86 protein-coding genes, 1 pseudogene and 1 riboswitch are annotated in these 97061 nt (G+C 73.4%); of the genes and pseudogenes, 48 read left to right on the top strand and 39 right to left on the bottom strand.

Annotated elements, in window-relative coordinates; all coding sequences use genetic code 11:
• Positions 1-352: 352 nt before the first annotated feature.
• Positions 353-664 carry a MazG-like family protein gene (locus AB0K07_RS29245; protein WP_363760333.1) on the bottom strand — a complete coding sequence of 104 codons (312 nt, stop codon included), beginning with the start codon at positions 662-664 and terminating at the stop codon, positions 353-355.
• A 224-nt stretch (positions 665-888) separates the two neighbouring features.
• Here AB0K07_RS29245 and gdhA point away from each other — a divergent pair, with 224 nt between their 5' ends.
• Both gdhA and AB0K07_RS29235 read left to right on the top strand, forming a co-directional pair.
• Positions 889-2226 (top strand): NADP-specific glutamate dehydrogenase, encoded by a 1338-nt coding sequence (gdhA, locus tag AB0K07_RS29240; protein WP_363760330.1) that lies wholly within the window; start codon positions 889-891, stop codon positions 2224-2226.
• Positions 2227-2374: 148 nt separating this feature from the next.
• The gene (locus AB0K07_RS29235) at positions 2375-3745 is read left to right on the top strand and encodes a hypothetical protein (RefSeq protein ID WP_363760327.1); all 1371 of its coding nucleotides are present in this window, start codon (positions 2375-2377) and stop codon (positions 3743-3745) included.
• Positions 3746-3879: 134 nt separating this feature from the next.
• On the opposite strand, the gene AB0K07_RS29230 is transcribed toward AB0K07_RS29235, so the two are convergent.
• The 4 genes from AB0K07_RS29230 to AB0K07_RS29215 form a co-directional block, all read right to left on the bottom strand.
• Complete coding sequence (locus AB0K07_RS29230) at positions 3880-4623, bottom strand: hypothetical protein (RefSeq protein WP_363760325.1); 744 nt, start codon at positions 4621-4623, stop codon at positions 3880-3882.
• A gap of 586 nt (positions 4624-5209) precedes the next feature.
• The gene (locus tag AB0K07_RS29225; protein ID WP_363760322.1) at positions 5210-5680 is read right to left on the bottom strand and encodes a VOC family protein; all 471 of its coding nucleotides are present in this window, start codon (positions 5678-5680) and stop codon (positions 5210-5212) included.
• A 50-nt stretch (positions 5681-5730) separates the two neighbouring features.
• Entirely contained in the window at positions 5731-6360 is a 630-nt protein-coding gene (locus tag AB0K07_RS29220; protein ID WP_363760319.1) for an MBL fold metallo-hydrolase, read from the bottom strand.
• Positions 6357-7445 carry an S-(hydroxymethyl)mycothiol dehydrogenase gene (locus tag AB0K07_RS29215; protein ID WP_363760316.1) on the bottom strand — a complete coding sequence of 363 codons (1089 nt, stop codon included), beginning with the start codon at positions 7443-7445 and terminating at the stop codon, positions 6357-6359. Before AB0K07_RS29215 ends, AB0K07_RS29220 begins: the two co-directional genes overlap by 4 nt.
• Positions 7446-7627: 182 nt before the next feature.
• On the opposite strand from AB0K07_RS29215, the gene AB0K07_RS29210 reads away from it, so the two are divergent.
• From AB0K07_RS29210 to AB0K07_RS29200, 3 genes are all read left to right on the top strand, one after another.
• Positions 7628-8047, top strand: coding sequence for a hypothetical protein (locus tag AB0K07_RS29210; RefSeq protein ID WP_363760313.1), 420 nt, complete (start codon positions 7628-7630; stop codon positions 8045-8047).
• 131 nt (positions 8048-8178) lie between these two features.
• Positions 8179-9393 (top strand): low temperature requirement protein A, encoded by a 1215-nt coding sequence (locus AB0K07_RS29205; protein ID WP_363760310.1) that lies wholly within the window; start codon positions 8179-8181, stop codon positions 9391-9393.
• A gap of 85 nt (positions 9394-9478) precedes the next feature.
• A complete protein-coding gene (locus AB0K07_RS29200; RefSeq protein WP_363760307.1) occupies positions 9479-10939 on the top strand; it encodes a cryptochrome/photolyase family protein in 1461 nt (486 codons plus the stop codon).
• Positions 10940-10957: 18 nt separating this feature from the next.
• Here AB0K07_RS29200 and AB0K07_RS29195 read toward each other — a convergent pair whose 3' ends face one another.
• Both AB0K07_RS29195 and AB0K07_RS29190 read right to left on the bottom strand, forming a co-directional pair.
• Positions 10958-11851, bottom strand: a complete 894-nt coding sequence (locus tag AB0K07_RS29195) for an SDR family oxidoreductase (RefSeq protein WP_363760304.1) — start codon at positions 11849-11851, stop codon at positions 10958-10960.
• Between the two features lie 71 nt (positions 11852-11922).
• The gene (locus AB0K07_RS29190; protein ID WP_363760301.1) at positions 11923-13461 is read right to left on the bottom strand and encodes an NAD(P)/FAD-dependent oxidoreductase; all 1539 of its coding nucleotides are present in this window, start codon (positions 13459-13461) and stop codon (positions 11923-11925) included.
• 112 nt (positions 13462-13573) lie between these two features.
• Here AB0K07_RS29190 and AB0K07_RS29185 point away from each other — a divergent pair, with 112 nt between their 5' ends.
• A complete protein-coding gene (locus AB0K07_RS29185) occupies positions 13574-14239 on the top strand; it encodes a TetR/AcrR family transcriptional regulator (protein ID WP_363760298.1) in 666 nt (221 codons plus the stop codon).
• A 1-nt stretch (position 14240) separates the two neighbouring features.
• Here AB0K07_RS29185 and AB0K07_RS29180 read toward each other — a convergent pair whose 3' ends face one another.
• Positions 14241-14699, bottom strand: coding sequence for a hypothetical protein (locus tag AB0K07_RS29180; RefSeq protein ID WP_363760295.1), 459 nt, complete (start codon positions 14697-14699; stop codon positions 14241-14243).
• Positions 14699-15178 (bottom strand): hypothetical protein, encoded by a 480-nt coding sequence (locus AB0K07_RS29175; RefSeq protein WP_363760292.1) that lies wholly within the window; start codon positions 15176-15178, stop codon positions 14699-14701. The genes AB0K07_RS29180 and AB0K07_RS29175 overlap by 1 nt, the downstream gene beginning before the upstream one ends.
• A gap of 44 nt (positions 15179-15222) precedes the next feature.
• On the opposite strand from AB0K07_RS29175, the gene AB0K07_RS29170 reads away from it, so the two are divergent.
• The 7 genes from AB0K07_RS29170 to AB0K07_RS29140 all read left to right on the top strand — a co-directional run bounded on the left by AB0K07_RS29170 (position 15223) and on the right by AB0K07_RS29140 (position 24457).
• On the top strand, positions 15223-16215 hold the full coding sequence (locus AB0K07_RS29170; protein ID WP_363760289.1) for a WYL domain-containing protein: 993 nt from the start codon (positions 15223-15225) through the stop codon (positions 16213-16215).
• A gap of 143 nt (positions 16216-16358) precedes the next feature.
• The gene (locus tag AB0K07_RS29165) at positions 16359-16937 is read left to right on the top strand and encodes an ATP-binding cassette domain-containing protein (protein ID WP_363760286.1); all 579 of its coding nucleotides are present in this window, start codon (positions 16359-16361) and stop codon (positions 16935-16937) included.
• Entirely contained in the window at positions 16934-18214 is a 1281-nt protein-coding gene (locus tag AB0K07_RS29160) for an extracellular solute-binding protein (RefSeq protein ID WP_363760283.1), read from the top strand. Before AB0K07_RS29165 ends, AB0K07_RS29160 begins: the two co-directional genes overlap by 4 nt.
• Positions 18211-19977: a hypothetical protein gene (locus AB0K07_RS29155; protein ID WP_363760280.1), complete on the top strand. Its 1767-nt coding sequence runs from the start codon at positions 18211-18213 to the stop codon at positions 19975-19977. Before AB0K07_RS29160 ends, AB0K07_RS29155 begins: the two co-directional genes overlap by 4 nt.
• Positions 19974-22355 (top strand): tetratricopeptide repeat protein, encoded by a 2382-nt coding sequence (locus AB0K07_RS29150; RefSeq protein WP_363760277.1) that lies wholly within the window; start codon positions 19974-19976, stop codon positions 22353-22355. Before AB0K07_RS29155 ends, AB0K07_RS29150 begins: the two co-directional genes overlap by 4 nt.
• 60 nt (positions 22356-22415) lie before the next feature.
• The gene (locus AB0K07_RS29145) at positions 22416-23039 is read left to right on the top strand and encodes an ABC transporter ATP-binding protein (protein WP_363760274.1); all 624 of its coding nucleotides are present in this window, start codon (positions 22416-22418) and stop codon (positions 23037-23039) included.
• Positions 23036-24457 (top strand): DUF6297 family protein, encoded by a 1422-nt coding sequence (locus AB0K07_RS29140; RefSeq protein ID WP_363760271.1) that lies wholly within the window; start codon positions 23036-23038, stop codon positions 24455-24457. The genes AB0K07_RS29145 and AB0K07_RS29140 overlap by 4 nt, the downstream gene beginning before the upstream one ends.
• A gap of 32 nt (positions 24458-24489) precedes the next feature.
• Here AB0K07_RS29140 and AB0K07_RS29135 read toward each other — a convergent pair whose 3' ends face one another.
• Entirely contained in the window at positions 24490-25521 is a 1032-nt protein-coding gene (locus AB0K07_RS29135) for a PHB depolymerase family esterase (protein WP_363760268.1), read from the bottom strand.
• A 150-nt stretch (positions 25522-25671) separates the two neighbouring features.
• The gene (locus AB0K07_RS29130) at positions 25672-27168 is read right to left on the bottom strand and encodes a PLP-dependent aminotransferase family protein (protein ID WP_363760265.1); all 1497 of its coding nucleotides are present in this window, start codon (positions 27166-27168) and stop codon (positions 25672-25674) included.
• Between the two features lie 62 nt (positions 27169-27230).
• On the opposite strand from AB0K07_RS29130, the gene AB0K07_RS29125 reads away from it, so the two are divergent.
• Both AB0K07_RS29125 and AB0K07_RS29120 read left to right on the top strand, forming a co-directional pair.
• Complete coding sequence (locus AB0K07_RS29125) at positions 27231-27842, top strand: LysE family translocator (protein ID WP_363760262.1); 612 nt, start codon at positions 27231-27233, stop codon at positions 27840-27842.
• Positions 27843-27850: 8 nt separating this feature from the next.
• On the top strand, positions 27851-28594 hold the full coding sequence (locus AB0K07_RS29120; protein WP_363760259.1) for a phenylalanine--tRNA ligase beta subunit-related protein: 744 nt from the start codon (positions 27851-27853) through the stop codon (positions 28592-28594).
• Here the strand turns inward: AB0K07_RS29120 and AB0K07_RS29115 are convergent.
• On the bottom strand, positions 28561-29163 hold the full coding sequence (locus AB0K07_RS29115) for an MBL fold metallo-hydrolase (protein WP_363760256.1): 603 nt from the start codon (positions 29161-29163) through the stop codon (positions 28561-28563). The genes AB0K07_RS29120 and AB0K07_RS29115 overlap by 34 nt on opposite strands.
• A 97-nt stretch (positions 29164-29260) precedes the next feature.
• On the opposite strand from AB0K07_RS29115, the gene AB0K07_RS29110 reads away from it, so the two are divergent.
• Positions 29261-29689 carry an archease gene (locus AB0K07_RS29110; RefSeq protein ID WP_363760253.1) on the top strand — a complete coding sequence of 143 codons (429 nt, stop codon included), beginning with the start codon at positions 29261-29263 and terminating at the stop codon, positions 29687-29689.
• 39 nt (positions 29690-29728) lie between these two features.
• On the opposite strand, the gene AB0K07_RS29105 is transcribed toward AB0K07_RS29110, so the two are convergent.
• A complete protein-coding gene (locus AB0K07_RS29105; RefSeq protein WP_363760250.1) occupies positions 29729-31147 on the bottom strand; it encodes an RtcB family protein in 1419 nt (472 codons plus the stop codon).
• Between the two features lie 71 nt (positions 31148-31218).
• On the opposite strand from AB0K07_RS29105, the gene AB0K07_RS29100 reads away from it, so the two are divergent.
• From AB0K07_RS29100 to AB0K07_RS29085, 4 genes are all read left to right on the top strand, one after another.
• On the top strand, positions 31219-32025 hold the full coding sequence (locus AB0K07_RS29100; protein WP_363760247.1) for an SDR family oxidoreductase: 807 nt from the start codon (positions 31219-31221) through the stop codon (positions 32023-32025).
• A 324-nt stretch (positions 32026-32349) separates the two neighbouring features.
• On the top strand, positions 32350-33246 hold the full coding sequence (locus tag AB0K07_RS29095; protein ID WP_363760342.1) for a pentapeptide repeat-containing protein: 897 nt from the start codon (positions 32350-32352) through the stop codon (positions 33244-33246).
• Positions 33247-33356: 110 nt separating this feature from the next.
• Positions 33357-34514: an MFS transporter gene (locus AB0K07_RS29090; protein ID WP_363760244.1), complete on the top strand. Its 1158-nt coding sequence runs from the start codon at positions 33357-33359 to the stop codon at positions 34512-34514.
• 66 nt (positions 34515-34580) lie between these two features.
• On the top strand, positions 34581-34817 hold the full coding sequence (locus AB0K07_RS29085; protein ID WP_363760241.1) for a preprotein translocase YidC: 237 nt from the start codon (positions 34581-34583) through the stop codon (positions 34815-34817).
• Positions 34818-34835: 18 nt separating this feature from the next.
• Here the strand turns inward: AB0K07_RS29085 and rnhA are convergent, their stop codons facing one another.
• From rnhA to AB0K07_RS29070, 3 genes are all read right to left on the bottom strand, one after another.
• Positions 34836-35312: a ribonuclease HI gene (rnhA, locus tag AB0K07_RS29080; RefSeq protein WP_363760238.1), complete on the bottom strand. Its 477-nt coding sequence runs from the start codon at positions 35310-35312 to the stop codon at positions 34836-34838.
• Between the two features lie 138 nt (positions 35313-35450).
• On the bottom strand, positions 35451-36743 hold the full coding sequence (locus tag AB0K07_RS29075; protein WP_363760235.1) for a lycopene cyclase family protein: 1293 nt from the start codon (positions 36741-36743) through the stop codon (positions 35451-35453).
• Positions 36744-36803: 60 nt separating this feature from the next.
• A complete protein-coding gene (locus tag AB0K07_RS29070) occupies positions 36804-38075 on the bottom strand; it encodes an MFS transporter (RefSeq protein ID WP_363760232.1) in 1272 nt (423 codons plus the stop codon).
• A 140-nt stretch (positions 38076-38215) separates the two neighbouring features.
• Between AB0K07_RS29070 and AB0K07_RS29065 the strand changes: the two genes are divergently transcribed.
• The 5 genes from AB0K07_RS29065 to AB0K07_RS29045 all read left to right on the top strand — a co-directional run bounded on the left by AB0K07_RS29065 (position 38216) and on the right by AB0K07_RS29045 (position 42620).
• The gene (locus AB0K07_RS29065) at positions 38216-39052 is read left to right on the top strand and encodes a metalloregulator ArsR/SmtB family transcription factor (protein ID WP_363760229.1); all 837 of its coding nucleotides are present in this window, start codon (positions 38216-38218) and stop codon (positions 39050-39052) included.
• Between the two features lie 310 nt (positions 39053-39362).
• Positions 39363-39848, top strand: a complete 486-nt coding sequence (locus tag AB0K07_RS29060) for a hypothetical protein (RefSeq protein ID WP_089021271.1) — start codon at positions 39363-39365, stop codon at positions 39846-39848.
• A gap of 88 nt (positions 39849-39936) precedes the next feature.
• Positions 39937-40548 carry a class F sortase gene (locus AB0K07_RS29055; protein WP_363760226.1) on the top strand — a complete coding sequence of 204 codons (612 nt, stop codon included), beginning with the start codon at positions 39937-39939 and terminating at the stop codon, positions 40546-40548.
• Positions 40549-40648: 100 nt separating this feature from the next.
• Positions 40649-41755: a magnesium and cobalt transport protein CorA gene (locus AB0K07_RS29050; protein WP_363760223.1), complete on the top strand. Its 1107-nt coding sequence runs from the start codon at positions 40649-40651 to the stop codon at positions 41753-41755.
• Positions 41756-41858: 103 nt separating this feature from the next.
• Complete coding sequence (locus tag AB0K07_RS29045) at positions 41859-42620, top strand: SGNH/GDSL hydrolase family protein (protein WP_363760339.1); 762 nt, start codon at positions 41859-41861, stop codon at positions 42618-42620.
• A gap of 69 nt (positions 42621-42689) precedes the next feature.
• Here AB0K07_RS29045 and AB0K07_RS29040 read toward each other — a convergent pair whose 3' ends face one another.
• Positions 42690-43121 carry a DUF6157 family protein gene (locus AB0K07_RS29040; RefSeq protein WP_363760220.1) on the bottom strand — a complete coding sequence of 144 codons (432 nt, stop codon included), beginning with the start codon at positions 43119-43121 and terminating at the stop codon, positions 42690-42692.
• A gap of 70 nt (positions 43122-43191) precedes the next feature.
• Between AB0K07_RS29040 and AB0K07_RS29035 the strand changes: the two genes are divergently transcribed.
• The 4 genes from AB0K07_RS29035 (at position 43192) to AB0K07_RS29020 (ending at position 46369) form a co-directional block, all read left to right on the top strand.
• Positions 43192-44007, top strand: a complete 816-nt coding sequence (locus AB0K07_RS29035) for a helix-turn-helix domain-containing protein (protein WP_363760217.1) — start codon at positions 43192-43194, stop codon at positions 44005-44007.
• A 432-nt stretch (positions 44008-44439) separates the two neighbouring features.
• On the top strand, positions 44440-44859 hold the full coding sequence (locus AB0K07_RS29030) for a YchJ family protein (RefSeq protein ID WP_363760214.1): 420 nt from the start codon (positions 44440-44442) through the stop codon (positions 44857-44859).
• 202 nt (positions 44860-45061) lie between these two features.
• Positions 45062-45778: a hypothetical protein gene (locus AB0K07_RS29025; RefSeq protein ID WP_363760211.1), complete on the top strand. Its 717-nt coding sequence runs from the start codon at positions 45062-45064 to the stop codon at positions 45776-45778.
• 210 nt (positions 45779-45988) lie between these two features.
• Entirely contained in the window at positions 45989-46369 is a 381-nt protein-coding gene (locus tag AB0K07_RS29020; RefSeq protein WP_363760208.1) for a VOC family protein, read from the top strand.
• A 60-nt stretch (positions 46370-46429) separates the two neighbouring features.
• On the opposite strand, the gene AB0K07_RS29015 is transcribed toward AB0K07_RS29020, so the two are convergent.
• The 3 genes and pseudogenes from AB0K07_RS29015 to AB0K07_RS29005 form a co-directional block, all read right to left on the bottom strand.
• Positions 46430-47722 carry an MFS transporter gene (locus tag AB0K07_RS29015; protein ID WP_363760205.1) on the bottom strand — a complete coding sequence of 431 codons (1293 nt, stop codon included), beginning with the start codon at positions 47720-47722 and terminating at the stop codon, positions 46430-46432.
• 524 nt (positions 47723-48246) lie between these two features.
• Positions 48247-49005, bottom strand: a pseudogene (locus AB0K07_RS29010) (hypothetical protein); the annotation flags it as partial.
• A gap of 79 nt (positions 49006-49084) precedes the next feature.
• Positions 49085-49954: an SPFH domain-containing protein gene (locus AB0K07_RS29005; protein WP_363760202.1), complete on the bottom strand. Its 870-nt coding sequence runs from the start codon at positions 49952-49954 to the stop codon at positions 49085-49087.
• 378 nt (positions 49955-50332) lie between these two features.
• On the opposite strand from AB0K07_RS29005, the gene AB0K07_RS29000 reads away from it, so the two are divergent.
• The 7 genes from AB0K07_RS29000 to AB0K07_RS28970 all read left to right on the top strand — a co-directional run bounded on the left by AB0K07_RS29000 (position 50333) and on the right by AB0K07_RS28970 (position 56439).
• Positions 50333-51463, top strand: a complete 1131-nt coding sequence (locus tag AB0K07_RS29000; protein WP_363760199.1) for an N-acetylmuramoyl-L-alanine amidase — start codon at positions 50333-50335, stop codon at positions 51461-51463.
• 140 nt (positions 51464-51603) lie between these two features.
• A complete protein-coding gene (locus AB0K07_RS28995; protein WP_363760196.1) occupies positions 51604-52017 on the top strand; it encodes a VOC family protein in 414 nt (137 codons plus the stop codon).
• A gap of 61 nt (positions 52018-52078) precedes the next feature.
• Positions 52079-53653, top strand: a complete 1575-nt coding sequence (locus AB0K07_RS28990) for an FMN-binding glutamate synthase family protein (RefSeq protein ID WP_363760193.1) — start codon at positions 52079-52081, stop codon at positions 53651-53653.
• Positions 53654-53708: 55 nt separating this feature from the next.
• The gene (locus AB0K07_RS28985; RefSeq protein WP_363760190.1) at positions 53709-54227 is read left to right on the top strand and encodes an N-acetyltransferase; all 519 of its coding nucleotides are present in this window, start codon (positions 53709-53711) and stop codon (positions 54225-54227) included.
• Positions 54224-54739, top strand: coding sequence for a GNAT family N-acetyltransferase (locus tag AB0K07_RS28980; RefSeq protein WP_363760187.1), 516 nt, complete (start codon positions 54224-54226; stop codon positions 54737-54739). Before AB0K07_RS28985 ends, AB0K07_RS28980 begins: the two co-directional genes overlap by 4 nt.
• Before the next feature lie 52 nt (positions 54740-54791).
• Positions 54792-55979, top strand: coding sequence for a DNA polymerase IV (gene dinB / locus AB0K07_RS28975; protein WP_363760184.1), 1188 nt, complete (start codon positions 54792-54794; stop codon positions 55977-55979).
• 112 nt (positions 55980-56091) lie between these two features.
• Complete coding sequence (locus tag AB0K07_RS28970) at positions 56092-56439, top strand: hypothetical protein (RefSeq protein ID WP_363760181.1); 348 nt, start codon at positions 56092-56094, stop codon at positions 56437-56439.
• Between the two features lie 74 nt (positions 56440-56513).
• On the opposite strand, the gene AB0K07_RS28965 is transcribed toward AB0K07_RS28970, so the two are convergent.
• Together AB0K07_RS28965 and htpG are read right to left on the bottom strand one after the other, a co-directional pair.
• A complete protein-coding gene (locus tag AB0K07_RS28965) occupies positions 56514-57170 on the bottom strand; it encodes a transglycosylase family protein (RefSeq protein WP_363760178.1) in 657 nt (218 codons plus the stop codon).
• Positions 57171-57343, bottom strand: a riboswitch (cyclic di-AMP (ydaO/yuaA leader).
• 257 nt (positions 57344-57600) lie between these two features.
• Positions 57601-59517: a molecular chaperone HtpG gene (htpG, locus tag AB0K07_RS28960; RefSeq protein ID WP_363760175.1), complete on the bottom strand. Its 1917-nt coding sequence runs from the start codon at positions 59515-59517 to the stop codon at positions 57601-57603.
• 161 nt (positions 59518-59678) lie between these two features.
• Here htpG and AB0K07_RS28955 point away from each other — a divergent pair, with 161 nt between their 5' ends.
• Positions 59679-60377, top strand: coding sequence for an SDR family oxidoreductase (locus AB0K07_RS28955; RefSeq protein WP_363760172.1), 699 nt, complete (start codon positions 59679-59681; stop codon positions 60375-60377).
• Between the two features lie 94 nt (positions 60378-60471).
• On the opposite strand, the gene AB0K07_RS28950 is transcribed toward AB0K07_RS28955, so the two are convergent.
• On the bottom strand, positions 60472-60978 hold the full coding sequence (locus AB0K07_RS28950; protein WP_363760169.1) for a hypothetical protein: 507 nt from the start codon (positions 60976-60978) through the stop codon (positions 60472-60474).
• Between the two features lie 132 nt (positions 60979-61110).
• Positions 61111-62868 (bottom strand): M28 family peptidase, encoded by a 1758-nt coding sequence (locus AB0K07_RS28945; protein ID WP_363760166.1) that lies wholly within the window; start codon positions 62866-62868, stop codon positions 61111-61113.
• Positions 62869-63186: 318 nt separating this feature from the next.
• Here AB0K07_RS28945 and AB0K07_RS28940 point away from each other — a divergent pair, with 318 nt between their 5' ends.
• Positions 63187-66078 carry an ATP-binding protein gene (locus tag AB0K07_RS28940; RefSeq protein WP_363760163.1) on the top strand — a complete coding sequence of 964 codons (2892 nt, stop codon included), beginning with the start codon at positions 63187-63189 and terminating at the stop codon, positions 66076-66078.
• 139 nt (positions 66079-66217) lie between these two features.
• Here AB0K07_RS28940 and AB0K07_RS28935 read toward each other — a convergent pair whose 3' ends face one another.
• Positions 66218-66868, bottom strand: coding sequence for a hypothetical protein (locus AB0K07_RS28935; RefSeq protein ID WP_363760160.1), 651 nt, complete (start codon positions 66866-66868; stop codon positions 66218-66220).
• 119 nt (positions 66869-66987) lie between these two features.
• Positions 66988-68175: a snapalysin family zinc-dependent metalloprotease gene (locus tag AB0K07_RS28930; RefSeq protein ID WP_363760157.1), complete on the bottom strand. Its 1188-nt coding sequence runs from the start codon at positions 68173-68175 to the stop codon at positions 66988-66990.
• Positions 68176-68445: 270 nt separating this feature from the next.
• On the opposite strand from AB0K07_RS28930, the gene AB0K07_RS28925 reads away from it, so the two are divergent.
• The 7 genes from AB0K07_RS28925 (at position 68446) to AB0K07_RS28895 (ending at position 75422) form a co-directional block, all read left to right on the top strand.
• Positions 68446-69018, top strand: coding sequence for a hypothetical protein (locus tag AB0K07_RS28925; RefSeq protein WP_363760154.1), 573 nt, complete (start codon positions 68446-68448; stop codon positions 69016-69018).
• Between the two features lie 128 nt (positions 69019-69146).
• A complete protein-coding gene (locus AB0K07_RS28920) occupies positions 69147-69827 on the top strand; it encodes a response regulator transcription factor (protein ID WP_363760151.1) in 681 nt (226 codons plus the stop codon).
• A gap of 13 nt (positions 69828-69840) precedes the next feature.
• Positions 69841-71319 (top strand): HAMP domain-containing sensor histidine kinase, encoded by a 1479-nt coding sequence (locus AB0K07_RS28915; RefSeq protein ID WP_363760148.1) that lies wholly within the window; start codon positions 69841-69843, stop codon positions 71317-71319.
• The gene (locus AB0K07_RS28910) at positions 71316-72224 is read left to right on the top strand and encodes a Gmad2 immunoglobulin-like domain-containing protein (protein ID WP_363760145.1); all 909 of its coding nucleotides are present in this window, start codon (positions 71316-71318) and stop codon (positions 72222-72224) included. The genes AB0K07_RS28915 and AB0K07_RS28910 overlap by 4 nt, the downstream gene beginning before the upstream one ends.
• A 137-nt stretch (positions 72225-72361) precedes the next feature.
• Complete coding sequence (locus tag AB0K07_RS28905) at positions 72362-72982, top strand: TetR/AcrR family transcriptional regulator (RefSeq protein ID WP_363760142.1); 621 nt, start codon at positions 72362-72364, stop codon at positions 72980-72982.
• Between the two features lie 46 nt (positions 72983-73028).
• On the top strand, positions 73029-74522 hold the full coding sequence (locus AB0K07_RS28900; protein WP_363760139.1) for an MFS transporter: 1494 nt from the start codon (positions 73029-73031) through the stop codon (positions 74520-74522).
• Positions 74523-74630: 108 nt separating this feature from the next.
• Positions 74631-75422, top strand: a complete 792-nt coding sequence (locus AB0K07_RS28895) for a maleylpyruvate isomerase family mycothiol-dependent enzyme (RefSeq protein WP_363760136.1) — start codon at positions 74631-74633, stop codon at positions 75420-75422.
• Positions 75423-75464: 42 nt separating this feature from the next.
• Here AB0K07_RS28895 and AB0K07_RS28890 read toward each other — a convergent pair whose 3' ends face one another.
• From AB0K07_RS28890 to AB0K07_RS28850, 9 genes are all read right to left on the bottom strand, one after another.
• On the bottom strand, positions 75465-76664 hold the full coding sequence (locus tag AB0K07_RS28890; protein ID WP_363760133.1) for an RtcB family protein: 1200 nt from the start codon (positions 76662-76664) through the stop codon (positions 75465-75467).
• Between the two features lie 382 nt (positions 76665-77046).
• A complete protein-coding gene (locus AB0K07_RS28885; protein WP_363760130.1) occupies positions 77047-79044 on the bottom strand; it encodes a translation factor GTPase family protein in 1998 nt (665 codons plus the stop codon).
• A gap of 343 nt (positions 79045-79387) precedes the next feature.
• Positions 79388-80695, bottom strand: coding sequence for an RICIN domain-containing protein (locus tag AB0K07_RS28880; RefSeq protein ID WP_363760127.1), 1308 nt, complete (start codon positions 80693-80695; stop codon positions 79388-79390).
• Positions 80696-80805: 110 nt separating this feature from the next.
• On the bottom strand, positions 80806-81642 hold the full coding sequence (locus tag AB0K07_RS28875; protein ID WP_363760124.1) for a M15 family metallopeptidase: 837 nt from the start codon (positions 81640-81642) through the stop codon (positions 80806-80808).
• A 12-nt stretch (positions 81643-81654) separates the two neighbouring features.
• Positions 81655-82680 (bottom strand): acetylxylan esterase, encoded by a 1026-nt coding sequence (locus AB0K07_RS28870; protein ID WP_363760121.1) that lies wholly within the window; start codon positions 82678-82680, stop codon positions 81655-81657.
• A 7-nt stretch (positions 82681-82687) separates the two neighbouring features.
• Positions 82688-85063, bottom strand: coding sequence for a glycoside hydrolase family 3 N-terminal domain-containing protein (locus AB0K07_RS28865; RefSeq protein ID WP_363760118.1), 2376 nt, complete (start codon positions 85061-85063; stop codon positions 82688-82690).
• A gap of 94 nt (positions 85064-85157) precedes the next feature.
• Entirely contained in the window at positions 85158-86024 is an 867-nt protein-coding gene (locus AB0K07_RS28860; protein ID WP_363760336.1) for a carbohydrate ABC transporter permease, read from the bottom strand.
• Complete coding sequence (locus tag AB0K07_RS28855; RefSeq protein WP_363760115.1) at positions 86021-87019, bottom strand: sugar ABC transporter permease; 999 nt, start codon at positions 87017-87019, stop codon at positions 86021-86023. The genes AB0K07_RS28860 and AB0K07_RS28855 overlap by 4 nt, the downstream gene beginning before the upstream one ends.
• Positions 87016-88323: an extracellular solute-binding protein gene (locus AB0K07_RS28850; protein WP_363760112.1), complete on the bottom strand. Its 1308-nt coding sequence runs from the start codon at positions 88321-88323 to the stop codon at positions 87016-87018. Before AB0K07_RS28850 ends, AB0K07_RS28855 begins: the two co-directional genes overlap by 4 nt.
• Positions 88324-88460: 137 nt before the next feature.
• Here AB0K07_RS28850 and AB0K07_RS28845 point away from each other — a divergent pair, with 137 nt between their 5' ends.
• Positions 88461-89516, top strand: a complete 1056-nt coding sequence (locus AB0K07_RS28845) for a LacI family DNA-binding transcriptional regulator (RefSeq protein WP_363760109.1) — start codon at positions 88461-88463, stop codon at positions 89514-89516.
• 223 nt (positions 89517-89739) lie between these two features.
• Complete coding sequence (locus AB0K07_RS28840; protein ID WP_363760106.1) at positions 89740-90777, top strand: LacI family DNA-binding transcriptional regulator; 1038 nt, start codon at positions 89740-89742, stop codon at positions 90775-90777.
• A gap of 150 nt (positions 90778-90927) precedes the next feature.
• On the opposite strand, the gene AB0K07_RS28835 is transcribed toward AB0K07_RS28840, so the two are convergent.
• From AB0K07_RS28835 to AB0K07_RS28825, 3 genes are all read right to left on the bottom strand, one after another.
• Positions 90928-91782 carry a peptidylprolyl isomerase gene (locus AB0K07_RS28835; RefSeq protein ID WP_363760103.1) on the bottom strand — a complete coding sequence of 285 codons (855 nt, stop codon included), beginning with the start codon at positions 91780-91782 and terminating at the stop codon, positions 90928-90930.
• 69 nt (positions 91783-91851) lie between these two features.
• Positions 91852-93159, bottom strand: a complete 1308-nt coding sequence (locus AB0K07_RS28830) for a D-alanyl-D-alanine carboxypeptidase (protein WP_363760100.1) — start codon at positions 93157-93159, stop codon at positions 91852-91854.
• A 10-nt stretch (positions 93160-93169) separates the two neighbouring features.
• Positions 93170-93940 (bottom strand): MerR family transcriptional regulator, encoded by a 771-nt coding sequence (locus tag AB0K07_RS28825; RefSeq protein ID WP_363760097.1) that lies wholly within the window; start codon positions 93938-93940, stop codon positions 93170-93172.
• 163 nt (positions 93941-94103) lie between these two features.
• On the opposite strand from AB0K07_RS28825, the gene AB0K07_RS28820 reads away from it, so the two are divergent.
• Entirely contained in the window at positions 94104-96398 is a 2295-nt protein-coding gene (locus AB0K07_RS28820) for an excinuclease ABC subunit UvrA (RefSeq protein WP_363760094.1), read from the top strand.
• 64 nt (positions 96399-96462) lie between these two features.
• Here the strand turns inward: AB0K07_RS28820 and AB0K07_RS28815 are convergent, their stop codons facing one another.
• Entirely contained in the window at positions 96463-96882 is a 420-nt protein-coding gene (locus AB0K07_RS28815; protein WP_363760091.1) for a protein-tyrosine phosphatase family protein, read from the bottom strand.
• Between the last annotated feature and the right edge of the window lie 179 nt (positions 96883-97061).

Genomic DNA, 97061 nt, shown 5'->3' with positions numbered 1-97061 from the left:
CCGTGGTCCTGCGATCGTCAGGGTATGTAACGACCCCCGGCCCGCCCCGATTCCACCCCACGAGTGCAGCCGGCCACACACCAGAGACCCCAATAGCGGACATTCGGTGCCAGAACACCGGACGTCCCGGGCGTCAGACCGGCCGATCAGCGGTTGATCGACTCCGCATCGCCGACATCGGGCCAGGCCGTTCGGGGGGCGAGGTTGATGGTGAGCGCCATACCTCACAGGCATATTCATGACTCACAGGTATATCGCCAACGACAACAACAACCACCCAGCCGGGATCGGCGGGGCCTCATCCCGCATCAACCCGGCACACCGAACCACCCGGACAAAACCAAACCTGCGATCAACCGCCGAGGCGTGCACGAACCTTGGCGGCACAGGAGTCCAACACCGACCGCGCGTCCAGCCCCAGGCTTTCGATGGCCACCAGCGCGGTGAAGGCGACGTCCGCCAACTCCGCCGCCACGTCCTCACGGGTGTGCGTGACGCCCTTGCGCGGGTTCTGCCCGAGCAGACCGATCCAGGCCGCCGACGCCTCCCCCGCCTCCTCGGTCAGCTTGAGGATGCGACAGGTCAGTTCCGTCTGCCCGGTGCCGTTCGCCGCGTCCAACCAGCCGCGCGACGCCCGGGCCGCCTCCCAGATCGACTCGTTCACGCCGACCAGTCAACCCGACCGGCGCCGCGGGCCGCACAGCCGGGCCCGAGCGCCGGACCGAGCCAGGGCGGACCGAGCCAGGGCGGGCACAGGGGCAGTCGCAAGGACGGACGGGTGAGCGGTGAACCGTACGGGGGCGGCGGGCCGTACTCCCGGGCGGTCGGCGCGTCACGCCGGCGCGGGGGCGGCAACGGTGCCGCCGAGATCGAAGGGACGTGCCGGTCATGCCGGAGACCGTCGAGACGGTGTTCGCGAGTGTGGTCGCCCGCAATCCGGGCGAGCCGGAGTTCCACCAGGCCGTACGGGAGGTGCTGGAGAGCATCGGCCCGGCGCTGGCCCGGCACCCCGAGTACGCCGAGGCGCGGATCATCGAGCGGATCTGCGAGCCGGAACGGCAGGTGATCTTCCGGGTGCCGTGGGAGGACGATCGTGGCCGGGTACGGGTCAACCGCGGCTTCCGGGTGGAGTTCAACAGCGCCCTGGGCCCGTTCAAGGGCGGGCTTCGGTTCCACCCGTCGGTCTACCTCGGCATCGTGAAGTTCCTCGGCTTCGAGCAGATCTTCAAGAACGCGTTGACCGGCCTGCCCATCGGCGGCGGCAAGGGTGGTGCGGACTTCGACCCGAAGGGACGCTCGGACCGTGAGGTGATGCGCTTCTGCCAGAGCTTCATGACGGAACTGCACCGGCACATCGGCGCGCAGACCGACGTGCCGGCCGGGGACATCGGGGTGGGCAGCCGGGAGATCGGCTACCTGTTCGGCCAGTACAAGCGGATCACCAACCGCTACGAGTCGGGGGTGCTCACCGGCAAGGGCCTGGCGTACGGGGGTGCGCAGGCGCGCCGGGAGGCGACCGGGTACGGGGCCGTGTTCTTCGCCGAGGAGATGCTGCGGCAGAGCGGGGACAGCCTCGATGGCAAGCGGGTGGTGGTTTCCGGCTCGGGCAACGTGGCGATCTACGCGATCGAGAAGGTGCACCAACTCGGCGGGACGGTGGTGGCCTGCTCGGACTCCGAGGGGTACCTGCTCGACGAGAAGGGCATCGACCTGGAGTTGCTGCGCGAGTTGAAGGAGGAACGGCGCGGCCGGCTCGACGACTACCCGCGGCACGTGCCGCACGCGGTGGCCGTGGCCGAACGTACCGTCTGGGAGGTGCCCTGCGACCTGGCCCTGCCGTGCGCGACGCAGAACGAGATCGGCGGAGCGGAGGCCGCGGCGCTGGTGGCCGGCGGCTGCGTCGCGGTGGTCGAGGGGGCGAACATGCCCACGACGCCGGAGGCGGTGCGGATCCTCGGTCGGGCCGGGGTGCGGTTCGCCCCGGGCAAGGCGGCCAACGCTGGCGGGGTGGCGGTGAGCGCACTGGAGATGCAGCAGAACGCCAGCCGGGACTCGTGGACGTTCGCCCAGTCGGAGCAACGGCTGCGGGAAACCATGCGGGACATCCACGCCCGCTGCTGGAGCACCGCCGAGGAGTACGGGCTGCCGGGCGACTACGTGGCCGGGGCGAACATCAACGGGTTCCGCCGGGTGGCCGAGGCGATGCTGGCGCACGGCCTGGTCTGACCGGCCGGACAGTCGGGCCTGACCGGCCGGTCAGCGCAGCCATTGACTCCGGTCGACGGCGGTCCTAGGTTCAGGCTGCTACCGGCCGGTAGGCAACCGTCCCGCCTGGTCGCCCGCGTGGGCGACATCCGTCCGATGGGGAGCGCCGATGCTGTCCTCACCCGTTCGCACCCTCCGGCGCCTGCTCGGCGCCACCGCGACCCTGACGCTGGCGGTCGGGCTGGCCGGCGCCGCGCCGGCCAGCGCCGCCGCCGACCGCGACCCGGGTGGCGGCCAGCCGCTGCCCGGGTACACCATCGAGAATCCGCCCCTTGCCCCGCTCGTCGTGGGCGGCAAGCCGACGACGGTACGCCAGGGCGTGCACCGCCACGCCGGGTACATCATCGAGGTCCCGGCCCGGTGGAACGGTGACCTGGTGTTGTGGGCGCACGGCTACCGCGGCCAGGGCACGGTGCTCTCGCCGGAGCCGCCCGGCTTCGGGCTGCGCCAGCGGCTGCTGGAGCAGGGGTACGCCTGGGCGTCGTCCTCGTACGACCGCAACGGCTTCGACATCCGATCCGGAGTGCTGGGCACGCGTGAGTTGGCCGACCACTTCGGCCGGACGGTACGCCGGCCGCACCACACCTACGTCGCCGGGGTGTCGATGGGCGGGTACGTCATCGGCCGGTCGTTGGAGCAGTACCCCGGTTTCTACGACGGCGCGCTGCCCATGTGCGGGGTGCTCGGCGATCAGACGCTGCTCGACTTCTTCCTCGACTACAACCTGGTCGCGCAGGCCCTCGCCGGGGTGCCGGCCTACCCGACGCCGGCCGACTACCTGACGAACGCCGTACCCCGCATCCAGGTGGCGCTCGGTCTGGCCGGGCTCACCCCCACCGGGCCGGACACCACCACGGACCGGGGCAAGCAGTTGCGGGCGATCACGGTGAACCGCTCGGGCGGGTCGCGCCCCGGCGCGGACGCGGCGTTCGCCGTGTGGAAGGACTTCCTCTTCTCGATCACGGTGACCAGCGGCGGCGACTCCCCCGCCCAGCGGCCCGGTCAGCTCTCCACCAACCTGCTCACCCGCTACACCCCGAACAGCCCGGTCAACGTCAACGCCGCCGTGCAGCGGGTCGCCCCGGAGAACCTCCGGCAGCGGCTCCTCCCGACGCTGACCGAGGTGCCGCGGATCGCCGGCCGCCCCACCGCGCCGGTGCTCAGCCTGCACGGCCTCGGTGACCTGTTCGTGCCGTTCAGCATGGAGCAGGCGTACGCCACCGACGTGGCGCGGCACGGCCGCGGCAAGCTGCTGGTGCAGCGGGCCATCCGGGCCGCGCAGCACTGCGAGTTCACACCGGCCGAGGCCGGCGCCGCCTGGGACGACCTGGTGTCCTGGGTACGCACCGGCGCCCGCCCCGCCGGCGATACGGTTACCGACCCGGCGGTGGTGTCCCGGCCCGACTACGGCTGCCGGTTCAGCGACCGTGCCGCGTACGCCGCCGGCGTCGGCACCCGCCGCCTCTACCCCGCCTGCTGACCGAGCGGAACCCCCGGCGACGGGTCGCCGAACTCTGGTCGTCGGGGGCAGCGCGCGGCGCACGCCTGACCCTGGACACGACGACGCCGGCCGGCCCCCTGTTCGGGAGCCGGCCGGCGTCGTGTGTGCGGTTGTCACCAGAGCTGCTGGACGAGGTCCGCCGCCTGCTCCTCCCACTGCGCGTACGCGTACGGGAAGGCGGAGACCTGGACGGTCTGCGCCGCGGCGGTCAGCGGCAGGTCCTGCCAGCCGCCCACGTTCTTCAGCGCGCTGAAGAACGCCGTGGCGGAGTACTCCGGGTCGGTGATCTGCTCGGGCGAACCCCAACCGGACGACGGGCGCTGCTGGAACAGGCCCTGCGAGTCGTGGTCGTTGTACGCGCCAAGGTGGCCGAGGTTGTACAGCTTCGACTCCTGCAACGAGGTGGCGACGCCGATCACCGCGCCCCGCTCGCCGACGCCGGTCTTCTTGGCCACGTCGACGATCGCCCGGGCGTTGGCCAGCTGCGCGTCGTCGAGCGGGATGCGCGACTGGGCGCCTTCGATGCCGTGCGGGATCAGCTCGTCACGGCTCGGCTTGCCGGCCGGCGGCTTACCGGTGGCGGAGCCCGTGGTCAGCCCGGACTCGACGGGCTGCTCCTCGTGGCGCGCCGAGGTGGCGGCCTTGCCGGTGGCAGCCTTGCCGGTGGCGGCCTTGCCGGTGGCGAGGTCGATGGCGGCGACGGCGCCCTGGTGCGGCCCGGAGGTGACCGGGGCGGCGGCCGCCGTCGGCGCGAGCGCCAGGCCACCGAGGGCGACAACGCCCGCAACGCTCAGCGCGGTCTTGCGGTAAGAGTCCTTAGCGATGGCGGGGAGCCATCGAGTGAAGTCGACCTTCACGATGGTTGCCCTTTCGATCGTGCGGAGCGCTCCGGGGTGAACACTCCTCGGGGGATGACCGCGGAAAGGGTTTGGGCTCCGGCGGTACGGGGGACACAACCAGGTTCACCTGTCGGGCATTCCGGAAATGCCCGGGGCTCGGCGAGGTGCGGTCCCGGTCACCCGCGGAATCGGACAGGCCAGACCGTTCACCATCAAGGCTCGGCAACGGTGACACACGGTGGTCTTCGCGGCAGAGCACCACAACCACCCAGCAACCTTTGCTCTGCTTCAACGGACGCAACAGTCACGGAACGTACTGAGGGGTCGACAGCTTCCGGCGCGCCGAAATCACATTCGCGCAGGCCGAGGGACATGTTGCGTCCGTTGAAGCAGAGCAAAGGGTCCAACTGAGGTTGGGGTGCACGGCAGGGGTGAGGGTGGCGCCTCGGCCACCCTCACCGTGCGTGATTGGCCGAAATCTCACGCACCGTGATTGCGGAGGAATGGCACATTCTGGACTACCAACGCATTGTGCTCTCGACCGCGCGTCAGCTCATCCCGTGTGCCGTACCGGGCGGGGGTACCCGCGGGCGCTGCCCCGCGCTCAGTCGTCGCCGTCAGGTCGGTGGTCCGCGCCGTCGGTTCCGGCGCGCTCGTCCGGCGTACGCAACTCCTGGAAGATGGTGATCTGGAGGTCGGCCGGTGCGTCGAGGCGGGAGTTGAGGGAGTCCCAGGGGGTACGGGTGGGCGGCGCGATCTCGCTCGCCCCGGCGGCGACCAGCCGGGCGGTGGTCTCCTCGGTGTCGTCCACCTCGAAGGCGACCCGGATGCGCGGCGCGACCTGCCGGCCCACCTCGACCTCGTCGATCATGCGCTTCTGGGCCGGGTTGGCGATTTCCAGGGTGGCGCGGCCGGCGTCCAGGATCACCACCCGGGCGTCCCCGTCGCCGCTGAACGCCGCCTCCTCCGGCAGGCCGAGCGCGTCGCGGAAGAACGCGACGGCGGCCTCGTGGTCGGCCGCCTCCACCACGAGGCGCAGCTGACGGACGACGGGTGCGGGGTGCTCGGCGGCCATGGGCGGGATCCTAGCCGCGCTGGCGAGCACGACGGCCAGCTGACCGGCCCTCAGTGGCCTCGGGCCAGCCACTCCTCCAGGTGTGGGGCCTCCGCGCCGATCGTGGTGTCGTCGCCGTGTCCGGTGTGCACGATCGTCTCCGGCGGCAGGGTGAGCAGCCGGGTCCGGATCGACCGGACGATGGTGTCGAAGTCGCTGTACGAGCGGCCGGTCGCACCCGGACCGCCCGCGAAGAGCGTGTCGCCGGTGAACACCACGCCCAGCTCCGGGGCGTGGAAGCTGCACGCGCCGGGGCTGTGCCCGGGGGTGTGCAGCACCCGCAGCGTGGTGCCGGCGACATCGATGCTCTGCCCGTCGTGCAGCTCGCCGTGGGGCGGCAGGTGGGGGTGGGCCATGTCCCAGAGCACCCGGTCGGCGGCGTGCAGCAGCACCGGCGCGCCGGTGGCCTGGGCCAGCTCGGGCGCCACCCGGACGTGGTCGTCGTGCGCGTGGGTGGCGAGGATCGCCCGGACCCGCCGGTCGCCCACCAACGTGAGGATCGCGGCCACGTCGTGCGGCGCGTCGAAGATGACGCACTCGCTGTCGTCGCCCAGCACCCAGACGTTGTTGTCCACGTCGAACGTCTGCCCGTCCAGCGAGAACGTGCCGGAGGTGACGGCGTGGCCAACCCGGGCGGTCACGGGAACACCACCACCGACCGGAGCACGTCGCCGTGGTGCATCCGGTCGAACGCGTTCTCCACCTGGTCGAGCGCGATCTCCTCGGTGACGAACGCGTCCAGGTCGAGCCGGCCCTGCAGGTACAGCTCGGTGAGCATCGGGAAGTCGCGGCTGGGCAGGCAGTCGCCGTACCAGCTGGACTTGAGGGCACCGCCCCGGCCGAACACGTCCAGCAGCGGCAGCTCGACCTTCATCTGCGGGGTCGGCACACCCACCAGCACCACCGTGCCGGCAAGGTCCCGGGCGTAGAACGCCTGCTTCCACGTCTCCGGTCGACCCACCGCGTCGATGACCACGTCGGCGCCGAAGCCGCCGGTGGCGGCGCGGATCGCCTCGACCGGGTCGGTCTCGGAGGCGTTCACGGTGTGCGTGGCGCCGAACTTGCGGGCCCAGTCCAGCTTGCGGGAGTCGGTGTCCACCGCGACGATCGTGGTGGCGCCGGCGAGGGCCGCCCCGGCGACCGCCGCGTCCCCGACGCCACCGCAGCCGATCACGGCGACCGAGTCGCCGCGGGTGACGTTGCCGGTGTTCATCGCCGCGCCCAGCCCGGCCATCACCCCGCAGCCGAGCAGCCCCACCGCGGCGGGCCGGGCGGCCGGGTCCACCTTGGTGCACTGCCCGGCGTGCACGAGGGTCTTCTCGGCGAACGCGCCGATGCCCAGGGCCGGGGCGAGTTCGGTGCCGTCGGTGAGGGTCATCCGCTGGCTGGCGTTGTGGGTGGCGAAGCAGTACCAGGGACGGCCTCGGCGGCAGGCCCGGCACACCCCGCAGACGGCCCGCCAGTTGAGCACCACGAAGTCGCCCGGGGCGACGCCGGTGACGCCCTCGCCCACCTCCTCGACAATGCCCGCCGCCTCGTGCCCGAGCAGGAACGGGTAGTCGTCGTTGATGCCACCCTCGCGGTAGTGCAGGTCGGTGTGGCAGACCCCGCAGGACTGGATCCGGACGATCGCCTCACCGGGACCGGGATCGGGCACCACGATGGTGGTGACCTCGACCGGCGCGCCCTTGCTGCGGGAGATGACTCCCCGGACTTCCTGGCTCACGTGGCCTCCTGCTCGTGGTCTGCGGCGGGGTCGGGTGCCGGGCACGCGGGGTACGTCGAGCCCGGTTTGCCCCCTCGCGAACCTACCGCGATCACCACGGCCGGCCCAGTCCGCTCAACGGGTTATCCCGGGCCACCCCGGGTACGCAGGCCGCAATCGGACCACGGCCACCTGGAGTGATCATGAAACTGGCTCATCTGCCACTGCGGGTCAGCATCGGCGCTTTCATCCTCAACTCGGGTCTGAGCAAGCGCAACCTGGAGGGCGCTGCCGCGGAGGGCATGCACGGGATGGCCGTCGCGGCCATGCCGCAGCTCGGTCAGCTGGAACCGGCGCGCTTCGCCAAGCTGCTGTCGTACTCCGAGATCGCCCTGGGGGCCGCGCTGCTCGCGCCGTTCGTCCCGGCTCCCCTGGCCGGGCTCGGTCTGACCGCCTTCGGCGCGGGCCTGATGCAGCTCTACCTGAAGACACCGGGGATGCGGGAGCCGGGCGGCGTACGTCCGACCCAGCAGGGCACCGGGTTCGCCAAGGACATCTGGCTGCTCGGCGCCGGCCTGACCCTGGTCCTGGAGGGGCTCTCGCACGGCCGCCGGCACCACTGACCCGACCGGCGGGAGGGGCGGTTCGCCGACGCAGGCGTGAGCGGGCCGCGCCGGGGCAGCAGGGCCGACATCGGCGTCGAGTTGGCCGAGGTGCCCGGCTCGCTATCGTGTGGGCGACCCGAGGAGCTGCGTTGACCCGTTCGCCTTCCGTGCGGCCGTTCTACCGCCCGATGCGGCCCCGTCTGCGGGACGAGCCGCACCGCTCGGCCACCCCGCTGGAGCTGTTCTTCGACCTGTGTTTCGTGGTGGCCGTGGCGCAGGCCGCCGGCAACCTGCACCACGACGTCTCCGAGGGGCACCTCGGCCACGCGGTGATCAGCTACCTGATGGTGTTCTTCGCGATCTGGTGGTCGTGGATGAACTTCACCTGGTTCGCCTCGGCCTACGACACGGACGACGACGTCTACCGGATCACCACGCTGGTGCAGATCGCCGGGGCGCTGATCATCGCGGCCGGCGTACCACGCGCGTTCACCGAGGGCGACTTCACCGTCATCACCTACGGGTACGTGGTGATGCGGCTGGCCGCCGTCGTGCACTGGAGCCGAGCGGCTGCCGGGGACCCCGAGCACCGGTCCGCGGCCCGCCGCTACGCGATCGGCGTGACCGTGGTGCAGGTCGGCTGGTTGCTGCGGCTGGCCCTGCCCGACGAGTGGGGCATCGCGTCGTTCGTGCTGCTGGCGCTGGCCGACCTGCTGGTGCCGGCGGTGGCCGAGCGGCCCGGGATGACCCCGTGGCACCCCCGGCACATCACCGAGCGGTACGGACTGTTCACCCTGATCGTGCTCGGCGAAGCGGTGCTGTCCGTCTCGCTGGCAATCCAGACCGGGCTGGACGCCGGCGCCCACGGCCTCTGGTCGCTCGCGGCGGCCGGTGCGGTCATCGTGTTCGCGCTCTGGTGGCTCTACTTCGACCAGCCGGTCGAGGCGCCCGATCGGCTGCCCTACTCGCTGTTCTGGGGCTACGGCCACTACCTGATCTTCGCCGCGGTCGCCGCGGTCGGCGCCGGCCTGGTCGTGACGGCGGACCACGAGCGGCACACCGCGCACATCTCCGGGGTCACCGCCGGGTACGCGGTGGCCGTCCCGATCGCCGTCTACCTGCTGACCATCTGGGTGCTGCACGTCCGCCTGCACCAGCGCGGCGCGGTGGTCGTGGCGTTCCCGGTCGTCGCACTGCTGGCGCTGCTCGCGCCGCTGGGCCCGGCCCCGGTGCCCGTGCTCGCGCTGCTGCTCTTCGCCCTGGTGACGCTGACGGTGCTGCTGCGCCGGCGGGACGTCCTGCCGACCTCGACGCCGGCCGACGCCGACCCGGCCCGATCCCGGCGCCGCGACCGCCCAGCCTGAATTCAGGGCCGCCCGGTCCGGAACCGGACGTGGCCGCCCGGCCCGCCGTTGGGCGCGACGGCCCGGAAGTCGGCAGAATTGGGCCATGCTACGCCGCCGATGGTTGCTGGCCGACCAGCTCGGGCCACACTTCCTCGACGACCCTGACCAGCCGGTGCTGCTGGTGGAGATCCGGGAGTTGTTCCGTCGTCGGCCGACACACCGACAGAAGGCGCACCTGATCCTCTCCGCGCTGCGGCACCGGGCCGCGGAGTTGGGCGACCGGGCGCTGCTGCTGCGCGCCGACACGTTCCGCGAGGCGCTGGCGCAGGTCGCGGAGCCGTTGGAGGTGTGCCATCCGCACTCCCGGGCGGCACTGCGGTTCGCCCGGTCGGTGCCGGGGTTGACGGTGCTGCCCCCGCGCGGCTTCATCACCAGCCAGGCCGACTTCGCCGGCTGGGCCGACCGCAGCCGGCGCGGCCCGCTGCGGATGACCGACTTCTACCGGCACGCCCGCCGCCGGCACGACGTGCTGACCGGCCCGGCCGGCGGCGCCGGGCCGACGCGGCGACCCCGCACCGATGGCCGGGCCACGCCAGCGGCACCGCCACCACCGCCGCCGATCGTCGAGGACGACATCGACGCCGAGGTGCGCCGCGAACTGGACCGGTGGGCGGCCGACGGGGTGCGGTTCGTCGGTCGGGACAGCCCCCGGCGGTTCCCGGCCACCCACGCTGAGGCGCAGGCCCGGCTGGAGCATTTCCTGACCCATCGGCTGCCCGAGTACGGCCGGTACGCCGACGTGATGAGCGCCGACGATCCACTGTTCGCGCACTCCGTGCTCTCGTCCTCGTTCAACCTCGGGTTGCTCGACCCGGAGTCGGCCGTCCGCGCCGCGGAGCGGGCATGGCGGGCCGGCACGGCTCCGCGCACGGCCGTGGAGCCGTTCATCCGGGGGTTGCTCGGTTGGCGGGAGTTCCTCTGGCAGCTGTACTGGTACTTCGAACCTCGATTCCGGGGAGCGGACTGGCTGGCCGCGACCGAGCCGGTGCCGGACTGGTTCGCCGAGTTGGACGCCGACGCGGTGGAGGCCCGCTGCCTGGCCGACGTGCTCGCCACCGTCCGGGACGGGGCGTGGACGCACCACGCCCCGCGGCTGCTGGTGCTGGGCAACTACGCGCTGCAACGCGGTTGGCGCCCGGTCGAGGTGGTGGACTGGTTCCAGCGCTGCTTCGTGGACGGCGCCGACTGGGTGATGAACGCGACGGTGATCGGCATGAGCCAGTACGCCGATCTGGCCCGGGTGGACACCCGCCCGTACGCCGTGGACGGCACCGACATCGATGAGATCAGCGACTACTGCGCGGGCTGCCGCTACGTACCCGAGCGGGCGCTCGGCGACCTGGCCTGCCCGTACACCGGGGGTTTCGAGACCTTCCTGCACCGCAACCGGGCGCGGCTGGTGGCCGACCCGCGGCTCGCCGCCGAGCTGGCCCGCCGGGACGAGCCGGAGCACCGCGAGGCGGTGCTGGCCCAGGAGGAGAAGCGGGGCAGCAGCCCGCCCTGACCCCGCCGGGTCGGTGTCTCAGCTGGTCGCGGCGGGCGGCGCCGTGGCGGCGGGTGTCGCGTCGGCGGCCGGCGCGGGGCGGACCACGCCCCGGTTGAGGCCGGTGACCAGCAGCCGGTTGTACGAGGCCGGCATGACCCGGGCCAGCAGGTCGGGCAGTCTCGCCGACCAGCCGATCAGCACCCGGCCCCGGCGTCGCTCGACGCCGCGCAGGATCACCTCGGCGGCCCGTTCCGGCGCGATGGTGAGCAGCTTCTCGAACTGCGCCCGGCCGGCCGCGTACTCCTCCAGCGAGACGCCGCTGCCGACCCGGGCGTTCTCGGTGATCCGGGTGCGGATCCCGCCGGGGTGCACCGAGGTCACCCCGATGCCGTCGTCGACCAGCTCGTGGCGCAGCGCCTCGGTGAGGCCGCGCACCGCGAACTTGCTCGCCGAGTAGGCGGCCTGCCCGGCGGGCGCGATCAGCCCGAACAGGCTGGAGACGTTGACCAGGTGCGCTCCCGGCTCCGCCTTGAGGGCGGGCAGCAGCGCGTGGGTCAGCTGCGCCACGGCCCGGAAGTTGATGTCGATCACCCAGCTGAACTCGTCGAAGGTCACCTGGTCGAACCGGCCCCCGAGGCCCACACCGGCGTTGTTCACCAGCAGCCGGATCCGCGGGTGCCGCTGACCGATCTCGACGGCCACCCGCGCGGTGGCCGCCGCGTCGGCGAGGTCCACCAGGTAGGTGTGCAGCTCGCGGCCCGGGTGGTCGGCGCGGATGGCGGCGGTGACGGCGTCCAGCCGCCCGGCGTCGCGGTCCAGCAGGACCAGGTTGCTGCCCCGCCGGGCCAGCGCGTGCGCCAGCGCGGCACCGATGCCGCTGGCCGCGCCCGTGACCACGGCCGTCGCCCCGGCGAAGTCGAACCTCTGCACGATCGGTGCTCCTCTCCTGGTGGGCCCCGGCGACCGGCCGGGGTGGGTCGGGATGCGTCCGGACGCGACACTCAGCCGACCGGGGCACCGGTCGGCGGCGCGGCCGACGCGGTGGGCTCCCCCGGGGCGGTCGGCGGGCCCGGCGCGGGCTCGCCGCCGGCGCGGGAGAACCGCACACCCTGGTCGGTGAGCCGGCCGTGCCGCATCAGCAGCACGTCGCGGGCGTAGTTCTGGTACAGCCGCCACGGCGCCCGGGCGCCCTGCTTCGGCAGCGCGTCGAGGCTGCGCAGCACGTACCCGGAGCGCAGGTCGATGAGGGGCACCCGCTCGTCGTCGGGCGGCGGGAGCGGGGTGACGACCTGCTGGCCGGTGCGGTCCAGGTGGCGCAGCAGCCGGCACACGTAGCGGGCGACCAGGTCAGCCTTGAGCGTCCACGAGGCGTTGGTGTAGCCGATGGTCAGCGCGAAGTTCGGCACACCGGAGAGCATCATGCCCTTGTAGGCCACGGTGCCGGCCAGGTCGACCTCGGCGCCGTCCACGCTGATCGTCATGCCGCCGAGGGCGAGCAGGTTGAGCCCGGTCGCGGTGACGACGATGTCGGCGGGCACCTCCTCGCCGGAGGCCAGCCGCACGCCGTGCGTGGTGAACGTGTCGATGGTGTCGGTGACCACGGACACCCTGCCCTGGTGCAGGGCGGTGAACAGGTCGCCGTCGGGCACCACGCAGAGCCGCTGGTCCCAGGGGTCGTAGCGGGGCGAGAAGTGCCGGTCGACGTCGTACCCGACCGGCAGACGGCCGGTCGCGGCCCGGCGCAGCAGCCGCTTCACCAGCCCGGGCGCGCGCCGGCTGAGCTGGAAGTTGAGGGTGGACAGCAGCACGTTCTTCCAGCGCACCACGGGATACGCGGCCTTCGCGGGCAGCCAGCGCCGCAGCGCGTCGGCGAGGACGTCGCGCGAGGGCAGCGCCATGACGTACGTGGGTGAGCGCTGGATCATGGTCACGTGGGCGGCCCGCTCGGCCATCGCCGGCACGAGGGTGACCGCCGTGGCGCCGCTGCCGACGACCACCACCCGCTTGCCGGTGTGGTCGAGGTCGTCCGGCCAGTGTTGCGGGTGCACGAGCCGCCCGGCGTACGCCTCGACGCCAGGCAGCGGTGGGGTGTAGCCCTCGTCGTAGCGGTAGTAGCCGGCGCAGGCGAAGAGGAACGAGCAGGTCAGCGTGGTGGTCTCGGCGGTGTCGGTGCGCTGGGCGTGCACCGTCCACCGGGCGGTGCCGCTGTCCCACTCGGCGCGCAGCACCCGGTGGGAGAAGCGGATGTGCCGCTGCACGTCGTACTCCCGGGCGGTCTCCCGGACGTACTCCCGGATGGCCGGGCCGTCGGCGATGGCCTTCGGGTCGGTCCACGGCTTGAAGGAGTAGCCGAGGGTGAACATGTCCGAGTCGGACCGGACGCCCGGGTAGCGGAACAGGTCCCAGGTGCCGCCGATGGCGTCGCGTGCCTCGAGCACCGCGTACGTCTTGTCGGGGCAGTCGCGGCGCAGGTGGCAGGCGGCGCCGATGCCGGACAGGCCGGCACCGACGATGAGCACGTCGACGTGGTCGGAGGTCATGGCGTTCCTCCATCCGAGGCAGTGGACGGACACTATCCACCGTCGTCGACGTCAGTCAACACCCTGTCGAGTGCCATCGACAGGGTGTCGAGTTCGGGTAGCATCACCGGTCATGACGACCGCCCGTACCGGCGCCGGGAGGGCGAGCCCGCGCGGTCGCCGCGCCGCCCGTTCCGCCGGTGACGACCGGGAGACGGCGATCCTGGCGACGGCCGAGCGGCTGCTGGAGCAGCGGGCGTTCGGCGACATCTCGATCGACGACCTGGCCCGCGGGGCGGGCATCTCCCGGCCGACGTTCTACTTCTACTTCCCGTCCAAGGACGCGGTGCTGCTGACCCTGCTGGACCGGGTCACCGAGGAGGTCGACGCCGCCGCCGGGGACGTGCTGGTCCGACTCGCCGAGGACCCGCGGGCCCGGTGGCGCGAGCTGATCCAGCGGTTCCACGAGACGTTCGGGGCGCATCGCGCACTGGTGCTCGCGTGCGCGCAGGTGCGCGGCACCAACGCCGAGGTACGCCGGCTCTGGGCGGCGGTGCTGGAGCGCTGGGTGCAGGCGATCGAGGCGGCCATCGAGGCGGAACGGCGACGCGGCGCGGCCCCGGACGGGTTGCCCGCCCGGGACCTCGCCATCGCGCTCAACTCGATGAACGAGCGCGTCTGGTACGCCACCTTCGCCGGGGACGGCCCGGCGGTCGACGAGCGGGACGTGGTGGACGTGCTGCTCGACCTCTGGCTGGCCGGCATCTACCGCGACACGACTCCCCCGCCGTCGACCTGAGCTACTCCGCAGCCTTGGTGAACGTCATGATCCAGTTGGTCTCCCAGGTGCGCTCGCCGTCGACGGAGAACGCCTGCTCCCAGCGGGCGGTGGTCGCGGTGATCTCCGACCAGACGAACCGGCACCGCACCGGACGCCCCTCGTGCTGGTCGTCGGCGTAGAGGCGGCCGACACCGTCGACGAAGCGGCCCACCATCGGCGGCTGCTCCAACTCGCCCCGACCGCTGTTCATCCAGTAGATCGACCACTGCTCGGTCACCGGGTCGAAGAGCCGGATCGTGGCGCCGGAGAAGCCCTTGGTCGGGAAGGTGATCTCGTCGAAGTGGCCGCCGCCGCCGAAGAAGCCGTGCGCGACCGACATCCCCGGAAACTCCTCCCACTCGTCGGAGCCGACCAGCCGCTCGCGCAGCCGGCGGTTGACCACGTTCCAGGTGCCCACAAAGAAGTCGAAGTCGCCCATCAGCGGCCCACCGGCCCTTCCGCTCGCGTGTCGTGCAGATATCCGGTCAGGTCGGGACTCTCCGGCGCCAGCATGTGCCGGACCCAGGCGGCCCGCTCGTGCTCCAGCACCGCCAACTCCCACACGCAGCCCACTCCGGGCCGGCGCAGCTCGACGAAGTGTGCCGGGTCGTCGTCCGGGCAGTCCAGCGCGGGCTGCCCGGCGGCCGCGATGCGGACCTCCAGCACGTTGTCCCACACCCAGGTGTACGCCAGCAGGTAGGCGCCGGTGTCCGCTCCCCGGTGCAGCACCACCCACCCGGCGGCCGGGGTGCCGTCGTCGACGACGTCGGCCAGCAGAGCGGGCAGCAGGTCGTACGCGGCCTTCTCCACCTCCGGCTCGATCGGCCGTTCCGGCTGGTCGATGTGGTAGCGCTTGAACTGCCGACCGTCCACCAGGACCGGGCCCGGCGTTCGTAGATCCTTGTCGCGAAAAGCCATGCCGGGACGGTAGAACGACTCCCCTGACAGCTAGTGTCAGTGAAGTGCGAGCCAGTCGACTTCTCTCCCTCCTGCTGCTGCTCCAGTCACACGGCCGGCTCACCGCCACGCAGCTCGCCGAGCGGTTGGCCGTCTCACCGCGGACGATCTACCGGGACGTGGAGTCGCTGCACGCCGCCGGCATCCCGCTGTACGGGGAGGCCGGGCACGCCGGCGGCTACCAGCTCGTCGACGGCTGGCGCACCCCGCTGACCGGGCTGACCGCCGAGGAGGCCGACCGGCTCTTCCTGGCCGGGCTGCCCGGGCCGGCCGACGAGCTGGGCTACGGCGACGTGGTGGCCGCCCTGCAACTCAAGCTGCACGCCGCGCTGCCCGCCCCGCTGCGCGACCGCGCCAGCCAGCTCCAGCAACGCTTCCACCTGGACACGCCCGGCTGGTACGCCGACGGCGACGCCTCCCCCGAGCTGGCCCGCACCGCCGAGGCGGTCTGGCGGCAGCACCGCATCGAGGTGCGCTACCGCAGCTGGGACGGCGAGGTAACCCGGGTGCTGGAGCCGTACGGGCTGGTCCTCAAGGGCGGCCGGTGGTACGTGGTCGCCGACCGGCCCGGCCGGGGCGCCCCGGCGACCTACCGGGTCAACCAGATCCGCGCGCTCACCCCCCTCGCCGAGGAGTTCAACCGGCCGGCCGACTTCGACCTGCCGGCCTGGTGGCGGGCGCACGTGGTGCAGTTCCGGGCCCGGCTGCACCGCGACGAGGCGACGGTACGGCTCTCCCCGGCCGGCCGGGAGCGGCTGCGGGAGATCGGCAGCGACCCGGTGGTGGCCGCGGTGGACGCCAGCGCCGGGCCGCCGGACGCGCGGGGCTGGGTGACCGCGACGCTGCCGATCGAGTCGCTCACCCACGCCCACGGTGACCTGCTGCGCCTCGGGGCCGACGTGGAGGTGCTGACCCCGGTCGCGCTGCGCGAGCGGCTCGCTGCCACGGCGGCCGGACTGGCCGCCCTCTACGCCCCCACCGCCCAACCGTCCCGATAGTCGGCCACATTTCCACAGTGGAGGGCCACGGGGCATCGACTGTCGGCGCGATGTGCCACCCTGGGGACGGTCACCAGCGGTCACCGGAGGTGAGGGTCACGTTACGGCTACGCGCACTGGTCGCCGTCCCCGGCACTGGGCCGGTGACCCTCGACGTCCCCGCCGGCACGACGGCCGCCCTGGTGGCGCCGCCGCGGGTCGGCACGGCCGTGGCCCGGGTGCTGGCCGGGCTCGCCGCCCCGGTCACCGGGCGGGTCATCGTCGGCGACCGGGACGTCACCGCCCTGCCGCCGCCACGCCGGCAGATCGGCTACGTGCCCGCCGGCGGGGCACTGCTGCCGCAGCTCACCGTGCGCCGCAACATCGATTACGGCCAGCGCAAACGCGAACGGGTGCACGAGGTCGCCGACGACTGGACGGCCACCGTGGTGGACCGGCTCGAGCTGGCGCCCACGCTGACCCTGCTGCCGCACCTGCTCTCCGACGCCCAGCGGTTCCGGGTGGCGCTGGCCCGGGCGGCGGTCTGCCTGCCCGAGGTCCTCGTCGTCGACCTGCCCGTCGACCCGGCCGGCGGCAGCCGCCTCGGCGACCTGCTGCCCCGACTGTCCCCACCGGACGCACCGGGGGTGGCCGTGCTGGTCTGCACCGCCGATCCGGCCACCCTGGCCGAGATCCCGCGCCGGCACGACCTGGTCACCGAGCCCGAGGAGACGCTCCGGTGACGGCCGGCGGTCGCGCGACCCGGCGTACCCTGCTGCGCGCCGCCGCGGCCGGTGCCGCCGCGACCGCCGCCGGGTGCGCCGGCGGCAACCGGTCGGTGCAGGTGGCGGTGGTCTGGAGCGGCAGCGAGCTGGACCGGTTCCGGCGGGTCGTCGCCCGCTACCCCAGCCCGGTGCACGTGGTCAGCGCCGGCAACGACATCGACGCGTTCCTGCGCGCCCGGCACCTCGCCGGCACGAGCCCCGACGTGGCGATCCTGCCGCGCCCCGGCCTGGTCACCGAGTACGCCCTGCGGGGCTGGCTGAGCCCGGTGCGTCCGACGACCGAGTACGCGGTGCCCACCGGGCTGAGCGAACTGCTGATGACCCGCGGGCAGCGCTACGGCGTCTGGGTGAAGGCGGCGCACAAGTCACTGATCTGGCACCTGCCGTCGGTGCTGCCCGATCCGCCGCGCAGCTGGGACGAGCTGGTCACCCGCACCCGCGACCTCGGCGCGCTCGCCCGGCGCGGGTCCGGCCCGGCGCCGCTGGCGATCGGCGCGGCCGACGGCTGGGTGCTCACCGACTGGTTCGAGAACGTGCTGGCCGACCTGACGCCCGACGCCTACGACGCGCTCGCCCGGCCGCACCGCGACTGGCAGGGCCGACCGGTGCGCGACGCCCTGGACCGGCTCGCCGAGCTGTGGAGCATCGACGGCGCGTTCGTCGGTGGCGGCCGCCGTGCACTGCTCACCCAGTACGAGGAGTCGGTGATCCAGGTGGTGCGCACCCGACGGGCGGTGATGGTCTTCGAGGCCGACTTCACCGACGAGGTGGTCGGCAGGTTCCGACCCGGCAAGGAAATGCCGGCGACCTTCCGGTTTCCGAGCGCGCGGCCGGGCGCCGTTGGCCCGCTGATCGTCGGCGGAGACGCGGCGGTGGCGTTCGCCGACGCCCGGGGCGGGGTGGAGCTGGTCGAGTGGCTCACCAGGGCCGACTCGTTCCAGCCCTGGTTGGACGCCGGCGGCTACCTGTCGCCGAACACCTCGATCAGCCTGGACAGGTACACCGACCCCGTGCGACACAAGCTCGCCGGCGAGATGCGGGCCCCCGGCACCCTGCGCTTCGACCTGTCCGACCAGCTGCCCGGCCCGTTCACCGGCTCCGACGGCGTAGGCATCTGGCGGATCATGCAGGACTTCTTCGCCGACGTCACCGACGGCGTACCCGCCGCCGAGGCGATCCGCCGGGCCACCGGGCGGCTCGCGGCGGCGGCCAGCAGCGCGGGCGGCGGCCGATGAGCCAGGTCCGGGTGCTCGGCGAGCTGGCGGTGCTCGACGACGTGGGGCCGCCCCGGCGCGGCCGGGCGTACCCGGCGGCCGGAGCGACCTCCGCACTGCTGCTGCCGGCGGTCCTGCTGCTCGGCGGGCTGGTGCTGTGGCCGGTGCTGCGGACCGTGCACGCCAGCGTCTTCACCGACGGTCACTGGGTCGGAGGGAAGCACTTCCGCACCGCGCTCGACGCACCGGACACCGGCGCGGTGGTCGGTCGCACGGTCCTCTGGGCGGTGCTGGTGCCGGCGGTGGTGACGGCGCTGGGCTACCTGCTCGCCGCCGCGTCGCGCCGCTCGCAGGAGGGTGGGCTGGTCCGCCTGATCCTGCTGGTGCCGGTGGCGTTGCCGCTGGTCGTCACCGGCGTGACCTTCCGGCTGATGTACGACCCCGACCCGAGCCGGGGCCTGGCCACGCTGGTCGCGGCGCGGCTGACCGGCCGGTCCGCCGAGGCCGCCCCGCAACTGCTCGGGCCGGGCCTGGTCACCGTGGCGCTGATGTCGGCGTTCGTGTGGGCCTGGGTCGGGCTGGCCGTGCTGGTCTTCCGGGCCGCGCTGGACGCGGTGCCGCCGAGCCTGGCCGACGCGGTCCGTGCCTACGGCGGCGGTCGCCGGCACGTGCTGTGGGACGCGCAGTGGCGACCACTGCTGCGGCGTACCGTGGCGGTGGTCTTCGCGCTGGTCGCGGTCGGCACCAGTCGCACCTTCGACCTGATCCTGGTGATGACCCCCGGCTCGGTGCGCGACGAGGCCGCCGTGCTCGCGCTGCGGGTCTGGCAGACCTCGGGTGCCACGACCACCGGCGAGGGCGCCGCGCTGGGTGTGGTGTGGCTGGTGGCGGTCGTCGGCGGGATCCTGGTGGCGGCGCTGTTCGTCCGGCAGGCGTGGCCGCCACCGCGGGCCGAGACACCGCCGGACCCGGACCGGGTGGCGCCGCCCCGGCGGGTGTTCCGGCTGCTCGCGGCGGGCGCCGCGGTGGCCTGGCTGGTGCCGCTGGTCGTGCTGGTCGCCACCTCCCTGCACGGGCAGGTGGACGCCGCGGCGCGCGGCTGGTGGTCGGCGCCACCGGGGCTCGACTCCTACCGGGATCTGGTCACCGCCGCCGAGCTGTGGCGGACGCTGGGGTTCACGCTGCTGCTGGCCACCGTGGTGACCGCCACGGTGCTGGTGGTCGCGCTGCTGGCCGCGTACCCGCTGGCCTGGTTGACCGGGCCGGCCGCGCAGGCCACCGGGCTGCTGCTGCTGGCCGCCAGCGTCGTGCCGGTCCAGGTCATCGCCGGGCCGGTCAACGAGGTGCTGGGCCTGGTGCTCTCCTCCGGCACGACCCGCGGCCTGGCCCTGGTGCACGTGGCGCTGGGCGTGCCGTTCGCGGTGCTGGTGCTGCGCAACGCCTTCGCCGACCTGCCCGCCGATCAGGTGCGCGGCGCCCGGCTGGGCGGGCGGCGCTGGTGGGACACGCTGCGCAGGCTGGCCCGGCACAACCTGCCCGCGGTGGTCGCGGTCGGCGTGCTGGAGTTCGTCCAGGTCTGGAACGACCTGGTGGTGGGCCTGCTGTTCAGCGGCCCGGAGGCCACACCGCTGGGGCTGTTCCTGGCCGGGCAGTCCCGTGGCTTCGTGGCCAACAGCGGGGTGCTGGCCGCCAGCTCGGTGCTCGCCTCGGTGCTGCCGGTGGTGCTGGTGGTGCTCGCCCGGCGGCAGCTCGTCGCCGGGCTGGTCTCCGGTGGCGTCCGGTGACCGGCCCCACCGGCACCGGCCGGGGCCCGCGCTGGCCGGTGCTGATCGCGGTCGGCACGCTGATCAGCGGGGTGCTCGGCAACCTGGCCAGCAACATGCTCTCCGAGCTGGCGGCCAGTGTGCTCGGGCCGGCCAGCATCGCGCTGGTGGTCAGCGGCGCGGTCGGTTTCGTGGTGTTCCAGATGCGCCGGCACCGCGCCGGTCGGGACGTGAGCCCGGAGCCGACCGAGGTCGTCGCCGTACCGGCCACCGGCGCGCCGACGCTGCCGTATCCGGCCGGTTTCACCGGTCGCGACGAGCACGTCGAGGCGGTGCTAGCCCTGCTCACCCGGGAGCACGCGGTGGCCGTGCTGGGCCGGCGGGCGGTGGGCACCTCCGCCTGCGCGGTGCAGGCGGCGAACCTGTGCCGGGAGGACTTCCCGGACGGGCAGTACTACCTCGACCTGCGTCGCGGCGGTCGGCCCCGGTCCGCCCGCCAGGTGCTCACCGCGCTGGCCGGGGTGCTCGGCACCGCGCCGCCGATCTCGGGTCGGCCGGACGCCCTCGCGGTCGCCGCCGACGCCCTGCGGGGCCAGCTCGACGGCCGCAAGATCCTGCTGGTGCTGGACAACGTCGACCGACCCGACCAGGTCCGGCCGCTGCTGCCGCCCACCGCGCGGACCTGCCGGCTGCTGCTCGCCGGCGGCCCGGCGCTCAGTGGGCTGGAGGGCGTGGTCGCGCACTGGATCGCCGAGCCGGGCCCGGCCGAGGCGGTCGAGCTGTTCGCCGCTGCCGGCGGTGCCGCACCGGCCGCGCGGACCCGCCGGGCCGACCCGCGTACCGACCCGGCGGTCGGCGAGATCATCGAGCTGTGCGGGCGACAGCCGCGTACCGTCCGGGCGCTCGGCTACCGCACGGCGCAGCACGGCTGGCGGCACTCCGACGTGCTGGACGCGCTGCGCCGCGCGGTGCAGACACCGCCGCACCAGCGGGTCACCGTCTCGCCGGCGGCCCGGCTGGTCACCGAGCGGGACACCGCGTACCGGGCGTTGACCCGCGAGGCCCGCCGGCTGTACCGGCTGATGTCGCTGGCTCCGGCTCCGGTGGACCGGCCGGCCATCGCCGCGCTGGCCGGCCGGCACCCGGAACGGGTGACCGCGCTGCTCGACGAGCTGGCCGCCGCCGCGTTCGTGGTGGGGGCGCCCGGCGACCGGTACGAGATCCGCCCGCTGCTCGCCGGCAACGCCCGGCTGCACCTGCGCGACGCCGATCCGGCCCGGGCCCGGGTCGCCGCGCAGGCCCGGCTGACCCGGCACCTGGCCCGCCGGGCGGAGCGGCACGCGGCCAACCTGGCCGTGCTCGGGTCCCCACCCGACCGGGAGTGGTCACTGCCGCTGGACGACGACCCGTACGGCTGGTTCGACCTGCACCAGGAGCTGCTGCTGGCGGTGGTCCGGGTGCCGGCCGGCGCAGCCGAGACGCTGCCCCGCCGGGTGCGCCGGTGGTGGTTCCGGCTGGCCGTGGCGCTGTGCGGGTGGCTGGCGCACGTCGAGCGCCTCGACGAGTGGGAGCAGGTCTGCCGCACCGTGCTGGCCACCCCGACCGCCGACGACCGACCGGAGATCGCCGGCTGGGCGCACAACGAGCTGGGCGTGCTGCGCCGACGCCGGCACGATCCGCAGGGCGCCGCCGCCGCGCTCACCCTCGCGGTGGCCGAGCGGGGCCGGCGGGGCACCGCCCAGGCCCGGATGAACCTGGGCCTGGCCCTGCTCGACCTGGGCCAGCTCGACGACGCGGTGGAGCACCTGGAGCTGTCCCGCCGGCACCGCTCTGGGGCGGACCGGGCCGGGCACGCCCTCACCGATCTGGGTCTCGGGGCCGCGCAGCTGGCCCGGGGCGAGCTGGAGATCGCCCACCACCACCTGGTGCGGGCGGCGAACACGTTCCGGTCGGTGGGTGACGCCCGCGGCTACGCGGCGGCGCTGACCAACCTGGTGCTGGTGCACGCCGCCCTCGGCGAGCACCTGGATGCCGCGCAGGCATGGCGGGCCGCGCTGCGCGAGTACGAGTCGGTCAACGACCCGACCAGCCGCGCGGCGGCGCTGCTCAACGCCGGGGCGACGCTGCTGACCGCCACGCCGGGGCAGGCGCGGGCGGCGTACGAGCTGCTGGCCGAGGGCCGGCGGCTGCGGGAGGAGAGCCGTCCCACCCCGGGGCTGGCGCGCACCCTGCTGTACCTGGGTGAGGCCGCCGCGGCCCTCGGCGACCGGGCCGAGGCACGGCGGCACTGGGCGGACGCGGCGGCGGTGGCCGAGGAGGTCGGCGACGCGGACGGGCAGGCCGCCGCGGACGGCCGGCTGGAGGACGACACCGAGCCGGCGGCGGGCGGCCGCAGCTGACCGGTGCCCGCGTGATGTCGGTCGCTGGTGGTGGCCGGTTGAAGGGGTCTGGGAGAGTGTGTGACCGTGGATGCGCTCTCGGTGCGGGGACTTAGCCGCAACTTCGGCAACCTGGTCGTGCTCGACGACGTGAGCTTCACGCTCCAGGCGGGCCGGATCGCGGTGGTGCTCGGCCCCAACGGCAGCGGCAAGACCACCCTGCTGCGCTGCGTGGTCGGTGCCGACCGACCGGACGCGGGCGAGGTGCTGGTGCAGGGCCGCCGGGCCGACGAGACCGATCCGCAGGTGCGGGCGCTGGTGGCCGCCGCCCTGGACGACATCGACTTCTTCCCCGACCTGTCCGTGGTCGAGCACCTGGAGCTGGTCGCGTACGCGCACGGCGGCGACGCCGAGCCGGTCGAGGAGGTCCTCGCCGAGCTGGGCCTGGAACCGGCCCGCGACCAGCTGCCGGTGACCCTGTCCAGCGGGCAGCGCCGCCGGTTGGCGCTGGCGTCCTGCTTCGTCCGCCCGCGCCGGGTGCTGATCCTGGACGAGCCGGAGCAGCGGCTGGACGTACGCGGCCGGCAGTGGCTGGCCGACCGGCTGCGCCGGGAGCGGGACGCGGGCACGGCCGTCCTGCTGGCCTCCCACGACCCGGAGCTGATCGACGCGGTGGTCGACGAGCGCATCGAGATCGGCCGGTGACCGCCCCGCCGGCAACCGTCGCCGACGCGCCGACCGGCGTGCCCACCGCCCGGCAGGTACGCACCCACCTGCGCCGGGCCCGCCGCCGGCATCACGACCACTCCCTGGGCGACGTGCTGGGCGACGCGTACGTCATGGTCCTCTTCGTGGGCATGTACGGCTGGTTCGCGATCAGCGCCAGCCGCGACATGCTCAACTCCCCCACGGTGGGGCGGGCCGACCCGGGCGTGCGCTGGTGGCTGGCGGTCGCCGCGCTGCTGGGCGGCGCGGGGCTCGCCTGGCGCGGCCTGCGCGCCCTCGGCCCGCTGCTGGTCACCCCGGCGACGCAGAGCTGGGTGACCAGCGCGCCCATCGACCGGCGGGCCTGGTTGGCGCCGCGCCTCGGCATCCTGCTGACGGCCGCGGCTGCCGGCACCGCGCTGCTCGGGGTGGCCGTGGCGGCGCTCGGCGGCGTCACCGACCCGACCGCCCTGGGCTGGGCGGCCGCGGCCGGCGCGGGCTGGGGGACGGCCGCGCTGGCGCTCAGCGTCGTCGCACAGGGCGGCCGACCGGGCCGGCGCTGGCCGACCCTGGCCGGGGTGGTGCCGGTGGTGGGGGCCGCCGTGATCACCGGGCTGGTGGTGCTCGGCGGTCGCCTCGGCGACGGGCTGCCCCGGCCGGCCGCGACACCGACGGCCGCGCTGGTCGCCGTCGGGGTGCCGCTCGCGGTCGCCGCCGCCGTCCTCGCGGTCCGCGCGCTGCCCCGCGTGGACCGGGCCACCCTGACCACCGGCGCGCAGTTCGCCAACGCCGCCGCCACGGCGACGATCCTGCTCGACCCGAGCCTGCTCGCCGGCCTGGTGGAGAGCCGCCGCTGGCGCCGGATCGGCCGGGTGCGCAGCCACCGGTTCCTGCCCGGCCCGGGCTGGTGGGCGCTGCTCCAGGCCGACGTGCGCCGGCTGGGCCGTCACCCCAGCGCCCTGCTGATCTGGGCGGCGCTGATCGGGGTCCAGTACGCTGCCGCGCTCGCCCTGCCCGGGCTGGCCGGCGCCGCGCAGGTGGTGTTCGGCTACCTCGCCGCCGACCGGTTGACCGGCGGTCTGCGGTCGATCAGCCGGTCGCCCGGCTTGCGCCGGGCGCTCGGCGGCAGTGACGCGGCGCTGCGCGGGATCCACGTGGTCGTGCCGGCGGTCGGCGCCGGCCTGTGGTGGCTGCTGACCCTGCCGACCGTCGACGGTGGGCCGCCCTGGCTCGCGCCGGCGCTCGCGCTCGGGGTGGTGGCCGCCGCCTGGCGGGCCGCCACCCGACCGGCGATCGACTACGGCGGGGCCACGGTGAACACCCCGTTCGGCATGATCCCGGTGGACCTGCTGCGCCAGGGCGCACGCGGGCCGGCGCTGCTCGCCGTGCTGGTCCTGGTCCGCCTGCTCCTGGGCTGACCGGGCGGATCCGCCCGGTCAGCCCGGTGCGCTCAGCCGTCCAACCGGCGGACCATGTTCATGACGGTCTCCACCTGGGCGCCGCCCTTGATCGGGTAGTTGGTCGCCCCGAGGTAGCCCCACCAGTCCCAGCAGCCGTTCGGATTGCTGCCGGCGGTGCTCGCCTGCGGGTAGAGGACGATCAGGTTGTTGGTGTCGGCGTACTGGTTCAGGTTGGCCCGGTCGACGAAGGCAGTGCCCACGGAGCCGTACCCCTGAAGGCAGCCGTGCAGGGCCACCAGCAGCCGGCACGACTGCCCGGCCGCGCAGGACGACGGGACGTAGGCGAAGCCGTTGGCGTCCATGCTCAACCCGTTGGCCCAGCCGTTGACCGCGAAGGTGTTCTGGCTGAAGCGGATGAGCGTGCCGCCGAGCGCGCCGGTGTTCGGCGCGTTCACGCCACCGAGCAGTTTGCGCAGCAGGGCGTTCTGCGGGTCGGTGCCGCAGTCGTTGAGGAACGGCGACGCGGTCGCCGTGCAGCCCTGCGTCCCGTACGGGGTGACCCAGCCGTGGCCGGCCGAGGAGCCGCTGTCGTACTGCACGCTGGCTCCGAAGTGCTGGTAGTAGCGGACCAGGTCGTCGGTGACGGACTTCTTGACCGTGGTGTCGTTGCCGCCGTGGAAGACGTACACGGGGTAGCCGGACAGGTTGCCGACCGGGTCGACCCAGCCGTAGGAGGCCCAGGTCCGGGTGTAGGTCTGGAGGGCGGCCACGTTCGTCGGGTACAGGTTGTCGCCGCAGCCGTAGAGCGCCTGGGCGACGTTGTTCTGGGCGCAGTAGTACGGCCCGGCGGCGAAGACGGCCGCGCCGCGGATCCGCGACGAGTAGGCGACGTGCAGTTGGGTGGCCAGGTAACCACCGGAGGAGACGCCCGCGACGTAGACGCCGGAGACGTTGTAGGTGCCCAGCGACCCGGAGACCGGGGGCTTGGTGGACGGGTTGGCGGCCTGGGCGGGTGCCGCGGTGGTCAGGATGAGCAGGAGGACGGCGGCGAGGGCGGTGGCGGCTTTCAGCGGTGTCGTCATGGACGCTCTCCTTGCGGGCGCCGGCGGGGGCGTCGGCGTGCGCCGACGCTATCGTGACGCAGACCACACACGGTATGAGCGCAACCGACACCTCCGGCGGCGACGGTGTGTACCCCGCGGATATCGAGATCACCTGATCGGTTCACGTGATCATGGCGTTGCGCGGCGGGGCTGGCGGAGCGCGCTGGCGATCGTCGCGACGCCCTCGTCGATGTCCGACGCGGTGTTCGCGGCGTAGCCGAGCACCAGACCTGGCCGGTGCGGTCGCTGGCAGTGCCAGGACAGCGGTTGCACCTTGACCCCGCGGGCCAACGTCGCCGCGGCCAGCTCGGTGTCGGCCAGCTCGGTGTCGAGGGTGACCGTCAGGTGCAGTCCGGCCGCCGCGCCGTGCACCCTCGCGCCGGGCAGGTGCCGGGTCAGCGCGGCGATCATCGCGTCGCGGCGACGGATGTGTCGGCGGCGCAGCAGCCGCAGCTGTCGCTCCAGCGCGCCGGAGGTCATCAGCTCCGCGAGCACCAGTTGCGGCAGCACCGCGTTGCCCAGGTCGGCGTTGCGCTTGGCGGCCACCACCGCCTCCCGGTGGCGCTGCGGCACGAGCAGCCAACCGACCCGCAGCGCCGGGGCGAGCAGTTTGGACACGCTGCCGGCGTAGCAGACCTGCTCGGGCAGCAGGCCGCGCAGCGCCGGCACCGGGGGTCGGTCGTAGCGGTGCTCGGCGTCGTAGTCGTCCTCGATGATCAGACCACCGGCCCGGGCCCAGTCGAGCAGCTGGCGGCGGCGGTCGCCGTCGAGCACCACGCCGGTCGGGAACTGGTGCGCGGGGGTGAGCATCACCGCGGGCGCTCCGCTGGCCGCCAGCTCGTCGACGCGCAGGCCGGCGCCGTCCACGGTAACCGGCGGGGTGTGGACCCCCCAGTTGTTCAGGTGCTGCCGTACGCCCAACGACCCGGGGTCCTCGACCGCGATCCGGTCGATGCCGGCCGGGCCGAGCGCCTGGGCGAGCAGCCCGAGCGCCTGGGACACGCCCGCCACGATGATCACCTCGACGGGGTCGACGGCGACGCCCCGGCTGCGGGCCAACCAGGCGGCGACGGCCCGTCGCAGCGCGGGCGCGCCGCACGGGTCGCCGTAGCCCAGGTCGGCCGCGGCGAGGTGGCGCAGCACGGTCCGTTCGGCGCGCAGCCAGTCCGCGCGCGGGAAGGCGGCCAGATCGGGTACGCCGGGCGTCAGGTCGATCGTCGCGCTCGCCGCGCGTACCGCGTCGAAGATGTCGCTGCCCGGAGCGGGAGGGAAGAGCGCGTCCGGCGCGGGCGCGGCGGCCGGGGCGGGCGCCGACGTGGCCGGCGCGGCCGGGGCGGCGACGACCACGGTGCCGGCGCGGCCCCGACCGGTGACGTGCCCCTCCTCGGTCAGCCGCTGGTACGCCTCGGTGACCACGCCCCGGGAGACGCCGAGGTCGGCGGCGAGCACCCGGGTGGCCGGCAGCCGCCCACCGACCGGCACCCGCCCGTCGGCGATGGCCTGGCGCAGCCGGCCCACCAGCCAGTCGGCCCGCCCACCGGACGGAGCGTCGGTGATGGTCAGGTGCAGGAAGTCCGAGCCCGCCGTTATGGACCTCTCGGGTGCTCTCGGTTTGGCCCTGCTCACCGGACCATCCTGGCAGCAGAGTGGAGATCAGGCAGCACCGCCAAGGCCATTGGAGGACGACCGTGACAATCGCGTTCCTGATCACCACGCTGATCGTGGTGATCACCCCGGGCACCGGGGTGTTCTTCACCCTCTCCGCCGGGCTGTCCCGGGGCGCCCGGGCCGGCGTGCTGGCCGCGTTCGCCTGCACGCTGGGGGTGGTGCCGCACCTGCTGGCGGCGTTGACCGGGCTGGCCGCGTTGTTGCAGGCGAGTGAGGCGGCGTTCGAGGTGGTCCGGTACCTCGGCGTCGCGTACCTGCTCCACCTGGGCTGGTCGACCGCGCGGGACCGAGGTGCCTTCGCGGCGACCACGGCCGCGGCACCCCGCTCGGCGACCCGGGTGATCGTCTCCGGGGTGCTGGTCAACCTGCTCAACCCGAAGCCGACGCTGTTCTTCGTCGCGTTCCTGCCGCAGTTCGTGGACACCACCGCCCCGGGCTCGACCCGGTCGATGCTCGCCTGCGGCGCCGTGTTCATGCTGCTCACCTTCGTGGTGTTCAGCGGCTACGGGATCTTCGCGGCCCGGGTCCGCGAGCGGGTGCTGGCCCGGCCGCGGGTCACCGAGTGGCTGCGCCGGTCCGTCGCCGGCACGTTCGTCGCGCTCGGCGTGACGCTCGCCCTCACCGAACGATAGGAGGTCCCGTGCGCTTCGAGCACTCCGCGCGGCTGCGCGCCGCGTACCCCGATCTGGTCGCCGGCGTGGTCCAGGCCGCCGGGATCACCGCCACGGCCGACGTGGCGGTGCGGACCGCCGGCCACCTCGCCGTCGCCCGTGCGCGGTTGGCCGGTGGCGCCGAGAGCGGGTTCCCGGAAATCCAGGCATGGCGGCGGGCGTACGCGGCCATGGGGTTGCGCCCCACCCGGTACCGGTGCGCGGCGGAGGCGCTGCTGCGCCGGTTGCGGCTGGACGGCGACCTGCCCCGGCTGCACCCCCTGGTCGACCTCTGCAACGCCGTCTCGGCCGCGTACGCGATCCCGGTTGCGGTGCTCGACCTGGACCGGGTCGACGGCGACCTGGTGGTCCGGCCGGCCCGGGGCGACGAGGAGTACCTGAGCTTCGCCGGCGACACCGAGCACCCCGAGCCGGACGAGGTGACCTTCGCCGACGCCGCCGGCCGGGCGCACGCCCGGCGCTGGACCAACCGGCAGAGCGGCTGGTCGGCCGTGCGGGAGGGCACCTCGTCCGTGCTGATCGTCGCCGAGGCGCTGCACCCCGGCGCCGGTGCGGACGTGACCCGGCTGGTCGCCACGCTGGTGGCGGAGCTGGCCGACGGGTGGTCCGCACCGACGCGGGCCACCGTGCTCACCGCCGCCGCTCCCCGGTTCGAGCTGACGGCCGCCGGCGGCGCGGGTCAGGCGGTGTCGCCGGGGACAAGGTGGCGGTAGCCGGGGATCGTCTCGCCGAACCAGCCGGCGACGCTGGCCAGGCCGCGATCGTTGAGCTGCGCGTCGTGGATCGGGTACGCCCGGTCGGCGCCCACCTCGCGGGCGAACCGGATCGCCTCGTCGAGGCGCAGCCACGACCCCTGCGCCGGCACCAGGACCGTGTGCACCGGCTCGTCGGGGACGTGCAGCGCGTCGCCCGGGTGGTAGAGCCCGTCGCCGATCAGGTAGCCGAGGTTGGAACAGTCGGGCTGGCCCTCGTGGATGGCGGCGTGCCGGCCGCCGTGCGCGGTGACCGTGATGCCGGCCGCGGTGAAGTGCTGACCCGCGTGCACCCGGGTCACCGGCAGCGGGGCGAGGTCGGGCAGTCGGGCCCCCTCCGGGGCGTAGACCGGGACGCCCAGGCCGGCCAGCCGCAGCACGTCCACGTGGTCGCTGTGCTCGTGGGTGACCAGCACCGCGTCCGCACCGGCCAGGGCACGCGGCTCGCTCCACGTACCCGGGTCGACGACCAGCACCCCGCCGTCGTGCTCGACGCGTACGCAGGAGTGGGTGAACCGGGTGATCCGCATCCGGTGACGGTACGCCGCCGGGTGGCGGGTCGCGGTTCCGTGCGCGCCGAGGCGCATCCGGCAGTGGGCGGGGCCGTGGGCCGGCATGATCAGTGTCATGCAGCGCTCGACGCAGCGGGGGCACCGGAGCGTGCCGCACACCGCCGACGTACGGATCGAGGCGTGGGCCCCGGACCGGGAGGGCTGCCTGGCCGAGGCGGTCGCGGCGCTGGTCGAGACGTTCGCCGACACCAGCGGCGCCCGGCCGCAGGCGGACACCGAGTTCGGGCTGCCACCGGGCGACGACGAGGACCTGCTGGTCAGCCTGCTGGATGAGGTGATCTTCCGGCTGGACACCGAGGGCACCGTGCCGCTGGACTGCGACGTGCGCTCGACCGGGGACGGGGGCCTGACGGCGCGCTGGCGGTCGACCAGCACCGACGCGGTGGAGCTCGTCGGCGCGGTGCCGAAGGCGGTGTCGCTGCACGCGCTGCGCATCGGCCCGGACGCCACCGGCTGGTCGTGCGCGGTGACCCTGGACGTCTGAGCGTCGGCCGGCGCGGGCGGGCGGGTCGCTCCGGCGTGGTCAGCCCTTGGCCACGCCGAGCGGGGTGAGCCGGGCGACCAGCCGGCACAGCCCGGCGCCCCGGGCCGCCTCCACGACCGCCGACACGTCCTTGTACGCGTCCGGCATCTCCTCGGCCAACCCCTTCCGGGACGCGCCGCGCACCGCCACGCCCCGCGCCGCCAGGTCGCGCCGCACGTCCTGGCCCCGGGCGGCACGGGTGGCCTCGCCCCGGCTGCGGGTACGGCCGGCACCGTGACAGGTGGACGCGAAGGCCGGATTGCCGGCGACGCCGGTGAGCACGTACGACGAGGTGCCCATCGAGCCGGGGATCAGCACCGGCTGCCCCGCGTCACGCAGGTCGGCGGGGAGGTCCGGGTGGCCGGGCGGCAACGCGCGGGTGGCGCCCTTGCGGTGCACGCACAGCCGCCGGGTGCCACCGTCACCGTCGTGATCCTCGATCTTGGCGAGGTTGTGCGACACGTCGTAGAGCAGGTCCAGGTCGGTCCCGGCGACCCGGGTGAAGACCCGGCGGGCCGCCTCGGTGAGCAGCTGCCGGTTGGCCCGCGCGTAGTTCGCCGCAGCGGCCATCGCGCCCAGATAGGCCCGGCCCTCCGGCGAATCCACCGGTGCGCAGGCCAACTGCCGGTCCGGCACCTCGATGCCGTGCCGGGGCATCGCCCCCTCCATGATTCGCACGTGGTCGGTGCAGATCTGGTGGCCCAGCCCCCGGGAACCACAGTGGATCATGACGCAGACCTGCCCCTGGCGCAGCCCGAACGCCGCCGCGACCGGCTCGTCGTACACCTCCTCGACGGCCTGCACCTCGAGGAAGTGGTTGCCCGAGCCGAGGCTGCCAACCTGGCCCTGCCCCCGCTGCACGGCCCGCTCACTGACCTGCGCCGGATCGGCGTCGGTCACCGCGCCTCCGTCCTCGCAGCGGGCCAGGTCCCGGGGTACCCCGTGCCCCCGCTCGACCGCGTACCGGGAGCCGCCGCGCAGCACCGCGTCCAGCTCGGCGCGGTCCGCGAGCTGCCAGACCGCGCCCCGGCCCATGCCGCGCGGGATGGCCGGGTCCAGACCGTCCATCAGCGCCTCGATGATCCGGGGAAGCTCCGCCCGGTCCAGTTCGGCGGTGAGCAGCCGTACGCCGCAGGAGATGTCGAAGCCCACCCCACCGGGCGAGACCACACCACCGGCGGCGACGTCGGTGGCGGCGACGCCACCGATCGGGAAGCCGTAACCCCAGTGCACGTCCGGCATGGCGTACGAGGCGTCGACGATGCCGGGCAGCGTGGCCACGTTCGACACCTGGTCCAGCGACCGGTCGGCGTCGACGTCGGGTAGCAGCTCCGGCACGGCGAAGACGACCCCGGGCACCCGCATCGGCGCCTCCCGGTCGATCCGGAACCGGTACGGCGACTCCTGGACCAGCTCCATGCCGGGCGGCTACCCGCCACGCCCACTGGTACACCCGATTGACGTCCGTACGGTCGGGGTAGTGCGGGAGCATGCCTCAGCGATACGAGAACTACCCGAGGATCGCGGTCGTCACCGGCGCTGACTCCGGCATCGGCAAGGCCTGCGCCGTCGCCCTGGCCGAGGCCGGCTTCGAGATCGGCATCACCTGGTACGGCGACCCGGACGGCGCCGATCGGACGGCCACCGAGGTCCGCGCCACGGGGCGGCGCTGCGAGGTCGCCGAGGTGGACCTGACCCGGCTGCCGGAGGCGGCGGCGGTCGTGGACGAGCTGGCCGACCGGTTGGGCGGCATCGGGGTGCTGGTCAACAACGCGGGCACCGGCGCCTCGACCCCGTTCGTCGACACGTCCTGGGAACAGTGGCGTGAGGTGGTGTCGGTCGACCTGGAGGCGCCGTTCCTGTGCGGGCAGCGGGCCGCCCGGCGGATGCGGGCGGCCCGGGTCGGCGGGCGGATCATCAACATCACCAGCGTGCACGAGCACGCGCCCCGGGTCGGGTCGGCGGCGTACTGTGCGGCGAAGGGCGGGCTCGGGCTGCTCACCCGGGTGATGGCGCAGGAGTTGGCCGCCGACGGGATCACCGTCAACGCGGTCGCGCCGGGCGAGATCGCCACGCCGATGACGGGTCAGGAGGACGTCGACCCGTTCACCCAGGAGCGGCCCGGCGTGCCGGTGGGACGGCCGGGCGACGCCCGGGAGGTGGCCGCCGTGGTCGCGCTGCTCGCCTCCCCCGCCGCCAGCTACGTCACCGGGGCGTCCTGGCAGGTCGACGGCGGCATGCTGCTGATGGGCCCGCAGGCCAACAGCATGACGTCGGACGACTGGCGCTCGGTCTGAGCGCTGTCGGTCCTGCTCGGCTGCGGACGTGCGCAGGATGTAGAGGAACTGGACGGCGAACGCCACCAGCGCGGTCACCACCCCGACCGGGATCGCCAGCCCGTGCCCGACCCCGGCCATTCCGGCCAGCAGCGTGGCCCCGACCAGCGACGGGGAACGGGCCATCCGCCGGTTGGCGCCGCAGCAGCCGGGCGGCCCGCGTACCCCCGCACCCCGCTCCGCGGCGGCCGGCGACACGCACGGACGGTGACCCCGACCCGCCCGGTCGGGGCGGCGCGCGGGACAATGGTGGTGGCCGTGCCCGATCGCCAGGAGGACCGTTCCGTGTCGCCCAGCCCCGCTTCCCCGCCCGGGCCGACGCCGTTGCGCGCCGACTGTGGGCGCTGCTTCGGGCTGTGCTGCGTGGTGCCCGCCTTCGCCGCGTCGGCGGACTTCGCCGTCGACAAGCCGGCCGGTCAACCCTGCGCCAACCTGCGTCCCGACCACCGCTGCGGCATCCACACCGAGTTGCGGGAGCGCGGGTTTCCCGGCTGCACGGTGTTCGACTGTTTCGGCGCCGGCCAGCAGGTCGCCCAGGTGACCTTCGGTGGGCGGGACTGGCGGGACGCGCCGGAGACGCTGCCGGACATGGCCGCCGCGTTCACCGTGCTGCGTCCGCTGCACGAGCTGCTCTGGTACCTCACCGAGGCGCTGGCGCTGCGCCCGCCTGCCGAGCTGCGCGTCGAGCTGGACCGCGCCCGCGCCGAGACGGCGGCGCTCACCGAAGGTGACCCGGCGCGGCTGCGTGCCGTGGACGTGGCCGCGCACCGCGACCGGGTCAACCCGCTGCTGTCGCGGGCCGGGGACGCGGCCCGATCCCGGGGCGGCGCCGCCGGCCCCGACCGCCGCGGTGCCCAGCTGCTGGGAACGGACCTGCGCGGGACGGACCTGCGCCGGGCCAACCTGCGCGGGGCGCTGCTGATCGGCGCCGACCTGCGCGGTGTCGACCTGGGCCTGGCCGACGTCACGGGCGCGGACCTGCGCGGTGCCGACCTGCGCGGCGCCGACCTGCGGACCACTCTCTTCCTGCACCAGGCTCAGCTGGACGCCGCACGCGGCGACGCGCGCACCGGGCTGCCGGCGACCCTCACCCGACCGGCGCATTGGACGGCGCTGACCCTGACACCGGTCCGCCGGCCGGGCCGCGCCACCGTCCCCGCCCGTCGGGGCCGGCGCCGCTGACGCGACCGGTCGGCCCGACCGAAGCACATGGGCCGATTGGCGCGGCCGGCCCCCGGTCGATTCAATGAGTCGTGCACCTACCCCGGCGAGCGGCACTGCTCATCGTGTTGATGACCGTGGCGCAGCTACCGGTCGCGATGCGCCAGCTCCTCGTCGTGCTGCTCGGTCACCAGAACACCGGCAGCTTCGCCACCGCCGGGGCGGCCAGCGCCGGTTGCGGGATCGGGCTGGCGCTCACCGCCCCGCTGGCCGGTCGGCTGCTGGGCCGGCTCGGTGACCGGCCGGTGCTGCTCGCCACCGGCCTCGTCCACCTGCTCGCCCTGCTCGGGCTGGCGGCGGTCACCAACCCGGTGGCGTTCGTCGCGCTGGCCACCGCCGCCGGCCTCAGCACACCACCGGCCATGGGCAGCGGGCGTGCCCAGCTCGCCCGGATGGTCCCCTCCCCCGCGCTGAGCCGCGCGTACGCCGTCAACGCCGTCGGGCAGGAGGTGCTCTACGTGGGCGGCCCGCTCGCGGTGACGGTGAGCCTGCTGGTCAGCGGTCCGGCCGGGGCGCTGCTGACCTTCGCCGCGATCGGCACCGCCGGGCTGGTCGGCACCGCGATCGTGATACCCCGTCGCGACGTCGAGCGCCGGCCCGCCGGGGGCCGGTCCGCGGCGCCCGGTCAGGCCGTCCGCCGAACGGTCCTGGCGACCCACGTCGGCTACATGGTCGGCATCGGCGCCATGTGGGTGCTGGTCCCCGCCTTCGCCAGCGCGGTGGGGCACCCGGCGCAGGCCGGCCTGCTGGTCACCGTCTGGTCGGTGGGCAGCCTCGCCGGCGCCCTGCTGCTGGCCCGCCTGGGTCGACCCGGCAGCCCCGCCGGGGCGTACCTGGCACTGGTCGGCACCCTGGCCGCCACCTCGCTCGCGCTGCTGCTGCCCCGTTCCGTGCCGCAGATGGCCGTCGCGCTGGCGGTCTTCGGGCTCGCGCTGGCGCCGTTCCTCGCGGTCACCGACGAGATCCTGGCCCTGTCCACCCCGGCGCCCCGGCTCGCCGAGACGTACGGCTGGTTGCAGACCGTCGGGCAGCTGGGTATCGCCGTCGGCTCGTCGGCCAGCGGCGCGGTCAACGACCACCTCGGCAACACCCCGGCGTTCCTGGTGGTCTCCGGGGCGCTGGCGCTGGCCCTGGCCGTCGCGCTCACCCGTCGGCGGACCCTGCGCCTGCCGGCCACCGCGCCGGACGGGAGCCCGGCCGCGCGACCACCGGTCACCACGGCCGGGTGAGGTTTCGTCGGCGACGACGCCGGGTAGCCACCGCCGACGCGGAACGGCACCGACGGGGGGCACGGCGTGGGTTTCCGAAAGCGCGACGGTGAGCTGCCGGGCGACCCGCAGCACAGCGAGGACGAGGCCGGCCAGGCCCGGTTGGTGCAGGTCGAGGCGGACACCGAGGTGCCGCCGCCGGACGGCACCGACGTGCGGCCGGACATCGTGACCGAGGACGACAACTCGGGTGTCGCCGGCGGCTCCTCCGGCAGCAGCGGCGGCGGGTCCAGCATGCCCGGGCATCCGGACGCGACCCGCTGACGCCGGCTCAGCGCGGGTTCAGCGGCTGGTCAGCGCCGCGGCCCGCGCCTCGGTCATGCCCTTGTTGGCCAGCCCGTCGGCCCGCTCGTTCTCCGGGTGCCCGTTGTGCCCCTTGACCCACAGCCAGGTGACCTGGTGCCGCTCGCAGGCCGCCTCCAGCCGCTGCCACAGGTCGGCGTTCTTCACCGGCTGCTTCGCGGCGGTCAGCCAGCCGTTGCGTTTCCAGGACGCCAGCCAGCTGGTGATGCCGTTGCGCACGTACGTGCTGTCGGTGTGCAGCTCCACGGTGACCGGCCGGTTGAGGCTCTCCAACGCCTGGATGGCCGCCATCAGTTCCATCCGGTTGTTGGTGGTCGGGGTGGCCTCGCCGCCGCACAGCTCCCGCTCGTGGTCGCCGTAGCGCAGCAGGGCGCCCCAACCGCCCGGCCCAGGGTTGCCGCTGCACGCCCCGTCGGTCCAGATCTGCACACCTCTGCCGGCCGCCGCGTCCACCATGCCCGGCAACCTACCGGGCGACGACGCCGCGCCCCGCGCTCGGGGGGTCGCCACGCCGGGCCGGTGACGGTGACCGGATACAGGACCCGCCGCTCCCGATCCCTGCCGCGGTGACCGCCCAGCGCTGACCCCAGCCGGTCAGCGGCGCGGCCCGCCAGGCTCCGATCCGGCGACGCCCGGTACGGCGTCGCCCGTTGTGCCGGCGGGCGGGACGCCCACGACGGCGGCCGGGATGGCCGGGGCGGGGCGGGGCGGGCGCAGCCGGTCGCGGACCCGGTGCGCCGCGTCGCCGGCGGTGGCGGCGATCATCGGCAGCAGCCGGGTGGAGTTCATCACCGCGACCTCCTCGGCGGGACTGGTCACGCCGTCGAGGAAGCGCAGCACCCGCTCGGCCGGGTTGCGGTCGAAGAGCCGGTCGAAGAAGTCCGCGCCGCCGACCCCGCCCCGGTCCAGCGCACGCAGCGCGACCGCGTCCATCCAGCGGTGCCGGCGCGGGTACGCCGGCGCGGGCACCGGCGGCCGGCCGGCGGCGAGGGCGCGGGCCGCCTGGTCGGCCTGGCGGTACATCGCAGAGAAGGTGAAGCCGGTGGACGGGCGGGTCGCACCGCCCGCCGTGCCGAGGCGGACCACCCGCGGCGAGGGCCGGGCCGGGAACGGCGCGTCGGTCATCGGGATCACCCCGTTCTCCACCTCGCGCACCCGCAGCCCGGCCGGATCGAGCCCGAGCAGGTCCCGGTAGCCGGTCAGCGCCGCGTCGTACCCGGCGTCGGTGCGCAGCGCCGGTGAGAACTCCGTGTACTCGACCAGGGCGTAGTGCTCGCTCACCGGCAGCACGTACCCGAACGAGACGCCCCGGGCCGGTTGCGGGGTACGGAAGTCCATCAGCACCGCCCGCGCCGGGTCGAACGCCGGCCGGTCGGCTTCCAGCCACCAGCCCCGGAAGTGCTGCAACCAGGTGGTCCGCCCGGGTCGGGCCGGCGGGCGGGGGCGGGAGTCGAGCACCCAGCCGGCCCGGACGGTGGGCCCGCCCCCGGTGCGCACCACTACCCGCGTGCCGTCGTCGACCACCGTCTCGGCGGGCGCGACGATGCGGGTGGCGCCGAGGCGGCGCTCGGCTTCGGCAGCCCGGTCGTAGACCGGGCCGGAGCGGAGCATGGCGTACCGCAGCGGGGCCAGGTCCAGCACCCGCCGCCGCGCCGGCGTGACCACCTCGACCTGCTGCCAGCTCGCGCTGAGCAGCGGGTCCAGGTCGCCGTCCGGGTGGCCCCAGAACGCCCAGGTGCGGTCCTGGCCGCGCCGGCGCACCGGGTCGACGACCGCGATCCGCAGGCCGCGTACGCCGTGCCGGTCCAACGCGGCGAGCAGCAGCGACGCGGCGCCACCGCCACCGAGCAGCGCGAGGTCGACGTCCAGCGGCGCGGATTCGGTCACCGCCCCACGCTGCCACACCCTTCACCCCGTCACACGTCGCGACCCGAGGCGGGGACGTGGTCAGGCCACCTGGGCGGGCTCGGGTGCGGTCGGGGGCGGGTCGGCGTAGGCGCGGGCCACCGCCGTTCGGTTGAAGACCCGCCAGGTGGCAGCGGCGACGCCGATCGCCACCACGAGCCCGACCCAGTACGGCGCGGTGATGCCGAACCGGGCGGCGAGCAGACCGCCGAGCAGCGCGCCCACGCAGTTGCCGCCCGCCGCCACGAAGAGCGTGGTGCTGGCCACCCGGCCCTGCAACCCCGGCGGGGTGAGCCGTTGGCGCAGCGAGTTCGCCACGATGTTCCACAGTGCGCTGTGTACGCCGAAGGCGAAGAGCGCGAACCCGACCACGACCGTGCTGCGGGACGCGGCCAGCGCCAGGTGCAGCCCCGCCTCGATCAGCAGGCCGATCCGGATCGTCCAGGTGGCGCCGGACCAGGCGATGAGCCGATCGCCGACGAGCGCGCCGAGCACCCCGCCGGCGGCCATGCAGGTGAACAGCAGCCCGTAGCCGACGGACCCGAGCCGCAGCCGCTCGTCGGCGAGCAGCACCAGCACCGCCAGCGCGGCCGTCAGGGTCACGTTGAGCAGGCCGACCAGCACGGCCATCGTCCGGAGCAGGCGCTGGTGGGCCAGCCAGCGCAGACCTTCGACGATCTCCCGGCGCATCGAACGGGTCCGCCGTGTGTTCGCGTCGGTGGCGGCGGCCCGGAAGTCGCCTCCGATGAGCGCCACCAGGACCGCGCTGAGGGCGTACGTGACGGCGTTGACCAGGAACGGGCTGCCCGCCGAGAGGGCGAACAGGAAACCGCCCAGCGGGCCGGCGAGCATGCCGTGCATGAGGGTGGTGCCGCCGCCGAGCCACCCGTTGGCGCGCTCCAGACGGTGCCGGGGCACCACGGTCGGCAGCATGGCCTGGCCGGCCGAGCGGAACACGATCTCGCCGGTGTTGACCACGAACAGCACTACGTACAGCAGCACCACCCCGGCTGTCCCGGTCATTATCGCCGCGGCCAGCACGGCCAGCGCCACCACGCGCACCAGGTCGATGACGATCATCAGGCGGCGCCGGTCCATCCGGTCCACCAGGACGCCGCCCGGCAGGGCGAAGAGCAACCAGGGCAGCCAGGCCACGGCGGATGCCGCAGCCACCACGAGCGGGTCGTTCGTCCGCGAGGCGACGAAGAGCGGCGCGGCGACGGTGGCCAGGCCGCTGCCCAGGGCGGAGAGGGTGCTGGCCGCCCACAGCCGGGCGAACCGCGTGCCCAGTCCGCTGTCCCTGCCCCTTGTCACGGGCACGGAACCTACCAGCGCCTTTCCGAGCCGCACCCCCGATTTATCCGGTCGGCAGAAGTCGGCGCTACGATTTGACACGCAACCATCCGGTTGCCTATGGTTCGACGGCAACCGAATGGTTGCCTATGGGAGGATCGATGGACGAGGCGTTCCGGGCGCTGGCCGATCCCAGCCGCCGCCGGCTGCTCGACCGGCTCAACGAGCGCAACGGCCAGACCCTGCGGGAGCTCTGCGACGGGTTGGCGACGACCCGACAGGCCGTCAGCAAGCACCTGGCGGTGCTGGAGGCGGCGCAGCTCGTCACGACGGTGCGGCGTGGCCGGGAGAAGCTGCACTACCTCAACGCCGCCCCGATCATCGCCATCGCCGACCGGTGGCTCAGCCGCTACGACCATCAGCGGGCGGCGGCGCTCGCCGACCTGCGCACAGCATTGGAGCGTCAGCCCATGGACAGTCCGACGTTCGTCTACACCACGTACATCACCACCACGCCGGAGCGGCTCTGGGCCGCGCTCATCGAGCCGGCCTTCACCCGCCGCTACTGGGGCGGCGTCGCGCTGGTGTCCGACTGGCAGGTCGGCTCACCGGTGCTGTGGCAGGATTCGCCCGACGGCGAGCCCCGTGACCTCGGCCAGCGGGTGCGGGTCGCCGAGCCGCACCGGCGCCTCTCCTACAGCTGGCACGGCTTCCAGCCGGAGCACGCCGAGCACTTCGGCTGGTCCGCCGAGCAGCTGGCCGCCCGGCTCGACGAGCGCCGGTCGGCGGTGACCTTCGAGATCGAGCCGCACGGCCCGGACGCCGTCCGGCTGACCGTCATCCACGACGGGTTCTCCCCCGACAGCGAGATGCACCGGGCGATCAGCGGCCAGCTCGACGGCAGCGGCGGCTGGCCGGAGCTGCTGGCCAGCCTCAAGACCCTGCTGGAGACGGGCGAGCCGATGCCCGAGCCGGCCCCGGCGGGGCGGGCCAGCTGAACGACCCCGGCGAAACGGCCGCGCGGCGGCGCATTTCCCGCCGTCGCCGCCAATACCTCGCCATCGGCCCAGCGGCGACAGCCCGACCGGACGGACATCGATCGGATCAGCGACGCCGGTCGGCCCGTCGGGGCCTTTCCGCAGCTCTCCCCGCCTTCGGGTGGACACGTGACGGCAACGAGGATTTCTCATTTTCACCGGATCGAGGTCCCAACGCACCTAGTGTTGGGCACACCGGTGCTAGTCACGGAGTTGGCCACCCGAACGACGTCCCAGGCAGTCAGCGGACGAAAAGTGAGGGAAGACGCGTATGAAGGTCTCAACAGCACTCTGTTCGGCGGCGCTCGGCGTGGGCCTCGGCACACTCCTACTACCGGGCGCCGCACTGGCCGACACCACCGTGTCACCAGCCACCACCCCGGTCGGTGGGACGGTCGTTCTCACCGCGACGACCTGCAATCCGAAGTCGGGTGACGCCATCTTCCGCGTCACCGGTCCCAACCGCGACCAGAACGTCCGGTCCACCACCGCCGCGGCCGGCGGCGGGCTCAGCGCCGAACTCTTCACCGCCGGGTTCACCCTGGGCACGTACACCGTGGCAGCCACCTGCGGCGACGGCAGCTCGGCCGGCAGCGCGACGTTCACGGTCACCCCGATCGGCGGCGCCCCCGCCGGCTCCGGCGGCGGCAACCGCGACAACGGTGCCCTCGCCGCCGGCGGCACGCTGCTCGGCACCGCCCTCGCCGGCGCGGTGATCCTGTTCCGCCGGCGTCGTCCGGTGTCCGCCGTCGCCTGACCGGCGACCCGCTCCATCCCTGAGGACGGGTGCCCGCACCGGTGTCACCGGCGCGGGCACCCCGACGATCCCGTACGGAGGTCGGCACGTGTGGAGACGGCGGACCCTACCGGCCGTGGTCGCCCTGCTCGGCGTGAGCGGGCTGGGGTTGATCACCGTCGGCCTCACCGGCGGCCCGGAGCGGCCACCCCGGCCGCCGGCCGAGGCGCCGACCCGCACCCACCCCGCACCGGACCTGGCGCCGCTGCCGCGCGCCGCGCCCGTCCGGGTGCAGATCCCTGCCATCGACGTCCGCGCCGCGGTCGTCCCGATCGGCGCGGACGCCGCCGGGGTGCTGGAGGTGCCGCCACTGGACCGGCCCACCCTCGCCGGCTGGTACCGGCACGGGGTCAGCCCGGGTGAGACCGGCAACGCCGTCCTGGTCGGACACGTCGACTCCGCGGCCGGCCCGGCGGTCTTCTTCGACCTCGGTCGGCTGCGCGCCGGCCAGGAGATCCGCATCACCCGCGCCGACGCGCGGGTCACCACGTTCACAGTGGACGTCGTGCGGTCGTACCCGAAGGACCGCTTCCCCACCACCCTGGTCTACGGTCCGGCGGACGTCGCCGGGCTGCGCCTGATCACCTGCGGCGGCCGGTTCGACGCCGGGACCGGCAACTACGTGGACAACATCGTCGTCTTCGCCACCCGCACCGCCTGAGTCCGCCGCCCGGCTGTCGCAAGCCGGACCCTGCTCGGCAGAATGCGGTGGCACCATCCCCTCTGATCTGGGCGGTGCGCCGGCGACGGGGAGGCACGCGGTGGATCAGCGATCGGTACGGGACCGGGCCGGCCGAGGCGTACTCGCCCTGACCCGCCGGCTCCTCGGCCGGGTCGAGGAGGCGTTGCCGGCGCCGCGCCGACCCAACCCGGACGCCGTGGTCGACTGCGCCGTCTACGTCAACGGTCGGCGCCAACCGGGCCGCCCGCACTACGCCGACGCGTTCGCCCGCGCCCAGCGCGGCCGTGACACCTTCGTCTGGCTCGGGCTGCACGACCCGGGCCCGGCGGTCCTCGCCGCGGTGGGCCGCACCTTCGGCCTCGACGAGCTGACCGTCGAGCAGGCGCTCGCCGACGGGCACCGGCCCACAGTGCAGCGCCACGGGCCGGTCACCCTGCTGGTGCTGCGTACCGCCGGCTACGTGGAGCACGACGAGCTGACCGACACCTCCGAGGTGATCGACACCGGGGACGTGATGGTGCTGCTGGGCGACCGGTTCGCCATCACTGTCCGGCACGGCGCCGTCGGGGCGCTGCGCAGCGTCCGCGCCGACATCGAGGGCCGGCCGGCCCTGCTGGCCGCCGGGCCGTGGGCGGTGGCGTACGCGGTCTGCGCCCGCATGGTCGACTCCTACCTGGAGGTGGCCGCGCATGTGGAGCGGGACCTGGAACGGGTCGAGGAGTCGGTGTTCGCCCGCGACCGCTCCGCCGACATCCAGCACATCTACCAGCTCAAGCGCGAGGTGGTGGAGTTCAAGCGGGCGGTGCTGCCGTTGCAGGCGCCGATGCGGACGCTGCTCGACCCGGGGACCGAGGGGCCGCCGCGCTCCCTGCACCGCTGGTTCGTCGACGTGGACGGCCGGTTGAGCAGGGCGGTGGACCGGGTGGCCGCGTACGACGACCTGCTCACCTCGATCGTGCAGTCCCGGCTGGCGCAGCTCGCCGTGGAGCAGAACAACGACATGCGCAAGATCGCGGCGTGGGCGGCCATTGCGGCCACCCAGACCGGCATCGCCGGCGTGTACGGCATGAACTTCCCGAACATGCCGGGGCTGGCCTGGCGCTACGGCTACGCCTTCGCGTTCGCCCTGATGGCGCTCACCGCCCTCGCCCTGTACCGCCTGTTCCGCCGCTCCGGCTGGCTGTGAGCGCGCCTGCCCGCCCGGCGGTGCGTGGCGAGGATCGTCAACGGTCACTGCCCGACCGCCCCCGGCCCGCCCGCGGTGGCGGGCGACTAACCTCGCCCGGGTGATGTGGCAGCGGTACGTGGCGATCGGCGACAGCACCACCGAAGGGCTGGACGACCCGGACGGCGCCGGCGGCTACCGGGGTTGGGCCGACCGGTTCGCCCTGGCGGTGGCGCGTGCCCAGGGCGGCCTGGAGTACGCGAACCTGGCCATCCGTGGCCGGACGACCGCGCGGATCCGCGCCGAGCAGCTCCAACCCGCCCTCGACCTGGCCCCCGACCTGGCCACCGTGGTCGCCGGCATGAACGACGTGCTGCGCCCCTCCTTCGACGCCGACCAGGTCGCCGAGGACGTGGCGGCCATGCAGCGGGCACTGGTCGGGCAGGGCGCCACCGTGCTGACCTTCACCATGCCGGACCCGGCGCCGGTGATGCCGCTGGCCCGGCCGCTGCGGGGCCGGATGCTGGCCCTCAACGAGGCGCTGCGCGCCGCCACCGCGCGGACCGGGGCCACCCTGCTCGACCTGGGCGCCCACCCGGTCTCCTCCGATCCCCGGCTGTGGAGCGACGACCGGCTGCACGCCAACAGCGCCGGGCACGAGCGGATCGCCACCGCGCTGGCGTACACGGCGGGCCTGCCCGGGTTCGACGACTCCTGGACCCGGCCGTTGCCGCCGGCACCGCGACGCCGCCGGGGCGAGGTGTTCGGCGCCGAGCTGGCCTGGACCCGACGGCACCTGCTTCCCTGGCTGGCCCGGCACCTGCGCGGCCGGTCGTCGGGCGACGACCGGGTCGCGAAGCGGCCGGTGCCGCTGCCGGTGGACTAGCTTGATCTTCAACCTTGGGAGCGTTCATATCGACCCAGACCCGGTCGACCGCCGTTTGACACCAGCAACCTACCGGCCGCTTCGCCGGCTGCTGCGCATGGCACGGGTCACGGTGACGGTCCGTCCGTCCGGTGCGCGGCCACCGGTCAGCTGCGCGTACTCGGTCGAGCCCAAGGGCACTAGCGCAACCCGGCCGGCGGAGTCCGCGTGGATGCCCCAGCCGTACCGCTTGCCGAGGTCGCTCGCACGTAGGCACGGCTGACCCTTGGCGAAGAACTCGTCCCGCGCGGCCGCACGCTCGGCCTCGGGTATCCCACGTCGGTCGGCCCAGACAGTGAAGATCACGTCGTCCGAGGTGTAGCGGTATGGCGCCTCGGCGATCATCCGGAACGTGAGCTCCGCGATACCGGGCGTGGTCCGCTTCGGCGGAACGGCGGCGCTCGACACCGTGCTGTCCTCCGCGACCTGGATGAACGTATCCACGTAGTTGGTGCTGTGCATGGACGCCATCTTCTCCGCAGCGGCACGGAGGGTCTTGGAGAATCGCGACACGGGCTGTCAGCCTGGCGCCATGACAAACACGCCGCGGCCGATCGGGCTGGCCGACCGGTCGGGTGTTCTGCACCCGGAGAACCTCGCGCGCTACTCCGCCACGACGCACGAAGCCGGTGCCGCCGTCGCCCCGCTGGTCGACCACTTCTGGACCGTGGCGTGGAACCTTCCCCGCGGGGAGCGCATCGAGCAGCAGATCATCACCGATCCGGCGGTGACCCTCACCGTCGAGGCCGGGCACGTCCCCGCCGAACTCGTCGTGACCGGGGTCCACGGGCGGGCGTGGACTCGCGAGATCGCCGGGTGGGGTACCGCGTTCGCGATCCGGCTCCGCCCGGCCGGACTCGCCGTCGTGAGCGACCTGACCCCCGAGGCGATCGCCGACCGGACACTTCCGGTCGTTCCCGAACTGGACGCCCGGCTGCACGCGCTGATGCGGGCGGTCGCCGGCGCGACGGGCGTCGAGTCCCGGATCGCCCGAGCGACCGCGCTCATCGGCGAGATGGCCGCCGAACGGCCCTTGACCCCGAGACAACTGCTCGCCAACGAGGTGGTGGCCGCGATCGTCCGAGGTGACCCTCTGCCGGCCGGCCCGTCGGGGCGGACCGTGCAGCGGGCCCTGCGGGAGACGATCGGTCGTGGTCCAGCGTGGGTCAGGCGGTGGGTACGGCTCCAGGAGGTCGCCCGGCAGTTCGCGACGAACGGCGCAGCCTGCGCAGCCGAGATCGCGGCCCGCCTCGGCTACGCCGATCAATCACACCTGGTCAACGACTTCCGCTCCGCCGTCGGCACGACCCCCGGCGAATACCTGCGAACGCTGCGCCGGCCCAGCTAGTGCGGTGTCCACGAAGGTGCACCGGGTGTCCGGTGGTGGTTGTGGATCCTCGCCTTGTGGGCGAGCGACTCCCCTCCGGGTGGTGGGGCGGGCCTGCGCGGGCCAACTGATCCTCGCGCCGCCCGTGGGCGGCGGGGGTCACGTCGGGACTGGCCGGCACCGGGAAGGTGCCGTCCGGCACGACGGTGCGTGAGCACCTCCGGCAGCACAACCCGAAACACCGCCGCCGCTGCCCGGGCGTCACCCGCAACGCCACCCGCGCGCTGCGATACACCACCCGGGGCGCGGCAGGATCCCGACGACGAGGCACAACCAAACCCAACACCATCGGTACGACAAAACCCCCGGCCGCCAACCCGGCAAACGTTAGTGGACACCGCACTAGCAACGGTCGGTGCTTGGGGCCGGCCATTGGTGCGGCAGGATGACGGCGTGGGCAAGCGTGCGGGGCGCCGGCGGGCGGACGCGACGACGGGACGCGCCTGCCCGTGTGGCTCCGGTCGGGCGTACGCCGACTGCTGCGGCCCGGCGCACGACGGCCTGGCGCAGGCGCCGACCGCCGAGGCGTTGATGCGCTCGCGGTTCAGCGCCTTCGCTCGCGGCGATGCTGCCTACCTGCTACATAGCTGGCACTCCTCGACCCGACCGGCACGCCTCGAGCTGGACCCCGGGCAGCGGTGGACCCGGCTGGAGGTCGTCGAGACCGAGCGCGGCGGCCTGCTCGACACCGCCGGCACCGTGACGTTCCTCGCGCACTACCGGGACGCGGGTCGGCCGGGCACGCTGACCGAACGCAGCCGGTTCGTCCGCGAGGACGGCCGGTGGGTCTACCTCGACGGCGAACAGCCCTGACGGCCGCACCGAAGGCCGTTTCGGGCGTAGGATGACGTCGGCGTAGTCCTGCGCCGCACCTCCCTCCCGGCGCTCACGCCGCTGGCCACGCGGAGGCAAAGGGGGCCCTGGAGCCCTCGGGACGTGGTGCCACATGCCCCACTCCGGCGGGGTCGACGGGAGCGTGAGTCCCGGTGACTGTGCCGTTGACCGGGAGCATGCGATGACCAACCAGAGATCGTTCAAGACCCGGGTCCGAGCCCGGATGGTGAAGACCGGCGAGAGCTACACCACCGCGCGCCGGCACCTGATCAATCGGGCCGCCACACCCACCGCCGCGCCGGCACCGGACGTGTCGCCGTCTGCGGCGCCGGCCGCGGCGCAGACCGAGCGGATCGCCGACGACCTGATGCGCGCGCGGACCGGCCGCGGCTGGGCGGAGTGGTTCGCCCTGCTCGACGCCGTGGGCGCCACCGAGCGGACGCACACCGAGATCGCCCGCCAGCTGGTCGTCGGGCACGAGGTGGCGGGCTGGTGGGCACAGAGCATCACCGTCGGGTACGAGCAGGCGCGCGGCCTGCGCGCGCCCGGTCAGCAGCGCGGGGGCGGCTTCTCGGCCAGCGCAAGCCGGACGGTGGCGGTGCCGGTGCCGCGGCTGTTCGAGGCGTTCGCCGACGAGCCGGCGCGCGCCCGATGGCTGCCGGTCGTCGAGGTGCGCGTCCGCACCGCCACCGCGCCCCGCAGCTTCCGGGCCGACTGGGCCGGTGGTCCCACCCGAATCGTCGTCGGCTTCGACGCGGTCGGCGAGTCGAAGGCCCGGGTCAGCGTCTCGCACGAGAAGCTGACGGGGGCCGAGCAGGCTGCGGAGCTGAAGGCGTACTGGCGGGAGCGGCTCGCCGCGTTGAAGGTGCTGCTGGAGTCGGACGGAGACCACCGTTGACATCCTCCACCGCCCTGAAGGGCGGGGATTCCCTCGGTCGCCCGAGGGGCTTCCTGCTTCGCCGGGCCGCGCCTTCACCGCTTGCACGGGTCGGGTCTCACCGTCCTCCACAGGCGTTAGTGGATCATGTAACACGACTATCGAGGGGAGGGAGCGGCGTTTCCTCCTCCGGTTGTATAGGGAGGTGACCACGCCGCGATCCCGATGGCCATGACGTTCATCAACCTGCCGGTGCGTGACCTGACCACCGCCGCCGAGTTCTACCGGTCGCTGGGCTTCACCAGTGAGCAGGCCGAGCTGGACGGGGACAGCATGGCGCTCACCGTCTCCGACAGCACCCGGCTGATGCTGCACCTCCGCTCGGCCTTCGAGGAGTACACGGGGGTCGCCGTGACGGACACGGCGACCAGCCGGGAGGTCATCGTGGGGCTGGCGGTGGAGAGCCGGGAGCGGGTCGACGAGCTGATCGACCAGGCGGCGGTCGCCGGCGGAGAGGCGCTGGGGCCGGGGACGACCAACGGCCAGCTGTACATGCGCGGCTTCCGGGACATCGACGGCCACCAGTGGTCGTTCCTGCACGTCAGCGGCTGAGCCGGCGCCCGGCGGCCGTCGCCGCGACCCCCGCCGGGCTCGTACCGCACGTCACCCCGGTCAGTCCGGGCGCATGCCGACCGTCGCGACGCCGCCCCGCGTGCCCGCGCTGCCCGTGGAGCGCGGGTGGCGGGCCAGCAGCACCAGCGCCACGATGAGGTACGCGCTGGCCGCCACCGCGAACGCCACCGCGTTGCCGGCCGCCGTGGCGACCAGGCCGTAGCCGACGAACGTCACGATGACCAGCACGTCGGTGGCCATCCCGGCGAACGACGTGACCGTGGCGCGACTGCTCCCGGTGATCCGCTCCTGGAGCCGCGCGTCGGCCAGCACGGTGGCCAATTGCGCCGCCCCGAACGCCACCGCGAGCAGCACGAACCCGGTCGGGTGCGCGATGAGGGCTCCCCCGGCCAGCGCACCGGCGACGACGACCAGCAGGGCGGCGTAGCCCCGGCCGCTCAGCCGCTCGCCCGCCGGGGCGAGCAGCCCACCGGTGGTCACCCCGGCCCAGAGCAGCAGGAGCAGCAGCGGCACGACCTGCGCCCCGACGCCGGTGTCCAGGGCCAGCAGCGGCGTGTACTCGTCCAGGGCGCCCCAGTCGGCGGTCACCACCGCGACCAGCAGCACGGCGGCCCGCACCGGTGGACGCGTACGGACCTGCGCCACCCCGGCGCGCAGGGCGTCCCACCAACCCTGGTCGGTGTCGTCCACGCCGGACGGCGGTGTCGGGTCGGGTTCCCCGGCCACGGCGGGCGCGGTCGGCGGCGGGCGGTGCTCCGGGAAACGGCCGGCGACAGCCGCCGCGAGCAGACCGGCGAGCACGCTGCCCACGCCAACCGCCGGGTAGCCGCCGGCGGCGAGCACCGGGCCGGCGAGCACCCCGGACACCAGCACGCCCAGCACGCCCGCCGTCTGGGCACGGCCCAGCACCCGGGCGTACCGGCCGGCCGCGCCGAGCCGGTCCAGTTCGGTCCAGACCAGCGCCTCCAGCGCGCCGGAGACCAACGCCCCGCCGGCACCCCAGAGCAGGAACCCGACCGCGAACGCCGGGTACGACGGGACCAGCACCCAGAGCGCGTACCCGGCGGCGGTCACCAGCGGCGCGAGGCGCAGCAGCAGCCGGCGGGACACCGCGTCGGCCCAGGCGCCGGAGGGCACCTCGAACAGGATGCCGGCGACCGACCAGATGACGAAGAGGGAGGAGATCTGCCCCACCGACAGCCCGGTGTCGGCGAAGAGCAGCGTGTACACCGGGTAGAGCAGGACGAGGTCACTGAGGAACGCGTACCCGTAGAGGGTGGTGGTCAGCCGGCGGACCGGCGGGTCGGGCACGCGTGCGGCGATGCGGGTCATGAGGCCTTCCCGTGGGAGTGGAGACGGACACCGGACGTGCGGTGCCCGCGGTGGCCCACGGGATCGGACTACGGCGCTGGATCAATGTCGCCAGGTCATGTCGGCGATGCTAGACCCGCGTCGCGGGGCCGGCCAGCGATTTCGGCGCGTCGGACGACACGCGGCGGGGCGGGATCCTCGCGGATCCCGCCCCGCTGTCCCGCTCGGTGTCAGCGACGGTTCGGGTCGACGGGCGGAATGACCGTGGTGGTCTCGCTGTCGTCGCTGGCGCGCTGGTCGGGCGCGACGCGGTCGGTGCCGGTGCCCACGACCTGGGTGGTGTCGGCGTCGCGGCCCGTCACCTGCGTCTCGTCCGGGTCGGACGGCCGGGGGACCACCTGCGTCGTGTCGTCGCCGGAGGCCCGGGTGGGCACCGGCGACGTCTCGGCGTCGACGCCGAGGGTGACGACCTGGGTGGCCTCCGGGTCGGAGGAGGGCCGAACCACCTGGGTGGCGTCCGGGTCGGCCGGGCGGGTGACCACCTGGGTGGCCTCCGGGTCGGTGCCGGTGGTCCCCCGCCGGGCCAGTTCCGCCTCGGCCTCCCGGCGGCCGGTCCGGTAGGCACGGGCGTGCGTGGCGATCAGCTGCGACTCCTGCTCCGCCCGGGTCAGCCACGACTCCCAGCGGCTCTGCATCGGACGGATCAGGCCGCCGCCGACCCCGACGACGAGGATGCCGCCGACGGTGGCCAGCACGGCGATCAGCACCGGCGTGGTGACCGCGGTGGCCACGCCGATCTGGTTCAGCGCGGCGATGACACCGAGGCCGAGGATGAACACCGAGGCGATGCCGGCCAGCACCCGGCCGTACGACAGCCCGCCGAGCGCGCCACCGATGATGTCCTTCACGGCGCTGGCGATGGCGGCGGCGACCACGACGATGACGATCGCCACGAAGGCGCGGGGCAGCCACGAGACCACGGCGGCGATCAGGTCGGAGATCGGGTTCGGCCCCCAGATGCCGAAGGCGAGCTGGAGGGTGAGCAGCAGCACCGCGTAGTAGACGAGCTTCGCCACGATGTCGCTGGCGTCGTAGCGGGAGCGGCTCAGGGCCCGGCGGACGCCGCCGCGTTCGACGGCGCGGTCGAAGCCCACCCGTTCCAGCACCTTCTCGACGATCTTCAGCACGGCCTTGGCGATCAGCCAACCCGCCACCAGGATCGCCAGGAAGGCGACGGCCTTGGGCAGGAAGAGCATCACCGAGCGGAGGGCGTCGCCCACCGCGTCGCTGACGTTGTCACTCATCTGGTTTTCCTCCACGCGGGGCAGCTGGGACGGTCGGCCCCCGACCTACCCCCGCCGGCTCGCGTGGAAACGCGGCGGCTCAGCGACCCGGCGCCGCCGAGCCGTCGTCGCCCTGCTCGGCGGCGGTGGCCACCTGCTCGGTCACCGGCCCCAGATCGGGCGCGGCGGTCGGCTGGCCCGGCCCTGCGGCGTGCGGGGCCATCTGGTCGAAGAAGCGCAGCAGCTCGACCGGGAAGGGCATGACCAGCGTGCTGTTCTTCTCCGCCGCCACGTCCACCACCGTCTGCAACAGACGCAGCTGGTACGCGCCGGGCGTCGCCTCCATCGCGCGGGACGCGTCGGCGAGGCGTCGCGATGCCTGGAACTCGCCGTCCGCGGCGATCACCCGGGCCCGGCGTTCCCGTTCCGCCTCGGCCTGCCGGGACATCGACCGCTTCATCCCCTCCGGCAGCGAGACGTCCTTGACCTCCACCCGCTCGATGAGCAGCCCCCACGGCTTCTCGGTGGGCGCGTCGATGACGGACTTCAGCTCGGCGTTGACCCGTTCCCGGTCGCCCAGCACGGTGTCCAGGTCGGCGCGCCCGATCACCGAGCGCAGCGCGGTCTGGGCGACCTGAAGCACAGCCGAGGGATAGTCGTGCACGTTCACCAGCGCCTTCACCGGGTCCACCACCCGGTAGTAGACCACCGCGTCGACGGTGAGCGTGACGTTGTCGCGGGTGATCGCCCCCTGCGCGGGCACGCCGATCACCGTGGTCTGCATGCTGACCCGCATCATCCGGTCGGCGACCGGGACGATCAGGTGCAGGCCCGGCTGGCGGACCTCCTCCAGCACCCGGCCGAACCGGAACACGACGCCGCGCTGGTACTGCTGCACCAGCCGGATGCTGAGTGACAGCACCAGCACCACGACCACGACCACGATGACCAGGCCGACGACAGCTCCCATGACACCCGCGCTCCCCCGGAGGCGCCCGCCTCCCGGGGCGCCGCATACCCGTTCCGCTCCCGACCATGCCCACCCGCGCGCGCCGGGAGCGGCGGCGTTGACCGGCGCCCGGTGCGGCGGGTACGAGATGAGCCGGGACGAGGTTCGCCGACGACCTGCGACGGCGCGACGCCGACGCGGCGTACACCTTCCGTCGGCACCTGCGCCGGATCGGTGGCGCGATCGAGGAGTGAATCGCGGGGGACGTGAATGTCGGACCCCGGTTTGTTCGGCTGCGGACCTCTAGCGCACGGACGAGTCTTGGCAATATCCTCCGGGGAGCGTGCGGCCATTGGAGCTACTTTTCATCCCCCGCCGCCGGCCGCAGGAGGAGAGACCATGCACGTCGACCATTCCGAAGTGGACCGCCGGACGCTGCTGCGGGCCGGTCTCGGCGCCGCCACGGTCGCCGTAGTCGGGAGCGAACTCGCCTTCCCGAGCGCCGCGCACGCCGCCCCCGGCGCCGACCTGGACTGGATCATCAGCTGCGACGAGTGGGCGGCCCGGCCGCCGAAGGACCCGCTGTCGGTCAGCGCCATCCCCACCAACAAGATCATCGTGCACCACATGGCGTTCCCGAACGTCACCGACTACAGCCGCGAGCAGGCGGTCAAGCTGGCCCACGACTGCCAGGACCTGCACATGGACGGCAACGGCTGGTCGGACACCGGCCAGCACTTCACGGTGAGCCGGGGCGGCTACGTGCTGGAGGGTCGGCGGGGCAGCCTGGAGCGCCTCGAAGCCGGTGACCGGCAGATGATCTCGGCGCACTGCCCGGGCGAGAACGGCCGGGCCATCGGGATCGAGAACGAGGGCACCTACGTCACCGAGACCCCGCCGGAGGCGCTGACCGACTCGCTGGTCAAGCTCTGCGTCGCCGTCTGCCGGCAGTACGGGCTGCACGCGCACGACATCTTCGGCCACTGGGACTTCCGCACCACGCAGTGCCCGGGCGCCGCCTTCTACCGCGAGTTTCCGGCGCTGCGCCGGCGGGTGTTCGCCGCCCTCGGCACCGACCTGGCCGACGTTCCGGCGCGCCGCTGGCCCGACCTGTGGCGCTTCGTCAACTCCCCGTCGGTCCGGGTGGTGCAGTACCTGCTCGCCTTCCGCGGTTACCCGGTGACGGTCAGCGGCACCTTCGATGCCGCCACCGTGACCGCCGTTCAGGACTGGCAGGCCCGCAACGGCATCGCAGTGGACGTGGACGCGACGCTCACCACGCCGACGTGGGAGACCCTGGTGCCCGAGCTGGACCAGCACGCCAGCGGCCTGCCGGTGACCGCGGTGCAGGAGATCCTCGCCACCAAGGGGTACGCCGTCACCGTCACCGGGGCGTACGACCACGCCACCCGGGACGCCGTGAAGGACCTCCAGGAGCTGCACGGGCTGCCCCGCAGCGGCAAGATCAGCACGAGCACGTGGTGCACCATCGTCGGCGGGAACGTCCGCCAGTCGTTCCGGCACCGCTGATCCTTCCGGGCACCGGCGGCGGCACGGGCGCGCACCCGCGCCGCCGCCGGACCCGGCACCAGCGCAAACGTGGGCGCGCCTCGTTGTCCACCCTCCACCGGTCTGCGAGGATGACGCCGACCAGGACCAAGGAGGGTGCAGTGCAGACACGACTCAACCCGTACCTGAACTTTCCCGGCACCGCCCGCGAGGCGATGGAGTTCTACCACCGGGTGTTCGGCGGCGAGCTGACGATGAACACCTTCGGCGAGTTCGGCAGCACGGAGCCGGGCCTGACCGACCAGATCATGCACGCGCGGCTGGAGTCCGCCAACGGCTTCACCCTGATGGCGTCGGACACCGCGCCCGGGATGAACCACGTGCCCGGCACCAACATCGCGATCAGCCTCAGCGGCGACAACGCCGACGAGCTGCGCGGATACTGGGAGCAGCTGTCCGGGAGCGGGACGGTGACCATGCCGCTGGAGAAGCAGATGTGGGGCGACGAGTACGGCCAGTGCGTCGACCCGTACGGCATCGACTGGATGGTCAACATCACCCAGCCCCAGGGCTGACCAGCGCGGGGTCGGCCATGGGCCGGTTTGGCCGACGGCGTGGGCGGAAAGAGTGCCGGGCATGAGATGGGCCCGTCGAGCCGTACCCGCCGTCGCCGCCGCCGTCGCCGCGCTCGCCGCGCGGGACCTGATCCAGCGCGACCACGCGCTGCTGCGCAACTTCCCGGTGCTCGGGCGCGCCCGGTACCTGCTGGAGGCGATCGGGCCGGAGCTTCGGCAGTACATCGTGGCCGGCAACAACGAGGAGCGGCCGTTCACCCGGGACCAGCGCCGCTGGGTGTACGCGTCGGCGAAGCAGCAGAACAACTACTTCGGCTTCGGCACCGACAACGACATCGAGTACACGCCCGGCTATCCGATCATCAAGCACCGCACCTTCGGCCGGGCCGTGCCGCCGTCGACGCCGACCGCCGGGCACGACGTGCGGCTGCCCTGCGCGAAGGTGCTCGGCGCGGCCCGGGGGCGGGCCCGCGCGTTCCGGCCGGAGTCGGTGGTCAACATCTCCGGGATGAGCTTCGGCTCGCTCTCCGGCAACGCCGTCGCGGCGCTGAACTGGGGTGCGGCGCTCGCCGGCTGCCTGCAGAACACCGGCGAGGGTGGCCTGTCGCCGTACCACCGCAACGGCGGTGAGCTGGTCTTCCAGCTCGGCACGGCGTACTTCGGCTGCCGCGACGAGCACGGCCGGTTCAGCCTGGACCGGCTGCGCGACCTGGTCGCCAGCGCGCCGGTGAAGGCACTGGAGATCAAGCTGAGCCAGGGCGCCAAGCCCAGCCTCGGCGGGCTGCTGCCCGGCGCGAAGGTGTCCGCCGAGATCGCCGCCACCCGGGGCGTCCCCGCCGGGCGGGACTGCGTGAGCCCGTCCCGGCACGCCGAGTTCTCCGACTGCGACAGTCTGCTCGACTGGGTGGAGCTGCTCGCCGCCGAGACCGGTCTGCCGGTCGGCATCAAGTCCGCGGTCGGCGACCTGGGCTTCTGGCAGGAGTTGGCCAGCCTGATGCGGGACACCGGCCGGGGCGTCGACTTCGTGACGATCGACGGCGGCGAGGGCGGCACCGGCGCCGCGCCGCTGATCTTCACCGACTCGGTGTCGCTCCCGTTCCAGCAGGGCTTCTCCCGGGTGTACAAGGTCTTCGCCGAGCACGACCTGCACGAGCAGGTGGTCTTCGTCGGCGGCGGCAAGCTCGGCCTGCCGGACAACGCCATCGTGGCCTTCGCGCTCGGCTGCGACCTGATCAACGTGGGTCGGGAGGCGATGCTGTCGATCGGCTGCATCCAGGCGCAGAAGTGCCACACCGACACCTGCCCCACCGGGGTGGCGACCCAGAACGCGTGGCTGGCCCGTGGCCTGGACCCGACGCTGAAGTCGGTGCGGGCGGCCAACTACCTGCGGACGCTGCGCCGCGACCTGGTGAAGGTGGCCGAGGCGTGCGGCGTGGAGCACCCCGGCCTGATCGGCACCGACGCCGTGGAGATCCTGGACGGCCGCACCGGCTCCACCCCACTGCGCGAGGTGTACGGCTACCGGCCGGAGTGGGGCCTGCCCTCGCCGGCCGACCGGGCGGAGATCGTCCGGCTGATGGCACCGGAGGCACCGCAGGGCGGCAGCGCCACGCCCTCCCCCACCGCCGTCGGCTGACCGGCGCTCGCGATAACACGTGGAGCGGGCGCGCGGGGCACCGTATCGTGGCGCGGTGCTGATCAGACGCGAGACGCCCGCCGATGTCGACGCCATCCGCGCGGTGCACGCCGCCGCCTTCACCGCGCCGGACGGAGGCGTACCGATCGAGGCGACACTGGTCGACGCGCTGCGCGCCGACGAGGGTTGGCTGCCCGCGTACTCCCTGGTGGCGACCGACCCGGACGGGCAGGTGGTGGGGCACGTGGTGGCCACCCGCGGCCGGGTTGCCGGCGAGCCGGTGGCGCTCGGCCTGGGGCCGCTCGGCGTGCTTCCCGACTGGCAGCGGCGCGGGGTCGGCTCGGCCCTGATGCACGCGGTGCTGGGCGCGGCCGACGCCCGGGAGGAGCCACTGGTGGTGCTGCTCGGCCACCCCGACTACTACCCCCGGTTCGGGTTCCGACCGGCCGTCGAGCTGGGCGTCACCCCGCCGCAGCCATGGGGTCCGCAGTACTTCCAGGCCCGTCCGTTGAGTGCCTGGCGGGAGTCGATCCGGGGTGAGTTCCGGTACGCCGGCCCGTTCGACGACCTGTGAGCACACCGCGCATCCGCCGCCGCCGCGCCACCGACCTTGACGCGTGCGTCGCGGCGCTCGCTGTCGTCCACGAGGTCGACCGGTACCCGCTGAACTGGCCGGCCGACCCGCACCGCTGGTTGCGCGAGCCTCTCCCGGCGCGGGCCTGGGTCGCCCTCGACGCCGATGCCGCGATCGTCGGGCACGTGGCCGTGCACCGGGTGCCCGACCCGCCGGACGGGCCGCTGGCCCGGCCGACGGCCGAGGTTGCCCGCCTATTCGTGTCGCCGGCCGCCCGCGGTCGGGCGCTCGGCGCCGCCCTGCTGGCCCGGGCCGGGAGGTGGGCGAGCGAGCGCGGGACGGACCTGGTGCTCCAGGTGGCCGCCGGCGACACCGCGGCCGCCGCCCTCTACGAGCGCACCGGTTGGCGGTGCACCGGCACCAGCACGGCGGCGTGGACCACCCCGGACGGCAACACCGTGTCGCTGCGCCACTACGCCCTGCGGCCCGACGCCGCACCGCCGGGGCAATAGGCGTTCGCCCAGGTCACTGTGGTGATCGCACGCTCCATGCGAACATATGTACGTGTCGCCCGGGGCCAGCATCCTGCACGCCGACCTGGACGCCTTCTACGCGTCGGTCGAGCAGCGCGACGATCCACGCCTGCGGGGGCGGCCGGTGATCGTCGGCGGCGGCGTGGTGCTCGCGGCCAGCTACGAGGCGAAGGCGCGGGGCGTCCGCAGCGCGATGGGCGGCCAGCAGGCGCGCCGGCTCTGCCCGGACGCGATCGTGGTGCCGCCCCGGATGTCGGCGTACACGGCGGCCAGCCGGGCGGTGTTCGAGATCTTCCGGCAGACCACCCCGCTGGTCGAGGGCCTCTCCATCGACGAGGCGTTCCTGGACGTCGGTGGCCTGCGCCGGCTGGCCGGGCCGCCGGCCGACATCGCCGAGCGGCTGCGCCGGGAGGTGTGGGATCGGGTCCGCCTGCCGATCACCGTGGGCGTGGCCCGGACGAAGTTCCTGGCGAAGGTCGCCAGCGGGGTGGCGAAGCCGGACGGGCTGCTCGTCGTCGCGCCCGACGCCGAGCTGGCGTTTCTGCACCCGCTGCCGGTGGAACGGCTCTGGGGCGTCGGCCCGGTCACCGCCGCGAAGCTGCGGGAACGCCGGATCCGTACGGTCGGCGAGGTGGCCCGGCTCGGCGAGGCGGCGTTGGTGTCGCTGCTCGGCGCCGGCGCGGGCCGGCACCTGCACGCCCTCGCGCACAACCGCGACCCCCGGGCGGTGCAGGTCGGCCGCCGGCGCGGCTCGATGGGCGCGCAGCACGCGCTGAGCCGCACGCCGCACGCGCCGGCGGAGCTGGACGCCGTCCTGGCCGGCCTGGTCGACCGGGTGACCCGGCGGATGCGGGCGGCCGGGCGGTCCGGGCGCACGGTGATGCTGCGGCTGCGCTTCGGCGACTACACCCGGGCCACCCGCTCGCACACCGTCCGCAAGGCGACCGCGGACACCACGCCGCTGCTCGCCGCCGCGCGGGCGCTGCTGCGGGCCGCCCTGCCCGAGATCGACCGGCGGGGCGTCACGCTGATCGGCGTCTCGGTCGGCAACCTGGACGACAACCCGGTGCAGCCGGAGCTGCCGTTCCACCACGATCCGGGTGCCGAGCTGGACGCCGCGGTGGACGCGGTCCGTGACCGGTTCGGATCGGCGGCGCTGACCCGGGCGGTGCTGCTCGGCCGTGATCCGGGCGTCGAGATGCCGCTGCTGCCGGACTGACCGGCACCGGATGGTCTCCGGCCCGGCTGCGCCGGACATCACAACGGGTGCGGGTTTAGCGACCGCCTGAGCGGTCACGTAGTGACGATCAGCCTTACCAGGGGGGACCACCATGTCCGACGACACCAGCAACCGTCCGAGCCGGCGCGAGCAGCGTCCCGGCGACGTGACCGACCCGCTGCTCTGGCAGCTCGCGATCGACGTGCTCAGCGCCCATGAGCCCGACGAGGACGGCGCCTGCACCAACCTGCTCTGCGCCGGCCAGCCGTGGCCGTGCGCGGCCCGCACCTCCGCTGAACAGTCGCTCCGACTGGCCCGTGGTGCGGCCGGCACACCGTCCACAGTCGCGTCAGAGCGGGACGAGGGCGCCACCACACCTGCTGACCGGCCCGCTGAGGGCGTTCCGGCCGCGCGCCGGGCCTGGTCGGCGCTTCCGGAGGCTGCCGCGTCGGCCGCCTGACGCCCGCCCCTTTCCCGACACGTCCGCGGGCGCCCGACCGGAATCCGGTCGAGCGCCCGCGCGTCGTGCGTGCGTCAGAGGGCGAGCCGCTGACCCGGGAAGATCAGACCGGGGTCCGCGCCGACCAGCTGCCGGTTGCGCTCGTACAGGGCCTGCCAACCGCCGCCGACCTGGTGCGCCTGGGCGATCTTCGACAGGGTGTCACCCGGCTTGACCAGGTACGTCCTGCCGTCCGTCGCGGGCGCGGTGCGCCGGTGGTTGCGGGTCGCCGGCTGCTCGCCGCGCGACGACCGCTCCCGCGGCTTGGCAGTCGAGTCGGACTTCGAGGTGGACGTCGACGAGGACTTCGCGGCGGAGCCGCCCGACGAGCCGCCCTTCCTGCCGCAGGTCGGCCAGGCGCCGATGCCCTGCCCGTCGAGCACCTTCTCGGCGATGGCGATCTGCTCGCCGCGGCTGGCCAGGTCGGCGCGGGCGGCGTACTTCTTGCCGCCGTAGCCGGCCCAGGTGCTCTGCGAGAACTGCAACCCGCCGTAGTAGCCGTTGCCGGTGTTGATGTGCCAGTTGCCGCTGGATTCGCACTGGGCGATCGCGTCCCAGTTGACCCCGGCCTGGGCCGGGGCGGCCGGGCCGAAGAGGGCGACGGCGCCGGTGATCGCGCCGACGGCCAGGGTGCCGACGGCGACGCGGCGGGTGGTGACCCGTCGATGACGGGGCGTGTAGTCAGGTGACATGTGTGCTTCCTCCACGCCGGCGAGGTGAGCTGTCGGGTTCGGGCCGAGGAGCCCGGCCGCGCGGTGGCGGCTTCACCCCGAGGTGACGTGCACCGAGGAACGTGTGGGTCCCCCGCTCCTGCCCGGGTGACTGGGTTCCGACGGCCGGGGGCAGGATTTGGCGTTGCCGGTCGCGGTGTCCGCATTGGCGAACCCGACCGACGTTAGGCACGGTCGGTGACGGTCGCCCACCTTTTATGAACTTCTTCACCGGGGCACGCGGGGCGGCTCACGCAGCGGTTGCGGGCGTCGGGAGACTGTGCACTGAGCACGATGGACCGTTTCCGATCGGGTCGGTTCCCGGGCGTCGTGGCGCTCGTCGACAGCGCGCGACGGCCCGGCCGGGCGGGGTCGGCTGAGCGGGCGGCCCGCCGGCCGGAGAAGCCGTCGACTACAGGGTGCGGGCCAGCCGGTCGGCGAGCGCCCGGGTGAACCGGGCCGGGTCGGCCAGCTCGCCGCCCTCGGCGAGCACCGCCAGGCCGTACAGCAGCTCGGCCGTCTCGGTCAGAGCCTCCGAGCCGGCGCTCCGCTCGTGGGCCTTGCGCAGCCCGGCAACCAGCGGGTGACCGGGATTGATCTCCAGGATGCGCTTGGTCGACGGGACCTCGTGCCCCATCGCCCGGTACATCTTCTCCAGGGTCGGGGTGAGGTCGTGCGCGTCGCCGACGACGCAGGCCGGCGAGGTGGTCAACCGCGACGACAGGCGCACCTCCCGGACGCTGTCGGCGAGGGTCGTGCCGAGCCAGTCGACCAGCGCGGCGAACTCCTGTCGCTGCTGCTCGCGCTCGGCCTCGGCCTGCTTCTTCTCCTCGTCGGTGTCGAGGTCGACCTCGCCCTTGGCGATCGAGCGCAGCGGGCGGCCGTCGTACGTGCCGACCCGCTCGACCCACACCTCGTCGACCGGGTCGGTGAGCAGCAGCACCTCGTGGCCCTTGGCCCGGAACGCCTCCAGGTGCGGGGAGTTCTCGATGGTGGCCCGCGAGTCGCCGGTGGCGTACCAGATGTCGCCCTGGCCGTCCTTCATCCGGGAGACGTAGCCGGCCAGGTCGGTGGGCTCGGCCGGGTCGTTGGTGGACGCGACCGACAGGATCTCCAGCAGGGTGTCCCGGTTGTCGGTGTCGTCGATCAACCCCTCCTTGACGACCGCGCCGAACTCGGTCCAGAAGGTGCGGTAGCGCTCGGGGTGATTGGCCTTCAGGTCCTTGACCGTGGCGAGGATCTTCTTCACCAGGCGGCGACGGACGATCTGGATCTGCCGGTCCTGCTGGAGGATCTCCCGGGAGATGTTCAGCGACAGGTCGTGCGCGTCGACGACGCCCTTGACGAAGCGCAGGTAGGTGGGGACCAGCGCTTCGCAGTCGTCCATGATGAACACGCGCTTGACGTAGAGCTGGACGCCACGGCGGCCCTGCGGGGAGAACATGTCCAGCGGGGCGTGGCTGGGCAGGAACAGCAGCGCCTCGTACTCGAAGGTGCCCTCGCCCTTCATGTGCACGACCTCGAGCGGGTCGGCCCAGTCGTGGCTGACGTGCTTGTAGAACTCGTGGTACTCGGTGGCGTCGACCTCGTCGCGGGGCCGGGCCCAGAGCGCCTTCATCGAGTTGAGCGTCTGCTCCTCGCTGGTGGCGTCCGCGCCATCGGCGCCGGGGCGCTCGACGCGCATCCGGATCGGCCAGGCGATGAAGTCGGAGTATCGCTTGACGATCTCCCGGATGGTCCACTCGGCGGTGTAGTCGTGCAGGTTGTCCTCGGTGTCGGCCGGCTTGAGGTGCAGGGTCACCGCGGTGCCCTGCGGTGCCTCGTCGACGGTCTCGATCGAGTACGTGCCCTCGCCGGTGGACTCCCAGCGGGTGCCGCCGCTTTCGCCGGCCTTACGGGTCAGCAGGGTGACCCTGTCGGCGACCATGAACGCGGCGTAGAAACCGACGCCGAACTGACCGATCAGGTCCTGCGAGGCACGGGCGTCGGCGGACTCGCGCAGCTGGCGCAGCAGCTCGGCGGTGCCCGACTTGGCGATCGTGCCGATCAGCCCGACGACCTCGTCGCGGGTCATGCCGATGCCGTTGTCCCGCACGGTCAGGGTGCGGGCGTCCCGGTCCACCTCGATGGCGACGTGCAGGTCGTCGGTGTCGGCGACGAGGTCCTTGTCGACCATTGTCGCCAGCCGCAGCTTGTCCAGCGCGTCGGACGCGTTCGAGATGAGTTCCCGCAGGAAGACGTCCTTGTTCGAATAGATCGAGTGGACCACCAGCTGGAGGAGCTGACGCGCCTCGGCCTGGAACTCCAACGTCTCGGCCCGGTTGCTCACACCGTCTCCCTTCTCGGCTTCTGCGGAGGTTCGCGAAAAGGATACGAGCCGTCACCGGCGGGGTTGTGGGCGCGTCCGGGTCGTATTCCCGATCCCGGCGTGCCGCCGCCGTGACATAGCTGACTTTGGCTAAGAGAAGTCAGGTCGATAACCTGGCTCCCATGAAGATCTCTGGAAGCACCGCTCTCGTCACCGGCGCCAACCGGGGCTTCGGCCGGCACCTCGCCGCCGAACTCCTCTCCCGGGGCGCCACCGTCTACGCCGGCGCCCGCAACCCCGACAGCGTCGACCTGCCCGGCGTGACGCCGGTGCGGCTCGACATCACCGACCCCGCCTCCATTGCCGCCGCCGCCAAGCTGGCCGGGGACGTGAACCTGCTGATCAACAACGCCGGCATCGACTCCGGAACCGACCTCCTCGACGGCGACCTGGACCTCGTCCGGCTGGAGCTGGAGACCCACTACCTCGGCACCCTGTCGATGGCCCGGGCGTTCGCGCCGGTCATCGCCGGCAACGGCGGCGGAACCATCCTCAACGTGCTCTCCGTGCTGTCCTGGGTCAACTTCCCGAAGAGCGGGGCGTACGGCGCCGCCAAGTCCGCCGAGTGGGCGATGACCAACGCGCTGCGCGCCCAGCTCGCCGACCGGGGCGTCCGGGTCGCCGGCCTGCACGTCGGCTACATGGACACCGACATGGCCGCCGGGGTCTCCGCCGCGAAGTCCGACCCGGCGCTGATCGCCCGGATCGGCGTGGACGGCGTCGAGGCCGACGCGTACGAGATCGTGGCCGACGACATCAGCCGGCAGGTGCAGGGCGGGCTGGCCGGCGGAGTGGCCGCGCTCTACCCGCAGCTGCCCTGACCCGCGGCCGGGGCCGCCGCCGATGGTCCGGCGGCGGCCCCGGCGCGGGTACGCGGTCAGCTCCGTCCGTGCACCCGCCTCGGCGTGCGGCAGGTCAGCAACCGCCACAGCTGTAGAAGAGGATGTCCCAGTGACTGCCCTCCTTGGTGTAGAGGTTGCCCGAGGGCGCCCGGTACTGGTAGCCGAAGCCGGCGATGTAGCCGACGTAGGTGTAGTTCGCGGAGATGTAGTTCTGGATGCAGGTGCTCAGCGCGATGTCGAGCTTGTAGCCGTTCCAGTGGCTGTACGTGCCGCCGGCATGCCCGACCTCGGTGCCGGCCGTGATGGTGACCGCGCACCCGCTGGCCCGCTTGAAGGTGATGATGCCGTCGATGGTGGCCTGCCGGACCCCGTCGAACGAGGTGCAGGTGGGGACGTTGCGGTCGCTGCAGTTGCCACTGGAGGTCCAGGAGATGTTGGCGGCGCGCAGCTGCGAGGTGGCGCTGGAGTGGCTGATGGCGAAGGCCGGGGCGGCGAGACCGAGTGCGGCGCCGACCGTGGCGAGGGTGGCCACCAGCAGCGTGAGCATGCGGCGGCGCAGGGTGGATCGGGTGGAAGACATGGCACTCCCGTTCGCGTGTGGGTGGGATTTTTGCGAACCAGGGGCCGGCCTTGAAGGATTTCTACCAGAGATAGACAGGTGTGACTAGTTGTCGGGTGGAGGCGATCGCCCGCCTCCACCCGACGAACCAGGTCAGCTCGCCTGGAGCGTCACGTCGTCGATCACGAAACTGGTCTGCAACGAGGAGTCCTCGGTGCCGGTGAACTTCAGCGTGACCGTCTGCCCGGCGTACGCGGCCATGGTGAACGTGCGCTGGGCGTAGCCGGCGGCCGCGTCGAGGTTCGAGTACGTCGCCAGCGTCGTCGAACCCACCTGCACGGTGAGCCGGTCGTACGCCGTGGAGGCGGTCGTCTCGGCGGTGTCGACGTGCAGCCAGAACGACAGGGTGTAGCTGGCACAGCCGGCCGGCACGGTCACCGACTGGGACAGGGTGTCGGTGTGGGTGCTGCCGTACCCGTCGAGCCACGCCTTGTACGACCCGGTCCGCGCCGGCTGGCTGCTGGAATTGGTGATCACGCCGGTGGACGCGGTCCACGGCGTGCTGCCGCTCTCGAAGCCACCGTTGCCGATCACCTGGCCACCGGCGCAGCCGCCGGTGCCGGTCACCGTGAGCGTGAGGCTGGCGCTGCGGGTGACCGAGCCGGTACCCGTGACCGTGACGGTGAAGGTGCCGGTCGCCGCGCCGGCCGAGGCGGTCAGCGTCATCGTGGCCGATCCTCCGGAGGTCACCGAGGACGGGCTGAAGGAGACGCTCACCCCGCTGGGCGCGCCGGAGGCGGAGAGGCTGACCGACTGCGCCGAGCCGGCGGTCGTGGCGGTGACGACCGTGGCCGTGGTGCTGGCACCCCGCGCGACGGTGCGCGAGGTGGGGTTGACGGCGACGGAGAAGTCGTTGGTCGGGGTGCCGCCGCCCACGGCGAGCTGCCACAGCGCGTACGCCACGCCGTCCGCGGCCCGGTTCAGCACGGTGGCGCTGATGTTGGCGGTGGTGTCGCAGGACCGGTGGTAGCACGGGTCGTAGGCGGAGTTCGCGGTGCCGCCCCACTTGGCCGCCTGCGCGCTGGTCTTGCGGGCGCTCGCCCCCGCGGCGTACCCCGAGGTGGGGATGCCGCCCTGCTGGAACGAGTAGTCGTCGGAACGGCCCTGACCCTCGACGTTCTCCTCCGGTTGGAGCCCCAGCGAGTCCCAGTACGCCTTCAGCGGCGCGGCCGTGGTGGAGGTGAGCCGGTTGATGAAGTAGCCACCGTTGGTCGATCCGACCATGTCGAAGTTGTAGTAGCCCTTGATGTAGCCGCGCTGGGTGGCGCTGAGCGAGTTGACGTAGAAGCGGGAGCCGTTGAGCCCCTGCTCCTCGTCGGTCCACCAGGCGAACCGGACCCGCTTGGTCATGGTCGGGTTCTGCGCGGCCAGGACGAGCGCGTTCTCCAGCAGGGTGGCCGAGCCGGAGGCGTTGTCGTTGATGCCCGGGCCGGCCGAGACGCTGTCCAGGTGGGCGCCGAACATCACCACCTGATCGGCCGGGCCGCCGGGCCACTCCGCGATCAGGTTGTTCGAGGGGTACGTGCAGCTGGAGCAGTTCTGCTCGCTGACGGTGTAGCCGGCCGCCTGGAGTCTGGTCTTCAGGTAGCTGACCGAGGCGGTGTAGCCGGCCGAGCCGGCGCGCCGGTTGCCGCCGTTGCTGCTGGCGATGGAGTTGAACTGGGTCAGGTGCGCCTGGACGTTGGTGATGGAGATGTCCGGCGCCGCCAGGACGGCGGCGGGTGCGGCGATCGGCCGGGCCACTGCCGTTGCGGCGATGGGTGACGCGGTCACCGGCTGGGCGGCCAGCGTCACCGTCATCCCGGTGAACACGGCGAGCGCGATGCCCGCGCTCAGCGTTCTGCCTCTCATGGGGGCTCCTCGGGGGTTGGAGAGTTACCGAGACACTGACAGATGTCGATGTATAGGGCATCGGTCGTTCGTCCGGAACGCCCACCGGTTCGGCGGCGGCCACCGCACCGCCCAACGGGGCCGCCGGAGCCGACACGGCGGGACGGAAAGTCCCGTTTCGCCGCCACCGCTCTCTAGGCTGAGTACCGGCCGACCCGGGCGGCCGGTTCGGTGGGTACCGGGGTCGGCACAGGTGAGTAGAGGTGCCAGGATGGGTAGGTAACGCCAGCAGGGGTCGTCGGGCCCGGAACGGGGGCTAGCGATGGGGCCGGGTCGAGCGTGAGACGACCCAGCGCTGACCTGTTCGCCGGCGGCGGCGACACGGGCCGGATGTTGGCGGAGCTGGACTGGACCGCAACGCCGCTCGGGCCGGTGACCGACTGGCCGCAGAGCCTGCGCGCCGCGGTGCGGATGGTGCTCTCCTCCCGCTACCCCATGCTGCTGCTCTGGGGTGAGCGCTACTCCCAGCTCTACAACGACGCCTACTCCGCGCTGATCGGCGACAAGCACCCGGCCGCGCTCGGCGAAGACGTGCGGGTGACCCTCGCCGAGGGCTGGGACGTGCTCGCCCCGCTGATCCAGCAGGCCATGGCGACCGGGGTGGCCAGCTGGGTGCCCGCCCTGCGACTGCTGCTCGAGCGGGCCGGCTACCGCGAGGAGGCGTACTTCAGCGTCTCGCACGCCCCCGCCCGCGACGACGAGGGCCACACCGTCGGCGTACTGACCGTGTGCAGCGAGGTCACCCAGCAGGTGATCGGCGAGCGGCGGCTACGACTGCTGCGCGACCTGGCCGTACGCGGCGACGGGCGCACCGTCGACGTGGACGCCACCAGCGCCCGGCTCATCGACGCGATCGGCGCCCACCCGCTGGACGTGCCGTTCGCCGCGATCTACCTGCGCGACGACGCGGTCCTGCGCCGGATCGCCTGGGTCGGCGGCGACCCGGGTGACGCCACGGTGGCGGGGGCGCTGCCGGAAGCCACCGAGCTGACCGACCCGAGCACGACCGCCCGCGACTGGGGGCTGCCGGCCGCCGCCGCGGGCGAACCAGCCGAGGTGAGCGGCGTCGCCGACCGGCTGCCCCTGCCGGCCGGCCCCTGGAACGAACCGGTCCGCACCGCGCTGGCGCTGCCGCTACCCGCGGCCGCCGAGGCCCAGCCGCTCGGTGTCCTGCTGGTCGGGGTCAGCCCCACCCGGGGGCTGGACGAGGCGTACCGCTCCTTCTACGACCTGCTGGCCCAGCAGGTCGCGGTGGCGCTGCGCAACGCGCAGGCGTACGAGGACGAGCGGCGCCGGGCCGAGGCGCTGGCCGAGCTGGACCGGGTGAAGACCGGCTTCTTCACCAACGTCAGCCACGAGTTCCGCACCCCGCTCACGCTCATGCTCGGTCCGTTGGCCGACGCGCTCACCGACGCCACCGCGCCACTGGCACCGGTGCAGCGGGAGCGGGTGGAGACCGCCTGGCGCAACGCCACCCGGCTGTTGACCCTGGTCAACAGCCTGCTCACGTTCTCCAGCCTGGAGGCTGGGCGGGCCCGCAGCGACGCCCGCGCCGTCGATCTCGCCACGCTCACGGCCGAGCTGGCCGGCGTCTTCCGGGCCGCCATCGAGCGGGCCGGTCTGACTCTGGAGGTGGACTGCCCGCCGCTGCCCCGGCCGGTCACGGTGGACCCGGTCAACTGGGAACGCATCGTGACCAACCTGCTGTCCAACGCCCTGAAGTACACGTTCATCGGCCGGATCCGGGTCGGTCTGGAGGCCGACGACGAGGAGGTGCGCCTCAGCGTCACGGACAGCGGCATCGGCATCGCCGAGCAGGAGCTGCCGAACCTCTTCGAACGCTTCCACCGGGTGCAGGGCGCCCTCTCGCGCAGTCACGAGGGCACCGGCATCGGCCTGGCCCTGGTGCACGAGTTGGCGCGGCTGGAGGGCGGCGAGGTCCGGGTGACCAGCCGGGTGGGCGTCGGCAGCACGTTCACGGTGGCTCTGCCCTGGTCGGCGGCGGGCCACGTGTCGGCGGCCGGAGCACCGTCCGACGGGCGGGGCGACGTGGCCCGCGCTGCCGCCCAGGAGGCGGCGACCTGGCTGGCCGACCCGGACGGCGGCGTCGCCGAGCCCGATCCGGCCGCCGCACCGGCCGGGGACGAGCTGACCGGGGCACGGATCCTGGTGGCCGACGACAACAGCGACATGCGGGCGTACCTGAGTCGGCTCCTCACCGGCCAGGGCTGGCGGGTACGGGCAGTCACCGACGGCCAGCAGGCCCTCGACACGATCCACCGCGACCCGCCGGATCTGGTCCTCACCGACGTGATGATGCCGGCGCTGGACGGCTTCGAGCTGGTCCGCCGGCTGCGCGCGGACCCGGCGACCCGGGCGCTGCCGGTGCTGGTGCTCTCCGCCCGCGCCGGCGGGGAGGCCAGCGTGGCGGGCCTGAGCCTGGGCGCCGACGACTACGTGGTGAAGCCGTTCGCCGCTGCCGAGCTGATCGCGCGGATCCGTTCCGCCATCCGCAGTTCCCGCGCCAGCGGGGCAGCCCGGTCCGGAGCGGCGTCGACCCGGGTCGACGGCAGCGCGCCGTCAGCGGACGCCACGTCGGCGGACGCCACATCGGCGGCGGCGCGACCTGCCACGGTCACCACCGTCGCACCGGAGCCGACGGCCGTTGAGCCGACCGTCCCGACGCCGGCCGCCGATCCGCCGGGCCACCCGGCCGACACTCTCACCCGGAGCACCGTCGCCGAACCGCCCGCGACCGGGGCGGGCGCGACCGCCGCACCGGACGAGCCGGCCGGCGACGCCCTCGACGTCAGCTGGACGTACCCCTCCGCGCCCACGTCGGCGGCTGAGTTGCGCCGCGACGTCCGGCTGGCGCTGGGTCGCCTGGACGTCGACCCGGACGTGCAGGAGGACCTGCTGCTGGCCGCGTCCGAGGCGATGAACAACGCCGTCGAGCACGCCCAGCGGCCCAGCCGGCCGGAGGTGCGGGTCCGGCTCCAGCTGGGCGACGGCCTGGTCCGGATCTCGGTACGCGACTTCGGCACCTGGCGGGACCGTCGGCCGGCGATGGACCGGGGCCGGGGCGCGCTGCTGATGAACGCCTACGGCGACGTGCGGCTGCTCTCCACCGGCGAGGGGACGACGGTGACCATCGAGTGCCGGCTGGCCTGAGCCGCTTGGTGCAGGCCCAACGCCTGGCCGTACCCGGACGGGGTCCGCTACCGAGGGCCGATCGGGGCCTACCACGACGAGATCCCGCCACGCGAGGGCGCTCGGCCGGCTCGCTGAGCCGGCGGCCGGGCACCGTGCGTCAGGACCGGTGTCGGCGCTCCTGTTCGAGTCGCTCGTCCAGCCGGCCCAGCTCGTAGATGGCGTTGAGGTTGGTCGGCAGCCGGCTGACATTGTCCGGCGCCGGGCCCGGATCCGGTGCGGGGGTCGGTGCGGGGGCGCCGGCGGCGCCGACCGCGCGCACCGCCCGGCGAGGACGCAGGAGCAGCAGCGCCAGCACCGCGAGGACGCCCGCGATCAGCAGGTAGTACGCGGGCAGCATCGGCCACCCGACCCGGTCCGGGGCGGCGAGCGTCGGCGGCGCGACCGGGTCGCCCTCGTTCGGGAGCGGCACGGACGCCTCGCGGGTGCCCCGACCGTCGGCGGTGCGATCGGGTGCGGCGGGTGCCTGCGGTCGCCGGGAGTCGGCCGACGATCCGGCGGGTGTGGGGGTCGGCGCGGGCGCCGCCGGGACCGGCACCACCGGGGCCGACGGCCCGGCACTCGGTGGCGGATTCTGGGTCGGTGTCGGGCTCGGCGGAGCGCTCGGGGTGCTGCCGCCGCCACCGTCGAGCAGATCGTCGACGATCTGACCGATGCCGCCGAGCAGGTCACTGACCGGGCCCGAGGTGGCCGACGGCGACGGCGCGGGCGACAGGGCGAGGGTCAGCACGAGTGCGACGACGGCAGGCATGAGGTCACCTCGGATCGGTCGATGTGCCAGGCACGGTACCCCAGTGCCGTGACGCGTGGGTGACCGGCGGTGCGGGGCGGGCACGCGTGTCGCGTACCCGCCCCTGGCGTCCTGACTGGTCAGACCGGCAGGCCACCACCGACCTGAGTGGAGATCCAGGACCGGATGGACGGCAGATCGACGTAGATGGACGGGCCGGTGGCGCAGGTGGAGTTGTTGTTGCCGGCCCTACTCGTCGCGCCGATCAAGTTCCACACCCCGTTGACCCGGCGCACCTGCGGGCCACCCGAGTCGCCGTAGCAGGCGCCGGAGGTGCCGTTGGTGTTGTTGGTGCAGATCTCGTACGGGCCGTTGATGCCGGAGCACCGGCTGTCGGCCACGATGGACGTGTCCAGCTCGTTGGCGACGGCGGGGGCCGATCCGCAGCCCGGGCGGGGACAGGTCTGGCCCCAGCCGATGATCCGGGTTGCGGTGCCGACCGCGCCGGAGGTCGTCGGGATCGGGGCCGGGGCGTAGCTGACCGCGCTGGCCAGTTGCAGCAGCTTGACGTCGACGCTCGGGTGGTTGACCGCGCGGGTCACCCGGACCACCGTCCCGCCGCTGGTGCGGTTGACGCTGCCCACCCGCACCGAGGACGGCGTCGAGCAGTGCTTGGCGGTGACCGCCCAGTTGGCCTTGATCAGCGTCCCGGTGCAGCCGGAGACGTACACCATGAACGGGTAGTTCTCGGAGGCCGGCCGGCCGCCGACCACTGTCGGCCCGATGTCCCCGGCGCCGTTCCAGGTGTACGTCGCGCCGGTGACCGGGGCGGCGAGCGTGCCGGCGAACAGCGAGTTCACCCGGGACGCCTCGGCCGAGCTGGGGTACGCGTTGCGACAGGTCACCGGGGCGCTGCTGCCGGACATCAGGTCGGAGCAGAGGCCGGTGCGCCGGTCGGGCAGCCCCAGGATGTGGCCGAGCTCGTGGGCGGCGATGCGGTTGCGGTCGTAGCCCTGGTTGACGGCGGTGCGACCCATCCAGATCCGGCCCGAGCCGAGCCCGGTCGGTTGCGCCCGGGGCCAGCCGTCGTCGACGTAGATGGTGATGCTGGCCGGGGTGCCGGGTTGCAGCCGGACCGTGCTGACCCGGCTGTTCCAGATCTGCGCCGCCTGGTCGAAGTTGGTGCGGAACTCACCGGTCCGGCTCGCGTCGTAGTAGACGGTCCGCACGGCGGCGGCCGGAGCGCCGGTGGCGAGCTGCACCCCGGCCGCCGCCAGCACGGCCACCAGTACGGCCTGCGCCGCACGCAGCACTTGTCGTCGGAACATCACGCACTCCCCTGCGGTGGTCCGGCGACCACCGGCCGCCGGTCATTGATATACGTGAATGTTAAAGCGATGGCGGTCGATGCCGGACATAGCGGAACCGTCATACCGGCGGCCGGGGTACCGGCGCCGTCCACGGCCCCCGTCGACCGCCGTTACGTGGCTGTTACGGCACAGCGAAGTGGCCGTGCCGGGGCGGGAACACCGTCACAGCAGAGGGCCACCGGCAACGCCGCCGCGGCGTGGCCCCGAGCATTGGACGGAGACACCACGATGAGGATCAGAAGCGCACTGACGGCGCTGGCGGTCGTGCTCGCCGGGCTGGTCGCCGGCGCGGGCAACGGCGCCGCGGCGAGCACCACCGTGGCGACGACGGCGTCGCCGTACTGCGGTATCACCTGGGGCAGCGCGGAGAAGTCGGCGGGCGCGCTGAGCAGCGCCCCGCTGATCGACGTGCGGACCGGCCGGCACGACTGCTACGACCGGGTGGTGTTCGAGTTCGCCGGGTCGGTGGACGGCTACGCCGTCGGGTACGGCGAGACGTGGACCGAGGGCGAGGGGCTGGCGCTGTCGCCGTACACCGCCGGGGGCGCCCTGCTGCGGGTCTCGCTGCGGGCCCCCGCGTACGACGACTCCCACCTGGGCACCGTGCCCTACCGGGTCGGTGAGCACACCGCGAACCTGCTGCGCTACCCGACGCTGCGCGACGTCGTCTTCGGCGGCAGCTTCGAGGGCTACACCACCTTCGCGGTCGGCGTGCGGGCCCGGCTGCCGTTCCGCACGTTCGTGCTGGCCGGCCCCGGCGGGCACAGCCGGATCGTCCTGGACGTGGCCCACCAGTGGTGACGAGGGAAGGGCCTCTTCCGGGCGCCTGGAGAATCGGAAGGGGCCCTTCTCACCCGGTCCGGCCGGGCCACCGACACCGACCGTTTCGCCAGGGCTGCGCACCGTCGCGGCGGGTCTACCCTCAGGTGATGGAGGGCCGCGTGCTGGTGGTCGAGGACGATGCCTCCATCCGGGAGGTCACCGCCCTCGGTCTGCGCCGCGCCGGCTTCCGGGTCGACACCGCCGTCGACGGGCGGCAGGCCCTGGCGGCGTGGCGGGCCCACCCGGTCGACCTGATCGTGCTCGACGTGATGCTGCCCGGCCTGGACGGCCTGGAGGTCTGCCGGGAGATCCGGCGCACCAGCCAGGTGCCGATCCTCATGTTGACCGCGCGTACCGACACCCTCGACGTGGTCGTCGGGCTGGAGTGCGGGGCGGACGACTACCTGCGCAAGCCGTTCGACCTGCCCGAGCTGGTGGCCCGGGTCCGGTCGGTGCTGCGCCGGGCGAGCGCGCCGGTCGCGTCGAGCACCATCGAGGTCGGCCGCCTGGAGATCGACCCGGGCAGCTTCGTGGTACGCCGGGACGGCCGGGAGGTGCCGCTCACCGCCACCGAGTTCCGCCTGCTGCTGGAGCTGGCCCGCCGGCCCGGCCAGGTCTTCACCCGGGAGCTGCTGCTGGACCTGGTCTGGAACCACAGCTTCCTGGGCGACTCGCGGCTGGTCGACGTGGCGGTGCAGCGGCTGCGCGCCAAGGTCGAGGACGACCCGGCGCATCCTCGGCTGGTGCGCACCGTACGCGGCGCCGGCTACAAGCTGTCCACGGGCTGACGGGAGGTCGGCGATGGCCGGACGCGCGGTGCCACCGGGCCGCCTGCGGCGCCGGCTGACGATCGCCTTCGTGCTGGTCGCCGGGGTCTCCGCCGGTCTGCTCGCCGGAGGCAGCGGGCTGCTGCTGCGGCAGTCCTGGTTGGACGCCTCGCTGCACCAGGCCGCCGCCGACGCCCGCTACCAGCTCGTCCTCGCCGGACAGTTCCTGCCGCTGACCGATCAGCGCAGCACCGAGCTGCTCACCAGCTTCGAGGGCAGCGGCCGGCACGTGGTGCTCGTCGACGGTCCGGCCCGCCCCTCGCACCCGTCGTACGCCCCGACGCTCGGCACCCAACTGCGGGCCACGGTCGCGGACGGGCAGCTCGGCTTCCAACGGTCCGCACCGGCGGAGCGCCCCCGGCTGCTGGTGGTCGGCGGCCGCATCCCCGGCTCGACCGCCGAGCTGTACGTGATCACCGTCGAGGACGACATCGCCGCCGACCTCGCTCAGCTGCGTACCGCGTTGCTGGCCGGCTGGGTGCTGGTGGTGCTGCTCGCCGCCGGGGTGGGGCACCTGCTGGCCCGCCGCACGCTGGAGCCGGTCGGCCGGGCCAGCCGGGCCGCCCGGGCGCTCACCGAGGGCCTGCTGGCCACCCGCCTGCCGGTACGCGGGCGGGACGAGTTCAGCGTCTGGGCGGCCTCGTTCAACGAGATGGCCGAGGCGCTGGAGTCGAAGATCGCCGCGCTCTCCGCTGCCCAGGCACGGGAGCGGCGGTTCACCGCCGACGTCGCGCACGAGCTGCGTACCCCGGTGACCGCCCTGGTGGCCGCGGCCTCGATGCTGCGCGAGCACCTCGACCAGCTGCCCGACGACGCCCGGCCGGCCGCGCGGCTGCTGGTCGGTGACGTGGTCCGGTTGCGCCGGCTGGTCGAGGACCTGATGGAGATCTCCCGGCTGGACGCCGGCCGGGAGCGGCCGGCCGTCGAGCCGGTCGACGCGCCCGCGCTGCTGCGCGGGATCGTCGCGGCGCGCGGCTGGTCGGAGCGGGTGCTGGTCTCCGGTGATCCGGTCGCGCTGCGCACCGACCCACGGCGGCTGGAGCGGGTGCTGGCCAACCTGGTCGCGAACGCGGTCGAACACGGCGGCGGCGAGATCCGGGCCACCGTGGCCGGGGCGGGCCCGCTGGTCGTGTTCGAGGTCACCGACCAGGGGCCGGGCATCCCGGCCGAGCATCTGCCGCGCCTGTTCGACCGGTTCCACAAGGTCGACCCGTCCCGCTCGGCGCCGGGCAGTGGGCTCGGGCTGGCCATCGCCCGGGAACACGCCGCCCTGCTCGGCGGGGTGCTGAGCGTGCGCAGCGAACCGGGCGCGGGCAGCCGGTTCCGGCTGGAACTGCCCGCACACGGTCCTGCCGAGCCGCCCGACAGCCCGCCGGCCGACATCCCGGCGCGACCGCCCGAGCGCCCCCGCAGCGGGCGCACGGCCCCGGCGTCGTCCGGGGGTGCGGGGTGAGCCCGCGGGGTACGGCCCGGCTGGCCGCGCCGGTGCTCATCGCCGCGCTGCTCGTCAGCGGCTGCGGCACCCCACGGTCCGGTGTTCTCGGCCCGGCGCCCACCGCGGCGCCGTCGAGCGCCGCCGCACCCACCGGGCGCCCGGACCCGACGCCCGCCCCGACGACGGAACCGCGACCGTCGCCCACCGGCGCCCCGACCCGCCCGCCGGCACCATCCGCCACCGGTACGCGCCGGCTGGACACCGTGACCATCGAGCTGTGGTATGTCCGTGCCGGGCAGCTCGTCCCGACCCGCCGGACCCGGCCGGCCACCGTGGCGACGTCCCGGCTGGCGCTGACCGAGCTGGCCGCCGGGCCTACGCCGGCGGAGGCCGCCACCGGGCTGGCCAGCCTGCTGCCGGCCGGCGTCGAGGTGACCCGGATCACCGATGGCGTGGCGACGCTCGGGCCCGTGCCGTCCGCCGGCGACGCGGTGGAGCGCCGGCTGCGCGAGGCACAGGTGGTGTGGACGCTCACCCAGTTCCCCACGGTGCGGCAGGTCCGTTTCGGCGACGGCGACCCGGTCGGCCGGTCCGACTACGCCGACCTGCTGCCGCCGATCGTGGTCACCGACCCGATCGTCGGCCAGCGCGTCACCGCCCCGCTCACCGTCACCGGCACCGCCGACGTGTTCGAGGCCACGGTGAGCGTCCGGGTCCTGGACGCCGCCAGCCGGGAGGTGGCCACCGGCTTCGGCACCGCGAGCTGCGGCAGCGGCTGCCGGGGCGGGTACCGGGTGGTGGTCGGCTGGCGCACCGCCCGCGAGCAGCGCGGCACCATCGAGGTGTACGAGGTATCCGCCCGGGACGGCTCCAGGATCAACACGGTGGCCGTCCCGGTGCTCCTCGCTCCCTCCCGGGGCTGAGCACCGGGTTCACCTGCCCGACACCCGAGGGAAACGTAATCGTTTCGTTCACTCGGTGCGACGCAACTCATAAAAGCCTGCACGATCTCCGAACCGCGAACTAGGGTCAGTACGACATCGTTTCGCGGGGGGTCGAGATGCTGGGCGGTCAGCAGGTGGGCGCGGGTGCCGAGGTGCCGGCTGCCCGGGGCGCCCGGTGCAGCGCGACAGACCTGTTCGCCGTGGTCATCGACCTGCTGCGCGTGGTCGGCTACGACCGGATGACCATCGACGCCATCGCCGCCCGCGCCCACGTCAGCAAGGCCACCATCTACCGGCGCTGGGACGGCAAGGCCGAGCTGGTCGTCGCCGCACTGCGCGACCGGCACGTGGGTGTACACAACCCGCCCGACACCGGCTCCCTGCGCGGCGACCTGATCGAGTTGCTGCGCGCCACGGCCGCCATCTGCGCGGCCGACTGTGACCTGATGCAGGCGTTGACCTTCGCCATGCGGACCAACCCCGAGCTGGAACGGCTGGTACGCCACCAGGTGCTACCGGCCGAACGGGTGGCCAGCACCGCCATCCTGGTCCGTGCCGCCGCCCGGGGCGAGATCCCGCCGGAGGCCGGCGAACGGGACCTGTTCCACGATCTGGCGCCCGCGCTCACCATGTCCCGCATCGTCGCGCACGGCCTACCCGCCGATGACGCGTTCCTCGCCCAGGTCGTCGACCAGGTGCTGATCCCGGTGCTCCGCTACCAGCCCGACCGCCCCTGACCCGACCGGCTCCCACCCGACCTACCGACACGCGGAAGGCTTCACCATGCCCGGAACTACCTCGACCGCTCCCGGCGCGCCCGGCGCCGAGACGTCGACGAACACGCCGCACCCGCGACGCTGGATCGCGCTGGCGGTCATCGCGGTCTCGCAGCTCATGGTGGTCCTGGACGCCACGATCGTGAACATCGCGCTCCCGAAGGCGCAGGCCGACCTGGGGATCACCGACGCGAACCGGCAGTGGGTGATCACCGCCTACACGCTGGCCTTCGGCGGCCTGCTGCTGCTCGGCGGCCGGATCGCCGACTACTGGGGCCGCAAGCGCACCTTCCTGGTCGGCATGACCGGTTTCGCGCTGGCCTCCGCGCTGGGTGGTCTGGCCACCACCGGCGAGATGCTCTTCGCCGCCCGCGCCTTGCAGGGCGCCTTCGGCGCGCTGCTCGCCCCGGCCGCGCTCGCGCTGCTCACCGTGCTGTTCACCGAGGCCACCGAGCGTGCCAAGGCGTTCGCCGTGTACGGCGCGATCGCCGGCGGCGGGTCCGCCGTTGGCCTGCTGCTCGGCGGGGTGCTCACCGAGTACGCCGACTGGCGCTGGTGCCTGCTGGTCAACATCCCGGTCGCCGCCATCGCGATCGCCTTCGCCCTCCCGCTGGTGCCGGAGAGCCGGGCGCACGGCAACACCCGCTACGACGTGCCCGGCGCGGTCGTCGTCACCGCCGGCCTGGTCTCCCTCGTGTACGGCTTCACCAAGGCCGCCGAGAACGGCTGGGACGCCACCGCGACGCTCGGGTTCATCGCCGCCGGCGTGGTGCTGCTCGCCGCCTTCGTGGTGATCGAGCTGCGCTCCAACCACCCGCTGCTGCCGCTGCGGATCATCCTGGACCGCAACCGGGGCGGCGCGTACCTCGCCTCGACGCTGATCGGCGCCGGCCTGTTCGGCGCGTTCCTCTTCCTGACCTTCTACTTCCAGGTGGTGTTGCAGTACAAGCCGCTGGAGGCCGGGCTCGCCTCGCTGCCGGTCACCGCTGGCGTGCTGATCGCGGCGGGTGGCGCCAGCCAGTTGATGCCGCGGGTGGGCGCGAAGCCGCTGATGGTCGGCGGTACCGTGCTGGCCGCCGTGGCCATGCTGGTGCTGACCCAGATCGACGTGGACACGTCGTTCCTCACCCTTCTGCTGCCCGCCCAGGTCATCCTCGGCATGGGTCTCGGCTTCACCTTCGTGCCGCTGTCCAGTCTCGCCCTGGTCGGGGTGCCGGAGCACGACGCCGGCGCGGCCAGCGCGACGCTCAACGCCACCCAGCAGATCGGCGGCTCGTTGGGCACCGCACTGCTGAACACCTTCTACACCAGTGCGGTCGCCGCGTACCTGGTCGGTCGGGCGCCGAACCCTGTCAACCAGGTCGAGGCGCTGGTGCACGGCTACCGCGTGGCGTTCGCCTGGGGCGCGGCCCTGATCGTGCTGGCCGGGCTGGTCACCCTGATCCTGGTGAAGGTGCGCAAGGAGGACATCCCGTCCGGCAACACCGTGCACATGGGCTGAACCGACCGACGCGCCCGCCGGCCGGTCCCTCCTCCCGCGGGAGTGGGCCGGCCGGCGGCCGCTTCCGGTAGCGTCCCGACCACCGTCGAAAATCCGTTGAGGAGACACATGTCCACGGCTGCCGACCAGATCATCACCGCCCTGCGCGCGGGCCACGAGGAGCTCGCCGCGCTCGTCCGGGACCTGAAGGAGGACGATCTCCTGCTGCCCTCCGGGGCCAGCGAGTGGCAGGTGTCCCAGGTGCTCAGCCACCTGGGCAGCGGCGCGGAGATCAACCTCGCGACGCTGAACGCCGCCCGCACCGGCACACCCGCCCCGGACGGCGACTTCAACCGCGGCGTCTGGCAGCGCTGGGACGCGATGCGCCCGGCCGAGCACGCCGCCGGATTCCTCGAGGCCGACCAGCGGCTCGTCGAGGCGTACGAGGCGTTGGACGCGGCGAGCCGGGCCTCGCTGCGGATCGACCTCGGCTTCCTGCCGGAACCGGTCGACGTGGCCACCGCGGGCCGGTTCCGGCTCAGCGAGTTCGCGCTGCACCAGTGGGACGTCGAGGTGGCGTTCAACCCGTTCGCGGCGGTGACGCCGCAGGCGGTGTCCCTCCTGCTCGACCAGGTCGGCGGCATGCTGGCGTGGACCAGCCGGCCGCAGGAGCTGGCCGGCCGGGAGGCGACCCTGCTGGTTCGGCTGCACGAGCCCGAGCGGACGTACGGGCTGCGGCTGGGCGAGCGGATCGAGCTGACCGACGTGCCGGAGCAGCCGGACGGCGAGCTGACCGCGCCGGCCGAGGCGTGGCTGCGCCTCGCCACCGGGCGGTTGAGCCCCCAGCACACACCGGACGGGGTGCGGGTGACCGGCCCGGTGAGCCTGGACGACCTGCGCCGGGTCTTCGCCGGCTTCTGAGCGGACGCCGCGCGGGCCGGTCGACCCGGCCCGCGCGGCCCGTCAGCCCTTCACGCAGACGACCTGCTTGAGGTGTGCCACCACCTGCACCAGGTCCTCCTGCTGGGCCATCACCTCGGTGATGTCCTTGTACGCCCCTGGGATCTCGTCGACCACCCCAGCGTCCTTGCGGCACTCCACGCCGGCGGTCTGCGCGGCCAGGTCGGCCGTGCTGAAGGTCCGCTTGGCCTGCGCCCGCGACATCCGCCGCCCGGCCCCGTGCGAGGCCGAGCAGTACGCGTCCGGGTTTCCCCGACCCCGCACGATGTACGACCCGGTGCCCATCGACCCGGGGATGATGCCCAGGTCGCCCCGCCCGGCCCGGATCGCGCCCTTGCGGGTGACCAGCACGTCCACCCCGTCGTAGCTCTCCTCGGCGACGTAGTTGTGGTGGCACGAGGTGGGCTCGTCGTAGCCGACCTGCGGGAAGTGCTCCCGCACCACCCCGCAGAGCAGGGCCAGCATGACCGCCCGGTTGCGCCGCGCGTACTCCTGCGCCCACCACAGGTCCCGCCGGTAGGCGTCCATCTCCGGCGTGCCGGCGAGGAACACCGCCAGGTCCCGGTCGGGCAGGTCGGCGTTGTGCGGCAGGCGCCGCGCCACCCCGATGTGCCGCTCGGCCAGCTCCTTGCCGATGTTGCGCGACCCGGAGTGCAGCATCAGCCACACCCGTCCCTCGTCGGCGCCACCCTGCTCCAGGCAGACCTCGATGAAGTGGTTGCCGCCGCCGAGGGTGCCGAGCTGCCGCTGCGCCCGGGTCTCCAGCTGCGCCACCCGCCGGTCCAGCCCGGCGAACCGGCCCCAGAAGTCGTCCCAGCCGGCCTGCTCCAGGCCACGGACCCGGCGCGGGTCGACCGCCTTCTCCCGCTGGGCGAAGCCGACCGGGATGGTCGCCTCGATCGCGGAGCGCAGCCCGGCCAGGTCGTCCGGCAGGTCGGCAGCGGTCAGCGAGGTGCGTACGGCGGACATCCCGCAGCCGATGTCGACGCCGACCGCGGCCGGCGAGACGGCCTGCCGCATGGCGATGACCGAGCCGACCGTGGCGCCCTTGCCGAAGTGCACGTCCGGCATCACGGCGACACCCTGCACCCAGGGCAGCGCGCCGATGTTGCGCAGCTGCCGGGCGGCCTGCGGCTCGATGGCGTACGGGTCGGTCCAGACCCGGACCGGTGCCCGGGTACCCGCCAGGGGAGCGAATCCCATCATGGTCTCCTCGTGTCGTGCCGGCACCACCGCCGAGCGGTGACCGGAAGTGATCGCACGCCGGGCAGCCGGGTGCGGAAGTCTCGTCGGATATGAAAAGGCCGCCCGACCCGCAGGGGGTGGGCGGCGGCGCCTGACGCGCTGGCGTCAGAGGTGGCGCCGCCCTGGCCACCCACCCTGGTCGGGCCGGCCGAAACACCGGTACCGTGCGCCGGAGGGCAATCCGGCACCCGCACCTGGCGCTGGCCAGGTGGCTTCGGTGCGGTTGCGCTGCGACACGGCGTGCTCCCCGGGATCTGATCGGTCGACCTTGCGCCGATGACGCTAGGCGGGCCGGGCCGCGTCCGCAATGGATATTGCCGACGGGCCCCGCCGCGACGGCCTAGCGGCCGACGACCCGGCGGGCGACCGCAAGCAGATACTCCTTGCGGTCCAGCGGGTTGTGGTCCCACCGTGCCCGGGTGGGTGCCGGGCCGCGCACGGGCTGGTACCGGTCGAAGGCGGTCTCCAGCACCCCCTCGCCCCGGGTCAGCGACGGCAGCCGGCGCTCCAGCGCGTGCACCCGCCCGGCCGGGATGTCCCCCTCCACGAGGTACGACGCGCCCTGCCCGGTGGTATCGGTCGGCACCGCGTCCAGCCGTGCGAGCGCGGGCAGCAGGGTGCCGAGGACGTCGCCCGGCACCTCCAGCCGGAACCGGTGCACCGGCTCGTGCACCCGGGTGCCGGCCCGGGTGAGCGCGGTCATCAGCACCAGCGGGGTGAGGTTGCGGAAATCCCCGGCGGTGCTGGACATGCTCTTGTCGAAGGTGCCGTGGGAGTGGCTCTGCCGCGCCCAGTAGCCGGCGTGGGTCATCGTCACCTCGCAGTCGGGGACCTGCCAGCCGTACGGGCCCTGGCGCAGCGTCCGGTGCACCGTCTCCTCGACGGCCGCGAAGAACGCCGGCGGCATCGAACCCAACTCGACGCCGAGCCGGAAGCTCACGCCCGCCCCGACCGGAGCCGGGGCCACCCGCAGCCCGACGGTGGCCAGGAACGGGTTGGGCGCCACGGCGATCACCTCGACCGCCGCGCCGACGCCGCGCAGCCGCTCCACGTGCACCGTGCTCGTCTTTCGGAAGGTCACGGCGACCCCGAAGTCGTCGGCCAGGGTGGCCTGGATGACCTCCTTCTGCACCTCGCCGTAGAGCGAGACGCTGATCTCGTGCTGCCGGTCGTCCTGCCGCAGGTTGATCAGCGGATCCTGCTCGGCGAGCTGGCTCAGCGCGGCGTGCATCGTGGCGCGATCCGCGGCGCGGTCCGGGACCACCACGGTCTCCAGGGTGGGCGGTGCGAACTGGCGGTCCGTGCCGGCCCGCTGCGGGGGTACGCCGACCGGGTCACCGATCCGCGCCTCCGTGAGGCCCCACAGCCGGGCGATGTGGCCCGCCCCCACCGACGACGCGGCGACATCGGCCCCGTCGGCGACGACGCGAAGCGCGGTGACGAGCGATGCGTCGGTCGCGCCGACCCGGATCCGGTCGCGGACCCGGATGGTGCCGGCAAAGAGCCGCACGAGTGCGATCTTCTCCCCCGCCGGGCCGCGCTCGATCGCGAACACGGTGCCGGAGACCGGGGCGTCGGCGTCGCCCTGGACCGTGGGCAGCAGTTCGGTGATCCCGGCGATCAGCGCGTCCACTCCGGCGCCGGTGATGGCCGAGCCGGCGAACACCGGCTGGACCAGCGCCCGCCCGGTCCGGTCGGCCAGCGCGCGGCGCAACCGGGGGTACGCCAGCGTCGAGGGGTCGGCCACCCAGTCGGCGAGCAGCGCGTCGTCCTGCCCGGCGAGCAGGTCGAGCAGCCGGTCGGTGAAGGTGACGTCCGCCGGGCCGTATGGCGTGCAGCGGGCCTGCCGTGTGCCGGCCTCGGCCACCGACCCCATCGCCACCACGGTCGGGGTCAGCTTCTCCGCGACGGCCCGCACCACCCGCTCGGGGTCCGCCCCGGCCCGGTCGACCTTGTTCATGAAGATCAGCGTGGGGATGCGCAGCCGGCCCAGGGTGCGCATCAGCACCCGGGTCTGCGGCTGGACGCCCTCCACGGCGGAGACCACGAGCACCGCGCCGTCGAGCACGCCGAGCACCCGCTCGACCTCCGCGATGAAATCCGGGTGGCCGGGCGTGTCGATCAGGTTGACGGTCACGCCGTCCAGCACGAAGGAGACGACGGCGGAGCGGATGGTGATCCCGCGTTGGCGTTCCAACGCCAGGGAGTCGGTGCGGGTGCTGCCCGCGTCGACACTGCCGAGCCGGTCGGTCACGCCGACGGCGTACAGCAGTCGCTCGGTCAGGCTGGTCTTACCGGCATCGACGTGCGCCAGGATGCCGAGGTTGAGGGTCTTCACGGAGCGTCATGTCCTTCAGGTAGGTGACAGGTCCCTTCTGGTCGGACATCGACGCAGCGCGCATGACTACTCCCTGAGGTTGGTGGTGGTTTGGGCAGTTCATCAGCCCGTCGCGCGGCGAGCAACCGATTAACCGGATGTCGCGGCGGGCATCTATCCACGGGTGAGCGCTATACCTGTGAGTCATAAACATGCCTCACAGGTATAGCGCTCGATCGGGTGATGCCCGCCGGGCCCGACCGGTTGGCGGTCACCGCCCGCACCGTGCGCGCCGACGTCGAGCGGCTACGGGTGCTCGGCTACCGTCCCAGAGCGGGCGAACCGGAGGCGTCGGGACGGAGGTCTACGTCTGCGGGACCAGCCGGAAGGACTGCGCGGCGGTGCCGTTGCAGGTGTACTGGACGAGCTGGACGCTGTCCGCGGTGGACGCCCCCGGCACGTCGAGGCACTTGCCGCTGTTGCGGTTGACCAGGCGGTAGTAGCCGTTGCCCTCCGGCTCCGCCCGCCACTGCTGGTTGTTGCCGCCGCTGTAGGACCAGAGCTGGATGGGCGCCGAGTCGGCGGTCGACACGTTGGTCACGTCGAGCACCTGGGCGCTGTTGTTGCGGTTGTTGACCCGTAGGTAGCCGCCGCTGGTCGGCGGGAACTGGTACTGCTGCGCGGCGCTGCGGTTGCAGGCGTACTGCTGGATGACGGTGCCGTTCGCGCTGGCGGCGGCCCGCGCGTCGACGCATTTGCCGTTGCCCCGGTTGACCACGGTGTGCCAGGCGGTCGGCGAGATCGAGCCGGGCGGGGTGGGCGTCGGGGTGGGGACCGTGCCGGCACCGGCGAGCCAGTGCAGCCCGTCGATCAGCAGCCGGTTCTGCTGCTCACTGTCGAAGGTGGAGGACAGGCCGGTGTTGGTGTTGTAGTCCATGGCGTTGTGGCCGAAGTTGGCGTACAGCATCTTGTACCGCTTGTTGCTCCAGACGAGCGGGTAGTAGCCGCTGTACCAGGACTGGTTGGGGTCGGTGCCGACCGGGAAGCTGGACGGGTCGATCGAGGCCAGGATGTCGATGTCCGGGTTCTGCCGCAGGTCGTTGTTCCAGGAGTACCACTCGCTGATCGACGAGGGGAACGTCGCGGGGAGTTGCCGGGTGGCGGGGTGCGTGCGGTTGTCGGTGCGCATCGTCACCCGGGTGGGCCCCCAGGTGTTCGACTTGAAGGCGCCGGTGCCGAGGAAGGTGTTGTAGTACCAGCTCCAGCTCGACGGGTTGGTGTTGAACGCCGTGACGTGGAAGCCCAGCCACGCGCCGCCGTTCTGCATGTACTGCTGGAACGCCGCCCGTTGCGCGGTGGGCGGCGCGTCGTCGAGGAACATGATGACCTGGTACTGGGCCAGGTTCGCGGTGTTCAGCAGGCTCCAGTTGGTGGTCGCCTCCCAGGAGAAGCCGTACTGGGCGGCCGCCTGCGGGAACCAGGCACGGGCGTCCCTGACGAAGTCGATGTGTGCGGCGTCCCAGGTGCCGTTGTAGAAGGCGAGGACCTTGAACGTCGGAGCGGCCTGCGCGGCGCGCGAGGCGCTGACGGCGACGCCGACGCTCAGCGTGACGACCAGCGCGACCAGCAGCGAGATGATCCGCTTGGCACGGGTGGAGAGTTCTGCGATCACCTGATCGTCCCTTCGGTGGTGGCCTGGGGACGCGCGCCGCCGCGTCGCGTGAACATTTGTTCACAAGGTTTACAGATTGACGAAAGGTTATGCGTTGGAGTCCGGTGGCGTCAACCGACCGAGGAGCGGGCCACCGGCGCGGCGAAGTAGGTGTCCGGGTACGGCTCGTCGCGGAGGCGGTAGTGCCACCACTCGCGGTCGTAGTTGACGAACCCGGCGTCGGTCATCAACCGCTGCAACAGTCGCCGGTTGTCCCGGGCCGCGCCGGTGATCCGGGGGTCGGCCGTGTGCGCCCGGGTGTCGAAGCAGTCGAAGCCGGTGCCCATGTCGATGCTGTTGTCCGCGAAGCGTTGCCCGCGCGGCGCGGTGCAGGCCACCAGCGGCCGCCCGGGCACGTACGGGGGCTGACTGGCGGCGGGCTCGTCGACCAGGGTCAGGTCGATGGTGCTGCCCCGGCTGTGCGAGGTGGGCGCCCCGATGTAGCCGTCGGCGAAGAGCCGGCTCTTGGCCACGTCCGGATAGAACTCGGCCTTCGTCTGCTGCTCGGTGGGGCGCTTCGCCCACGCCACGAAGTCGTCCGCCGCCGGCTGCGGGCGGTAGCAGTCGTACACCTTGAGGCTGTGCCCGCCGGCCAGCGCGGCGTCCTGGACCCGCCGCAGCGCCTCGGCCGCCTGCCGGGTGAGCAGGCACAGCGGTTCGGGATAGCCGGTGACCGGCCGGCCGACGAAGTTGTGCGCGGTGGCGTACCGGATGTCGGTGTGGATGCGCGGGTCGACGTCGGTCAGCACCACGAACCCCGGCAGCCCGACGGCGGCGGAGGACGCGGGGCTCGACGACGCCGGCGCCGAGACGGTGGGCGTCGGTCGGGGCTCCGGCCGCGAGCAGCCGCCGAGCAGCGCGACGAACGCGAGCACGGCAGCCCCACCCACCCGGCCTGGCCTGCGCACCCGTCCTGTCTATCAGCCCCGGGCGGCGCTGGGCGCCGGATCGGCTTCCGACAGCCGGCCGGGGGCACCGGCGCCCTCCATCAGGTGCTCGCCGAGGAAGCGCAGCGCCGCCTCGTCGTCGTCGATGCCGCCGGCCTCGTGGCCGTTGTACCGCCACACCGACAGCTCGGTCGGGCCGGCGTGGGCGTTGACGGCGGCGTAGACCGTCGACGGCGGCACGATGTCGTCCATCAACGCCACGGAGTACCGCGCCGGACGGCGGCAGCGGCGGGCGAAGTTGACCCCGTCGACGTACGCGAGGGTGCTCAGCACCCGCTCCTCGGCGTCCCGGTGGATCGCCAGGTAGTCGCGGATCTCCCGGTACGGGCGGGTGTCGGTGGCGACCACCGCACGCGGGATGTCGCAGAGGAACGGCACGAAGGCCACCACCGCCCGCACGCCGGGTGCCAGCGCGCCGGCCGCGAGCGCCAGCGCGCCGCCCTGGCTGTGCCCGAGCACCGCCACCCGGGTCGGGTCGACCATCGGCAGGGTCCGGACGGCGTCCACCGCCCGGACCGCGTCGGTGATCAGCCGGCGGTAGTAGTACGTGCGCGGGTCGGCGATGCCCCGGGTGGCCACCCCGGGCGCCTCCGGACCGGCGGCGCCCGGGTCCGGGGTGGCGCCCCGGCTCCAGCCCGAGCCCTGCCCCCGGGTGTCCATCTGCAGGTGCGCGAACCCGGCGGACGCCCAGAGCAGGTTCTCCAGCGGGTGCCCGCGCCCACCGCCGTAACCGGCGTACTGGATCAGGGTCGGCAGCGCGGTGCCAGCCCCACGGGGCACCCGCAGCCAGGCCCGCACGGGCTGGCCGGCGAAACCCGCGAAGGTCACATCGAGGACGTCGATGCCGGCCAGCCCCGTCGCCACCGGCTCCGCGCGGACCGGCCAGCCGGCGTCCCGGGCCTCCGTCAGGGTGCCGGCCCAGAACTGGTCGAAGTCCGCGGGCTCCCGCACCGCACTGCGGTAGCCGCGCAACTGCTCCTCGGGCAGGTCGGTGTACACGGCATCCTCAGACGGTCGGGTGGACGGTGAACAGCGGGTGCATCCGCCGGGTGTGGTCGACGTGCCGTGCCGACCCGGTCAGCCCGACGGCCGCCACCAGCCGGGGTTGGGTGCTCGACGAGGCGAGGCGCAGCTCCAGCGCCCCGGGCTCGATCACCCGCCGGCCGTCCCGCCCGGTGAACGAGAGCAGATCGGCCGGCACGCTCACCTCGATCCGGCGACCCGCGCCGGCCTCCAGCGGCACCCGCAGATAGCCGATCAACCGCTGCACCGGTTGCACCACCGAGGCCACCGGGTCGTGGGCGTAGAGCTGCACCACCTCGCTGCCCCACCGGGTGCCGCTGTTGCGCAGCGTGAAGGCAAGCCGCAGCTCGCCGTCGGTATCCGCCGTCGTCTGTTCGACCGCCAGCTCCGACCAGTCGAACGTCGTGTAGCTGAGCCCGTGCCCGAAGCCGTACGCCGGGGTGGGGTCGAGGTTGGAGACGTCGCTGGCATGCCCCAGCCGGGCGGCGAGGTAGGTGGTGGGCTGGCCGCCGGGGCTGCGCGGCACGCTGACCGGAAGCCGCCCCTGCGGCTCGACCCGCCCGCTGAGCAGCCCGGCGATCGCCGAGGGCCCCTCCTCACCGGGGAAGAAGGACTGCACGATGCCCGCCGCCTCGTCGAACGCCCGGCCCAGCGCGTACGGCCGGCCGGCGATCAGCGTGACCACTACCGGCGGGCCGGCGTCCAGCAGCGCGTCCAGCAGGTGCTGCTGCGCCCCGGGCAGGGCCAGCGACTCGGCGTCGCAGCCCTCACCGCTGGTGCCCCGGCCGAACAGTCCGGCCCGGTCGCCGAGCGCCGCGATCACCACGTCGGCACCCCGCGCCGCCTCGACGGCCGCGGCGACACCGCTGGTGTCGAGGTCGTCGATGCCCACACCGACCTCGACGACGACCTCGCTCGTCGGGAACTCACCGACCAGCGCCTGCGCCAGCGTGGGCAGCTCGATGCCGACCGGCAGATCCGGGTGGCGGGACCCGACGTGCACCGGGAACGAGTAGCAGCCCAGCGCCGCCGTCGGGCTGCCGGCCTGCGGGCCGACCACCGCGATCCGCGCCGGTCGGGCCAGCGGCAGGGTGCCGTCGTTGCGCAGCAGGACGACGGCCTGCTCGGCCACCTCCCGGGCGAGCGCCCGGTTCGCCGGCGGATCCAGGTCGACGGTGCCGCGCACCGCGTCGGCGTCGGAGACGTCGACGCCGTCGAGCGCCGGCGGCACCGGGTTCCAGTCCGGGTCGAGGAGCCCGAGCTGCGCCTTCTGCGTCAGCACCCGGCGCACCGCCCGGTCCACGAGCGACTCGGGCACCTGCCCGGCGGCGAGCGCCTCCCGCAGGGGCGGGCCGAACGTCTTCACCGTGGGCAGCTCGACATCCACCCCGGCGGCGAGCGCGGCGCCGGCCGCCTCGCCCCAGCTGCCGGCCACGCCGTGCAGCGTGTGCAGGAACGCGATGCCGAAGTAGTCGGCGACGACCGTGCCGGTGAACCCCCAGGTCTCCCGGAGCAGGCCGGTGAGCAGCTCCTCGTCGGCGGCCGACGGCATCCCGTCGGTGTCGGTGTAGGCGTGCATCACCGACCGCGCGCCACTCTCGCGGATCGCCATCTCGAACGGTGGCAGCATCACGTCCGCGCGCTCCCGCGGGCCCATGCCGACCGGCGCCAGGTTGCGCCCGGCCCGGGAGGCCGAGTACCCGACGAAGTGCTTGAGGGTCGCCACCACGCCCGCGGACTCCAGCCCCTGGATGTACGCGGTCGCGACCGTGCCGACCAGGTACGGGTCCTCCCCCACGGTCTCCTCGACCCGTCCCCAGCGGGCGTCGCGGACCACGTCGAGCACCGGCGCGAGCCCCTGGTGCACACCGAGGCGGCGCAGGTCGGCACCGATCAGGGCGGCCATCCGCCGGATCAGGTCGGGATTGAAGGTGGCTCCCCAGGACAGCGGCACCGGGTACGCGGTCGCGCCCCAGGTCGCGAAGCCGGCCAGGCACTCCTCGTGGGCCAGCGCGGGGATGCCGAACCGGTTTCCGGCGCTGATCCGCTGCTGGGTCCGCAGCAGCGAGAGCGCGCCGAGCGCCGGGTCGACCGGTGCGGTGCCGAACGGTCGGGTCAGCTGGCCGAGCCCGGTCTCCAGCAGCGCGTCGAGGTCGACCAGCTCCTCCATCTCGTGCTGGTAGGGCGCGACCTCACCGCCGTCGGCGGACGCACCGACCCACACGCCGTAGAGCTGCGAAACCTTCTCCGCCAGGGTCATCGCGGCGACCAGGGCGTCGACACGGGTGGTCAACTCCTGGGTCGGGTCGTTCCAGATCGCGGTGCTTCGTTCGATGTCCAGCGTCACGTTGTCGGTCACTTTCCTCCGACGCCCATCGGCCCCGTACGAGGGGCCGCCGGGCGAACAGGTAGACGGTTATGAGGTGTTTCGCCTCTGCGCGTACCGGTGCCGCTCAGCCCTTCACCGCGCCCTGCAGGCCACCGACGATCTGCTTCTCGGCGAAGGTGAAGAACAGAAGTGCCGGCAGCATCGCCAGCGAGGTGAACGCGAGGATTCCCGCGGTGTCGGAGGTGTACTGGCTGGAGAAGTTCTGCACGCCCAGCGGCAGGGTGTGCAGGTCGGCGTCGCCGAGCACGAGCAGCGGCAGGAGGAAGGCGTTCCAGCTCGCCACGAACGCGAGGACCCCGACGGTGACCAGCGCGGGCCGGGACAGCGGCAGCATGATGCGCCAGAGGAAGCCGAGCCGGCCGGCACCGTCGATCGCGGCGGCGTCCTCCAACTCGCGGGGGACGGCGGCCAGGAACGGCCGCAGGATCACGATCGTGAGCGGTAGCGAGAAGGCGACCTGCGGGAGGATCACCGCGTAGTAGGAGTTGATCAGGCTGAGGTCGCGCAGCATGAGGTAGAGCGGCAGAATCGCCGCCCCGGAGGGGAAGAGCAGGCCGAGCGTGAAGAAGGTGTAGAGCGCCTCGCGGCCGCGGAAGGCGTACCGGGCGAGCACGAACGCGGCGCAGACGCCGAGCACCACGACCGCTGCCGTCGTTCCGACGGCGATCACGGCGCTGTTGAACGCCTGCTTCCAGAAATCGCTCTGCGTCAGCACCCGGGCGTAGTTGTCCCACACCCAGGGGTCGGGCAGCCCGGCCGGATCCGCGATGATCTGCGGGGTGGTGCGGAAGCCGCCGACGATCACGTAGACCACTGGAGTGATCGAGATGGCGGCGACCGCAAGCGCCATCGCGTAGGTCAGAGGACTGCTCCAGGCGAACGGCCGGCGCGAGGTGGGCCGTGCGGGGACGGCGTTGGCGGTCACGGTCAGTTCCTCCTTCCGGTGACGGCGCCCTCGATGTCGCGACGGAGGAGGAACCGCTGGAACAGCAGCGCCGCGATGAACGAGATGACGAAGAGGATCACGGCGACGGCGTTGCCGTAGCCCCAGAGCCGGGCGAAGAAGCCGTTGTCCACCATGTAGGTGGCCATGGTGGCCGAGGCACCGAGAGACCGGACCGCTGGCACCGAGGTCACCCAGATCACCTCGAAGGCCTGCAACGAGCCGATCATCGACAGGAACATCCAGATCCGGATCGTGGGCCCCAGCAGCGGGAGCATGACGTGGCGCTGGGTCTGCCACCAGCTCGCCCCGTCGATCGCGGCGGCCTCGGTCAGCTCGGGCGGCACGTTCGACAGACCGGCGAGCAGGAGAATGATCGCGAAGCCGACGTACTTCCAGGTGAGCACGAACAGCATCGTCCAGATCACGACGTCGAGGTCGGCGAGCCACGCCTGCACGAAGCTGCCCAGGCCGAGCTGCCGGAGCAGGGCGTCCACGGTGCCGTCGCCGGTGAGGAGCAGCTTCCACATGATGCCGACGGTGACCTCGGCGAGGACGTACGGCACGAACACGAGCAGGCGGAAGGCGGCGCGTCCGCGGAACCGTCGGTTGAGCAGCAGGGCCACGGCCAGGGCGATGGGCCCCTGGATCACCAGCGACCCGACCACGATGATGGCGTTGTTGCGCAGCGCGTCCAGGAAGATCGGGTCCTGGAAGGCGAGGACGTAGTTGTCGAATCCGACGAAGTCGGTGGGCGGCCCGACCCCCCTCCAGCGGAAGAGGCTGTAGTAGACCGCGAAGCCCATCGGCACCAGCACGAACATCACGTAGACGACGACCGCCGGCGTGGTGAGCCCGATGATCTCGTACCACTTGCGTCTGGTCTCGGCAGCGCGGGCCGACCGGCGTCGGGCGGGCGGGGGGCCCGCCGGCGGCGCGGACGCGCCGCCGGCGGGGCTGAGGGTCGGGTTGGTGGAGGTCACTTCTTCGCGGCCGCCTTCATCGCGTCCACGACCTTCTCCGGGGTGCCGCTGCCGGCGAATATGGCGACGACCGCGTCGTTCATCGCGTTGCCGACGGTGCTGCCGAAGGCCGTGTCCAGCCAGAGCTGCACATACGTCGCACCGGAGGTGGCCTCCAGGATGGACTTCAGGGAGGGGTCTGCCACGCCGGCCTCCGCACCCTTGGCTACGGGCAGGCCGGTGCCGGTCGCAGCAAAGCCCTTCTGCACCTCGGGGCTCACTATGTACTTGAGGAACTCGACGCACTCGGCCGGGGCGTTCTTGGCGCAGGCGAACCCGTCGCCGCCGCCGAGGGCCGCCTTCGGGTCACCGGCGGAGCCGGCGATCGCCGGGACGGGGAACCAGCCGAGGAACTTCGTGAGGGCTTTCGGGTCCTCGGCGACCGTCTCCAGGGTGCCCCTGTTCCAGTCGCCCATCAGTTCCATCGCGGCCTTGCCGTTGGCGACCAGCCCGTTGGCGCTGGTCGGGTCGTTCTGGCCCGGCGTCGCGATGAAGTTCGGCTGGAACGGCTTGGTGTCGATGAAGGTCTTCAGGTCCTGGCCCGCCTTGACGAAGCACGGGTCGTCGAAGACCGGTTCGACGGACGCCTTCTTGAGCGTGTCGACCGAGCAGGCACGCAGCGCGAAGTTGTACCACCAGTGTGCGGCGGGCCACTTGTCGCCGGCGCCCAGCGCGATCGGGATGACGTTGATGGCCTTGAGCTTCGTGACCGCCTGGTTGAGCTCCTCGAAAGTGGTCGGAGGAGCGGTGATGCCCGCTTTCGCGAACATGTCCTTGTTGTACCAGATGCCCTCGATCCCCATCCGGTACGGCAGGCCGTACTGCTTGCCGTCCACCTGCCAGATCTCGGTCGCGCTGCCGATGTTGGCGACCTCGTCCTTGACCTGACCGGTGATGTCCTTGAGGTAGTCGGCCTCCACCTGCTCACGCATCTCGCCGCCGCCCCACGCCTGGAAGATGTCCGGCGGGTCGCTGCTCAGCAGCGCGGCGGGGAGCCGGGTGCGCTGGAGCTGGTTGGTCTCGATCGCCTCGATCTGGATCGTGACGGTCGAGTGCAGTGCGGAGAAGTCCTTCGCGACCTTCTCCCAGTAGGTCTTGCCAGGCCCGTCCTGGGAGGCGTTGTGCCACCAGGTCAGGGTCACCGGGTTCTTGTAGAGCTCGTTCTCGGCGGGTGCCTCGCTGTCGCCGCCGTTACACCCGGCGACGAGCAGTGCGGTGGTTACGAACAGCGCCAGGGTGGCGCCCGCGCGGTGCTTCATCGCCATCGACATGTCTCCTCGACTAGCAGTGGCGGTACTAGGTGCGGCGAGTTTTACAGTCCCGTAACCGGGTGTCAACCGTTGTCGATAACGTTTTCTACTCCCGCGCAACGAGTCCCAGGTGGCCCTCTATCATCGTCGGCGTGACCTTCCCCGAGCGTGTCAAGATGTCGGACGTGGCCCGTACGGCCGGCGTCTCGGTGGCGACCGTGTCGAAGGTCGTCAACGGTCGCTACGGCGTGGCACAGGCGACCGTGGAGCGCGTCCGGGAGGTCATCCACCAGCTCGGCTACGAGGCCAGCCTGGGAGCGCAGAGCCTGCGCAGCCACCGGACGAACGTCCTGGGAATCCTGGTCGCCGAATTCGAGCCGTTCTCGACCGAGCTGCTCAAGGGCGCGTCGAAGGAGGTCGCCGGTACCGGCTACCAACTGCTGGCCTACTCCGGCGGCGACGGCGACGGCACGGCCGTCGGCTGGGAGCGGCGCTCGCTGGCCCGCCTGTCCGGGACGCTCATCGACGGGGCCGTGATCGTCACGCCGACGGTGGTTGAGACCAAGCAGGGCTTCCATGTCGTGGCCGTCGACCCCCACACCGGCCCGTCGGGGCTGCCCACCGTCGACTCCGACAACTTCGGCGGCGCGGTGCTCGCGACCAACTACCTGCTGTCGCTCGGTCACCGCCGCATCGGCCACATCAGCGGTCGCCCCGACCTCGAGTCGGCGCGCCTTCGCGAGGCCGGCTTCCGCCGGGCCATGGCCGACGCGGGCGTCGCGGTCGACGAACGACTCGTCCGCGTCGGCGGTTTCCGGGTCGAGAGCGCCGCCGCCACGGCCGCGGAACTGTTGGCACTGCCCGACCGGCCGACCGCCGTCTTCGCCGGCAACGACCTCTCCGCGATTTCCACGATGGACGTCGCCCGGGCCGTGGGCCTCACGGTGCCCGACGACCTGTCCGTGATCGGCTTCGACAACATCCCTGAGTCGGCGCTGGCCACCCCGCAGCTCACCACGATCGCGCAACCCCTGCAGCGCATGGGCGCCGAGGCGATGCGGCTGCTCATCGACCTCGTCGGCGGCGTCGAACGCGACCCGCACGTCCGGCTGCCGACCGAACTGGTCGTCCGGTCTTCCTGCGCCCCGTACAGGCCCTCCCCCGGGCCCGATCGGCCGCCGTCGGCCACCGGTGCGGCGAGCGACTGAGCGGCTAGCTCACGGGTGCGGCGCCGGGCCCGACGACGCGCCGGCCCCTGCCGATCAGCCCGGACTTCCGGGAATTCTCCACACCTTCCCGGAACTTGGCGGCGATCCGCCCTGTCGCCAGCCCCTGGTCCGTGCGGCAAGATGACCGATGGGACGGGCACGCTGCTCCGGGGCATCCCGGTGCCGGCGTCCGTCCCGCCCCCGAGGAACAAAGGAGACGCGGGTGGACGCCGACGACGGACGCAGGGTCACCATCAGCGCCATCGCGCGAGAAGCCGGAGTCTCGGTGCCGACCGTGTCGCGGGTGCTCAACGGCCGCGCGGACGTGGCACCCGGCACCCGGGAACGGGTCGAGGAGTTGCTGCGCCACCACGGCTACCGGCGTCGCGCCAGCCGCACGGTGCAGCGCGCGGGCCTGGTCGACCTGGTCTTCAACGACCTGGACAGCCCCTGGGCCGTGGAGATCATCCGTGGGGTCGAGGACGTCGGGCACGCCGCCGGCGTGGGCACCGTGGTCTCCGCGATACACCGACAGTCCACCGCCGCCCGGCAGTGGCTGCAGAACCTGCGCGCCCGGGCCACCGACGGCGTGATCTTCGTGACCTCGCACGTCAGCCCGCCGCTCTACGCCCAGTTGCGGCGGCTCAACGTGCCCGTGGTGGTGGTCGACCCGGCCGGCGTTCCCGCCATCGACGTGCCGACCATAGGAGCCACCAACTGGGCCGGCGGGCTCGCCGCGACCGAGCACCTGCTCTCGCTCGGACACCGGCGGATCGGGTTCGTGGCCGGGCCGACGCACCTGCTGTGCAGCCGAGCCCGGCTGGACGGCTACCGGGCCGGGCTGGAGGCCGCCGGCCTGCCGCTGGAGGAACACCTGCTCCGACCCGGCGACTTCTACCACGCGTCCGGCTTCGCCGCCGGGTCCTCGCTGCTGGACCTCGACGAGCCGCCGACGGCGATCTTCGCGGCGAGCGACCAGATGGCGTTCGGCGTCTACGAGGCGATCCGGCAACGCGGCCTGCTGGTCCCGGGCGACGTCAGCGTGGTCGGCTTCGACGACCTGCCCGAGGCGCGGTGGGCGTCACCGCCACTGACCACTGTGCGGCAACCGCTGGTCGAGATGGGTCGGCTGGCGGCGCGGACCGTCCTGCGGCTCGCTCAGGGCGAGGGCATCGACTCCCCACGGGTGGAGCTCGCGACCGAGTTGGTCGTCCGGGACAGCACCGCCGCCCCGCCGACCGGGTCGCCCGGCCGGTCGTGACGGTCGGAATCAGCTCGGACGCTGGTTCCGGCGGTTCCGGTCCGGGTCCCGAAAATTCCGGCTTCCGGCGGCCTCAGCGATCGTTGGCTGTCGCTCGTCGCGCTGCGGTGGCGCGGTGAGCGACCCGGGGCCGCCCACCGCGCCGCACGGTCAGTGGTGGTGGTGCGAGCGGACAGCCCGGCGGATGTCCACCGGCAGCGCGGGAGCCCCGTCGACCGGGGCGGGGTCCTCGGCCGTCGGCGCCACTCCCCCGGCGGCGATCCGGTCCAGGGTGGCCAGCCCGGCCGCGTCGACCTCGCCGAAGATCGTGTAGTTGGGGCGCAGCGCCGAGTCGGCGTAGACCAGGAAGAACTGGCTGCCGTTGGTGTCGGGCCCGGCGTTGGCCATGGCCAGCACGCCTCGTTCGTAGAGTCGGCGCACCCCGGTCGGGTCGGTGGGCGCCGGCGGCAGGTCGGTCGGCAGCTCGTCGCGGTACCGGTAGCCCGGGCCGCCCTCGCCGGTGCCGGACGGGTCGCCGCACTGCAACACGCTCAGCGTGGGGTACGCCGTGAGCCGGTGACACGAGGTGCGGTCGTAGAAGTGCTTGCGGACCAGGTGCAGGAAGCTCTGCACCGTGCACGGCGCGGCCTCCCGGTCCAGGGTCAACCCGATCGGCCCGTGGTTGGTGGAGAGGGTCACCCGCACGGTGCCCCGGTCCGGCGTACGCCGCGGGTCGGGCGGCAGTGGCACCGGCCGGGCAGCCGGCTCGTCGGGCGTCTCGGTGTAGGCGCACGGGCCGTGCGTGGTGCGCGGCGGGCGGGTGGCGGCATCGGTGGCGGCGGACGGCGCGGCGGACACGGTAACCGCGTCGGCGGTCGTAGGCGGTGCGGCCACGGCGGCGGCGGACGCGGAAGCGGAAGCGACCAGCACGCCGGCGAGCACCGTCACGCCCGCGAGGCGGGACAGCGCGCGCACCGGCCGGCGGGGTGCCGCCACGCCGGACCGCGGTTCGAGTTCACTCGACAAGGGATCCTCCTGGACTCGTGGTGCCAGAAAGACCGGAGTCTATGGATGACGGGGCCGGTTGTCGATCCGTCAGGGCAGCCGGCGGCGGCGGCGCCACAGCAGCCCGCCCAGCAGCAGCACACCCGCGCCGCTCAGCGCGGTCACCGACCAGAGCAGCCTGGAGCTGTTGTGCACCGGACCGCTGGCCGCCGCCGGTCGGGGCGCGCCGGGCGCGGCCAGCTCGGACGGCGCAGCCGACGGCGTGGCGGTCAACTCGCCCGGCTCGACCAGCCGGCCGACGGCGGCGTCGCGGGGCAGCGTGAACCCCCAGTCCAGCAGCGCCGCGCCCTGTTCCCAGCCGCGCAGCGGCGCGGGCTCGGCGCCCAGCAGGGTCACGACCAGCCGCCGCCCGTCCCGCTGCGCCGCCCCGACGTAGGTGTGCCGGGCCAGATCGGTGAAGCCGGTCTTGCCGCCGAGCGCGCCCGGGTACCGGTAGATGAGCTGGTTCTCGTTCTGGATCTGGAAACCCTTGGTGCGCTGCGCCGGCTGGGCGGGGATCTGCGTCTGCTCGGTGAGCGCGTACCGGCGGAACGTCGGCTCGGCGAAGCAGGCCCGGGCGATCAGCGCCAGGTCGTACGCGCTGGTGAACTGCCCCTTGCCGTCCAACCCGGAGGGCGTGACCGCGTGCGTCTGGAGTGCGCCGAGCCGGTGCGCCTGCTCGTTCATCGCGCGTACCCCGCCGGCCGCGCCGTCCGCCCCACCACCCAGCCGGGCCAGCACGTTCGCCGCCTCGTTGCCCGAGTTGAGCAGCAGCCCCAGCCAGACCGTCTCGACGGTGTACCGGCCGCCCTCGACCAGGCCGACGGCGGAGGAGCCGGGCTCGATGTCCATGTCCGCCGCGGTGACGGTGACCGTCTGTTTCGGATCCAGCCGGGGCAGCATCGTGGCGGCCAGCAGCAGCTTCTGCACGCTGGCCGGGGTGCCGTACTCGTGCGGGCCGCAGCCACCGAGCACCTGGCCGGTGTCCAGGTCGGCGACCAGCCACGAGGTGGCGGTGATCGCCGGTGGCACGCCGACGCCGGCCGGCACGACCAGGCCGCTGGTGGCCAGCCCGGCGCCACCGACCACCCGCTGCTCGGGCACGGCGGGCGGCGGCGAGGGCCGGGGCGGTCGGGACACCGCGGGCGCCGGCACCGTGGGGCAGCGCGCGGTCGCCGCAGCGGCGGTGCCCGTGGCGGCGACCGGCGCGGGAGCGGTGCCCGTGGCGGCGGCGACCGGCGTGGGAGCGGTGCCCGTGGCGGCGGCGACCGGCGTGGGAGCGGTGCCCGTGGCGGCGGCGACCGGCGTGGGAGCGAGCAGGACGGCGGACGCCGTGACCGCCAGCAGCGCAGCTCTCATAGGAGCGACCCTAGCCAACAAGATCGCCCGGCGGGACCGGATGCCCCGCCGACCTTCCGGCGGCACCCCGACCAGCCAGGTAGTCGTGCAGCGCCGCGCTCCCCCGCAGCCGGCGCAGGCTGCGGGCGTGCAGCTCCTGCTCGCGGCGGCCCAGCTCGGCGCGGACCCGCTGGGCACTGCCGGTGGTGCGCAACTCACCCAGCACCGCCTCAATGATCTCGAACGGATAGGCGCCCCGCCGCAGCAGTGCCACCACCTGGGCGGCCCGAAGCTCGGCCTCGTCGTACACCCGGTATCTGGTGCCCGGCGTGCGGCCCGGCCGGATCAGGCCGCGCTCCTCCCACAGCCGCAGCTGCGACGTTCGGACCCCGACCAGTGCGGCGACCTCGCCGATGCGGGCGGCACGCCGCGGCGCCGGCCGGGTCGCCGGGGGGCTGGCCACCACGGTCTCGAAGGCGCCGAGCACCCGGCGGATCTCGGCGCGTTCCCGGTCCAGCTCGGCGTGGCCGCCGTCGAGCGCCGCCAGGGCCGCCGGCAGGTCGCCCCGGTGCACCGCCGACATGATCTCCCGGGTACGGCTCCAGCCGTGCCCCTCGGCCAGCCGCCGCGCCACCCGCAGGGCCCGGGCGTGCTCGGCCGTGAAGATCCGGTAACCGCTCACGGTACGCCGCACCGGCGGCAGCACGCCCACCTCGACGTAGTTGCGCACCTGCTGCACGGAGATCCCGGCGGTGGCGGCCAGGTCCACCGCCCGCAGGCGAGCCTCGGATGCGGTGTCCACGGCTGCCACCGTACCGGTTGCCACGTGATTTGAGACTTTACCGGGCGTTCCGGCGCGGGCCACAGCGAGAACTCGGCGAAAGTCTCCACGAGGGGATGAATGAGACAATGTAATCCGTCAGCCTGGCGGGGCCTCGCCCGCCACCATCTCGTGAAGGGTCCGCATGTCGCAGCCAGCATGGTCCGTCGCCGACAGCCACGACATGATCGAGGTACGCGGAGCGCGCGAGAACAATCTCGCCGGCGTCTCGGTCGACATCCCCAAGCGCCGGTTTACCGTCTTCACCGGTGTGTCCGGCTCAGGCAAGTCGTCGCTCGTCTTCGGCACCATCGCCGCCGAGTCCCAGCGCCTGATCAACGAGACCTACAGCGCCTTCCTCCAGTCGTTCATGCCCAACCTCAACCGGCCCGACGTCGACTCACTGCGCAACCTCAGCGCGGCCATCGTGGTCGACCAGGAGCGGATGGGCGTCAACTCCCGCTCCACGGTGGGCACCGCCACCGACGCGTACGCCATGCTGCGGATCCTCTTCAGCCGGCTCGGCGAACCGTCGGTGGGCGGCGCCGGGGCGTTCAGCTTCAACCTGCCCGAGGGCATGTGCCCCACCTGCGAGGGGCTGGGCCGGGTCACCGACCTGGACGTCAACGAGCTGGTCGATGTCGAACGCTCGCTCAACGACGGCGCGATCACGGTGCCCAACTTCGCGGTCGACTCCTGGTACTGGCAGACCATCGTCGGCTCCGGCCTGTTCGACCCGGACGTCAAACTCCAGGACTACACGCCCTCCCAGTGGGAGGACCTCCTCCACAAGCCGGCCACGAAGATCAAGATGGGCAGCAACAACTGGACGTACGAGGGTCTGGCGGTCAAGGTCAAGCGGCTCTACCTGGCCAAGGACCGCGAGTCGATGCAGGGGCACATCCGCGCCTTCGTCGACCGGGCGGTCACGTTCACCACCTGCGCGGCCTGCGGGGGCACCCGCCTCAACGCGGCGGCCCTGTCGTCGCGGATCGCCGGGCGCACCATCGCGGACTGCTCGGCCATGCAGATCAGCGACCTGGCCGCGTTCGTCCGCAGCGTCGACGACCCGGCGGTGGCGCCGCTGATCGCCAACCTGCGGGACCTGCTGGACTCCCTGGTCGAGATCGGGCTCGGCTACCTCAGCCTCGACCGCGAGTCGTCCACCCTCTCCGGCGGCGAGGCGCAGCGGGTGAAGATGGTCCGGCACCTCGGCTCCAGCCTCTCCGACGCCACGTACGTCTTCGACGAACCCACCGTCGGCCTGCACCCGCACGACATCGCCCGGATGAACGACCTGCTGCTGCGGCTGCGGGACAAGGGCAACACCGTGCTGGTCGTCGAGCACAAGCCGGAGACCATCGCCATCGCCGACCACGTGGTCGACCTCGGCCCGGGCGCCGGCACCGACGGCGGCCGGATCTGCTACACCGGCGACGTCCCCGGCCTGCGCCGCTCCGGCACCCTCACCGGCCGGCACCTCGACCACCGGGTGACCCTGCGCGACGACGTACGCCCACCCGTCGGTCAGCTCGCCATCCGCCACGCCGACCTGCACAACCTGCGCGACGTGGACGTGGACATCCCGCTCGGTGTGCTCACCGTCGTCACCGGCGTGGCCGGCTCCGGCAAGAGCTCACTGATCCACGGATCGTTGCGCGGCCGGGCCGGAGTGGTGATCGTGGACCAGTCCGCGATCCGCGGGTCGCGACGCAGCAACCCGGCCACCTACAGCGGGCTGCTCGACCCGATCCGCACCGCCTTCGCCAAGGCCAACGGGGTCAAGGCGGCCCTGTTCAGCGCCAACTCCGAGGGCGCCTGCCCGGCCTGCAAGGGAATCGGGCTCATCTACACCGACCTGGCGATGATGGCCGGCGTGGCGAGCGTCTGCGAACGGTGCGAGGGCCGGCGGTTCACCGACGAGGTGCTCACGTACACGCTGCGCGGCAGGAACATCAGCGAGGTGCTGGCCATGTCCGTCACCGAGGCCCACGCGTTCTTTCCCAGCGGGCCGGCGCATCTCATCCTCGGCCGGCTGGTCGACGTGGGGCTGGGCTACCTCAGCCTCGGCCAACCGCTGACCACCCTCTCCGGCGGGGAGCGGCAACGGCTCAAGCTCGCCATCCACCTGGCCGAGAAGACCAGCACGTACGTGCTCGACGAGCCGACCACCGGCCTGCACCTGGCCGACGTGGACCAGTTGCTCGCCCTGCTGGACCGGATGGTCGACGCCGGCAACACCGTGATCGTCATCGAGCACCACCAGGCGGTCATGGCGCACGCGGACTGGCTCATCGACCTGGGACCGGGCGCCGGCCACGACGGCGGACGGATCGTCTTCACCGGTACCCCGGCCGAGCTGGTGGCCCGGGGCGACACACTCACCGCCCACCACCTCCGCGAGTACGTCACCGAGCCGGCGGTGACCGCGCAGAGGTAGGGCTACCGCGCCGCATCCGGCGGCGGGTCGGCGCGGGGGTGGTCGGCGCGCGGGGCGGTGGTGGTCAGGCGATCCGGCGCAGCCAGCGCCGCTGCCAGGGGGTCTCCACCGCCTTCGGGTGGTAGCCCGCCCGCACCCACGGCACCGCCCGCTCGGCCGGCAGGCCGTCGAGGATCGCCAACGCGGCCAACGCCGTACCGGTGCGCCCCACCCCGCCCCGGCAGGCCACCTCCACGCGCTCACCGTCGTGCGCCCGCCGCAGCGCCTCGCGCAGGGCGTCCAGCGCGTCGGCCCGATCTAGCGGTACCCAGAAGTCTGGCCACCGGATCCGCCGGTGCGGCCAGGCCGGCGCCGGTTCGGGCGCCAACAGCAGGGCGAAGTCGGCCGGCGAGGCGGTCGCAGCGATGCGGCGCCCGCGCACCGTCGCCCCGCTGGGCAGTACGAGCAGACCTGACTGCTCGGACCAGGTTCGCGCGACGGTCATTCGAGCATTGTGCCGCGAGGCACCCGAGCGTGGTGCCGCATGTCGGGTGGGCACAGACAGCGCCGCCCCCGGCCGGTGGGCCGAGGGCGGCGCTGGTGTCGGTGTGCAGGTCGCCTCTCGGCGAGTGGCACGACGCGGCTCCAGCCGAACGGTATTCCGCGAAGGCGATATTAGGTGAG

Origin of the sequence: Micromonospora sp. NPDC049301 (genome assembly GCF_040678715.1) — a bacterium.
GTDB lineage: Bacteria > Actinomycetota > Actinomycetes > Mycobacteriales > Micromonosporaceae > Micromonospora.
The sequence above is the reverse complement of the archived record's forward strand: the minus strand, read 5'-3'. Positions and strand labels throughout refer to the sequence as shown.

What these genes read in the sequence shown, in the direction of transcription:
- AB0K07_RS29235 (WP_363760327.1), top strand. Translation starts at nt 2,375, where the DNA reads ATGCTGTCCTCACCCGTTCGCACCCTCCGGCGCCTGCTCGGCGCCACC.
- AB0K07_RS29155 (WP_363760280.1), top strand. Translation starts at nt 18,211, where the DNA reads ATGAGCCAGGTCCGGGTGCTCGGCGAGCTGGCGGTGCTCGACGACGTG.
- AB0K07_RS29105 (WP_363760250.1), bottom strand. Translation starts at nt 31,147, where the DNA reads ATGGAGCTGGTCCAGGAGTCGCCGTACCGGTTCCGGATCGACCGGGAG.
- AB0K07_RS28920 (WP_363760151.1), top strand. Translation starts at nt 69,147, where the DNA reads ATGGAGGGCCGCGTGCTGGTGGTCGAGGACGATGCCTCCATCCGGGAG.
- AB0K07_RS29115 (WP_363760256.1), bottom strand. Translation starts at nt 29,163, where the DNA reads ATGCGGATCACCCGGTTCACCCACTCCTGCGTACGCGTCGAGCACGAC.
- AB0K07_RS28890 (WP_363760133.1), bottom strand. Translation starts at nt 76,664, where the DNA reads ATGGGATTCGCTCCCCTGGCGGGTACCCGGGCACCGGTCCGGGTCTGG.
- AB0K07_RS29045 (WP_363760339.1), top strand. Translation starts at nt 41,859, where the DNA reads ATGTGGCAGCGGTACGTGGCGATCGGCGACAGCACCACCGAAGGGCTG.
- AB0K07_RS28925 (WP_363760154.1), top strand. Translation starts at nt 68,446, where the DNA reads ATGAGGATCAGAAGCGCACTGACGGCGCTGGCGGTCGTGCTCGCCGGG.
- AB0K07_RS28930 (WP_363760157.1), bottom strand. Translation starts at nt 68,175, where the DNA reads ATGTTCCGACGACAAGTGCTGCGTGCGGCGCAGGCCGTACTGGTGGCC.
- AB0K07_RS29025 (WP_363760211.1), top strand. Translation starts at nt 45,062, where the DNA reads ATGACCAACCAGAGATCGTTCAAGACCCGGGTCCGAGCCCGGATGGTG.
- AB0K07_RS28905 (WP_363760142.1), top strand. Translation starts at nt 72,362, where the DNA reads ATGCTGGGCGGTCAGCAGGTGGGCGCGGGTGCCGAGGTGCCGGCTGCC.
- gdhA (WP_363760330.1), top strand. Translation starts at nt 889, where the DNA reads ATGCCGGAGACCGTCGAGACGGTGTTCGCGAGTGTGGTCGCCCGCAAT.
- AB0K07_RS29090 (WP_363760244.1), top strand. Translation starts at nt 33,357, where the DNA reads ATGACCGTGGCGCAGCTACCGGTCGCGATGCGCCAGCTCCTCGTCGTG.
- AB0K07_RS29175 (WP_363760292.1), bottom strand. Translation starts at nt 15,178, where the DNA reads ATGGCTTTTCGCGACAAGGATCTACGAACGCCGGGCCCGGTCCTGGTG.
- AB0K07_RS29110 (WP_363760253.1), top strand. Translation starts at nt 29,261, where the DNA reads ATGCAGCGCTCGACGCAGCGGGGGCACCGGAGCGTGCCGCACACCGCC.
- AB0K07_RS28935 (WP_363760160.1), bottom strand. Translation starts at nt 66,868, where the DNA reads ATGCCTGCCGTCGTCGCACTCGTGCTGACCCTCGCCCTGTCGCCCGCG.
- AB0K07_RS29200 (WP_363760307.1), top strand. Translation starts at nt 9,479, where the DNA reads ATGCTACGCCGCCGATGGTTGCTGGCCGACCAGCTCGGGCCACACTTC.
- AB0K07_RS29210 (WP_363760313.1), top strand. Translation starts at nt 7,628, where the DNA reads ATGAAACTGGCTCATCTGCCACTGCGGGTCAGCATCGGCGCTTTCATC.
- AB0K07_RS29100 (WP_363760247.1), top strand. Translation starts at nt 31,219, where the DNA reads ATGCCTCAGCGATACGAGAACTACCCGAGGATCGCGGTCGTCACCGGC.
- AB0K07_RS29065 (WP_363760229.1), top strand. Translation starts at nt 38,216, where the DNA reads ATGGACGAGGCGTTCCGGGCGCTGGCCGATCCCAGCCGCCGCCGGCTG.
- rnhA (WP_363760238.1), bottom strand. Translation starts at nt 35,312, where the DNA reads ATGGTGGACGCGGCGGCCGGCAGAGGTGTGCAGATCTGGACCGACGGG.
- AB0K07_RS28900 (WP_363760139.1), top strand. Translation starts at nt 73,029, where the DNA reads ATGCCCGGAACTACCTCGACCGCTCCCGGCGCGCCCGGCGCCGAGACG.
- AB0K07_RS28815 (WP_363760091.1), bottom strand. Translation starts at nt 96,882, where the DNA reads ATGACCGTCGCGCGAACCTGGTCCGAGCAGTCAGGTCTGCTCGTACTG.
- AB0K07_RS28915 (WP_363760148.1), top strand. Translation starts at nt 69,841, where the DNA reads ATGGCCGGACGCGCGGTGCCACCGGGCCGCCTGCGGCGCCGGCTGACG.
- AB0K07_RS28955 (WP_363760172.1), top strand. Translation starts at nt 59,679, where the DNA reads ATGAAGATCTCTGGAAGCACCGCTCTCGTCACCGGCGCCAACCGGGGC.
- AB0K07_RS29005 (WP_363760202.1), bottom strand. Translation starts at nt 49,954, where the DNA reads ATGGGAGCTGTCGTCGGCCTGGTCATCGTGGTCGTGGTCGTGGTGCTG.
- AB0K07_RS28850 (WP_363760112.1), bottom strand. Translation starts at nt 88,323, where the DNA reads ATGGCGATGAAGCACCGCGCGGGCGCCACCCTGGCGCTGTTCGTAACC.
- AB0K07_RS29035 (WP_363760217.1), top strand. Translation starts at nt 43,192, where the DNA reads ATGACAAACACGCCGCGGCCGATCGGGCTGGCCGACCGGTCGGGTGTT.
- AB0K07_RS28895 (WP_363760136.1), top strand. Translation starts at nt 74,631, where the DNA reads ATGTCCACGGCTGCCGACCAGATCATCACCGCCCTGCGCGCGGGCCAC.
- AB0K07_RS29040 (WP_363760220.1), bottom strand. Translation starts at nt 43,121, where the DNA reads ATGCACAGCACCAACTACGTGGATACGTTCATCCAGGTCGCGGAGGAC.
- AB0K07_RS29180 (WP_363760295.1), bottom strand. Translation starts at nt 14,699, where the DNA reads ATGGGCGACTTCGACTTCTTTGTGGGCACCTGGAACGTGGTCAACCGC.
- AB0K07_RS28830 (WP_363760100.1), bottom strand. Translation starts at nt 93,159, where the DNA reads ATGAGAGCTGCGCTGCTGGCGGTCACGGCGTCCGCCGTCCTGCTCGCT.
- AB0K07_RS29135 (WP_363760268.1), bottom strand. Translation starts at nt 25,521, where the DNA reads ATGACGACACCGCTGAAAGCCGCCACCGCCCTCGCCGCCGTCCTCCTG.
- AB0K07_RS28820 (WP_363760094.1), top strand. Translation starts at nt 94,104, where the DNA reads ATGTCGCAGCCAGCATGGTCCGTCGCCGACAGCCACGACATGATCGAG.
- AB0K07_RS29060 (WP_089021271.1), top strand. Translation starts at nt 39,363, where the DNA reads ATGAAGGTCTCAACAGCACTCTGTTCGGCGGCGCTCGGCGTGGGCCTC.
- AB0K07_RS28945 (WP_363760166.1), bottom strand. Translation starts at nt 62,868, where the DNA reads ATGAGAGGCAGAACGCTGAGCGCGGGCATCGCGCTCGCCGTGTTCACC.
- AB0K07_RS28950 (WP_363760169.1), bottom strand. Translation starts at nt 60,978, where the DNA reads ATGTCTTCCACCCGATCCACCCTGCGCCGCCGCATGCTCACGCTGCTG.
- AB0K07_RS28990 (WP_363760193.1), top strand. Translation starts at nt 52,079, where the DNA reads ATGAGATGGGCCCGTCGAGCCGTACCCGCCGTCGCCGCCGCCGTCGCC.
- AB0K07_RS29225 (WP_363760322.1), bottom strand. Translation starts at nt 5,680, where the DNA reads ATGGCCGCCGAGCACCCCGCACCCGTCGTCCGTCAGCTGCGCCTCGTG.
- AB0K07_RS29000 (WP_363760199.1), top strand. Translation starts at nt 50,333, where the DNA reads ATGCACGTCGACCATTCCGAAGTGGACCGCCGGACGCTGCTGCGGGCC.
- AB0K07_RS28970 (WP_363760181.1), top strand. Translation starts at nt 56,092, where the DNA reads ATGTCCGACGACACCAGCAACCGTCCGAGCCGGCGCGAGCAGCGTCCC.
- AB0K07_RS28965 (WP_363760178.1), bottom strand. Translation starts at nt 57,170, where the DNA reads ATGTCACCTGACTACACGCCCCGTCATCGACGGGTCACCACCCGCCGC.
- AB0K07_RS29185 (WP_363760298.1), top strand. Translation starts at nt 13,574, where the DNA reads ATGACGACCGCCCGTACCGGCGCCGGGAGGGCGAGCCCGCGCGGTCGC.
- AB0K07_RS29020 (WP_363760208.1), top strand. Translation starts at nt 45,989, where the DNA reads ATGACGTTCATCAACCTGCCGGTGCGTGACCTGACCACCGCCGCCGAG.
- AB0K07_RS29190 (WP_363760301.1), bottom strand. Translation starts at nt 13,461, where the DNA reads ATGACCTCCGACCACGTCGACGTGCTCATCGTCGGTGCCGGCCTGTCC.
- AB0K07_RS29015 (WP_363760205.1), bottom strand. Translation starts at nt 47,722, where the DNA reads ATGACCCGCATCGCCGCACGCGTGCCCGACCCGCCGGTCCGCCGGCTG.